Origin of the sequence: Metabacillus sp. 22489 (assembly GCF_052044855.1) — a bacterium.
Lineage (GTDB): Bacteria > Bacillota > Bacilli > Bacillales > Bacillaceae > Metabacillus > Metabacillus niabensis.
In genome coordinates, this window is record NZ_JBQENT010000008.1 from 57,672 (window position 1) to 149,811 (window position 92,140).

The 92,140-nt window shown below is 35.6% G+C and carries 81 protein-coding genes, 1 tRNA gene, 1 pseudogene, 1 riboswitch and 4 other annotated features (1 of these 88 running past the window's edge); of the genes and pseudogenes, 75 read left to right on the forward strand and 8 right to left on the reverse strand.

The window, feature by feature from the left end; translation table 11 throughout:
• Positions 1-959, forward strand: the 3' portion of a protein-coding gene (locus ACTJJ9_RS06985) for a M42 family metallopeptidase (RefSeq protein ID WP_440768565.1). 127 nt of this gene lie to the left of the window's left edge; the window shows 959 of its 1,086 coding nt (coding positions 128-1,086); the start codon falls outside the window, past its left edge; it ends in the stop codon at positions 957-959.
• 50 nt (positions 960-1,009) lie between these two features.
• Here the strand turns inward: ACTJJ9_RS06985 and sspI are convergent, their stop codons facing one another.
• A complete protein-coding gene (gene sspI, locus ACTJJ9_RS06990) occupies positions 1,010-1,219 on the reverse strand; it encodes a small acid-soluble spore protein SspI (protein WP_095300624.1) in 210 nt (69 codons plus the stop codon).
• Positions 1,220-1,374: 155 nt separating this feature from the next.
• Between sspI and ACTJJ9_RS06995 the strand changes: the two genes are divergently transcribed.
• The 3 genes from ACTJJ9_RS06995 (at position 1,375) to pheT (ending at position 6,005) form a co-directional block, all read left to right on the forward strand.
• Positions 1,375-2,127: a TrmH family RNA methyltransferase gene (locus ACTJJ9_RS06995; protein WP_095300623.1), complete on the forward strand. Its 753-nt coding sequence runs from the start codon at positions 1,375-1,377 to the stop codon at positions 2,125-2,127.
• Between the two features lie 49 nt (positions 2,128-2,176).
• Positions 2,177-2,429 (forward strand) — a binding site (T-box leader).
• A 109-nt stretch (positions 2,430-2,538) separates the two neighbouring features.
• The gene (gene pheS / locus ACTJJ9_RS07000; RefSeq protein WP_095300622.1) at positions 2,539-3,573 is read left to right on the forward strand and encodes a phenylalanine--tRNA ligase subunit alpha; all 1,035 of its coding nucleotides are present in this window, start codon (positions 2,539-2,541) and stop codon (positions 3,571-3,573) included.
• Between the two features lie 17 nt (positions 3,574-3,590).
• The gene (gene pheT, locus ACTJJ9_RS07005) at positions 3,591-6,005 is read left to right on the forward strand and encodes a phenylalanine--tRNA ligase subunit beta (RefSeq protein ID WP_440768566.1); all 2,415 of its coding nucleotides are present in this window, start codon (positions 3,591-3,593) and stop codon (positions 6,003-6,005) included.
• A 67-nt stretch (positions 6,006-6,072) separates the two neighbouring features.
• Here the strand turns inward: pheT and rnhC are convergent, their stop codons facing one another.
• Positions 6,073-7,011, reverse strand: coding sequence for a ribonuclease HIII (gene rnhC / locus ACTJJ9_RS07010; RefSeq protein ID WP_412964674.1), 939 nt, complete (start codon positions 7,009-7,011; stop codon positions 6,073-6,075).
• A gap of 197 nt (positions 7,012-7,208) precedes the next feature.
• On the opposite strand from rnhC, the gene zapA reads away from it, so the two are divergent.
• From zapA to ACTJJ9_RS07075, 13 genes are all read left to right on the forward strand, one after another.
• A complete protein-coding gene (gene zapA, locus ACTJJ9_RS07015) occupies positions 7,209-7,466 on the forward strand; it encodes a cell division protein ZapA (RefSeq protein ID WP_095300619.1) in 258 nt (85 codons plus the stop codon).
• Between the two features lie 9 nt (positions 7,467-7,475).
• On the forward strand, positions 7,476-8,015 hold the full coding sequence (locus tag ACTJJ9_RS07020) for a CvpA family protein (RefSeq protein WP_095300618.1): 540 nt from the start codon (positions 7,476-7,478) through the stop codon (positions 8,013-8,015).
• Between the two features lie 138 nt (positions 8,016-8,153).
• Positions 8,154-9,869, forward strand: coding sequence for a DNA polymerase/3'-5' exonuclease PolX (gene polX, locus ACTJJ9_RS07025; protein ID WP_145584130.1), 1,716 nt, complete (start codon positions 8,154-8,156; stop codon positions 9,867-9,869).
• A 69-nt stretch (positions 9,870-9,938) separates the two neighbouring features.
• Positions 9,939-12,302 (forward strand): endonuclease MutS2, encoded by a 2,364-nt coding sequence (locus ACTJJ9_RS07030; RefSeq protein ID WP_095300617.1) that lies wholly within the window; start codon positions 9,939-9,941, stop codon positions 12,300-12,302.
• A gap of 15 nt (positions 12,303-12,317) precedes the next feature.
• The gene (locus tag ACTJJ9_RS07035) at positions 12,318-12,722 is read left to right on the forward strand and encodes a DUF350 domain-containing protein (protein WP_095300616.1); all 405 of its coding nucleotides are present in this window, start codon (positions 12,318-12,320) and stop codon (positions 12,720-12,722) included.
• A gap of 379 nt (positions 12,723-13,101) precedes the next feature.
• A complete protein-coding gene (locus ACTJJ9_RS07040) occupies positions 13,102-14,790 on the forward strand; it encodes an AMP-binding protein (protein WP_440768567.1) in 1,689 nt (562 codons plus the stop codon).
• Between the two features lie 236 nt (positions 14,791-15,026).
• Positions 15,027-15,614 carry a TetR/AcrR family transcriptional regulator gene (locus ACTJJ9_RS07045; RefSeq protein WP_440768568.1) on the forward strand — a complete coding sequence of 196 codons (588 nt, stop codon included), beginning with the start codon at positions 15,027-15,029 and terminating at the stop codon, positions 15,612-15,614.
• Positions 15,615-15,700: 86 nt separating this feature from the next.
• On the forward strand, positions 15,701-16,474 hold the full coding sequence (locus ACTJJ9_RS07050; protein ID WP_095300612.1) for an enoyl-CoA hydratase: 774 nt from the start codon (positions 15,701-15,703) through the stop codon (positions 16,472-16,474).
• A 73-nt stretch (positions 16,475-16,547) separates the two neighbouring features.
• Positions 16,548-17,321, forward strand: coding sequence for an electron transfer flavoprotein subunit beta/FixA family protein (locus ACTJJ9_RS07055; protein WP_440768569.1), 774 nt, complete (start codon positions 16,548-16,550; stop codon positions 17,319-17,321).
• 47 nt (positions 17,322-17,368) lie between these two features.
• Positions 17,369-18,352 carry an electron transfer flavoprotein subunit alpha/FixB family protein gene (locus tag ACTJJ9_RS07060; RefSeq protein WP_440768570.1) on the forward strand — a complete coding sequence of 328 codons (984 nt, stop codon included), beginning with the start codon at positions 17,369-17,371 and terminating at the stop codon, positions 18,350-18,352.
• 158 nt (positions 18,353-18,510) lie between these two features.
• Positions 18,511-18,825, forward strand: coding sequence for a thioredoxin (gene trxA, locus ACTJJ9_RS07065; protein WP_095300609.1), 315 nt, complete (start codon positions 18,511-18,513; stop codon positions 18,823-18,825).
• 220 nt (positions 18,826-19,045) lie between these two features.
• Positions 19,046-20,821: an excinuclease ABC subunit UvrC gene (gene uvrC, locus ACTJJ9_RS07070; RefSeq protein ID WP_440768571.1), complete on the forward strand. Its 1,776-nt coding sequence runs from the start codon at positions 19,046-19,048 to the stop codon at positions 20,819-20,821.
• Between the two features lie 94 nt (positions 20,822-20,915).
• Positions 20,916-21,096: riboswitch (Lysine riboswitch) on the forward strand.
• Between the two features lie 166 nt (positions 21,097-21,262).
• Positions 21,263-22,492: an aspartate kinase gene (locus ACTJJ9_RS07075; RefSeq protein ID WP_440768572.1), complete on the forward strand. Its 1,230-nt coding sequence runs from the start codon at positions 21,263-21,265 to the stop codon at positions 22,490-22,492.
• Positions 22,493-22,596: 104 nt separating this feature from the next.
• Here the strand turns inward: ACTJJ9_RS07075 and ACTJJ9_RS07080 are convergent, their stop codons facing one another.
• The gene (locus ACTJJ9_RS07080) at positions 22,597-23,085 is read right to left on the reverse strand and encodes a YslB family protein (RefSeq protein WP_440768573.1); all 489 of its coding nucleotides are present in this window, start codon (positions 23,083-23,085) and stop codon (positions 22,597-22,599) included.
• A 381-nt stretch (positions 23,086-23,466) separates the two neighbouring features.
• Here ACTJJ9_RS07080 and ACTJJ9_RS07085 point away from each other — a divergent pair, with 381 nt between their 5' ends.
• The 23 genes from ACTJJ9_RS07085 to yihA all read left to right on the forward strand — a co-directional run bounded on the left by ACTJJ9_RS07085 (position 23,467) and on the right by yihA (position 50,981).
• Positions 23,467-24,075: a succinate dehydrogenase cytochrome b558 subunit gene (locus ACTJJ9_RS07085; protein WP_440768574.1), complete on the forward strand. Its 609-nt coding sequence runs from the start codon at positions 23,467-23,469 to the stop codon at positions 24,073-24,075.
• A 42-nt stretch (positions 24,076-24,117) separates the two neighbouring features.
• Positions 24,118-25,881 (forward strand): succinate dehydrogenase flavoprotein subunit, encoded by a 1,764-nt coding sequence (gene sdhA / locus ACTJJ9_RS07090; protein ID WP_440768575.1) that lies wholly within the window; start codon positions 24,118-24,120, stop codon positions 25,879-25,881.
• Positions 25,881-26,642 carry a succinate dehydrogenase iron-sulfur subunit gene (gene sdhB, locus ACTJJ9_RS07095; RefSeq protein ID WP_095300602.1) on the forward strand — a complete coding sequence of 254 codons (762 nt, stop codon included), beginning with the start codon at positions 25,881-25,883 and terminating at the stop codon, positions 26,640-26,642. The genes sdhA and sdhB overlap by 1 nt, the downstream gene beginning before the upstream one ends.
• Before the next feature lie 412 nt (positions 26,643-27,054).
• Positions 27,055-27,279 carry a spore germination transcription factor GerE gene (gene gerE, locus ACTJJ9_RS07100; RefSeq protein ID WP_003184172.1) on the forward strand — a complete coding sequence of 75 codons (225 nt, stop codon included), beginning with the start codon at positions 27,055-27,057 and terminating at the stop codon, positions 27,277-27,279.
• 513 nt (positions 27,280-27,792) lie between these two features.
• A complete protein-coding gene (locus tag ACTJJ9_RS07105; protein ID WP_233452127.1) occupies positions 27,793-28,245 on the forward strand; it encodes a MarR family winged helix-turn-helix transcriptional regulator in 453 nt (150 codons plus the stop codon).
• Between the two features lie 9 nt (positions 28,246-28,254).
• Positions 28,255-29,079 (forward strand): glutamate racemase, encoded by an 825-nt coding sequence (gene racE, locus ACTJJ9_RS07110; RefSeq protein ID WP_440768576.1) that lies wholly within the window; start codon positions 28,255-28,257, stop codon positions 29,077-29,079.
• Positions 29,080-29,307: 228 nt separating this feature from the next.
• Positions 29,308-30,375, forward strand: coding sequence for a GerMN domain-containing protein (locus ACTJJ9_RS07115; protein WP_440768577.1), 1,068 nt, complete (start codon positions 29,308-29,310; stop codon positions 30,373-30,375).
• A gap of 161 nt (positions 30,376-30,536) precedes the next feature.
• Positions 30,537-31,289, forward strand: a complete 753-nt coding sequence (gene rph, locus ACTJJ9_RS07120; protein ID WP_145582188.1) for a ribonuclease PH — start codon at positions 30,537-30,539, stop codon at positions 31,287-31,289.
• Between the two features lie 9 nt (positions 31,290-31,298).
• On the forward strand, positions 31,299-31,886 hold the full coding sequence (locus ACTJJ9_RS07125) for an XTP/dITP diphosphatase (RefSeq protein ID WP_145582187.1): 588 nt from the start codon (positions 31,299-31,301) through the stop codon (positions 31,884-31,886).
• Between the two features lie 20 nt (positions 31,887-31,906).
• Entirely contained in the window at positions 31,907-32,416 is a 510-nt protein-coding gene (locus ACTJJ9_RS07130; protein ID WP_095300597.1) for a metallophosphoesterase family protein, read from the forward strand.
• 160 nt (positions 32,417-32,576) lie between these two features.
• Positions 32,577-32,653, forward strand: a tRNA-Arg gene (locus ACTJJ9_RS07135).
• A gap of 852 nt (positions 32,654-33,505) precedes the next feature.
• Positions 33,506-33,761 (forward strand) — a binding site (T-box leader).
• A 109-nt stretch (positions 33,762-33,870) separates the two neighbouring features.
• Positions 33,871-35,592, forward strand: a complete 1,722-nt coding sequence (ilvB, locus tag ACTJJ9_RS07140) for an acetolactate synthase large subunit (RefSeq protein WP_095300596.1) — start codon at positions 33,871-33,873, stop codon at positions 35,590-35,592.
• Positions 35,589-36,104 carry an acetolactate synthase small subunit gene (ilvN, locus tag ACTJJ9_RS07145; RefSeq protein ID WP_145582186.1) on the forward strand — a complete coding sequence of 172 codons (516 nt, stop codon included), beginning with the start codon at positions 35,589-35,591 and terminating at the stop codon, positions 36,102-36,104. Before ilvB ends, ilvN begins: the two co-directional genes overlap by 4 nt.
• Before the next feature lie 90 nt (positions 36,105-36,194).
• A complete protein-coding gene (gene ilvC, locus ACTJJ9_RS07150) occupies positions 36,195-37,217 on the forward strand; it encodes a ketol-acid reductoisomerase (RefSeq protein ID WP_095300594.1) in 1,023 nt (340 codons plus the stop codon).
• Between the two features lie 170 nt (positions 37,218-37,387).
• Positions 37,388-38,497, forward strand: a complete 1,110-nt coding sequence (leuB, locus tag ACTJJ9_RS07155) for a 3-isopropylmalate dehydrogenase (protein ID WP_145582185.1) — start codon at positions 37,388-37,390, stop codon at positions 38,495-38,497.
• A 185-nt stretch (positions 38,498-38,682) separates the two neighbouring features.
• The gene (leuC, locus tag ACTJJ9_RS07160; protein WP_440768578.1) at positions 38,683-40,110 is read left to right on the forward strand and encodes a 3-isopropylmalate dehydratase large subunit; all 1,428 of its coding nucleotides are present in this window, start codon (positions 38,683-38,685) and stop codon (positions 40,108-40,110) included.
• Between the two features lie 191 nt (positions 40,111-40,301).
• Positions 40,302-40,898, forward strand: coding sequence for a 3-isopropylmalate dehydratase small subunit (leuD, locus tag ACTJJ9_RS07165; protein ID WP_412964090.1), 597 nt, complete (start codon positions 40,302-40,304; stop codon positions 40,896-40,898).
• A gap of 144 nt (positions 40,899-41,042) precedes the next feature.
• Positions 41,043-42,050, forward strand: a complete 1,008-nt coding sequence (locus ACTJJ9_RS07170; RefSeq protein WP_233452226.1) for a tetratricopeptide repeat protein — start codon at positions 41,043-41,045, stop codon at positions 42,048-42,050.
• 357 nt (positions 42,051-42,407) lie between these two features.
• Positions 42,408-43,697, forward strand: a complete 1,290-nt coding sequence (gene tig / locus ACTJJ9_RS07175) for a trigger factor (protein ID WP_145582182.1) — start codon at positions 42,408-42,410, stop codon at positions 43,695-43,697.
• 583 nt (positions 43,698-44,280) lie between these two features.
• Positions 44,281-45,546 carry an ATP-dependent protease ATP-binding subunit ClpX gene (clpX, locus tag ACTJJ9_RS07180; RefSeq protein ID WP_095300589.1) on the forward strand — a complete coding sequence of 422 codons (1,266 nt, stop codon included), beginning with the start codon at positions 44,281-44,283 and terminating at the stop codon, positions 45,544-45,546.
• A 454-nt stretch (positions 45,547-46,000) separates the two neighbouring features.
• Entirely contained in the window at positions 46,001-47,680 is a 1,680-nt protein-coding gene (lonB, locus tag ACTJJ9_RS07185; protein WP_145582181.1) for an ATP-dependent protease LonB, read from the forward strand.
• A gap of 392 nt (positions 47,681-48,072) precedes the next feature.
• Positions 48,073-50,397 (forward strand): endopeptidase La, encoded by a 2,325-nt coding sequence (gene lon / locus ACTJJ9_RS07190; protein WP_440768579.1) that lies wholly within the window; start codon positions 48,073-48,075, stop codon positions 50,395-50,397.
• Entirely contained in the window at positions 50,394-50,981 is a 588-nt protein-coding gene (yihA, locus tag ACTJJ9_RS07195; protein ID WP_095300586.1) for a ribosome biogenesis GTP-binding protein YihA/YsxC, read from the forward strand. Before lon ends, yihA begins: the two co-directional genes overlap by 4 nt.
• Positions 50,982-51,144: 163 nt before the next feature.
• On the opposite strand, the gene ACTJJ9_RS07200 is transcribed toward yihA, so the two are convergent.
• The gene (locus tag ACTJJ9_RS07200) at positions 51,145-51,630 is read right to left on the reverse strand and encodes a LiaI-LiaF-like domain-containing protein (RefSeq protein WP_145582179.1); all 486 of its coding nucleotides are present in this window, start codon (positions 51,628-51,630) and stop codon (positions 51,145-51,147) included.
• Positions 51,631-52,034: 404 nt separating this feature from the next.
• Between ACTJJ9_RS07200 and hemA the strand changes: the two genes are divergently transcribed.
• The 8 genes from hemA to ysxE all read left to right on the forward strand — a co-directional run bounded on the left by hemA (position 52,035) and on the right by ysxE (position 61,226).
• Positions 52,035-53,384 (forward strand): glutamyl-tRNA reductase, encoded by a 1,350-nt coding sequence (gene hemA / locus ACTJJ9_RS07205; RefSeq protein ID WP_145582178.1) that lies wholly within the window; start codon positions 52,035-52,037, stop codon positions 53,382-53,384.
• A gap of 19 nt (positions 53,385-53,403) precedes the next feature.
• Complete coding sequence (locus tag ACTJJ9_RS07210) at positions 53,404-54,234, forward strand: cytochrome c biogenesis protein CcsA (protein ID WP_145582177.1); 831 nt, start codon at positions 53,404-53,406, stop codon at positions 54,232-54,234.
• A gap of 66 nt (positions 54,235-54,300) precedes the next feature.
• Entirely contained in the window at positions 54,301-55,233 is a 933-nt protein-coding gene (gene hemC, locus ACTJJ9_RS07215; RefSeq protein WP_145582176.1) for a hydroxymethylbilane synthase, read from the forward strand.
• Positions 55,233-56,033: a uroporphyrinogen-III synthase gene (locus tag ACTJJ9_RS07220; RefSeq protein ID WP_145582175.1), complete on the forward strand. Its 801-nt coding sequence runs from the start codon at positions 55,233-55,235 to the stop codon at positions 56,031-56,033. The genes hemC and ACTJJ9_RS07220 overlap by 1 nt, the downstream gene beginning before the upstream one ends.
• Positions 56,033-57,019: a porphobilinogen synthase gene (gene hemB / locus ACTJJ9_RS07225; protein WP_145582174.1), complete on the forward strand. Its 987-nt coding sequence runs from the start codon at positions 56,033-56,035 to the stop codon at positions 57,017-57,019. Before ACTJJ9_RS07220 ends, hemB begins: the two co-directional genes overlap by 1 nt.
• Positions 57,020-57,061: 42 nt before the next feature.
• Complete coding sequence (gene hemL / locus ACTJJ9_RS07230) at positions 57,062-58,348, forward strand: glutamate-1-semialdehyde 2,1-aminomutase (RefSeq protein WP_145582173.1); 1,287 nt, start codon at positions 57,062-57,064, stop codon at positions 58,346-58,348.
• A gap of 469 nt (positions 58,349-58,817) precedes the next feature.
• Positions 58,818-60,074, forward strand: a complete 1,257-nt coding sequence (gene spoVID, locus ACTJJ9_RS07235) for a stage VI sporulation protein D (protein WP_186324202.1) — start codon at positions 58,818-58,820, stop codon at positions 60,072-60,074.
• A gap of 126 nt (positions 60,075-60,200) precedes the next feature.
• Positions 60,201-61,226, forward strand: coding sequence for a spore coat protein YsxE (ysxE, locus tag ACTJJ9_RS07240; RefSeq protein WP_145582171.1), 1,026 nt, complete (start codon positions 60,201-60,203; stop codon positions 61,224-61,226).
• Positions 61,227-61,311: 85 nt separating this feature from the next.
• Here ysxE and ACTJJ9_RS07245 read toward each other — a convergent pair whose 3' ends face one another.
• Entirely contained in the window at positions 61,312-61,503 is a 192-nt protein-coding gene (locus ACTJJ9_RS07245; RefSeq protein WP_095302382.1) for a hypothetical protein, read from the reverse strand.
• 229 nt (positions 61,504-61,732) lie between these two features.
• Positions 61,733-61,970, forward strand: a binding site (T-box leader).
• Positions 61,971-62,048: 78 nt separating this feature from the next.
• Between ACTJJ9_RS07245 and ACTJJ9_RS07250 the strand changes: the two genes are divergently transcribed.
• The 21 genes from ACTJJ9_RS07250 (at position 62,049) to pheA (ending at position 83,522) form a co-directional block, all read left to right on the forward strand.
• The gene (locus tag ACTJJ9_RS07250; RefSeq protein WP_145582170.1) at positions 62,049-64,700 is read left to right on the forward strand and encodes a valine--tRNA ligase; all 2,652 of its coding nucleotides are present in this window, start codon (positions 62,049-62,051) and stop codon (positions 64,698-64,700) included.
• A gap of 69 nt (positions 64,701-64,769) precedes the next feature.
• Positions 64,770-66,101 carry a bifunctional folylpolyglutamate synthase/dihydrofolate synthase gene (locus tag ACTJJ9_RS07255; protein ID WP_145582169.1) on the forward strand — a complete coding sequence of 444 codons (1,332 nt, stop codon included), beginning with the start codon at positions 64,770-64,772 and terminating at the stop codon, positions 66,099-66,101.
• A gap of 667 nt (positions 66,102-66,768) precedes the next feature.
• A complete protein-coding gene (locus ACTJJ9_RS07260; protein ID WP_145582168.1) occupies positions 66,769-67,530 on the forward strand; it encodes an A24 family peptidase in 762 nt (253 codons plus the stop codon).
• 321 nt (positions 67,531-67,851) lie between these two features.
• Entirely contained in the window at positions 67,852-68,889 is a 1,038-nt protein-coding gene (locus ACTJJ9_RS07265; RefSeq protein WP_186324201.1) for an SPOR domain-containing protein, read from the forward strand.
• A gap of 372 nt (positions 68,890-69,261) precedes the next feature.
• Entirely contained in the window at positions 69,262-69,834 is a 573-nt protein-coding gene (locus ACTJJ9_RS07270) for a Maf family protein (protein WP_145582166.1), read from the forward strand.
• A 178-nt stretch (positions 69,835-70,012) separates the two neighbouring features.
• The gene (radC, locus tag ACTJJ9_RS07275; protein ID WP_095302388.1) at positions 70,013-70,702 is read left to right on the forward strand and encodes a RadC family protein; all 690 of its coding nucleotides are present in this window, start codon (positions 70,013-70,015) and stop codon (positions 70,700-70,702) included.
• A gap of 236 nt (positions 70,703-70,938) precedes the next feature.
• The gene (locus ACTJJ9_RS07280) at positions 70,939-71,961 is read left to right on the forward strand and encodes a rod shape-determining protein (protein WP_095302389.1); all 1,023 of its coding nucleotides are present in this window, start codon (positions 70,939-70,941) and stop codon (positions 71,959-71,961) included.
• 85 nt (positions 71,962-72,046) lie between these two features.
• A complete protein-coding gene (gene mreC / locus ACTJJ9_RS07285) occupies positions 72,047-72,997 on the forward strand; it encodes a rod shape-determining protein MreC (protein ID WP_095302390.1) in 951 nt (316 codons plus the stop codon).
• Entirely contained in the window at positions 72,994-73,512 is a 519-nt protein-coding gene (gene mreD, locus ACTJJ9_RS07290; RefSeq protein WP_186324200.1) for a rod shape-determining protein MreD, read from the forward strand. Before mreC ends, mreD begins: the two co-directional genes overlap by 4 nt.
• Positions 73,513-73,792: 280 nt before the next feature.
• Positions 73,793-74,476, forward strand: a complete 684-nt coding sequence (gene minC, locus ACTJJ9_RS07295; RefSeq protein ID WP_145582156.1) for a septum site-determining protein MinC — start codon at positions 73,793-73,795, stop codon at positions 74,474-74,476.
• A 2-nt stretch (positions 74,477-74,478) separates the two neighbouring features.
• Entirely contained in the window at positions 74,479-75,282 is an 804-nt protein-coding gene (gene minD / locus ACTJJ9_RS07300) for a septum site-determining protein MinD (protein WP_095302393.1), read from the forward strand.
• Positions 75,283-75,505: 223 nt separating this feature from the next.
• Positions 75,506-76,294: a M23 family metallopeptidase gene (locus ACTJJ9_RS07305; RefSeq protein WP_095302394.1), complete on the forward strand. Its 789-nt coding sequence runs from the start codon at positions 75,506-75,508 to the stop codon at positions 76,292-76,294.
• A complete protein-coding gene (locus tag ACTJJ9_RS07310) occupies positions 76,287-77,153 on the forward strand; it encodes a M50 family metallopeptidase (protein ID WP_095302395.1) in 867 nt (288 codons plus the stop codon). The genes ACTJJ9_RS07305 and ACTJJ9_RS07310 overlap by 8 nt, the downstream gene beginning before the upstream one ends.
• A gap of 131 nt (positions 77,154-77,284) precedes the next feature.
• The gene (locus ACTJJ9_RS07315; protein WP_186324199.1) at positions 77,285-78,748 is read left to right on the forward strand and encodes an Rne/Rng family ribonuclease; all 1,464 of its coding nucleotides are present in this window, start codon (positions 77,285-77,287) and stop codon (positions 78,746-78,748) included.
• A gap of 83 nt (positions 78,749-78,831) precedes the next feature.
• Positions 78,832-78,914 (forward strand) — a sequence feature (ribosomal protein L21 leader region).
• Positions 78,915-78,926: 12 nt separating this feature from the next.
• A complete protein-coding gene (rplU, locus tag ACTJJ9_RS07320; protein ID WP_095302397.1) occupies positions 78,927-79,235 on the forward strand; it encodes a 50S ribosomal protein L21 in 309 nt (102 codons plus the stop codon).
• Positions 79,236-79,246: 11 nt separating this feature from the next.
• Positions 79,247-79,582, forward strand: coding sequence for a ribosomal-processing cysteine protease Prp (locus ACTJJ9_RS07325; RefSeq protein ID WP_095302398.1), 336 nt, complete (start codon positions 79,247-79,249; stop codon positions 79,580-79,582).
• Between the two features lie 16 nt (positions 79,583-79,598).
• Entirely contained in the window at positions 79,599-79,889 is a 291-nt protein-coding gene (gene rpmA, locus ACTJJ9_RS07330; protein WP_095302399.1) for a 50S ribosomal protein L27, read from the forward strand.
• 256 nt (positions 79,890-80,145) lie between these two features.
• Positions 80,146-80,694: a Spo0B C-terminal domain-containing protein gene (locus ACTJJ9_RS07335; protein ID WP_145582154.1), complete on the forward strand. Its 549-nt coding sequence runs from the start codon at positions 80,146-80,148 to the stop codon at positions 80,692-80,694.
• 15 nt (positions 80,695-80,709) lie between these two features.
• The gene (obgE, locus tag ACTJJ9_RS07340; RefSeq protein WP_145582153.1) at positions 80,710-81,993 is read left to right on the forward strand and encodes a GTPase ObgE; all 1,284 of its coding nucleotides are present in this window, start codon (positions 80,710-80,712) and stop codon (positions 81,991-81,993) included.
• 185 nt (positions 81,994-82,178) lie between these two features.
• Positions 82,179-82,622 carry an ACT domain-containing protein gene (locus ACTJJ9_RS07345; RefSeq protein ID WP_095302402.1) on the forward strand — a complete coding sequence of 148 codons (444 nt, stop codon included), beginning with the start codon at positions 82,179-82,181 and terminating at the stop codon, positions 82,620-82,622.
• A gap of 21 nt (positions 82,623-82,643) precedes the next feature.
• On the forward strand, positions 82,644-83,522 hold the full coding sequence (pheA, locus tag ACTJJ9_RS07350) for a prephenate dehydratase (protein WP_095302409.1): 879 nt from the start codon (positions 82,644-82,646) through the stop codon (positions 83,520-83,522).
• Between the two features lie 133 nt (positions 83,523-83,655).
• On the opposite strand, the gene ACTJJ9_RS07355 is transcribed toward pheA, so the two are convergent.
• Both ACTJJ9_RS07355 and ACTJJ9_RS07360 read right to left on the reverse strand, forming a co-directional pair.
• Positions 83,656-84,195, reverse strand: coding sequence for a transcription repressor NadR (locus tag ACTJJ9_RS07355; protein WP_095302403.1), 540 nt, complete (start codon positions 84,193-84,195; stop codon positions 83,656-83,658).
• Between the two features lie 82 nt (positions 84,196-84,277).
• Positions 84,278-85,414, reverse strand: a complete 1,137-nt coding sequence (locus ACTJJ9_RS07360) for an IscS subfamily cysteine desulfurase (protein WP_095302404.1) — start codon at positions 85,412-85,414, stop codon at positions 84,278-84,280.
• A gap of 120 nt (positions 85,415-85,534) precedes the next feature.
• On the opposite strand from ACTJJ9_RS07360, the gene nadB reads away from it, so the two are divergent.
• The 6 genes and pseudogenes from nadB (at position 85,535) to ACTJJ9_RS07390 (ending at position 92,022) form a co-directional block, all read left to right on the forward strand.
• The gene (gene nadB / locus ACTJJ9_RS07365) at positions 85,535-87,082 is read left to right on the forward strand and encodes an L-aspartate oxidase (protein ID WP_145582152.1); all 1,548 of its coding nucleotides are present in this window, start codon (positions 85,535-85,537) and stop codon (positions 87,080-87,082) included.
• A gap of 3 nt (positions 87,083-87,085) precedes the next feature.
• Positions 87,086-87,916 carry a carboxylating nicotinate-nucleotide diphosphorylase gene (nadC, locus tag ACTJJ9_RS07370; RefSeq protein WP_095302406.1) on the forward strand — a complete coding sequence of 277 codons (831 nt, stop codon included), beginning with the start codon at positions 87,086-87,088 and terminating at the stop codon, positions 87,914-87,916.
• A 13-nt stretch (positions 87,917-87,929) separates the two neighbouring features.
• On the forward strand, positions 87,930-89,039 hold the full coding sequence (gene nadA, locus ACTJJ9_RS07375; RefSeq protein ID WP_440768580.1) for a quinolinate synthase NadA: 1,110 nt from the start codon (positions 87,930-87,932) through the stop codon (positions 89,037-89,039).
• Between the two features lie 347 nt (positions 89,040-89,386).
• Positions 89,387-89,537 (forward strand): annotated as a pseudogene (safA, locus tag ACTJJ9_RS07380) (SafA/ExsA family spore coat assembly protein); the annotation flags it as partial.
• Between the two features lie 1,447 nt (positions 89,538-90,984).
• Positions 90,985-91,731: a YhcN/YlaJ family sporulation lipoprotein gene (locus ACTJJ9_RS07385; protein WP_255451898.1), complete on the forward strand. Its 747-nt coding sequence runs from the start codon at positions 90,985-90,987 to the stop codon at positions 91,729-91,731.
• Between the two features lie 102 nt (positions 91,732-91,833).
• Entirely contained in the window at positions 91,834-92,022 is a 189-nt protein-coding gene (locus ACTJJ9_RS07390) for a hypothetical protein (protein WP_095302408.1), read from the forward strand.
• A 31-nt stretch (positions 92,023-92,053) separates the two neighbouring features.
• Here the strand turns inward: ACTJJ9_RS07390 and ACTJJ9_RS07395 are convergent.
• A partial coding sequence (locus ACTJJ9_RS07395; protein WP_440768581.1) for an IS3 family transposase occupies positions 92,054-92,140 on the reverse strand: 87 nt, incomplete at its 5' end.

Sequence of the window (92,140 nt, forward strand, 5' to 3'; positions counted from 1 at the left end):
TAACTGATCATTTAGGTAGTTTAGTTGCTAAAAAAGTTGGAAATGAAAATGGTCCGAAAATAATGATAGCTGGACATTTAGATGAAGTTGGCTTTATGGTAACACAAATTGATGATAGAGGCTTTCTCCGTTTTCAAACAGTAGGTGGCTGGTGGTCACAGGTAATGCTCGCACAACGAGTAACTGTTTTAACTAAAAAAGGTGATGTAACTGGAATTATTGGCTCTAAGCCACCGCATATTCTTTCCCCAGAGGCTCGTAAAAAGCCTGTTGACATCAAGGATATGTTCATCGATATCGGAGCATCAAGCCGTGAGGAAGCAAAAGAATTCGGGGTTATGCCAGGTGACCAGGTTGTTCCATATTTTGAATTTACGGTGATGAAAAATGAGAAAATGCTTTTAGCTAAGGCTTGGGATAACAGAATTGGCTGTGCAATTGCGATAGATGTATTGAAAAATTTAAAAAATGAGAATCATCCTAACATCGTTTATGGAGTTGGTACAGTCCAAGAGGAAGTTGGTTTGCGTGGGGCAAAAACGTCAGCTAACCTTATTCAGCCTGATATTGCGTTTGGTGTTGATGTTGGAATAGCTGGGGATACACCAGGAGTTTCGGATAAGGAAGCTGCAAGTAAAATGGGAGAAGGTCCGCAGATAGTCCTTTATGATGCATCTATGGTATCCCATAAAGGCTTGAGAGATATGGTCATCTCAACTGCTGAAGAATTAAATATTCCTTATCAATTTGAAACGATTCCAGGTGGTGGAACCGATTCAGGTTCGATCCATATTTCTGCAAACGGAGTACCATCCTTGTCAATTACAATTGCAACGCGCTATATCCATTCACATGCCTCTATGCTTCATCGTGATGATTACGAAAATGCAGTAAAATTAATTACTGAGGTAGTAAAACGACTTGATCGTGAAACAGTAGATAAAATTACTTATGATTGATAATAAAAAGGAGCTGGGATTTTTCCTAAGCTCCTTTTTGATGAATAAATTTACTTTTTAAGGCCTTGCTCTAATGTTTCTAACATTTCTTGCTTTTCGTTGCTATCGGCATTTTGCCAAATCACTTCAAAAAGTACACCTAGCCCAGGAAGCATTTTTTCTTCACCACTTTGAATTGCATCAACAATTGTATCTTCTAATTGTGCTTGAGTATTTCCGGATACATTTGAAATAACCGCATTTCTTAAATTTAAATTCATTTCGGACTCTCCTTCTGTTTTATACTATTGTGCTACTATTGCCATCTTTGACATCTAGGCACCATACTTTTAGGATTAGCATTTGTCTATCAGGCGAGAATTATGTATGATTGATTAGAGTATTTGGAAATGTTGATTAAAGGAGTTTTATACCTGTGGAAAGAATTGAATCAGTAAAAAATCCAAAAGTAAAGCAATGGAAAAAGCTACATACAAAAAAGGAACGTGAGGCAACAGGTACGTTTATAATAGAAGGCTTTCATTTAGTGGAAGAAGCTTTGAAGAAGAAGGAACAAATTAGAGATATTATTGTCTCTGAGGAAGTTAATCTTCCAGCAACATGGAATCTTGATCAGGTGAACATGAAGCTTGTTACGAAAGATGTAATGAAGGCAATAAGTGATACTGAGACACCACAAGGAGTTGCAGCAATTTGTGAGATGCAAATTCCAAAATCAACAGAAAGCTGGACAAAAATTCTACTTGTTGATAGTGTGCAGGATCCGGGGAACTTAGGGACAATTATTCGAACTGCCGATGCAGCAGGTGTAGATGGAGTTGTTTTAGGAGAAGGAACGGTTGACCATTATAATTCAAAAGTAATCCGTTCAAGTCAAGGTTCTTTGTTTCATTTGCCGATCATAAAGGGTGATTTATTAAGCTGGATTGACCAACAGAACGAAAAGGGAACACCGGTCTATGGAACATCCTTGCAAAATGGAGTAAGCTACAAGGAGATTTCTCCAAGTGCACAATTTTGTCTGCTCATCGGTAATGAAGGTAGTGGGGTAGACGAGGGATTGTTACAAAAAACAACGAAAAATTTATACATTCCAATTTACGGTGAAGCAGAATCATTAAACGTAGCGATAGCAACAGGAATTCTTCTTTATCATTTGCATGGGTAACTTGCGGTAACAATTCATTTTGATTATAATAAGATAGAAATTACATAAGAATGAAACGTTGACAGAGAATAGTAATTTACCGTTCGTCCAATCAGGGAGAAATGTCATAGACTGAAAGCATTTCTGGATAGAAGTAAATGAATTCACCTCTCGAGTTGACACTTGGACCGTTAAGGAGAAATTCATTTTTCCCGAACGTAAAGGTGCTCCGGTTTTTACCGTTATGGAAATGAAGTGAGTCGAATATATTTTTTTAGTTTCGACTAACAAGGGTGGTAACGCGATATCAACTCGTCCCTTTATTGGGGCGAGTTTTTTATTTTGGCAAAAAAGTAGCATGTTTACTATCAATTAAAAATGGATGCGATCTTTGCTTTGCTATTTTGAAATCAATTAAAGGAGGAATTACAGATGCAGGAGCAATTAAAACAGCTTCAACAAGAGGCGCTTGATAAGATTGAGCAGGCGCAGGAATTAAAAGAATTAAATGACATTCGAGTAGCATATTTAGGAAAGAAAGGACCTATTACCGAAGTATTACGTGGCATGGGGAAGCTTTCAGCTGAAGAACGTCCTGTCATGGGAGCTTTGGCAAATGAAGTTCGTGAAGCAATTGCAACGGCTATTACTAGTAAACAGGAGCATTTAGAGCAAATCGCTGTTGAACAAAAATTAGCCAAGGAAACAATCGATGTGACGTTACCGGGAAGACCTGTACGAGTAGGAAACCATCATCCACTAACTGCTGTATTAGAGGAGATTGAAGATTTATTTCTTGGAATGGGTTATCAAATTGCAGAAGGTCCTGAGGTTGAAACTGATTATTTTAACTTTGAGGCATTAAATTTGCCAAAGGGACATCCTGCACGTGATATGCAAGATTCATTTTACATTACTGAAGAGCTGTTATTGCGTACACACACTTCCCCTGTTCAAGCAAGAACGATGGAAAAACACGAAGGGAAAGGACCAGTTAAAATTATTTGTCCTGGAAAAGTATACCGCCGTGACAATGATGATGCGACACATTCTCATCAGTTTACACAAATTGAAGGTCTTGTCGTTGATGAAAACATTCGAATGAGTGATTTAAAAGGAACGCTCGAAGTGTTTGCAAAGAAAATGTTTGGTGAAGAAAGAGAAATTCGCTTACGTCCGAGTTTCTTCCCATTTACAGAGCCTTCAGTTGAAGTAGATGTATCATGTTTTTCTTGTGGTGGTAAGGGATGTAATATCTGTAAAGGTACAGGCTGGATTGAAATGCTAGGGGCTGGTATGGTTCATCCAAACGTTCTGCAAATGGCTGGCTTTGATCCTGAAAAATATAGCGGCTTTGCCTTCGGTATCGGTGCAGAGCGGATTGCGATGTTAAAATACGGTGTCGATGATATCCGTCATTTTTATACAGATGATGTACGATTCTTAAAACAATTTAAACGAGCTTAATAAGGGAGGCTTTCTTCATGTTTGTTTCATATAAATGGTTATCGGAGTATGTTGATTTATCGGGCATAACACCGGAAGAATTAGCAGAAAAAATTACGAGAAGCGGTATAGAAGTAGAAGGTGTAGAGGTTTTAAACGAAGGCTTAAAGGGTGTAAAAGTTGGCTATGTTGTTGAAAAGGAACAGCATCCAGATGCAGACAAATTAAATAAATGCCAAGTTGATCTCGGAGACGGCGAAGTTGTCCAAATCATTTGTGGTGCGAAAAATGTTGATAAAGGACAAAAGGTTGCTGTTGCAACAGTTGGGGCTGTTTTACCAGGGAATTTTAAAATTAAGAAGGCAAAGCTTCGTGGAGAAGTCTCAAACGGAATGATCTGCTCGCTACAAGAGTTGGGGATTGAATCGAAGCTTGTTGCGAAGGAATATTCAGAAGGTATTTTTGTTTTTCCAAACGATGTAGAAGTTGGTGTTGATGCGCTAGAACAATTAGGCTTAGATGATGCGATTTTGGAATTAGGCTTAACACCAAACCGTTCTGACGCTTTAAGCATGCTTGGTGTAGCTCATGAAGTAGCGGCAATACTAGGTAGAGAAGTGAAATATCCTGAAATAGCTTATGAAAGTATTTCTGAAAAAGCAGAAGCAGCTGTAACTGTTCATGTTGAAGCAACAGATGATAATCCATTATATGTTGCTAAAATAATCAAAAATGTAACGATTGCTCCTTCACCATTGTGGATGCAAACCCGTTTAATGGCTGCAGGAATTCGTCCGCATAATAATGTAGTTGATATTACAAACTTTGTTTTACTTGAATATGGTCAACCATTACATGCGTTTGATTACGATAGATTCGGTTCGAAGGAAATATTAGTTCGTCGCGCACATGAAGGGGAAAAAATTGTTACATTAGATGATCAGGAAAGAACTTTATCAACTAATCATTTAGTGATAACAAATGGAAAAGAACCAGTAGCATTAGCAGGTGTTATGGGTGGTGCAAATTCAGAGGTACAATCTGATACAAAGACGGTTTTATTAGAGTCTGCGCTATTTCATGGGCAAACAATACGAACTGCTTCAAAAGATCACGGTTTGCGTAGTGAGGCAAGCGCTCGCTATGAAAAGGGAGTTGATCCGAATCGTGTGCATGCTTCGGCTGAAAGAGCAGCTGCGTTAATTGCATTGTATGCAGGGGGAGAAGTACTTGAAGGAACTGTTGAGGTTCAATCTAAATCGTTTGAACCAGCAGTCGTACAAACAACAGTGAGTAAGGTGAATCGTCTTCTAGGTATGAATATTTCTGGAGAAGAAATGAAAGATATTTTAGACAGACTCCAATTTGGTGTTGTTCTAGATAATGACACGTTAACTGTAACTGTTCCAACTCGTCGTGGAGATATTACGATTGAGGAAGATCTTGTTGAAGAGATAGCTCGTTTATATGGATATGATAACATTCCAACAACATTACCTATTGGGCAAGCTTATCCTGGTAAATTAACTGACTATCAACAAAAGCGTCGCAAGGTCCGTAGATATCTTGAAGGTACTGGTTTATATCAAGCAATTACTTATTCTCTAACGAGTGAAGAAAAAGCATTTAAGTATGCATTAGAACAATCGGAATTAATCAAATTAGCTCTTCCGATGAGTGAGGAGCGTAGTGTTCTTCGCTTAAGCTTACTGCCTCATTTATTAGATGCATTAAAGTATAATCTTGCTAGACAAATTGACCAAGTCGCATTATTTGAAATAGGTTCTGTTTTCCTTTCGCAAGGGACAGCAAAACAACCACTTGAAAAAGAAAGATTAGCAGGTGCGATAACAGGACTATGGCATTCACATTTGTGGCAAGCAGAGAAAAAGCCTGTTGATTTTTATGTAATAAAAGGTATTATTGAAGGTTTATTTGATGTATTAGGATTAACTACTCAAATTCAATTTAAACAGGTGAAACGTGAAGGGATGCACCCTGGGCGTACAGCGGAAATTTTACTAGCTGGAAAATTTATTGGATTTATCGGACAGGTTCATCCAACTGTTCAAAAGGAAATGGATTTAACAGAAACATATGTGTTTGAGTTATCTTTAGTTGATTTATTAAACTACAATGTGGAAGAGACTCAGTTTGAAGTGATTCCAAGATATCCATCTATAACAAGAGATATTGCATTAGTAGTTAATAAAGATACAGTTGCTGGGGATATTGAACAGGCGATTACAGAAGCCGGTGGTAAAATGCTCAAGGAAGTTGTCGTTTTTGACCTTTATGAAGGTGACAAACTTGAAGAAGGAAAGAAATCAGTGGCATTTTCTCTTCGCTATTTTGATCCAGAACGTACACTTACAGATGAAGATGTAACGAAAGCTCATAATAAAGTATTAAAAGCGGTTGAAGAGAAGTTTGGTGCAACATTAAGAGGGTAATCAGAAATAAAACAAGAGGTTATCGCATGAGGATCTACTCCTTTTGTGATAACCTCTTTTTATCAATTCACATCTTGGCCAATTTTTTTGCTTTCTCCGTATTGGCAAAGTGTTTCTTAGTGATAGATTCTAAAAATTGTTGGCCATTTTTCTTTAAAATCTTTGCAGCAGCTAAATCAACCTGTGAGCCGGCACCTTTTGGGATAGAAATTCCCGCCATTTTAGACAATCGCTCAAATTCCTTGAGAAAAGAATATCTTGCAATAATGGAAGCAGCAGCAACTGCTAAATGAACACCCTCTGCTTTAGTTGAAAAATAGATATTTTCTTTGCTGATATGTTTTCCTTTTAAATAATTGAAATACACCCCAGGTTCAGCAAACTGGTCGATTAAAATACCATCAGGTTTTTCAGGTGATATTTTCTCAAGTAAATGATTTATCGCTTGATTGTGCAATAATGCTTTCATCTTACCTTGTGACATTCCCTGCTCTTGTAAATGGTTGTATTTCTCGTTATGTAGAATTAACAAGCTGTAGGGGATAGAATGAATTAAATCCTTAGCAATCCCAACAATCTGTGGATCCTTTAAATTTTTTGAATCTCTTACTCCGAGCTCTTTTAATAAAGGAATTTGCTCCTTTTTTACATAAGCGGCAACTACAGTAATTGGTCCAAAGAAATCACCAGTCCCTACTTCGTCTGATCCGATAATCGATTGGTTGAAAATATTGCTAGGTGGCTGATATTTAGCTGGGGTTTTGCTAAGATTTGGCGCAGATATCTTTTCCTTTTTTTCTAATTGCTCTCCCCATTTGGCACTTTCAACCTCAGCATTTTTTCCTTGAAATAATACTTTTCCGGATTTGTAAGCAGTTAACGTACAGCCATTAACTTTTGCTGAAAAAATGGCCCCTTGTGGTGTTTTATCAGTTTTATTTGTAGAATAGTGAGTTTCCATTTGCTTAATTATTGAGCTATTAACTTGTATTACTGATTGGGCCATACATTATAACATCCTTTCACATTATAGCTTAACCATTTCATGTCATATAGGTAGTTTCACCTGTTTTTTCCATATTGTTATGTAGATAACTTTATAATCCGATTATCCTCGTAGGCTCCTTATCTGATTTTCTTTCCATAACGTTAAGACTCATGGTATGATAAGGAATAGGATTTGCAGAAATGGAGGATTTATCGTTGTCAAATCGCCCAAAATCGAAAACGACAGTAGATATATATGGTCAACAATATTCAATAATCGGTTCTGAAAGCACAAGCCATATTAGAGCCGTTGCTTCTATAGTAGATGATAAAATGAGAGAGATAAATAGTATGAACCCTTCTCTTGATATAAATAAACTAGCCGTCTTAACAGCCGTAAATGTTGTCCACGAATATTTAAAGTTAAAAGAAGATTATGAAAAGCTAGAGAAACAATTATTAGAAAAGGATTGAAGCTAAGAAATGCTTGATTTAGTATTATTAATTATTTTTATATTTGGGATACTGGTCGGCTTAAAACGCGGTTTTATCCTTCAATTTGTTCACCTAACAGGATTTATTGTAGCATATATTGTAGCATATCAATATTTTGATGACTTTGCACCAAAATTAAAGCTGTGGGTCCCTTATCCCATGTCAAATGATGGTCCAGTTATTCTTTCCTTATTAAATGGTGAAGATTTAGAGGGTGCTTATTATCGTGCAGTTGCCTTTGTGATCTTATTTATTGGAACAAAAATCGTTATGCAAATTATCGGTTCAATGTTGGACTTTGTTGCATTATTACCAATATTAAAGCAATTAAATCGTTGGGCTGGGTCAATATTAGGCTTTTTGGAATCATATTTAGTTGTTTTTATTTTACTATTTATCGGTGCACTCCTTCCAGTCGAACAACTTCAGCAATTATTAGATCATTCGATACTTGCAGACCTTATTGTCAATCATACACCTTATTTTTCAGATAAGGTAAATGAGCTTTGGATACAGTATATGTCATAAACTTCTCTCAAATGGGAAGTTTTTTTGTCGTGATTTATTTCTTTAATTGAAATTTGAAGGAAATTTAATAATACATGTATTTATTGTACTTTTTCTCTGTTTATTAGTATCATTTTTATCGAGGTGAAAAGAGTGGATATTCATAAAAAAGATGTTATTCGTTTATTAGAAAAAATTGCAGTTTTAATGGAACTTAAAGGAGAAAATCCGTTCAAAATATCAGCTTTTAGAAAAGCAGCAAATGCTCTTGAAGCAGATGATCGCAGCCTTGCTCTTATCGATGATTACACAACGATATCGGGAATTGGTAAAGGAACTTCTGCTGTAATAAAGGAATATATAGAAACAGGAAAATCTGAAGTATTGAGACAATTAGAGGAAGAGGTTCCACAAGGACTACTTCCGATGTTAAAGCTCCAAGGATTAGGTGGCAAGAAAATTGCTAAGCTGTATAAAGAGTTGCAAATCGATAGCATTGAAGCGCTAAAGCAAGCGTGTATTGATAATAAAATCCAGTCATTAGCAGGCTTTGGGAAAAAATCGGAGGAGAAAATTTTAGCAGCTATTGAAGAGCTTGGTAATCGTCCTGATCGTTTACCGCTTGCATTTATGCTTCCAATTGCAAATGAAATTGAAGATTATTTGCGAAAATGTGAAGGGATTGAAAGTTTTTCTCGTGCTGGTAGTCTTCGTAGAATGAGAGAAACGGTGAAGGATTTGGACTTTATTATTGCAACAAATGATCCAGAAAAGGTCCGTCAACAATTATTAGAAACTCCAAAGCTATCTGATGTAATAGCAAGCGGTGATACGAAGATCTCAATTCAGCTTAATTACGATTATGAGGTGAGCGTAGATTTTCGACTTGTTAAACCGACTGAATTTGCAACAACCTTACATCACTTTACAGGTTCAAAGGATCATAACGTAAGAATGAGGCAGCTCGCAAAAGAGCGTGGTGAAAAAATAAGCGAATATGGTGTTGAAAATATTGAAACAGGAGAAATAAAAACTTTTGAAACCGAAGCAGACTTTTATTCGTATTTTAGTTTGCCGCATTTTTCTCCGGAAATAAGAGAGGATGGAACAGAGGTTGATACATTTCACCATGAAAATAAACTGATACAGCTAGAAGATATAAAGGGCGATTTGCATATGCATACGACTTGGAGTGATGGTGCATATACGATTAAAGAAATGGTAGAAGCTTGTCGTGAAAAGGGATATCGCTATATGGCAATTACAGACCATTCTCAATATTTGAAGGTAGCAAATGGGTTAACACCTGAACGTTTACGGGCACAACGAGATGAAATTCGAGAATTAAATAAACAATATGATGATATTACGATATTAGCTGGAGTGGAAATGGATATATTACCTGATGGTTCACTTGATTATGATGATGAACTTTTAAGTGAAATGGATATCGTTATTGCTTCAATTCATTCGAGTTTTTCACAATCTCGGGATGTTATTATGAGTCGATTGAAAGCAGCGCTTAATAATCACCATGTAGATATTATTGCACATCCTACCGGTCGGTTAATTGGTAGAAGAAATGGTTATGATGTCGATATTGATATGTTAATTGAATTGGCAAAGGAAACAGATACTGCTTTGGAATTAAACGCGAATCCTCACCGATTGGACTTAAATGCAGAACATTTAAAGAAAGCACAGGCAGCAGGTGTTAAACTTGTTATTAATACAGATGCTCATAATAAAGAAATGTTGATGGATATGGCAATCGGAGTTTCAACAGCTAAAAAGGGCTGGGTCGAGAAAGATAATGTTATCAATGCGTGGGATTTAGACAAGCTCTCTACATTTTTACAGCGTCATAATCGATAAATTTAAAGAAAAGGGCCAACTGAAACGCTAATTAGTGCAGCGCTTTCGTATATTAGGAGGTTTTCCACTTTGCAAGAAAAAGTATTACATGTATTAGAATTTGATAAAGTAAAAGAACAACTTATCAAACATACATCTTCTTCATTAGGAAAGGAAAAAGTAAAATCATTATTTCCTTCAAGTCAATTTGAAGAAGTTGTTAAACTTCAAGAACAAACTGATGAAGCCGCTAAGGTATTACGTTTAAAGGGAAATATTCCACTTGGCGGTTTAGTTGATGTTAGACAAACAGTAAAGCGTGCTAAAATAGGTGGGTTATTAAGTGCAACAGAATTAAATGAAGTATCTGGCACCTTATATGCAACGAAAAATATGAAACGTTTTATTGAAAAAATGGTAGAGGAGGGGATTGAATTACATCATCTACCAGAATTAGCTGAAAAAATGGTTGTATTGCAGGAATTAGAACGAAATATTACGCAATGTATCGATGACAATGGTACAGTTCTAGACAATGCAAGTGAAACATTAAAAGGAATCCGACAACAGCTGAGAACAACAGAAGCAAGAGTTAGGGACAAGTTAGAGTCGATGATTCGTTCTTCTTCAGCAACAAAAATGCTTTCAGATGCAATTATTACAATTCGAAATGACCGATTTGTTTTACCAGTTAAACAAGAATATCGTGCTTCATATGGTGGAATCGTTCATGATCAATCGAGCTCAGGCGCGACGCTTTTTATTGAGCCTCAGGTAATCGTTGATTTAAACAATACACTTCAACAAGTAAAAGCGAAAGAAAAGATCGAGATAGAGAGAATTTTAAGAATGCTGTCTGACCAGGTTGCTGAGAATAGTGAGGATATTCTCCAAAATGTATACTGCCTAGGCGAAATGGATTTCATGTTTACAAAGGCGCGTTATGCGAAGGAAATTAAAGGGATTAAACCAAGCATAAATAACGATGGGATAATACGGATGTATAAAGCGAGACATCCTCTTTTACCAATTGATGAGGTAGTCCCAAACGATATAGAGCTTGGTACAGACTTTACAACAATCGTTATAACTGGGCCTAATACAGGTGGGAAAACAGTAGCATTAAAGACATTAGGATTGTGTACGTTAATGGCACAAGCGGGACTACAAATTCCTGCCTTAGAGGAATCTGAAATGGCAGTATTTCATGCTGTTTATGCAGATATAGGCGATGAGCAATCAATTGAACAAAGTTTAAGTACGTTTTCGTCCCATATGGTTAATATTGTTGACATACTCGATAAAGTGGATCATAAAAGCTTAGTGCTTTTCGATGAGTTAGGGGCAGGAACAGATCCTCAAGAGGGAGCAGCACTTGCAATTTCGATTCTCGATGAAGTTTATAATCGGGGGGCAAGAGTTGTTGCGACTACTCATTATCCAGAGCTTAAGGCATATGGATATAATCGTAGCGGTGTAATTAATGCAAGTGTTGAATTTGATATAACAACTTTAAGTCCAACATATAAATTATTAATCGGAGTTCCTGGACGAAGCAATGCATTTGAAATATCAAAAAGATTAGGACTTCAAGAACGAGTCATTAAGATGGCAAAATCGCAAATGACTGATGAACGAAACGAGGTCGACACGATGATTGCCTCGTTAGAAACAAGTAAAAAATCGGCAGAGCAAGAAATGATCGAAGCGGAAAAAATCCGTAAAGAAGCTGAGAAGCTGCATAAGGAGTTACAGCAGCAAATTATTGCTTTTAATGAACAAAGAGATACTTTATTTGAAAAGGCCGAACGTGAGGCAGAGCAAAAACTTGAGGCTGCAAGAAAAGAAGCTGAGGCTATTATTCAAGAATTAAGAAGTATGAGAAAACAGCAGCATGCACAAATAAAAGAACATGAGCTTATTGATGCTAGAAAACGTCTAGAAGGGGCAGTCCCTGTTTTTGAAAAGAGTAAGAAGGCTGAGAAAAAAGAAGCAACAAAGCAACATAGCTTTTTACCAGGTGACGAAGTTAAGGTCATTAGCTTTGATCAAAAGGGTCATTTAATTGAAAAGGTTAGTGACAATGAATGGCAAGTACAAATGGGGATTATGAAAATGAAGGTAAAAGAAAAAGACCTTCTCTATATAAAACGGGCTAAACAAGAAGTCCAAGAAAAACCATTAGCTACTGTTAAAGGGAAGGATTATCATGTCTCTTTAGAATTAGATTTGCGTGGGGAGCGCTATGAAAATGCCTTATTAAAGGTTGAAAAATACTTGGATGATGCTGTGCTAGCTGGGTACCCAAGAGTATCAATTATACATGGTAAAGGAACAGGAGCGCTAAGAACAGGTGTAAAGGAATTGCTGAAAAACCATCGAAGTGTAAAAAGCACACGCTATGGAGAAGCAGGAGAAGGCGGAAATGGTGTAACGATTGTCGAACTCAAATAGTGGGGAGAAGGTAAGATGAGTAATTTTTGGGAAAATGAACTAGTTGAAACAGCTGCCTATTATAGTGTTGTTGTACTGTGTATTATCGTATTTTTAGCTGTTTTTGAACTTGTGACATCTTATAAAAATTGGGAAGAAATTCAAAATGGGAATTTTGCTGTAGCGATGGCAACAGGTGGGAAAATCTTTGGGATTGCTAATATATTTAGATTTTCCATTGAACAACATGATAGTCTATTACAAATGATCGGGTCTGGTTGCTTTGGCTTTCTCCTATTGTTATTAGGATATTTTATCTTTGAATTTATGACGCCTAAATTTAATATCGATAAAGAGATTAAAAATGACAATCGTGCGGTTGGATTTGTTTCACTCGTGATATCCGTTGGGCTTTCATTTGTCATTGGAGCGGGGATATAAGGAGATAGGGAAATGGAAACATTAGCGAAGGTTATGTTTGTAATAAGTGGATTATTTATTATCATTGGGATTATTTATTTAGTATTTTTCTAAAATCAAAAAAATATAGATGATTTTGGCTTGACATCAAGTATGTCAGGCCTTTTTCGTTATGTCTAAATTTATCTGCTGCTATTTCAGCATTTTTAATATTTCTGAAAATAAAAAAGTCTGCTATACTTTTTATATGAAGGTAGGGGGAAAAGCGATTAACCCAAAAATGACTTAAAAATATGACAACAATATACACATTATAGTCTCCTATCCATCTGCATGATACTAAAATAATAGTTATCAGTTAGTTGGTTTCGATTTCGAACAACGTAAAGGAGGAGATAAGATGGAAAGCCAAAAGCCATGGTTACAACATTACCCAAACGATATCCCTCATCATATAAATATTGATGAAAAGCCACTCTTTTATTATTTACAACAGACCGCTAAAGAATTTCCAACGAAAACTGCTATCCACTTCTTAGGGAAAGAATTATCTTACACTGAGCTTTATATTCAATCATTGAAATTAGCAAATTATTTGCAGTCAATTGGATTACAAAAAGGTGACAGAGTTTCCATTATGCTACCTAATTGCCCTCAGGCTGTCATCGCGTATTATGGAACAATCCTGTGTGGCGGAATAGTTGTCCAGACGAATCCGCTTTATATGGAACGAGAGCTAGAATATCAATTAAAGGATAGTGGCTCAACATATATCATTACGCTTGATTTATTATATCCTAGGGTTTCCAAAATGAAAGCGTTAACAAATCTGAAGCATATCATTGTTACAGGTATTAAGGATTATTTGCCATTCCCAAAAAATTTGCTCTATCCACTTGTACAAAAGAAAGAAAAGCAAGTAGTAGTAAAAGTTGAACATCAAGGAGATACACATTTATTCAAAAAAATTATGCTCACAGCATTACCTAATGTTACAATTCCGGACATTAATCCAAAGGAGGATATAGCGATCCTCCAATATACAGGGGGAACTACAGGTTTTCCAAAGGGTGTCATGCTTACACATGAAAATCTTGTTGCAAATACACAAATGTGTGCTGCTTGGATGTATAAATGTAAAAAAGGAGAAGAGTCTGTATTAGGGATTATTCCATTTTTTCATGTATATGGGATGACAGCAGTTATGAACCTATCCATCATGCAAGCATTTAAAATGATTCTACTGCCGAAGTTTGATCCGACCGATACGTTAAAAACAATCCAAAAATTAAAGCCAACCCTTTTTCCAGGTGCACCAACGATTTATATTTCTTTATTAAATCATCCTGAATTAAAAGAATATGATCTATCATCAATTGATGGCTGTATTAGCGGATCTGCGGCATTGCCTGTAGAAATTCAGGAGCAATTTGAGGAAATTACAGGAGGAAGACTTGTAGAAGGTTACGGTTTATCAGAAGCTTCACCAGTTACTCATGCGAATTTTTTATGGAGTAATAGAAAAACGGGAAGTATCGGTGTGCCGTGGCCGAGTACAGATGCAATGATTATTTCGTATGAATCAGGTGGGAGAGCAGAACCTAATGAGCTTGGAGAATTACTTGTAAAAGGACCGCAAGTAATGAAGGGGTATTGGAATCGAATTGAGGAAACTGAAGCAGCTATAAGAGATGGCTGGCTATATACTGGTGATATTGGCTATATGGATGAGGATGGTTATTTTTATATTGTAGACAGGAAGAAGGATATGATTATTGCAAGTGGATATAATATTTATCCTCGGGAAATTGAAGAAGTGTTATATGAACATGATAAGGTCCAAGAGGTAGTTGTAGCTGGAATTCCAGATCCTTATCGGGGAGAGACTGTAAAAGCATACATTGTTTTAAAAGAAGGGGTAACAGCAACTGCTGAAGAGTTTAACGAATATGCAAGAAAACATTTGGCAGCATATAAAGTACCGCATATTTATGAATTTAGAAATGAACTACCAAAAACAGCGGTCGGAAAAATATTAAGACGTGCTCTTATTGAGGAAGAAAAAGAAAAACTAAAAAACGCAAATTGAATGAAACGATGACTGTTGCATTGCATTTTTAAATGTGGAATAGGGGACGAAGTGTCTTCTATTCCTACTTTTCAATTACTTTATGAGATAAATAATCAAAGATACTTGACAGAAATGGACTTGAAAAACTAATATTAACTTATGAATGATTACTCATTCATTTTACGAAACCTAAGTAGAAATTATTGGAAAAAATATTAGAATTTGTCATTGCATGAAAAAAGGGGAGTATTACGTTGAAACAGAAAAAACCTAAATATAAACAAATAATCGATGCAGCGGTTATTGTGATAGCGGAAAATGGCTATCATCAAGCACAGGTTTCTAAAATAGCAAAGCAAGCAGGAGTAGCCGATGGAACAATCTACTTGTATTTTAAGAACAAGGAGGATATCCTCGTTTCGCTTTTCCAAGAAAAAATGGGAGAATTTATTGAAAAAATAGAGGTTGAAATAAAATCCGCTGAGACAGCAGCAGAAAAACTTTATAAACTTATAAAAACACACTTCTCATTATTAGCAGCAGATCATCATTTAGCAATTGTGACACAACTCGAGCTTAGACAATCTAATAAGGAATTAAGACTTAGAATTAACGAGGTACTTAAAGGCTATTTAAATGTTGTCGATAAAATTATCCGCACAGGTATCGAAACTGGTGAATTTAGAGATGAAATTGATCCTAGATTAGCAAGGCAAATGATCTTCGGTACAATCGATGAAATCGTTACGACCTGGGTTATGAATGAGCAAAAATATCCTTTATCAGAACAAACGCAAAAGGTTCATCAATTACTTATAAACGGTTTTGCCAAATCAAATTAACGATTAGCGGTCTTAATCTATGTACATTTCTTTTTCTTCCCGTCATACATTAGGTTATAGACTAGCCGATTTAGATGGAGGGTATCATGAATTACTTAAACCTAAAGAAAAATGAAAACATGGCAATGATTGAAATCAATCATCAGCCAGCAAATGCTTTGTCATCAGATGTTTTAAAGGAATTATCAATTCTCATTGACGAGCTTGAACATGATAATGAAGTTAGGGTAGTAGTACTTCATGGCAAAGGAAAATTTTTTTCAGCAGGAGCAGATATTAAAGAATTTGTACAATTATCCTCTGAGGGTAACTTTTCGAGATTGTCAAAAAATGGGCAAAGTGTTTTTAAGAAGATTGAATCGTTGCAAAAGCCAGTCATAGCTGCAATACACGGTGCTGCATTAGGTGGAGGGCTTGAGTTAGCGATGGCATGTCATCTTCGACTTGTCTCAAATGATGCAAAATTGGGACTTCCAGAATTACAGCTCGGGATTATTCCGGGATTTGGCGGTACTCAGAGGCTTCCAAAATATATTGGGAATGGACGGGCATTAGAAATGATGCTAACTAGTGAGCCTATTACCGGTGAAGAAGCAGTAAGGCTCGGATTAGCAAATCACTCTTATCCTGAGGAAATTCTTTTGAATGAAGCGAAACGTTTAGCTGCTAAATTTGCAGCAAAAAGTCCAAAAACAGTTCGTGCAGTTCTCTCACTTCTTAATGAAGATAAAATAAAATCAGATCAAGAAGGTTATGAAAAAGAAGCAATTTCTTTTGGAGAGGTATTTGGTAGTTCTGATGCAAAAGAAGGAATATCAGCTTTTATTGAGAAAAGAGAACCGAAATTTACAGGGGAATAAATGATGTAACCAAGTGCTTGGAGAATGGTAAGTAAAGCTTAAGGTTTACAATTAAACAATGGGGGAATGGGTAATGAATATATTCGTACTGATGAAAAGAACATTTGATACAGAAGAAAAGATCGTTTTACAGAATGGTCAAATCGTTGAAGATGATGCTGAATTTATTATTAACCCATATGATGAATACGCAATAGAGGAAGCGCTAAAATTACGGGATAACCATGGTGGAGAGGTAACGGTTATAACGATTGGAAATGATGAATCTGAAAAACAATTACGTACCGCATTAGCAATGGGCTGTGACAAGGCAGTGCTGATAAATATCGAGGATGATATCGAAGCGTGTGATGCTTATACGACATCTCGAATACTTGCAGAGTACTTTAACGATGTTGAGTTTGATATTATTTTGGGAGGTAATGTTGCGATTGATGGTGGGTCTGGTCAGGTAGGACCACGTTTAGCGGAATTATTAACGATTCCATATGTGACAACAATTACGAAGCTTGAAGTTAGTGGAAATACTGCAACGATTGTAAGAGACGTAGAAGGGGATTCGGAGGTTATTGAAACGACATTACCGTTATTAGTAACTGCACAACAAGGGTTAAATGAGCCGAGGTATCCATCTTTACCTGGGATTATGAAAGCTAAAAAGAAGCCTTTAGATGAGCTTGAAATAGACGATTTAAATCTCGATGAAGATGAGGTTGCAGCAAAGACAAAAACGATTGAGATATATTTACCGGCTAAAAGGGAGGCAGGAAGAATACTTGAAGGGGAATTAAATGAACAAGTTTCTGAATTAATTTCACTTCTTCATAACGAAGCAAAAGTTATTTAACAGGGATTAACAGTTTACGGGATAAACATGAATAGGGGGAATAATGAATGGCGAGAAAAATTCTTGTTTTGGCAGAGACACGTGAACAGGTATTGCGTAATGTTTCTTATGAGGTCATCGCTGCGGGGAAGGAGATTTCAGAAGGTGGAGAGGTTGTTAGTGTTTTAATTGGAGAAAACATTTCATCATTAGCAAGTGAGTTAATTCATTATGGAGCAGATCGTGTCGTAACAGTTGAAGATGCAAAATTATCTACTTATACTCCAGATGGTTATGCACAAGCTTTATTAGCAACAATAAAGGAGGAAAATCCGGAAGCAATAATTATAGGTCATACAGCTTTAGGTAAGGATTTATCACCAAAAATTGCTGCAAAGCTACAATTAGGATTAATTTCTGATGTAACTGCGATTGAAATAACAGGTGGAAATGTTATTTTTTCAAGACCGATTTATTCAGGTAAAGCCTTTGAAAAGCAAATTATAACAGATGGGCTTATCTTTGCGACAATCCGCCCAAATAATATTAATCCGTTACGTAAAGATGATACAAGGACAGGTGAAACTCATTCACTATCGGTAGAAATTAAAGATTTACGGACAATTGTAAAAGAGGTTGTTCGAAAAGCAACTGAAAGTGTTGATTTATCGGAAGCAAAAGTGATTATCGCTGGTGGTCGAGGAGTGAAAAGTGAAGAAGGATTTGAACCACTTAAAGAATTGGCTCATGTCCTTGGCGGTGCTGTAGGTGCATCGCGTGGGGCATGTGATGCTAATTATTGTGACTATTCATTGCAGATAGGTCAAACAGGGAAGGTTGTGACGCCTGATCTGTATATTGCTTGTGGAATTTCCGGGGCAATACAACATTTAGCTGGAATGTCAAATTCAAAAGTTATTGTCGCAATCAATAAAGATCCAGAGGCAAATATTTTTAATGTGGCTGATTATGGAATTGTTGGTGATTTATTTGAGGTTGTCCCATTATTAACGGAAGAAATTAAGGCGTTAAAGCTAAATGTAAATAGTTAAAAAACTCTATAATCAATTAAAAAACTAATAATGATGAAATTCATGTTTTGAACAGGAAACATAGGGGAAAATAGATTTGAAGCAAAATAATAGCTAACTTTTAAAGTCGATGCTATACTTTAATCATATTTACCCCACAATTTTTAGGAGGAATTACAATGGCAATAACACATGTTACAGATGAAACATTTACAAATGAAACAAGCGAAGGTGTTGTACTAGTTGATTTTTGGGCACCATGGTGCGGACCTTGTAAAATGATTGCTCCAGTATTAGAAGAGCTCGATTCTGATATGGGAGATAAAGTGAAAATTGTAAAAGTTGATGTTGACGAAAACCAAGAAACAGCTGGTAAATACGGTGTAATGAGTATTCCAACACTACTTGTCTTAAAAGATGGAGAAGTTGTTGATAAAGCTGTTGGCTATCAACCAAAAGAAGCATTGGCTGATGTTTTAAATAAACATGTTTAAAAAAATTGGATTGACATTTGTCAGTCCTTTTTTTAATCTGCTTAAAGGAAAACTTTGCATTGATTACGTATAGTTAACATAGCTGAAATGAGCGAAATCTGATACGATAAAGAGGTGTTTTGTTTTTTGTTATGGACTGTAATCCGCCAATATAATTTTATCGAATACGATTATGTTTGCGGATTAACGTCTATAAAATTTGAAAAAAGGAGTGTTTGCTATGATTGATCATATAAAGGAAAAGCTTGCACTTCTTCCTGATCAACCAGGATGCTATATCATGAAAGATCGCCAAGGTACGGTCATTTATGTAGGGAAGGCAAAAGTATTAAAAAATCGTGTTCGTTCGTATTTTACAGGATCACATGACGGAAAAACACTTCGTTTAGTGAATGAGATTGTTGATTTTGAATACATTGTAACGTCCTCGAATATAGAAGCATTAATTTTAGAATTGAATCTTATAAAAAAATATGATCCAAAATATAATGTAATGCTAAAGGATGACAAAACATATCCGTTTATTAAAATAACAAATGAACGTCATCCTCGATTAATTGCAACGAGACAAGTAAAAAAGGATAAAGGAAAGTACTTTGGTCCTTATCCAAATGTACAGTCAGCGAGAGAAACTATTAAATTATTGGACCGATTATACCCTCTTCGTAAATGTTCAACAATGCCTGATCGGGTATGTCTATATTATCATATGGGTCAATGCCTAGCTCCATGTGTAAATGATATATCAGAAGAAACGAATCGAGAAATGGTTGAGGAAATTACTAAATTTTTAAATGGTGGATATAAAAAGATAAAAGAAGAGCTCCAAGAGAAAATGACTACGGCTGCAGAGCAATTAGAATTTGAACGTGCACAGGAGTATCGAGATCAAATTATTCACATTGAAGCGACGATGGAAAAACAAAAAATGACAATGAATGATTTTGTTGATAGAGATGTCTTTGGGTATGCTTATGATAAAGGATGGATGTGTGTCCAAGTATTTTTTATTAGACAAGGGAAATTAATTGAACGCGATGTGTCAATGTTTCCAATTTATGATAGCCCAGAACAAGAATTTCTAACCTTTATTGGACAATTTTATTCAAAAGCAAATCATTTTTTACCAAAAGAGATTTTACTACCTGATAGTGTTGAAATTAAATTAGTTGAACAGCTGTTAGATGTATCAGCTCTTCAGCCAAAACGCGGTAAAAAGAAGGATTTAATATTACTTGCGCACAAAAATGCGAAGATTGCCTTGCAGGAAAAGTTTTCACTTATTGAAAGAGATGAGGAACGTACTATTAAAGCTGTTGAAAACCTTGGAGATAAACTAGGTATCCATACTCCTCATCGAATAGAGGCGTTTGATAATTCAAATATTCAAGGAACAGATCCAGTATCGGCGATGGTAGTATTTGAAGATGGTAAGCCTGCAAAAAAATATTATCGTAAGTATAAAATCAAAGGTGTAAAAGGACCTGATGATTATGAATCAATGAGAGAGGTTGTACGACGTAGATATAGTCGTGTATTAAAGGAGGATTTACCACTTCCAGATTTAATTATTATAGATGGTGGTAAAGGGCATTTAGCTGCAGCACAGGATGTCCTAGAAAATGAGTTAGGTCTAGACATTCCAATCGCAGGTCTTGTGAAGGATGATAAACATAGAACTTCAGAACTAATAATCGGCTCACCTCCTGAATTTATTCCCCTTAATAGGAACAGTCAAGAATTTTATTTATTGCAAAGAATTCAAGACGAGGTTCATCGGTTTGCGATTACCTTTCATAGACAGCTCCGCGGGAAAAGTGCCTTTCAATCCATTTTGGATGATATTCCTGGTGTCGGTGCACAGCGGAAAAAAATGTTGCTTAAGCATTTTGGATCATTGAAAAAGATGAAAGAAGCAGATGTTGAACAATTCAAAGAAGCTGGGATGCCTGAGAATATTGCAAAGCAAATCTTTGAGCATTTGAGTGACAAATAGATTGAAGTTTTTGTGGTATTGTTAAAGTGCTTGCACTTTTCATTAAAGTTTGATAATCTTGTTAGTAATTTCATAGTATGATCGTTATTTATTGAATGAAGGTAGAGGTGCGAAATTCAAGAGTAGCCTGTTTGAGGAGGATGGTCTCCAATGAAAGCTGGTGAAAGGGAATTTTGCCGAAGCTGTTATAGTACCATTGCTATAATGGCTGGTTTTACATTTAACAGATGTAAAACTGTCAAGAAAATGTAATTTCTTGGAGAGCTATCTCATTGTGAAAGCGAAGTTTATTATTTTCGTTTTGTATAGCAATGGGATATTAATATCTCATTGCTTTTTTTGTTGCTTTTTTAGAAAATGAGTAAACGGTTAGTAGTAGCTTTTATGCCTTCTATCATACATGACTGAACATTAGAATAATCAATGAAGGGTGAGATTGTGTTGGGAATCATTGTCCAAAAATTCGGTGGAACATCTGTTGGATCTGCTGAAAGAATAATGCATGTTGCTAATCGTGTAATTCAAGAAAAACAAAGAGGAAATCAAGTGGTTGTTGTTGTATCTGCGATGGGAAAGTCAACAGATCAATTAGTTGATTTAGCAGGGAAAATAACATCAAAACCAAGTAAAAGAGAATTGGATATGCTCCTTACGACAGGAGAACAAGTAACGATATCCCTTCTAGCATTAGCCTTAATGGAAAAGGGATATGAGGCAATTTCTTATACTGGATGGCAGGCAGGTATTGAAACAGAAGAACAGCATGGGAATGCAAGAATTACAAATATTAATCCGGAAAAAATAAAAACAGAATTAGATAGAGGAAAAATCGTTGTTGTCGCTGGATTTCAAGGAGCCACAAAGGATGGCCAGATTACGACGCTTGGAAGAGGTGGTTCTGATACAACCGCAGTTGCTTTAGCTGCTGCTTTAGAAGCAGATAAATGTGATATTTATACGGATGTAACAGGTGTATTTACTACTGACCCTAGAGTAGTGAAAAATGCACGGAAATTAGCGGCAATTTCATACGATGAAATGTTAGAGTTAGCTAATTTAGGTGCAGGTGTACTTCATCCACGTGCAGTAGAATTTGCAAAGAATTATAAAATACCTTTAGAAGTACGTTCAAGTATGGAAGATGAAAGAGGAACAATTGTTGAGGAGGAAACGAGTATGGAGGAAAACTTAATCGTAAAAGGAATTGCATTTGAGGATCAGGTAACAAGAGTATCGGTTATAGGACTTCCAAATGAATTAACGACACTTTCTACAATTTTTTCAACGTTGGCAAGTCATGGTTTAAATGTTGATATTATTATTCAGAGCACAACGAATGATAAAAAAACAATCATCTCCTTTTCAATAAAAACAAGTGATCTTGACGAGACGATTTCAATTCTTGAGCAAGAAAAGAGCAGTTTGAAATATGAAAAAATTGAATCTGAATCCAATCTTGCAAAAGTCTCAATTGTAGGATCAGGTATGGTGTCAAATCCAGGAGTTGCTGCTCGGATGTTTTCAGTATTAGCTGATAATGGAATTGATGTAAAAATGGTTAGTACCTCTGAAATTAAAGTATCAACTGTCATTTCAGGTGAACAAATGGTTACAGCAGTAGATGCTCTACATAGTACGTTTGAGCTTTCGAAAGAAGCTTCACAAGTATAAAAAGAAAGAATAGGGTCTATCAATGGATAGACCCTTTATGTAAGAATAGAGCAAATGTACTATTGTCATTAAAATAAAGTTCTTTTTACTACTATCTATTTTCGTCATTTTCGTTCAGAACGTTTTCCGACAATTGGCGCTGATTCAATCTTATCTTTATGATCCCATTTAGCAGTAAAAATGACTTTTTTAGCACGCTTTTTGATTTGCTCATGAGTTTCGGTAATATAGCTATTAATTGTTTGAAGTTGCTCGGCTATAAATCCAGCTTCCAATTGGAAACTGCAATCATTATCTTTGCCTAAACGTAATGAAATGAGATCACCACTAAGCTCCAACTCCATTTCGTTTTTGTTTAGACTTAATACAGTTAAATTTCCCCAGCCGGCATTTTCAAAGAAAGATATCATTTCTTCTGTTGAGCTAAGCGGATATTTTCTTGCTAGTTCCTTCCCTGCCCAATAAAGCATATTGGAGTAGTCCTTACCTAAAATAGTTGGTATTAAGACTTCTCGGATTAGTTCATATCCAAAGGCAGGCGTCTGTAATTCTTTTAATTCTTCGTTTGTCAATTGTATGGATTGTTTATTCACGGTATTCCCCTCTTTCTATCGTTTATTATATAACAAGAACGATTATGAAAAACATGTAATATTAACTAAAATTGAAATAAACCTTATGATCTTTTAAATATACTGATAAAATAAATTTAAAGTAATTTCCGACTTATCGAAAAATTATAATTTATGTACGCGTTTTCTTGACGCTGTTCTTTTATGGGAGTAAAATGAATTTGTCACATTTAACTTGTAAAAGTTGTTGTAACAAAAATTTTTATGACCTGTAAAACCCATTTATATTTCCATATATTCATAGAATAAAGTTTTAATTTTTATTTGGAAAAAATTTGGGCTAATAAAAGAAATTAGTGAATCAAAAAGCGGGTGTATTATTGAAACTAGGGGGTATGTTTAATGGCTGGAAACAAAGAGTTTGTAAATCGAAGACTGCACTCTTTATTAGGCGTCATTCCTGTAGGGCTGTTTTTAGTTCAGCATCTTGTTGTCAATCACTTTGCTACAAGAGGTGCTGAAGCATTTAACAAGGCAGCACATTTTATGGAAATGCTACCATTCAGGTATGCGTTGGAAATTTTTATTATTTTCCTTCCACTTTTATACCATGCAATTTATGGTGTTTATATTGCATTTACTGCAAAAAACAATGTAACGAACTATGGCTACTTAAGAAATTGGCTATTTTTGCTTCAACGTGTTTCAGGAATTATCACTTTTATTTTTATTGCTTGGCACGTTTGGGAAACGAGAATAGCTGCAGCATTTGGACAAGAAGTGAACTATGATATGATGGCTTCTATTTTAAGTAGTCCTATTATGCTAGTATTCTATTTAGTTGGTGTTATATCTACAATTTTCCATTTTTCTAATGGATTATGGTCATTTGCAGTAAGCTGGGGAATTACAGTTACTCCTCGCTCACAACAGATTTCCACATATGTAACGCTTGCAATATTTTTAGCGCTTTCAATTGTAGGTGTTCGAGCAATCTTTGCATTCGTCTAATCGAGATCTTATCAATAGAAGCGATTAAAAGGAGTGGGGTTAATGAGTAAAAATAAGATTATTGTTGTCGGTGGCGGACTAGCTGGTTTAATGGCGACAATGAAGGCAGCAGAAGCTGGCGTTCAAGTAGATTTGTTTTCATTAGTACCAGTGAAACGTTCTCACTCTGTATGTGCACAGGGTGGAATAAATGGTGCTGTTAATACAAAAGGGGAAGGAGACTCTCCTTGGGAACATTTTGATGACACTGTTTATGGAGGAGACTTCCTAGCAAATCAGCCTCCTGTAAAGGCTTTAGCAGAGGCGGCACCATCTATCATACACTTATTTGACCGAATGGGTGTAATGTTTAACAGGACGCCTGAAGGATTATTAGACTTTAGACGTTTTGGAGGTACGCAATACCACAGAACAGCATTTGCAGGAGCTACGACTGGACAGCAGTTATTATATGCATTAGATGAACAAGTTCGCCGACATGAAGTTGCTGGACTTGTCACGAAATATGAAGGTTGGGAATTTTTAGGTGTAGTCCTTGATGACGATGGTGTCTGCCGCGGTATTACAGCACAAAACCTAACAACAATGCAGATTGAATCTTTCCGCTCAGATGCTGTTATTATGGCAACTGGTGGTCCTGGTATTATTTTTGGTAAATCAACAAACTCGATTATTAATACAGGTTCTGCTGCATCGATTGTCTATCAACAAGGTGTTACATATGCGAATGGTGAATTTATTCAAATTCATCCAACGGCAATCCCAGGTGATGATAAACTTCGTCTTATGAGTGAGTCTGCTCGTGGAGAAGGTGGACGAGTTTGGACATATAAGGACGGGAAACCATGGTATTTCCTTGAAGAAAAATATCCTGCTTACGGTAACCTTGTACCTCGTGACATTGCTACACGTGAAATCTTCGATGTTTGTGTCGAGCAAAAGCTAGGGATTAATGGGGAAAACATGGTATACCTTGATTTGTCACATAAGGATCCGAAAGAGCTTGATATAAAACTAGGTGGAATAATCGAAATCTATGAAAAATTCATGGGTGAGGATCCGCGTAAAGTACCTATGAAAATTTTCCCTGCTGTTCATTATTCAATGGGAGGACTTTGGATTGATTACGATCAAATGACAAATATCCCTGGATTGTTTGCTGCTGGTGAATGTGATTACTCAATGCACGGTGCGAATCGATTAGGAGCTAATTCGTTGTTATCAGCTGTTTACGGTGGTATGGTTGCAGGACCTAATGCTGTGAAATATATAAGTGGACTTGAAAACAGTGCAGAGGATTTATCATCTACCTTATATGATGGATATGTGAAGAAAGAAGAAGAGAAATGGAATCATATTATGGGACTAGATGGTAATGAAAATGCTTATGTCCTTCACAAGGAATTAGGAGAATGGATGACTGACAATGTAACAGTTGTTCGATACAATGATAAGCTATTAAAAACAGATGAAAAAATTCAAGAGCTGTTAGAAAGATATGAAAATATTAATATTAATGATACAGCTAAGTGGAGTAACCAAGGTGCTACATTTACACGTCAATTAAAAAATATGTTGCATTTAGCTCGGGTTATTACATTAGGAGCTTACAATCGTAATGAAAGCCGTGGAGCTCATTATAAACCTGAATTCCCAGAACGTAATGATGAGGACTTCTTAAAAACAACAATGGCTTCATTTACTGGTGAGGATTCTGCACCTAAGTTTGACTACGAAGATGTAGATGTATCATTAATTAAGCCACGTAAACGTGATTATTCAAAAAGCAAAAAGGGGGATAACTAATGAGCGAGAGAAAAGTAGTTCAATTTATTATTACCCGCCAAGATTCACCGGACGCTGCCCCTTACGAGGAAAAATTTGAAGTACCGTATCGTCCTAATATGAATGTTATTTCTGCACTTATGGAAATTCGCCGTAATCCTGTAAATGCAGATGGCAAAAAAACGACACCTGTAAACTGGGATATGAATTGTTTAGAGGAAGTATGTGGCGCTTGTTCAATGGTCATCAATGGGAAGCCTCGTCAATCATGTTCAGCACTGGTTGATAAGCTTGAACAACCAATTAGACTTGAGCCAATGAGAACATTTCCAGTTGTACGTGATTTACAAGTAGACCGTAAGCGTATGTTCGATTCATTGAAAAAGGTTAAAGCATGGATTCCTGTAGATGGTACGTATGATTTAGGCCCTGGACCAAGAATGCCTGAGAAAAAACGTCAATGGGCATATGAATTATCAAAATGTATGACATGTGGTGTATGCTTAGAGGCTTGTCCGAATGTGAACAGTAAATCTAATTTTATTGGTCCAGCTCCATTATCACAGGTTCGCTTATTTAATGCCCATCCAACTGGAGCAATGAATAAATCAGAGCGTCTTGAAGCAATTATGGGTGATGGTGGATTAGCAAACTGTGGTAATTCCCAAAACTGCGTACAATCTTGTCCAAAAGGAATTCCATTAACAACTTCGATTGCAGCATTAAATCGTGATACTGCGATTCAATCATTCCGGAATTTTTTTGGTAGTGACCAAGTCTAAAGGATTTTGAAACAACAAAATAATCGGTTCCTTATTAAGGTGAATTTTATTGCTTCAACTCTTTAACCACTCAATTATGGGTGGTTTTTTTTCGTTATTAAATGAACAATCTAAAAGGTTTTACATATTTTAAAAATAGGTTCAAAAGGTGAAAATATAGATTTTTATACATTGCTTAGTTTTCGTCTTTTGGTCAATATAACGTTTAAAATGAGAGAGTTTTAATTATTTGGGGATTAGCAAATATAGAATTATGCATTCGTATTTCTAAACGATAAAAATGGACGTAGTAAATACACCTTTTCCAAAGCATTTCAGTCACAGTAAGCAATTGAAGCACATAATATATGTTGACTAAATATATACCCATCCGTTAGATCAGCTCTCACCTTAGCAAGGAGGGTTACAATACTTGAAAGAGAAAGAGTTTCAATCAAAGCCATTACTCACGAAAAGAGAGAGAGAAGTTTTCGAATTGTTAGTTCAAGATAAGACAACAAAGGAAATAGCTAGCGAGCTCTTCATTAGTGAAAAAACAGTTCGGAATCACATCTCGAATGCGATGCAAAAGCTTGGTGTAAAGGGACGTTCTCAAGCGGTTGTCGAGCTCCTTCGAATGGGTGAACTAGAGCTCTAACCTATACCGGCTAACCTTTTATAGGTTTGCCGGTTATTATTTTATTTGTAATCGATATTATTTATTTCTACTGAAATTTAAAGATGGTTGTCGTATAATTGTTGCTTGAAAATTTCTTATACAAATAATCAGGTTGATTTTGTTGAGGGGGTTGTTCATACGATAGGGCCAGTTTACTTTCTACATGTTGCACTGAAAACAAGCTTGAACTTCCACTTGATTTCAAAAGACGATGTTAATGTCTATCGTTCATAATTGTGTATTTGTTGTTTGGAAGATATGAGACTCCTGTTTAGAGAAGCGTGACAAAGGGAGACCCCACAGGCGTTTGTGCTTAAGCAGCACGGATCGCTTGAGGAAAGCAAATGGCTGCAAGAGGAAATTAACAACGGTTTTTATGGTCTTTCAAATAAAACAAACTTGCATTTTTTAATTAAAACATGGAAAATTGAAGTGATATGTACATAACCATTATGAGGATGCATATCAGTACTAAATTAGTGAGGGTAAAAAGTGAAAAGTAGACAAGAATTAATAAATGATAAGACAGTTGCGGATCTCGAAAAGGCACTCCGACATATTTCCAGTATACTAAGACAAAAGGGTCGTTGTATACTGAGTGATTATGGTATTACTCCTCCTCAATTTGTTGCGTTGCAATGGTTATGGGAATATGGTGACTTAACAATTGGTGAACTTTCGAATAAAATATATTTGGCATGCAGCACAACAACAGATTTAGTTGACAGAATGGAAAAAAATCAGTTAGTGATGCGAGTGAAAGACCCAAAAGATCGAAGAGTTGTACGAATTCATTTATTAAAAGAAGGCGAACGTATTATTGAAGAAGTTATCGAAAAACGCCAAAAATACTTACGAGATATGCTTGTTAATTTTGAAAAGGATGAATTAGAAGTCCTTGAAAAATCGTTGATCAAGTTACAACATGAAATGAGAGAAGAATGAGGCGATTATTTGAAAAGTCCAATCGGAGTTATTGATTCTGGTGTCGGCGGTTTAACTGTCGCAAAAGAGATCATGAGACAATTACCAAAAGAAGAAATTATATATTTAGGGGATACAGCACGTTGTCCATATGGCCCAAGACCTGCTGAAGAGGTTCGACGTTTTACATGGGAAATGACTAATTATTTGCTTGATAACCATCATATTAAAATGCTAGTCATTGCTTGTAATACTGCAACAGCTATCGCATTGCAGGAAATACAAGAAACAATAAATATCCCTGTAATCGGGGTGATTTTTCCTGGTGCTCGAACTGCTGTAAAAGTCACTAAAAATGACCAAATAGGTGTAATCGGGACAATCAATACAATAAAAAGTGCTGCATATGAAACGGCGCTTAAAACATTAAATAACACGCTGAAAATTGAAAGTTTAGCATGTCCAAAATTTGTCCCTCTAGTTGAAAGTGGAAATTACGAAGGTGAGCATGCAAGGCTAATTGTTGAGGATTCTTTGGCTCCATTTAAGAATTCCAATATTGACACGTTAATCTTAGGTTGTACACATTATCCTATTTTACAGCCGCAAATTGAGGAGTATATGGGACAAGCTGTTCAAATTATTTGTTCTGGTGATGAAACGGCAAGAGAGGTCAGCACGATTCTGTCCTTTAAAAAAGCGCTAAACCAAACACCTGGTGAAAAAAATCATTTATTTTTAACAACCGGTTCCAAACAGTTATTTGAAAAAATTGCTTCAAAATGGTTTGAACACCCTATCGAAAACGTGAAGTCTATTTCACTTGAAAATGTTGAAAATATTCATTTATCATAAGGAACCATCTATGAAGGAGTCTATCTTCTTTTTGCGATTTATAGAAAAATTCACTTTGATCTATAACGCGTATAAAGTAAGATAGACTTTTTTGTTCCTATCAGTTAGTTTCATTGTGTAAAAAAACATCCCTTTAAAGCTTTAGCAGAGAATTTGTACAAAAAAGCGGTCTAAAACAAATTATAGCTCGTATACATTATAGTACAAACTGCCTTTGGAGGGATTTGAATGTCAAAATACAACAAACAGATTGCAATCACTGTCATTGCATCATCTATGCTGCTCTCAGGCTGTAGTTTATTTGATGCAGAAAAAGCTACAAAGGAAATCGATCCACCACAGGATGTAACAATTACAGAGGATGTAAATCAAAAAGGTGAAGGAAAGGTTGAAGACGTTGCTGGAGAAGAAGCAGAAAAAAATGTAACAAATCAATTATATTTAATTGATAAAAATGGATTTGTTGTTCCTTACACAATGAACCTGCCTGAAACAAAAAGTGTTGCAAAACAAGCTTTAGAATATTTAGTTGACGGTGGTCCAATTTCAAGCATGCTGCCGAATGGGTTTAGAGCCGTTCTTCCTGAAGGTACAGAAGTATTGGGTGTTGATATTAAAGACGGAGTAGCTGTTGCAGACTTCTCAAAAGAATTTAGTACGTATAATAAAGAAGATGAAGAGAAGATTTTACAGGCTATTACTTGGACATTAACACAGTTTGACTCTGTTGAAAAAGTGAAAATTTGGGTAAATGGACATGAACAGAAGGAAATGCCTGTAAATGGGACTCCAATCCAAGATGGAATTGGAAGGGAGTATGGAATTAACCATGATTCCTCTGATGTTGTCGATTTGACTAATACGCATCCTGTTACCGTTTATTACAGTGCTGAAACAGATGGACAAGAATATTTTGTTCCGGTTACAAAAAGGGTAAGTAACACAGAAACGGACAAAATTGTTTCAGCCGTTGAAGAGTTAGTAGAGGGTCCAGCGTTAGAGACAGGATTATTAAGTGAGTTTCAAAATGGTGTGGAGCTTATAAGCGCTCCTAAATATGAGGATGGAAAAGTTACCTTGGATTTCAATGAGGCAATTTACGGAAGCTTTGACGAAGAACAGAAAATCATTTCATCTCAAGTGTTACAATCACTTGTCTTAACCTTAACAGAGCAAGAAGGTATTGAAAGTGTAGCTATTACTGTAAATGGTAAAGCTGAGTTAATGGATGAAAATGGTGAAAAGCTAACAGAGGATGTCACTAGACCTACAAATGTAAACACAGGTAGTTTTTAATATTTAATTTTTGTTATACTATATGATAGTTAGAGGTAAGCTTTTAAAGCTGCCTCTTTCTTCATTTAGTGTGGATTCGAAAATAATGTGGAAACCATACTAGCTGAAAAACTTTTTTGTTTACATATAGAGATGATGATAAATGGAGGACTGTAGAAATAATGAGACATGATGGGCGAAAAGCAAATGAATTAAGAAAAGTTGAGATTGTAACAGATTTTATCATACACCCTGAAGGCTCCGTATTTATCACAGTAGGAAATACGAAGGTTATTTGTAATGCAACGATTGAAGACAGAGTTCCACCTTTTATGCGTGGTGAAGGAAAAGGTTGGATTACAGCCGAATATTCGATGCTACCAAGAGCAACTGAACAGAGAACAATTAGAGAGTCTTCTAAAGGGAAAATAAGTGGTCGAACAATGGAAATTCAACGATTAATCGGCAGAGCGTTACGAGCAGTTGTTGATTTAAAGGCATTAGGAGAACGAACAATATGGATTGATTGTGATGTTATTCAAGCTGATGGCGGAACAAGAACGGCTTCGATAACAGGAGCGTTTGTAGCAATGACTTTGGCACTTGGAAAGTTATTGGAACAAGGAAAACTTAAAACTCTGCCGATAACAGATTTTCTTGCTGCGGTATCTGTTGGGGTTGACACAGAGCATAAAGAGATACTAGATTTAAATTATATAGAGGATTCTTCTGCACAAGTCGATATGAATGTCATAATGACATCAAAAGGTCAGCTTGTTGAACTTCAAGGAACAGGGGAAGAAGCAACGTTTTCAAGAACGCAATTAAATCAGCTTATTGATTTAGCGGAACAGGGAATATACTCCTTGATTGAATATCAAAGAGAAGCGCTTGGGGATTTATCTTTAATCGTAGATGAAAATTTAAAAAAGTAGGTTGATTTTGTGAAGGAAATTATTATAGCAACGAAGAATAAAGGGAAGGTTAAAGAATTTGAAGCATTGCTTACTCCTCTAGGGTATATCGTTCGTTCTTTATTGGATTATCCAAATGCGATCGATGTTGAGGAAACAGGTACTACATTTGAGGAAAATGCAATACTTAAAGCCGATGCGATTGCAAATACATATCAGAAATTAACGATTGCTGATGATTCAGGGCTAGCTGTTGATTATTTAGATGGAAAACCTGGAGTTTATTCTGCGAGATACGCAGGTCCAGAAAAGGATGATATTGCGAATATTAATAAAGTATTGAAGCAGTTAGAAAATGTTGAAAAATTAGAAGAACGTTCGGCAAGATTTGTATGTGCCCTTGCGCTATCTATACCAGGTGAAAAAACAAAAACTGTTGTTGGAACCTGTGAGGGATATATCTCAATGATGCCAATAGGTGAAAACGGCTTCGGCTATGATCCGATTTTTATTGTCAAAGGAAAAGAAAAAACAATGGCATGTTTAACAAGTGAAGAAAAAAATGAAATTAGTCATCGAGCGAAGGCTTTGGAGAAACTGAAAGAGCTTATTTATTAATTTATAGGGCGGCGCATAAGATGAAAGTACTTATCATGAGTGATAGTCATGGACTAACAAAAGAAATTGAAGAAATTAAAAATCGTCACAAAGATGAAGTTTCATTGATGCTACATTGTGGAGATTCTGAATTATCACATGAAAGTCTTGAGTTAGCATCATTAACAGTGGTAAAAGGGAACTGTGATTTCGGTGCAGATTTTCCGAATGATGTGATTTGTGATATTAATGGTTCAACATTATATTTAACACACGGTCATTTATATCAGGTGAAATCAACTTTATTAAATTTGAAGTATCGAGCATTAGAAGTTGGTGCACGATTCGTTTGCTATGGTCATTCACATATTGCGAATGCTGAAATGATCGATGGAATGATATTTATTAACCCTGGAAGTATTCGTTTACCAGTACTGCGCAGACAGAAAACTTATGCTATACTAGAAGTGGAAAATTCAATTGCAAATGTAACATTTTTTGAAGTGAATGGAACTATTGTTGAGGATTTATCACAACAATTTTCACTGTAAAGTTAATATGGAGGGGAGATTTCCCCTTTTTAAAAAAATGAAAAAAAGTTTTGAAAATAATGTTGACTTTTATTCTATAAGCAAATATAATAATAAATGTCGCTGGTGATACACAGTACATAAGGGAAAACACCTTAAGAACATTATTCATTATAAACATGTCCCAGTAGCTCAGCTGGATAGAGCAACGGCCTTCTAAGCCGTCGGTCGGGAGTTCGAATCTCTCCTGGGACGCCATAATAATACATATTCAAAACCTATCATATTAAATGTGATAGGTTTTTTTATTTTTAAGATATGTCAAAGCCTATCATTGATTTCTTAGCACTATGTTATTGAAGAATACGTAGGATTCTTGTTTAGAGAAGTTTGTTAGAGGATTTAACGCCATGGAGCAGCGTTCCAGACCTTCTACAGAAAAAGAACGCTACAAGAGGAAATAAACAACCAAGATTAACATCGCCACCTCTTCAAGAAATTTAAGGAAACTTTTGTAATGATAGTTGTTATGGTAAGAAACAATTAATTTTTAAGAATCTAAGTCGTCTAATGGAAATATTCCCTCTAAGAAATCTAAGTCTCTATGCAATTCTCCTTTCGTGACACCTGTACCGAGTATAATAAACTCTCAAATCGATTTTAGTTGAGTATAACGTGTCTATTCAAGCCTTCTATATAATTGCTATAAAAATGAAAAAAACTTGTGAGAAGATCTTCCAACTTTCTATGAAGATAATCTAGATGTGTGTAAGATAACGATAAAGATTGTTAGTTAATTGTAAACCTATGTTTCATGATAACTTTACAAAACAGATGATGGACATCTGTTTATTTTTAGATTTTTCCAAAAAAAATTTTAATAAAAACATCTCAATAATATCAATAATGTAAGCGGATTCAAGGTTCCTAATAAATCTAAATAATCAAACAATTCTTAAAAAACACTGTTGACACTTTAATTTCTAGAGCGTAATATAAGTTCAAATAAAAGTTACAAGAACATTAGAAAAAGGAATAAAATTCTCTAAATTCACACAATTATTTTATGAAGCGATTAGTTGTTTTTGTTGGAAACTAAATGGAAATATTGTTAAAACGGTGAAGAGGATAAGTAATCTTTGGTAAAGTATCTACAGAGAACCGGGGTAGCTGGAAGCCGGTGATGCTCCCGAACGATGAACTCGCCTCTGAGTGTTAATCTGAAATATAAGTAGGATTAACCGAGTCCCATTTCTTCGGTACTCGTTATCAAAGTGAGCAGATAATCTGCTCGTAAGGTGGTCATAATCTGACCATGAAGAAGGGTGGTACCGCGAAAAAGTTTATTAACCTTTTTGCCCCTTTGGCACACAAATTGATGTGGAGTCTTATGAGGGGTGGGAAGGTTTTTTATATGCTGTTTTAACTAAAGTTTAAGTGAATGAATCCATATTAAATTAAAGGGAGGAAAGAGTATGAGTACAAATGTACAGTTGAATAGCTCAACAGCCAAATGTACGAACACTATGTCGGGATCACTTATGCTAATCGAAGCATTGAAGCAGGAAAATGTAGAAGTCATATTCGGTTACCCAGGTGGAGCTGTATTGCCAATTTACGATAGCTTATATGATTCAGGGATGTTTCATGTTCTAGCTCGACATGAACAGGGTGGAATACATGCAGCAGAAGGCTATGCACGTGTTTCCGGTAAACCCGGAGTCGTCATTGCAACATCTGGACCAGGAGCTACAAACCTTGTGACTGGACTAGCGGATGCGATGATTGATTCATTACCACTTGTAGTCTTTACAGGGCAGGTTGCGACAAGTGTCATCGGCTCAGACGCTTTCCAAGAAGCAGATATTTTAGGAATTACAACACCGATAACAAAGCATAATTACCAGGTACGTAATGTAAACGAGCTTCCTAGAATTATTAAAGAAGCATTTCACATTGCAACAACTGGTAGACCAGGTCCTGTATTAATTGATATACCAAAGGATATCTCTTTAAATGAAGGAGAATTCAATTATGATATCAAGGTGAATTTACCTGGTTATCAGCCAACAAGTGAACCAAATTATTTACAAATAAGAAAATTAGTTGAGGCTGTAAGCAGTGCGAAAAAACCCGTTATTTTAGCTGGTGCTGGAGTTATCCACGGGAGAGCTTCAGAACAGTTATTAACATATGCTACCCAACAGCAAATTCCAGTTGTTAACACATTATTAGGATTAGGTGGATTTCCATCTGATAACCCGTTATTTTTAGGAATGGGTGGAATGCACGGAACATATGCAGCCAATATGGCGCTATATGACTGTGACTTATTAATTAATATCGGTGCAAGATTTGATGACCGTTTGACTATGAATTTAAACCATTTTGCTAAAAAAGCGGTTGTAGCCCATATTGATATCGATCCTGCTGAAATTGGGAAAAATGTTCCAACGCAAATTCCAATTGTTGGCGATGCGAAGAACGTATTAGAGCAATTAATTAAACAGGATGGAAAACAAGGTGACCATAGTGAGTGGAATACAAAATTGGCTAATGATAAAAAAGAGTTTCCACTCGTATACAAGGATAGTGACAAGGAATTAAAGCCTCAGAAGGTTTTAGAGTTAATTCATAAGTATACAAATGGTGAGGCGATCGTAACGACAGACGTTGGTCAGCACCAAATGTGGTCAGCGCAGTACTATAATTTTAATAAGCCTAATAAATGGGTAACATCTGGTGGATTAGGAACAATGGGCTTTGGACTTCCAGCAGCAATCGGAGCACAATTAGCCGATCGAAAATCAACTGTTGTTGCAGTATTAGGTGACGGTGGTTTTCAAATGACGCTTCAAGAGCTTGGTGTTATTCACGAGCTAAATTTACCAATTAAGATTGTTATCTTGAATAATGGATCACTTGGAATGGTAAGACAATGGCAGGAGCTATTCCATGGTGAACGTTATTCACATTCTAAATTTGTGACTCAGCCAGATTTCATTAAATTGTCTGAAGCGTATAGTATCGAAAGCATCCGGATTGAAAATAGTGAAGGTTGGGAAGAAGCACTAAAGAAAGCTATCACTTCTGACGGACCAGTACTTTTAGATATTCATGTAAGTAAGGATGAGAATGTATATCCGATGGTTGCTACTGGTAAAGGGCTCCATGAAATGGTAGGTGTTAAACTATGAAACGAATCATCTCGTTAACTGTTCTCAACCAAGCCGGAGTTTTAAATCGTATTACTGGATTATTTTCGAAAAAGCACTTCAATATCGAAAGTATTACGGTTGGACACTCTGAGACAGAAGGCATTTCACGGATGACGCTTGTGGTAAATGTGCAAGAGGAAAATGAAATTGAACAGATAACAAAGCAATTAAATAAACAAATTGATGTATTAAAAGTAGTAGATATAACATCACAGTCAATTGTAACAAGAGAGCTTGCGTTAATTAAAGTGATGTCAACGCCTGCTACACGGATGGAAATCCAAGGATTAATTCAGCCTTTTCGTGCAACTGTAATTGATGTAAGTCGTGAGAGTGTCGTCATTCAAGTAACTGGTGAACCAGAAAAAATCGAGGTTTTAATCGATTTGTTAAAACCATACGGTATTAAGGAAATTGCTCGAACTGGTACTACGGCATTTACACGTGGAATGCAAAGGGCTACAAAGGAAGTCCCTATTTCTATCGTTTGATTAACGAGTAATCTTACCTGTAAAACAGGTTTTAAAGATAAATAGTAATAAACACACTAACAATCATAAAAATTGAGGGAGAGATTATACATGACAAAAGTATATTATAACGGAGACGTTAACGAACAAGCATTACAAGGTAAAAAGATTGCTATCATTGGTTATGGTTCACAAGGCCATGCGCATGCACTAAACTTAAAAGAAAGCGGCTTTGATGTAGTAGTAGGAGTTCGTCAAGGTGGCTCATTCAATAAAGCAGTTGAAGATGGGCATACAGTAGTTTCAGTTGCTGAAGCGGCTGAACTTGGTGATTTAGTTATGGTATTACTTCCAGATGAACAACAAGCGAAAATTTATGAATCTGAAATTAAACCAGGATTAAAAGCTGGAAATTCACTAGTTTTTGCTCATGGATTTAATGTTCACTTCAGCCAAATTGTTCCGCCTGCTGATGTTGATGTATTCCTTGTTGCACCAAAAGGTCCAGGACATTTAGTAAGAAGAACATATGAAGAAGGTGCTGGTGTTCCTGCATTATTTGCAATCTACCAAGATGTTACTGGAGATGCAAAAGAAAAAGCACTTGCATATGCAAAAGGAATTGGTTCAGCACGTGCTGGAGTATTAGAAACAACATTTAAAGAAGAAACTGAGACTGATCTTTTCGGTGAGCAAGCAGTTCTTTGTGGCGGTTTAACTTCTTTAGTAAAAGCTGGTTTCGAAACTTTAGTTGAAGCAGGCTACCAACCAGAAGTTGCGTATTTTGAATGTTTACATGAATTAAAATTAATTGTTGACTTAATGTATGAAGATGGTATGGCTGGCATGAGATATTCAATTTCTGATACTGCACAATGGGGTGATTTCGTATCAGGACCACGCGTTGTTGACGGGCGTTCTAAAGAAGCGATGAAAGAAGTACTAAAAGATATTCAAACTGGTAAATTTGCTAAGGAATGGATCCTTGAAAACCAAGCAAATCGTCCTCAATTTAATGCAATTAATAACAGTGAAAAAGAGCATCAAATTGAAGTAGTTGGTCAAAAGTTACGTGCAATGATGCCTTTTGTAAAATCTAAGCAAAAACAAAAAGAAGCAGTAGCTCAAAAGTAATTATATTAGTTCATATAATAGAAAGCTATTTATACGGCTTAGGTAGCAAGTTAACCTAAGCTGTTATCTTTATTTTAAGTTATCTTGAAATAATATTTTTGTAATTTGTTGCCCAGAAAGCGAGGAGCATCGCTTTTCTTACGGAAGTTGTAATTCGAGGGGGATAGAATTTGAAAAAGACAATCGCATTATTACCAGGAGATGGAATTGGTAAGGAAGTAGTTGATGTAACGGTTGAGGTGTTAAAAGCTGTAGCGGAACATTTTCAACATCAATTTAACTTTAATTATGGTCTTATTGGTGGAGATGCTATTGACCAAAAAGGAAATCCATTACCAGAGGAAACTCTTGAGATTTGTAGAAACTCAGACGCAATTATATTAGGTGCTGTTGGTGGGCCGAAATGGGACAATAATCCAGTTGAGTTAAGACCAGAACGAGGCTTATTAGCTCTACGAAAAGCATTGGATTTATTTGCGAACCTTCGTCCAATTAAAACCTTTGATAGTTTATTAGATTCTTCTCCTTTAAAAAAGGAATATGTGAACGGCGTAGATTTTATCATTGTCCGTGAATTAACCGGTGGTTTATACTTCGGTAAACCGAGTGAGCGAATTGTTCATGAAGGTCAAGAAGCGGTAGTCGATACACTGCTTTATAAACGAAGTGAAATAGAGCGAATTCTTGTTTCCGCATTCGAGATGGCTCAAAACCGTCGCAAGCATGTTACTTCTGTGGATAAAGCAAATGTATTGGAATCTAGTCGAGTTTGGCGTGAAGTTGCTGAGGAAGTGTCTAAGCGCTATCCAGATGTTGAATTAGAACATATGCTAGTTGATAATGCTGCAATGCAATTAATCCGCTCCCCTAAACAATTTGATGTTATTGTGACAGAGAATATGTTTGGGGATATTTTAAGCGATGAAGCATCAATGATTACGGGATCCTTAGGAATGTTATCTTCTGCTAGCCTTTCTTCAGATGGCTTGCATTTATATGAACCAGTTCACGGTTCAGCTCCTGATATTGCTGGGAAAAATATAGCGAATCCAATAGCTACTGTTTTGTCTGCTGCTATGATGCTTAGACAATCATTCGGTTTAGAAGAAGAAGCAAAGGCAATTGAAAAAGCTGTAGATAATGTTCTTAATTCTGGTCTTCGTACTGCTGATTTAACAGAGGCTGGTAAAGCAGTTTCTACAAAGCGAATCGGTGAGGAAATTATTAGTGCTCTTGCGGATGATCGTGAAATTATTAAGATTATGAACACTTATTCATAAAGTAAGGACATTGTCAAAGAAACGGAGATTGTCCTTTTAAAAGCCAAGTTATTTGATATAGAGAGAAGAAGGGTTTAATTAGAACTTCTTAGCTATCTAAAGTTAATAACTTGTCTTCAAAGGGGACTGACGAAAAATGATGTCAGCCCCTTATTTTTCCATCTAAAAGAAGGGAGTTTAAGAAGATGAAGCCAAGAACGATAATTGAAAAGATATATGATGAACATGTAGTTCGCCAAGAACCGGGGAAACCAGATTTATTATATATCGATTTACATCTTATTCATGAAGTAACATCTCCTCAGGCTTTTGAAGGTTTACGAGAAAAAAACCGTAAAGTAAGAAGACCAGACCGAACATTTGCAACGATGGACCATAACGTCCCTACAGTTAATCGTTTCGTTATTAACGATGAAGTTGCAAAACTTCAAATCAGTGCCCTAGAAAGAAACTGTAAGGAATTTGGAATTCGTTTAGCTGACCTTGAGAGTGAGGACCAAGGAATTGTTCATGTTATTGGACCTGAACTAGGCTTAACTTTGCCTGGAAAAACCATCGTTTGTGGTGATAGCCATACATCAACTCATGGTGCTTTCGGAGCAATTGCCTTTGGTATTGGAACTAGTGAGGTAGAACATGTTTTAGCGACACAAACTATTTGGAGACAGCGTCCAAAAACATTAAATATTCATATTCCAGGTAAACTACAAGAGGGTGTAACAGCCAAAGATGTAATTTTAGCTGTGATTGGAAAATACGGCGTACGATTTGGCACTGGGTATATAATTGAATATACAGGTGAAGTAATCGAAAATTTATCGATGGATGAGCGTATGACGATTTGTAATATGTCCATTGAGGCGGGAGCTAGAGCAGGACTTATTGCCCCAGATGAAACAACATTTGCATATATTAAAGGACGTAAATATGCACCAAAGGGTGAAGAATTCGAAAAAGCAGTAGCATATTGGAAAACGTTAAAAACAGATGAAGGTGCCAAATACGATAAAGTCATAACATTACAAGGTGAGGACATTGCACCGATGGTTACTTGGGGGACGAATCCAGGTATGGCTGTTGGTGTTGATGAGAAAACTCCAGATTTAAATCAATTCCAAACAGAGGATGAAATTGAGGAAGCAAAGCGTGCTTTTGACTATATGGGACTTAAACCTAATACTAACATTGAAGATATTACAATCGACCATGTTTTCATCGGTTCTTGTACAAATTCACGTATTACGGATTTAAGGCAGGCTGCTGAAGTTATCAAAGGATTGAACGGGAAAAAGGTAGCTCCAACAGTACGTGCGATTGTTGTACCTGGGTCTCAAAAAGTTAAAAAGGTAGCGGAAGCAGAAGGAATTGACATGATCTTTAAAGAAGCCGGCTTTGAGTGGAGAGAATCTGGCTGTAGCATGTGCCTTAGTATGAATAGTGATGTCGTACCTGAAGGAGAACGTTGTGCTTCAACTTCAAATAGAAACTTTGAAGGAAGACAGGGAAAAGGAGCTAGAACGCATCTTGTAAGCCCTGCTATGGCAGCAGCTGCAGCTCTACATGGTAAGTTTGTTGATGTTCGCCAGCTTCATAAACGTACTACAACGGTTTAATTCTGTTTTAGGTGCTTTCGTAAAGACTGAATTTTTCAAGTATGGTAGTTTTGAGGAATTACTATTATATAGGACAATACAACAAGAGTACATGTATTGCGACTAAAGTAAGGATGCGTTTCTATACATGTAGTGTAGATCGCGTCCTAACAGATATAAAAGAAATAAATTACGTGAAATAGGAGGGCAATATGAAACCTTTTACTACCCTTAACGGAAAAGTGGCTGTATTAAATCGTGCGAACGTTGATACAGATCAAATTATTCCTAAACAATTTCTAAAACGAATTGAAAAGACAGGCTATGGCCGATTTGCCTTTTTCGATTGGCGATATCTTCCTGATGGTACTGAAAACCCTGAGTTTGAGTTAAATCAAGAAAAAAGTAGGGGCGCAACAATTTTACTAGCGGGTGAAAACTTTGGTTGTGGTTCTTCTCGTGAACATGCACCGTGGGCTTTATCAGATTATGGTTTTCAGGTGATTTTAGCACCATCATTTGCAGATATTTTTCATCAAAATTGCCTAAAAAACGGGATGTTACCAATTACATTGGAGCAATCTGTGTTAGATGTTATTAGAGAAAAAGCAAATGCTGAAGATTATCAATTAAAAGTAGATTTAGAAAATCAACTTCTAACAGATAACGAACAGTTTTCAGTATCATTTTCTGTCGATCCATATTGGAAGGATATGCTATTATATGGCAAAGATGAGATTGATTTAACATTGAATTATCAAAAGGACATTGACAAATTTGAAGAAGAAAGAAGAGCGACATTTTTATAATGTTCAGCTCTTTTTTTATCTCTATTGCAATGAATTTTCAACCTTACTAAACGTAAAACAAATTCTTGTTTAAAAGACAACTTGTGTTCATAATTGGGGATTGGTAAACTTGTAGGAAAAAGAAAGCTTCCTGGAGTTGACCATATGGAACAAAAAAATAATAGTAAAAATAAAGTGATACCGTTTCCGAATTTAAAAGAACGATATCTTGAAAAGGGAATGGATTTTTTAAAAGAAAAAAAGTTTCATGATGCACTTGCTATGTTTTCAGAAGCTAAGGACATTAATGAAGAAGAATCAGAAGTCTTGCTAGGAATGGCAATATGTTACATGGAGCTTGGTGAATTAATAGAAGCAAAAAACATTTGTAAAAAAATGTTGCTAGAGGACATTGGCCATTATTTTACTGTTTTGCAAATTTATTTAACGATACTTATTCAGCTTCGTGAATATCAAGAAGTTCAATCAACCATTGAAGCTGTTTTAGAAGAAAATCATTTACCAGCAGAAAGTGCAGAGCATTTTTATAAACTACTTGAATTTAGTAGGAAGATGACAGAGGATGAAGGTAATATAGTAGAAGAAAGTGAACATGAAGAGATTAATACGTTCAATAGTTTAGAAAATCCAAATAACCAAATAACCTTTATTCAGTCACTTAGAGACCGTAATATTAGCAAACATTTCCGAACTCTTGTGTCATTATTAGAAAATGACGCAACACATCCGATAGTAAAAACGATGATTTTACATTTAATGTTTGAAAATGAAGTTGAAAAGGAAGTATCTGTTACAAAATTTGGTGAAACCATTCAAGTCATTCCAGCTAAGCTTGAGGATATAAACGAACAAATGTTTACGAAAAAAGTATTATCCCTTTTAGATGATACTTTAGGTAATGAAAATCCAACATTATTCGAGGCAGTTAAGGAGCTTTGGATTAGACATTTATATGTTCTTTATCCTTTATTACCAAAGCCGACAGAGGCAAAAATATGGGCAGCAGCCTTACATGTTGTAGGCTATGAACTACATGGGATAACGATTGAAGAAGAGGAAATACTCTCAATTTACGATTGCCCTAGTACTTTAATAGAGGATGCATGTAAAAAAATATACGAAATAGAAGAAATTTCTTATCTGCAAATATAATGCTATATGTTGAAAGCAAACTATTCTATGTTATAATAAGATGGTTGCAAAATAGTGATCATCGTATAGTAGGTCTTTTTCTTATGGACAAAAATAGACCTTCTTTTTTATCCTGTTCCAAAACGTCAAGCATTTACTTGACAATAGGGACCCGATAAATGAAACAGATAGTTTGGAATGAATTCTACTATTTGTTAATTTATGCGAAATCCTTTAGCATGGTTAGTATTCGGTTATTTTTACCGTACATAAAAAAACAGGTATACAAATTAGGTGAATGATTAATATGGACAAGTTACCATAATTTACCTATCACTTATTCGCACAAATCATTATAGATTTTTGGAGGGAACACATATGTCAGTAAAATGGGAAAAGTTAGAAGGGAACGAAGGCGTTCTTACGGTTGAAGTTTCTGCAGAGGACTTCTCTAATGCATTAGATGAGGCATTCAAAAAAGTAGTTAAACAAGTATCTATCCCTGGTTTCCGTAAAGGGAAAATTCCACGTGGAATGTTTGAACAACGCTTCGGTGTTGAATCATTATATCAAGATGCATTAGATATTATTTTACCTAAAGCATATCCAGATGCAATTGATGAGGCTGGTATTGAGCCAGTTGACCGTCCTGAAATCGATGTAGAGCAAATCGAAAAAGGGAAAAGCTTAATCTTCACTGCAAAGGTTACAGTAAAGCCTGAAGTGAAATTAGGTGAATATAAAGGTCTAGAAGTTGAAAAACTAGACGACACTGTAACTGATGAAGATGTTGAAAATGAATTAAAGCAACTTCAAGAACGCCATGCTGAGCTTGCAGTTAAAGAAGAAGGTACAATTGAAAACGGTGATACAGCAGTAATTGATTTCGATGGCTATGTTGATGGTGAAGCTTTTGAAGGTGGAGCGGCTGATAATTACTCTCTTGAAATTGGTTCAGGCTCATTCATCCCAGGATTTGAAGAACAACTTGTAGGATTAGCTGCAGGTGCTGAAAAGGATGTAGAAGTTACTTTCCCAGAGGATTACCATGCTGAAAACCTTGCAGGTAAGCCAGCTGTATTTAAAGTGAAAGTTCATGAAATTAAAACAAAAGTTCTTCCAGAATTAGATGACGAATTCGCGAAAGATGTTAGCGAAGATGTTGAAACTCTAGAAGAATTAAAAGCTCAAACAAGAACTCGTCTTGAAGAAGCGAAGAAAACAGAAGCTGAAAATCACCTCCGTGATACATTAGTTGAAAAAGCTGCTGAGGGTGTTGAAGTAGATATTCCACAAGCGCTTATCGATAATGAAATTTCACGCATGATGCAAGAATTTGAGCAACGTTTACAAATGCAAGGTATGAATCTTGATTTATACTTCCAATTCTCAGGTCAAGATGAAGAGGCATTGAAAGCACAAATGAAAGATGATGCTGAAAAACGTGTGAAATACAATTTAACGCTTGAAGCAATTGTTAAAGCTGAAAATATCGAAGTATCTGAAGAAGATGTAGAAGCTGAATTAACGAAAATGGCTGAAATGTACAATATGCCAATTGAAAACATTAAACAAGCTCTTGGTGGATCAGCTGAAGGTCTAAAAGAAGATTTAAAAGTACGTAAAGCAATCGATTTTCTTGTAGAAAATAGCAAAGTTGTTGCATAATAATAGTATAGAAACAAGGCGCGATGGGATCGTGCCTTGTTTTGTACAAACATCCATGATAAGTTGGAAATTAGAGCCAAAGTACCTACTCAAAAACTTCAGCATAAGTTTATAAAAGTTTGCGAGAAGTTATTATAACTTGAATTGAATGTCCATCTTCAGCATCTAGTACCTCTTTAGTTAAAACTACATAAGAATTGAAGAAAAAGCATACTAACTAGACGTTAAGTGTCATTTTTGCCAAATGTTTACGAAGGCGCTTCCGTTTTTCTAATGTTTTAATTATATTCCTTTGGGAATGATATAAGAAAGCCTATTCATACATACACTAGTGTTAAACTGAAATAGAGCAATCTATTGTAAAAATAAGGATATAGGATTTAAATGTAAATGTTTTTGCTTTATGAGTTGGATTATTTCCTGTTTCCTACTTACTTATGGTAAAATGCAAAATACATACCTGTTATAACTTTTATTTCTTTACATAAAAATGAAGAAATAATTCCGACCTTTTTTTAGATAGATGTTTAATCGGTTGGGTAGAATTGACTTTAAATGAGATAAAGATACAAGGGGTGAAACAATGTTTAAATTTAACGACGAAAAAGGACAGTTAAAATGTTCATTTTGTGGTAAAACTCAAGATCAGGTACGAAAGCTTGTAGCTGGACCTGGCGTTTATATATGTGATGAATGTATCGAGCTTTGCACTGAAATCGTAGAAGAAGAGTTAGGTACAGAAGAAGAAGTTGAATTTAAAGATGTTCCAAAACCAAAGGAAATTGATGAAATTTTGGATGAGTATGTAATTGGTCAAGAGCAAGCTAAGAAATCATTAGCTGTTGCTGTGTACAATCATTACAAACGAATTAATTCAAATAGTAAAATCGATGATGTTGAGCTTTCAAAAAGCAATATAGCAATGATTGGACCGACTGGTAGTGGTAAAACTTTGCTTGCTCAGACATTAGCGCGTATTTTAAATGTACCTTTTGCAATTGCTGATGCTACGTCATTAACAGAAGCAGGCTATGTTGGAGAAGATGTCGAGAATATTTTATTAAAATTAATCCAGGCTGCAGATTATGATGTAGAAAAGGCAGAAAAAGGGATTATTTATATCGATGAAATTGATAAGGTTGCACGAAAATCTGAGAATCCATCGATTACAAGAGATGTTTCTGGTGAAGGTGTTCAACAAGCGTTACTTAAAATTTTGGAAGGTACAGTCGCAAGTGTACCGCCACAAGGTGGAAGAAAACATCCACATCAGGAATTTATTCAAATTGATACAACAAATATTCTCTTTATTTGTGGTGGAGCTTTTGACGGAATCGAACAAATCATTAAGCGTAGACTCGGGAAAAAAGTAATTGGCTTTGGGTCTGAAAATAAAAACGCAGATTTAGATAAAAAGGCACTTCTTTCACAGGTTTTACCAGAGGATTTATTAAAATTCGGTTTAATACCTGAATTTATCGGACGCTTACCTGTAATTGCAAGCTTAGAGCCTCTTGATGAAGATGCGTTAGTCGAAATATTAACAAAACCAAAAAATGCGTTAGTTAAACAGTATCAGAAAATGCTTGATTTAGATGGTGTTGAGCTAGAATTTGAAGAGGGTGCTCTTCTTGAAATTGCGAAAAAAGCAATTGAACGAAAAACAGGTGCCCGTGGTCTTCGATCCATTATTGAAGGAATTATGCTTGATATGATGTTTGACTTACCATCAAGAGATGATATCGTCAAAACGATCATTACAGCAGAAACAGTAACTGGAAATACTCCACCTAAACTTGTTTTAAAAGATGGTACTGTTATTCAGGAAGATAAAAAAACTTCTGCATAAAAGTGGAAAAAGGAAAGCTGGATTAATCTAGCTTTCCTTTTTTTGTGTGATTAAGTTAAAGGCTATTGTTGATTGAAACACGCAGGCGATCTAAGATTTTTCTTCGGCCTGAGTGCCTGCTGGTCCCGCATGACACGCTTCCCTAAGTAGGTCTGTAATGTAATAAATCACCAACTACTTTTACATTTGTTTTTAATAGAAAATAGTTGAATACAATGATTTTTCTCCTTCTATAACATTTTCTTTTGTATAGAAATAATGTTTATTCCTGTGAAACCTCGGAGATACTAGCTATAAATAACCGCTAACTTAAAGAGTGAAGATAACTTACATATTTGCCTAGCATATGGCAAGCATTTGCTTGCCTTTTGTCACCTTTATTTCGAGACGAATGATTCGTACATAAAGAATGTAAATGTAGCGGTAAGCAGGACATCTAGCAGGAGGGACTACAATGAGTTGGACGAGTATTGCATTGTTTATTCAATTGTTTTTTGGAATTATTATTGGAATGTATTTTTGGAATTTATTAAAAAGCCAAAGAACACAAAAAGTTTCAATTGACCGAGAATCTAAAAAAGAGATGGAACAATTACGGAAAATGAGGTCGATTCGATTAACGGAGCCTTTAGCTGAAAAGGTTAGACCAAAAAGCTTTCAAGATATCGTTGGACAAGAGGATGGGATTAAATCTTTACGTGCAGCACTTTGTGGCTCGAATCCTCAGCATGTCATAATTTATGGACCACCAGGAGTTGGAAAGACTGCAGCGGCAAGACTAGTATTAGAAGAGGCAAAAAGAAATGTTCGCTCACCTTTTAAAGAAAATGCTGTTTTTGTTGAATTGGATGCGACGACAGCAAGATTTGATGAAAGGGGTATTGCTGATCCTTTAATTGGCTCAGTCCATGATCCAATTTATCAAGGTGCAGGTGCAATGGGGCAGGCAGGAATACCACAACCGAAACAAGGTGCTGTCTCACATGCACATGGTGGAGTACTATTTATTGATGAAATTGGGGAGCTACACCCAATCCAAATGAATAAATTATTAAAGGTTTTGGAAGATAGAAAAGTATTTTTGGAAAGTGCTTATTACAATGAAGAAAATACACAGATTCCTACTCATATACATGACATTTTTAAAAATGGATTACCTGCTGATTTTCGATTAATTGGTGCGACGACAAGAACACCTAATGAAATACCACCAGCAATTCGTTCGCGCTGTCTTGAAGTGTTTTTTCGAGACCTTGAACAAGATGAACTTGCAATTGTGGCAAGAAAAGCAGCAGACAAAGTTGAAATGAACGTAACAGATGAGGGGATTCAACTGTTGACGTCATATGTACGAAACGGTCGTGAAGTTGTGAATTTGATGCAAATCGCCACTGGAATGGCGTTATCAGAAGATAGAAACGAAATCACAGTTGAGGATTTAGAATGGGTTATCCATTCAAGTCAATTAACACCTAGAAATGAAAGAAAAATCAATAAAAAGCCTAAAATTGGTCTTGTGAATGGCTTGGCCGTTTATGGACCGAATACTGGAGCATTATTAGAAATAGAAGTGACAGTCATTCCTGCTGAAAAGGAAAAAGGCACAATAAATATTACTGGGATTGTAGAAGAGGAAAGCATCGGAGATCGTTCAAAATCAATTAGAAGAAAAAGTATGGCAAAAGGATCAATAGAAAATGTGATCACTGTTTTACGCTCTATGGGGGTCCAAGCTAGTGATTATGATATCCACGTAAATTTCCCAGGTGGTACACCAATCGATGGTCCATCAGCAGGAATTGCAATGGCAACAGGTATTTTCTCGGCTATTCATAAAATAGCGATCGACAATACGGTTGCTATGACTGGTGAAATAAGTATACACGGTAGTGTAAAGCCAATTGGTGGTGTCATACCGAAGATTAAAGCTGCAAAAAAGGCAGGAGCTACGACGGTGATTATCCCTGAAGAAAATATGCAGTCAATATTAAAAGAAATTGATGGGATAATAATTGTACCTGTTTCAACATTACAGGAAGTATTCGATTTAGCTCTCGTTAACCCACCTACTGAAAGAACAAGTCCATTACGGCAAGAGCATTCTCAAATCTTTCCCCAACAGGAATCAGTATAATATTAATTGCGGACAGTCTAAAAAGAGCCTTAGTTCCCTTTGGACTGTCCGTATTTTTTATGAATTAGTAAATGATCCTGTTGTTTTACTTTTGGTGCGAAGGGGTATGTAAGTATCAGCCTCATCTCGTATTACTATTGGCCTACAAAAGGTATTATTAATAAATAACATATAAGTAAATGATCCTGTTAATCTTTTCTCGGCAATTCTTAAGTTTGTACTAAATTTTCCATTATGTGAGCTTTTTTAATTTTATAAGTTAATTCTTTTTCAAGTTGCCCATTATAGGGTATACTACCTAAATGAGGAAAGTGGTTACAAATAGACACCTGTAAAAGAATAAGATAGAATTGTACAAAGAACTAATTATTATGTCATGGAGGTATAAACGCATGGCGAAAGCAAATACACGAATTGTACCCCTCCTACCATTACGAGGCTTGTTAGTCTATCCAACAATGGTACTTCACCTTGATGTAGGAAGGGATAAATCTGTACAAGCCTTAGAAAGAGCTATGATGGATGAAAATATCATTTTCTTATCGACTCAAAAGGAAATCGCAATTGATGAGCCGAAAAAAGAGGATATATATGAAGTTGGTACGTTAACAAAAATTAAGCAAATGTTGAAATTACCTAATGGAACTATTAGAGTACTTGTCGAAGGCTTAGAGAGAGGAGAAATCCAACGCTTTGTAGAAGAAGATGAATATTATTCAGTAGAAGTTGCTATATACAAGGATCCAGAAGCAAAAAGTGTTGAAGAAGAAGCATTGATGAGAACAATGCTTGAATATTTTGAACAATACATAAAGCTTTCTAAAAAAGTGTCTTCTGAAACATATGCAACAGTGTCAGATATTAATGAACCAGGGAGAATGGCTGATATCATTACCTCTCATTTACCTTTAAAGCTTAAGGAAAAACAGGAAGTTCTAGAAACATTGGATATAAAGGAGAGACTTAACAAAGTTATCTCAATTATTCATAATGAAAAAGAAGTCCTCCAACTTGAGAAAAAAATCGGTCAGCGTGTTAAGCGTTCAATGGAGCGTACGCAAAAGGAATATTATTTGCGTGAACAGATGAAAGCTATCCAAAAAGAGCTTGGCTATAAGGAAGGTAAAGCTGGTGAGGTAACAACAATTACTGAACGGATTGAGCAAGCAGGAATGCCAGAAAATGTTAAGGTGGTAGCATTAAAAGAATTAGAAAGATATGAAAAAATCCCTTCTAGTTCTGCTGAAAGTGCGGTCATTCGCAATTACATTGAATGGTTATTATCTTTACCATGGACGAAAGCAACCGAAGATCGTCTTGATATTAATATCGCAGAACAGATTCTTGATGAAGAGCACTACGGACTTGAAAAGGTAAAGGAAAGAGTCATTGAATATTTAGCTGTCCAGCAGTTAACAAAGTCATTAAAAGGTCCAATACTATGCTTAGCAGGTCCTCCTGGAGTTGGAAAAACTTCACTAGCACGATCTGTCGCTAAGTCTTTAAATCGTAATTTTGTCCGGATTTCCCTAGGAGGTGTAAGAGACGAGTCTGAGATTCGCGGACATCGTCGCACATATGTTGGGGCAATGCCAGGGAGAATTATTCAAGGTATGAAGAAAGCAGGAACAATTAATCCAGTCTTCTTATTAGATGAAATTGATAAAATGTCTAGTGATTTTAGAGGAGATCCTTCTTCAGCATTACTTGAAGTATTAGACCCGGAACAAAATCATAGCTTCAGTGATCACTATATTGAAGAAACGTATGATTTATCAAAGGTAATGTTTATTGCAACAGCAAATAATTTAGCAACGATACCAGGACCATTACGTGACCGTATGGAGATTATTACAATTGCTGGTTATACAGAGCTTGAAAAGGTTCATATTGCGAAAGATCATTTGTTGCCTAGACAATTAGAAGAGCATGGATTAAAAAAATCTCACCTGCAAATTCGTGAAGATGCTATATTAAGTATTATCCGTTATCATACAAGAGAAGCAGGTGTACGTAGTTTAGAAAGACAGTTAGCAAAAATTTGCCGTAAAGCAGCAAAGTTAATTGTTAAAGCTGAACGTAAAAAGATTATTATTACTGATAAGAATCTACAGGACTTCTTAGGGAAAAACATTTTCCACTATGGTCAAGCAGAGTTAGAGGACCAGGTTGGTGTTGCGACAGGCTTGGCCTATACAACCGTTGGTGGTGATACATTATCAATAGAGGTTTCAGTTGCTCCCGGGAAAGGCAAGCTCATTTTAACTGGTAAACTAGGAGATGTCATGAAGGAATCAGCACAGGCAGCCTTTAGTTATATACGCTCAAGAGCTGAGGAACTTAAAATTGATGGAGATTTTCATGAGAAAAACGATATTCATATTCATGTTCCAGAAGGAGCGGTTCCGAAAGATGGTCCATCAGCAGGTATCACGATGGCAACTGCTTTGATTTCGGCTTTAACAAAAAGACCTGTCCGTAAGGAAGTAGGAATGACTGGCGAAATTACTTTAAGGGGGAGAGTCCTCCCTATCGGTGGTTTAAAGGAAAAATCATTAAGTGCTCATCGCGCGGGATTAACAAAGATTATTATCCCTAAAGAGAACGAAAAGGATTTAGATGATATTCCAGAAAGTGTTCGTAATGATCTTACGTTTGTACTCGTATCCCATCTTGATGAAGTATTAAAACATGCGTTAACAGAGGAGAAACAATGAAAGTAACAAGTTCTGAAATAGTCATTAGTGCGGTTAAGCCCGCTCAATATCCGGAAGGGGATTTACCGGAAATTGCTTTATCTGGGCGATCGAATGTCGGGAAATCCTCCTTCATTAATACTATGCTGTCTCGTAAAAATTTAGCTAGAACGTCATCAAAGCCAGGTAAAACACAAACATTGAATTTTTATATTATTAATGAAATGCTTCATTTTGTTGATGTTCCTGGATATGGGTATGCTAAGGTAAGTAAAAAAGAGCGTGAAGCGTTTGGGAAAATGATCGAAACATATATCACTACTCGTGAGCAACTACGAGCTGTTGTGCTATTAATTGATGTTCGCCATCCACCAACAAATGATGATGTACTTATGTATGGATTTTTAAAACATTACCGAATACCTGCAATTATTGTTGCGACAAAGGCAGATAAAATTCCAAAGAGTAAATGGCAAAAGCATGTAAAGGTTATAAAAGACACTTTACAAATGGAAAAAACAGATTCCTTCGTTTTATTTTCCTCTGAAACTGGTCAAGGAAAAGACGAAGCTTGGAAAATTATACTTGAATATACGGAAATTTAAGAGAGAAATTCTGGCTTGAAAAATTTCTTGAATGAAAGCCGAACATTGAAAAAAGTGAATACATTAAAAGAAAAAATCCGAACTAATATGAAAATCAAATTAGTTCGGATTTTTCTTTGGCTGAAAACCTTTTGTCCCGCCCTTGTATCGACATTGCCATTATTTATTTCTTTTTTAAAAATACAATGACAATCCCAACAATAATCAGTAAGAATGGCCAATACGTCTCAATTAACAATACAACACTTTCAACAATCGATAATGATTGAATAATGGATTGTAAGAAATGTAGGAACAAGCCAATTATCAAAAGTGATAACCCTTGTCCATAACCTGATTTCGTTTTAACTGATGTTAATAGCATTCCTATAGCTAATATAAAGAGAAACGCAGCTGGATGGTCAGGCCATCCTTGAATTTTTGTAAACAATAGAAAATGTAGTCCAAGTCCAACTAAGAGGATTCCAGGCAATATCGCTGAATTTTCCTTTTCAAAATGACCACTTATTAAAAAAACGGCACCTAATAGGATAAGTAATACTTGCCAACTATTTTGGTTTTCGAATAATTGAATATTTAATTTTTGGATAGAATAAAAAATGCCAATGGCCAAAAGAGTGATTCCTGGGAAAAGTGAAATTTTTTTCATTTTTACACCTCATTACATATGTCTTATCAATTTCATCAACTTATCTCTTCGTTACCATTAATTTGAAAATCTATATATGTAAGATGGTAAGCTGATAGGAATAAATACGCAGTCATGTGTGATATCAATCACTTGATAATATGCATATTATTTGGTATCGTACAGAGAGAATAGTTTGAGGATCGTGTCAAAACTTGTAGGTTTTCCCTGAGAAAGAATTCCTACTTAGAAAGTATTCAGGATGATAGACAGAAAGCAAGTTATCATACGAAAAAACATGGTGCTTTTGCTTATTTATCATACCATAGAGTTTCGGATACTGTTCACATTTTTGTGGAAGTGAATTTATGAATGAATGTTATACTAGATTATAAAGATCTTTGCATGTGGGGGTGTAAAGGGAAATGCATATAGTTGTTGTCGGCTTAAATTATAAAACAGCCCCTGTTGAAATTCGCGAAAAGCTTAATTTTCAACCAGATGAGCTTGCTGATGCGATGAAACAGCTAAAAAATGAAAAAAGTATACTAGAAAATGTCATTGTCTCGACCTGTAACAGGACTGAAATTTATGCAGTGGTTGATCAGCTTCATACTGGTCGTTATTATATGAAGAATTTTTTAGCAGATTGGTTTGGGATGGACAAAGAGAAGATTACTCCATACTTAACAATATATGAACAAGATGGGGCTCTTGAGCATTTATGTCGTGTTGCATGTGGCTTAGATTCAATGATACTTGGCGAAACACAAATATTAGGTCAGGTGCGCACAAGTTTTTTACTTGCTCAAGAAAATCACACAGTAGGTACAATCTTTAACCAACTGTTTAAGCAAGTCATTACATTAGCAAAAAGATCACATTCTGAAACAGAAATTGGGGCGAATGCTGTTTCAGTTAGTTACGCAGCTGTTGAACTAGCAAAAAAAATCTTTGGTGAGTTAAAGACAAAACATGTTCTTATTCTCGGAGCAGGGAAAATGGGCGAACTTGCAGCACAAAATTTACATGGTAGTGGTGTTGGACAAGTTACTGTAATGAATAGAACTTTGCAAAAGGCTGAAGAACTTGCTACTCGTTTTAATGGGGAAGCAAAGGGAATTAACGAGCTTCAATGCGCACTAATCGAAGCGGATATTTTAATTAGCTCAACAGGTGCTAAGGAGTTTGTTGTAACGAAGGAAATGATGACCCATGTAGAAAAAATGCGAAAAGGTCGTCCATTATTTATGGTTGATATCGCGGTTCCACGTGATCTTGATCCACTGCTTGCCGAATTAGAAAGTGTTTTTCTATACGATATTGATGATTTACAAGGAATTGTAGAGGCAAACTTAGAAGAACGGAAGCAGGAAGCTGAAAAAATTGAACTATTGATTGAAGCGGAAATTGTTCAATTTAAACAATGGGTTAATACGCTAGGTGTTGTTCCGGTTATCTCAGCATTGCGTCAAAAGGCTTTATCTATTCAGGCTGAAACAATGCAAAGCATAGAGAGAAAATTACCTAATCTATCAGAACGTGAACGGAAAGTTTTAAATAAGCATACGAAAAGTATTATTAATCAATTGCTAAGAGATCCAATTGTTAAAGTAAAAGAATTGTCAGCAGAGGCTAATGCTGAGGAATCTTTGGAATTATTTATGAAAATCTTTAATATTGAAGAAGCTGTTGAAGAACAAGTACAAAAAGAAAGAGCGGAGAAGCAATCATTGCTTACAAATGACCGCCTTGATGTTTCACTTCAACCGTAAGTGAAAGGAACATTTTTATATGGGGATGAGTTTAACAAGGATTAATGAAGTTACGATTATTCTTTATGCATTATGTGTCCTTTTATATTTTATAGATTTTCTTAATCATAACCGGAAGGCAAAGAATATCGCCTTCTGGTTACTTTCTATTGTTTGGCTTTTACAAACAATTTTTTTATTTGCTCACATGTATGAGACAGGGAGATTTCCTGTTTTAAATGTGTTTGAAGGTTTATATTTTTATACTTGGGTTTTAGTTACTTTATCTGTTGTCTTAAATAAATTTTTGAAAGCAGAGTTCATCATCTTTTTTACGAATGTCATTGGTTTTATTATGATGGCTTTACATACTTTTGCACCTTCACAATATGTTTCAGCTGCAGTATCAAGCCAGCTTGTATCGGAACTTTTATTAATTCATATTACGATGGCAATATTATCGTACGGTGCCTTTTCTCTATCATTTGTTTTTTCGGTTTTGTATTTAATCCAATACAATTTGTTAAAGCAAAAAAAATGGGGAAAGAGACTACTTCGGATAGAAGATCTAGCAAAATTAGATCATATGTCATATGTATTAAATGTTATCGGTGTACCGATGCTGTTATTAAGTTTAATTTTAGGGAGTATTTGGGCATACATAAAGCTTGAGCAATTTTTTTGGGCTGATGCAAAGGTACTAGGTTCATTTCTAGTAATGGCAACTTTTGGCTTTTATTTATATATGAGAATCGTAAAAGACTTACAAGGAAAGTCAGTGGCTTTAATGAATACGGCAGCTTTTCTTGTATTGTTAATAAATTTCTTCTTATTTGGAAGTTTATCAAGATTTCACTTTTGGGATCCATAAGAAAAGACCTGCTTAAAAAACTTAACCATTAGATATATTCATCAATCGTCAGCTTAGGAGGATATTATGCGGAAAATAATAGTTGGTTCTAGACGTAGTAAACTAGCATTAACCCAGACGAACTGGGTCATTGAGCAATTAAAAGCTTTGCAACTACCTTTTGAATTTGAAGTGAAAGAAATTGTAACAAAGGGAGATCGGATCCTTGATGTTACTTTATCTAAAGTTGGAGGTAAAGGTCTTTTCGTAAAAGAAATTGAACAAGCGATACTAGATGGAGAAATTGATATGGCTGTACATAGTATGAAGGATATGCCAGGCGTTTTGCCAAAAGGGCTAACAATCGGGTGCGTGCCAAAGCGTGAAGATCATCGTGATGTGCTTATTTCAAAGAACGGTAAAAAACTATCAGAGCTTCCTAAAGGTGCGGTTATCGGAACTAGTAGCCTAAGAAGAAGTGCACAGCTATTAATTGAAAGACCAGATCTAGAAATTAAATGGATTAGAGGAAATATAGATACACGTCTTGAAAAGCTAAAAACGGAAGAATATGATGCGATCATTTTAGCAGCTGCAGGTTTAGCGAGAATGGGTTGGAGCAAGGACGTTGTAACGGAATTTTTAGATACGGATGTTTGCCTACCAGCAGTTGGACAAGGGGCTTTAGCAATTGAATGCCGCGAGGATGATAATGAATTACTAGGTTTACTTGAAAAGTTTACGGATGAAGCAACTCGTTTGGCAGTTGAAGCTGAAAGAGCCTTTCTTACAAAAATGGAAGGGGGCTGTCAAGTTCCCATTGCAGGCTTTGCAACAGTTAATGAAAATAAAGAAATTACCTTTACAGGGCTTATAGCATCGCCTGATGGAAAGGAAGTTTATAAAGAGCAATTAACTGATCAGAATCCTGCTGAATTAGGAGAACGAGTTTCAACGACTTTAACAAATCAAGGTGCTAAGAAATTAATAGATAAAGTAAAAGCGGAGTTAGAAAAATAATGGCTACAGGTAGTCAACCGTTAAAAGGAAAGAGAATATTAGTAACTCGAGCAAAATCTCAGGTTGAGGAATTTATGACAAAAATAGAAGCAGAGGGGGGTATTGCCCTTCCTGCTCCATTGCTTGAAGTAAAAGCAAACGTTGAAAACGAAAATCAGATAAAAGAAACAATTCATTATCTTGAAAAATATGATTGTATCGTTTTTACAAGTGCAAATGGTGTCACTTTTTTTAAATATTATTTAGATAAATGGGAGATTTCCTATAGAAATTTAAAACATTTAATTTCAGCTTCAGTTGGGAGAAAAACAAGTAAACAAATGGAACAACTCGGTTTGTCAGTGTCGATAATTCCAGAGGAGTTTGTTGCTGAAAAGCTAGTTGAGCAAATTGTTGCTAAATTACCATTAACGTCACGGATATTAGTTATTAGAGGCAATCTTGCACGTCCAGCTCTTGTCGAAGGTTTGCGAAAGCATGGCTATGAAGTAAATGATTTAATTGTATATAAGACTATTCATAACCAAGAGGAAGCAGATAAACTGAAAAAATATGTGAAATATAATGAACTTGATTATATCACGTTTACAAGCTCATCAACTGTAGATAGTTTTATGAAGATATTTAAGGAAAAGGGAGTTTTTGATAACCTACATAACATTATCTTTATATGCATCGGTCCAATTACGTATAAAACGTTAAAGGAATATGGTTTAAAAGGATATATGGCTGCTTCCTATACAATAGAGGACATGATTAAGCTAATGGTAGAGCTTGAACAGAATAAGGAGGATTTTTAATGGATATTCAATTTAAAAGACATCGAAGATTACGTAGTAGCGCCAATATGAGAGCCTTATTAAGGGAAACACATCTTCGTGCAGAGGATTTTATTTATCCTTTATTTGTTGTTGAGGGGATGAACCAGCGAAATGAAGTTGCTTCAATGCCTGGTGTTTACCATTTATCTTTAGATTTATTAAATGCTGAGATTGAAGAAATCGTATCTTTAGGAATCAAATCAATCATATTATTTGGTGTTCCAGATGCTGAGCAAAAAGATGAGTGTGGAACACAAGCTTTTCACGATCATGGAATTGTACAACGTGCAACTAGACAAGTAAAAGAAGCATTTCCTGAACTGCTCGTAGTTGCTGATACATGTCTTTGTGAATACACAGACCATGGACACTGTGGAATTGTTGAGAATGGCGAAGTATTAAATGACCAATCTCTCGAATTGTTAGCACGAACAGCTGTAAGTCAGGCAAAGGCTGGAGCTGATATTATTGCTCCATCTAATATGATGGATGGATTTGTTGCTGCAATTCGTAAAGGATTAGATGAAGCAGGCTTTGAACATATTCCAATCATGTCTTACGCTGTGAAATATTCGAGTGCCTTTTATGGTCCTTTTCGTGATGCTGCTCAAAGTACACCACAGTTTGGTGACCGGAAAACATATCAAATGGACCCTGCAAACCGTGATGAAGCATTACGTGAAGCACAGTCAGACATTGAAGAAGGAGCAGACTTTTTAATTGTTAAACCAGCACTCTCTTATTTAGATATAATTAGAGATGTGAAAAACAACTTTAACCTTCCAATCGTTGCTTATAATGTTAGTGGAGAATATTCAATGATAAAAGCAGCAGCTTTAAATGGTTGGATTGATGAGAAGGCAACTGTTATGGAAATGTTAATTGGAATGAAGCGCGCAGGAACAGATTTAATTATTACGTACTTTGCCAAAGATGTTGCACGATGGTTAAAAGAAGAAAAGTAAACTAGCCTTTTTATTCACGATGAAAGTAGGAGGGGATTTACAATGAGAAGCTATGCAAAAAGCGAGCAGGCGTTTGAAGAAGCGAAGGGGTTAATGCCCGGGGGAGTAAATAGCCCTGTTCGTGCCTTTAAATCAGTTGGAATGAATCCGATTTTTATGGATCATGGAAAAGGTGCAAAAATATATGATATTGATGGAAATGAATATATTGATTACGTTTTATCATGGGGGCCATTAATTCACGGTCATTCCCACGACACAGTCGTTGAAGCAATCAAAAAGGTAGTTGAATCAGGGACAAGCTTTGGTGCACCTACAATAATCGAAAATGAATTAGCTAAGCTAGTTATTGAAAGAGTCCCTTCAATTGAAATTGTAAGAATGGTTAGCTCTGGTACAGAGGCGACAATGAGTGCATTGCGTTTAGCTCGGGGTTATACTGGACGAAATAAAATTATAAAGTTTGAAGGCTGTTATCATGGACATGGAGATTCCTTGTTAATTAAAGCAGGATCAGGGGTCGCTACTTTAGGGTTACCAGATAGTCCTGGTGTTCCTGAAGGAATTGCCCAAAATACAATTACGGTTCCATATAATGACTTGGAGAGCATTCGTTACGCATTTGAACAGTTCGGCGAAGATATTGCATGTATTATCGTTGAGCCTGTGGCAGGAAATATGGGAGTAGTTCCCCCAATTCCAGGATTTTTAGAAGGGTTACGAGAGATAACAACAAAGTATGGGGCATTATTAATATTTGATGAAGTAATGACTGGCTTCCGTGTTGATTACGGATGTGCTCAAGATTACTTTGGAGTCACACCTGACATTACTTGCTTAGGTAAAGTTATTGGTGGAGGCTTACCAGTGGGTGCATATGGTGGGAAAGCGGAAATTATGGAGCAAATAGCACCTAGTGGCCCGATCTATCAAGCGGGAACATTATCTGGAAATCCACTTGCAATGACAGCAGGATATGAAACATTAAAACTTTTAACAAGGGATTCATATAAAGAATTTAAGCGAAAAGCTGATCGGTTAGAAGAGGGATTATCAAAAGCTGCAAAAGAGTTTGATATTCCGCATACAATTAATCGTGCCGGTTCAATGATTGGTTTCTTCTTTACAAATGAAGAGGTAATCAATTATGATAAGGCAAAAACTTCTAATCTTGATTATTTTGCAAGCTATTATCGGAAAATGGCAAATCAAGGTGTATTCCTTCCTCCATCACAATTTGAAGGATTATTTTTGTCGACTGCACATACAGATGAAGATATTAATTTTACTATTGAAGCGGCTAGAAATGCATTTTCTGAACTAAAATAAAGCAATAAAGGAAGAGGCCTTACACGGTTTGAACGTGTAAGGCCTTTTTTTATTGTTAAAAAGGAATCTAAATAAGATTGTAATCATATTTTGTTCATTTCAATCATACATCTGTATTGTCAAAGCTTTTTGGGAATGAGTACGGAGTTACTTAAAATGTTAGGGCAAGTTTTCCTTTGACTGTTTAGTGGGAATCTCCTAAACAAATGTTAGAACCCTAAGAAATATGTATGTCTTTTTTCTTTTGGCTATGTTAAAGGTTATTGTTGTTTTATTGTAGTTTGTTGGTTAGAGAGGAGGATATGAAACTCCTACTTAGAGAGCGTGTCAATACGGAGACCCTACAGGCAGCTCCCGGACCGCCCGCGGAAATCAACAACCAAGTTTAACAGAGCAATACTTTTTCCTTAAGTATTAACACAAACTTATGTGTCCATTGTTAGTCGTCGATTTGAAAGGAGGAATTTTTTTGTCGCAGGAACAAAATCAATTACGGTTTTCAGTAGAAGAATCAGTTTGGTTTCAAAAGGGACAGGAAGTATCTGATCTACTTTCTATTTCATTAGATCCAGATATCTCGATTCATGAACATGATCAATATGTTTCAATTCGAGGTGCTCTTCAACTTTCAGGGGAATACATGATTGCAGAAAATGCTACTCATTCAGAGCAGTTTGAATATGCTAATGTTCGTTATGTAAATGAGGTGCAAACAGGAGAAGATGGTGTTAGTATTTTAACTCATCGCTTTCCAGTTGATATTACAATACCACGAAATCGTATTGATAATTTAGAAGAGGTATATGTATCGATTGAATCATTTGATTATGAAATTCCAGATATAAAATGTTTAAAGCTTGTAGCAGATTTATCAATTAGTGGAATCGTTAATGAACAACCCCGAGACCAAGGTACTTCTCTCGAGCATGCTGAAGAAGAAACTTTCATTGAAGAAGAAATAGAAGAGGAAGATCAAATCCCTGAACCGCTTTATCGAGAAAAAAAGGAAGACCCACAAGATGATGCGATACTTGAAAAAAGGGAAAACCCACAAGATGATCCGATACTTGAAAAAGAGGAAAATCCATTCTTATCACTTTATCATGAAACCTCTAAGGAAGAGGACAAATTAGAAAAATTAGCTGTTGTTGATGATGAAATTGCTGAGGAAGCATCAATTCAACAAATAAGAAACGAAAATGATCAAGAAACTGCCCAAGAAAAAGATGAAATAAGTGGCCAACAACAAGAAGAAAGCGTCGATGATTCTCAAAAAGACGAAACAGAATTCAATGTAGCTGAACTAGAAGAAGAAAAGCTTCAATCACAAGAAACGAATGATGAACTTTTTGAGCCTGCAACAGTAGAGGTTAGACAACAACAGGAATCTGTTTCTGAAGAACCACAAGAAGTTCAATATGCATTTTTCTCAAAAACAGAGGAAGAAGATGAAATTTCCGAGCAACAAGATGATGAAGAAAATATCCGAGAGGAAGACAATACAAAGGACGCCCATTATTTAACAAGTCTATTTGCACGTGATGAGGAAGAAGATTTTACAAGAGTGAAGATGTGTATCGTCCAACAAGGTGACACGATGGAACAAATTTGTGAAAGATATGATATTTCTGTGCAACAGCTTATTCGTGTAAATAATTTTCATGCAGATCAGGATATTTACGAAGGGCAAATCCTTTATATACCAGACTATTCCGTATCTAAGTAATACAAAACAAAAACAGTATGGGACGTCGTTTCCTTTACTGTTTTTTTCTTTAAAAATGAAGTTTATAGAAGGACAATTGGCAATTTATTATTTTAATCTCAATTGAAGATTTGAGGTGTATCTCCTTTGGACATCCAACAAGACGAACTAAACTCAATCTTACAGGACTATGAAATTATTCCTGAATATACTGAGGCTTTAAGTAAAAAGGCGCTCAAAGTTCATACGAGTAAAGGCAATTACGTACTTAAAAGGTTAGCAAAACCATCGAATCACCAATTCATTCAATCGTTTCTAACATTAAATCAACATCGCTATACAAGCTATGTTCCGATTGTAAATAATAAATATCAACACTTTCTCTCAAAGCTAGGGAATGACTATTATTATATTATGCCATGGCTACCAAATGATTATAATGAGGAGCTTGATGCACGTCATCAGTATTTATTTAAAGAAATTGCAGCTTTGCATCATCGAACAGAAGTAGAAAGAAAGTTACAAGCTCATGAGGCAGAAAATCATTACACGAAAATGATAAAAAAGTGGGAAGAAGATAAGGAATTTTATGAACGTTTTGTAGAACATTGTGAACAGAAGCTATATCTGTCACCATTTGAATTACAAGCAGTCACTTATTTCATTGAAGTAAGTCGAGCGATTGAATTTTCTTCAAAAAAACTGAAGGAATGGTCTGAGTCAATGGAAAATAAAGAGAAATCTCGAATTGTTCTCACCCATGGGAAAATATCTGCTCATCATTTTTTGTATGATAAAGATGGTACTGGCTACTTATCTAATTTTGAGGATGCAAAATACGCTTCACCCATTGATGATTTACTTCTATTTATGTATCGAACATCGAAAACATTTCCAACCCAATGTCAGGACTGTGTCAATTGGTTTTATACGTACCAGAATAGCTACCCTTTTAAAGAGGATGAAATGCTGTTATTCCTTAGCTATTTAGCATATCCACAACGAATTTGTCAGTTAATCAAACAGTGTGTAAAGAATCCAAGTAAATATTCTGAATTAGAGAAGAATAAGAGATTAATAAGAGCTTATTGGCATTTTAAAAATATTGAATATTTAGTAATGAAAATTTCTGAGGTCGAAGAAAAAAAGAGGCTTGAAGCAGAAGAAGCTTAAATTCTTATAATATGAAAGAGGGACTGTCCCCACACAGTCTCTCTTCAATCGTTTTCTCGTAGTTTTGTCTCTATTTTACTATGAGTTAAATCCAATCAAACCGCAAAGCAATAGCTAAAATAATTAATAAGCCTAATAAAAGGACGTCAAAAGATGTTGGAAAAAAGACTGTACGAATTCCTTGGAAAATTGTTAAAGGAATGATGATTTGAACCCCTACATCCCTAATTTGCTTAACCCATGGTGGAAGTGTATAAGGATTATATCTCCGTTTCATAACGCAACCCTCCTAAATTTTCCGAAACGCTTTATAATGAGCTCACAATTCTTTTGAATTTACATAAAATAATGTCAACAGGTTCGTTTGCTTTTGTCTTAATTTGTATTATTAAAATATGCTAGTAGGCTTAGGGAAGTGCCTGTATGAAAGAATAGAAATTTGGCGAAAATATTGACGAAAAAAAGTTTTTTCTAGTAATATAGAGTGTAGATGAAATTTACATAACTTATAAACGTTGAATGGGAAGAGTACAATGGATATCACTTTACAGAGAGAGAAATCATTTGCTGAAAGATTTCTTATGATGATACTTTGGAAGGTCGCCCAGGAGTTGCTTCTTTGAAGATAGTAAAAGAAGCCGGTTTTTACCGTTATAAATGTTGAGTGCATAGGCAACTTATATGGGTAACCATATGTCTATGAAAAAAGGTGGTACCGCGAAATTTTCTCCTTTCGTCCTTTTAAGGGATGGAAGGAGTTTTTATTTTGTGTAAATATAGTTCCATCTATAAATATGAAACATGATGAAGGAGGATATTTTGATGGAAAATAATCAAAATCAACGAGAATTACCAACTAAATATGACCCACAGACAATTGAAAAGAATCGCTACTCATTTTGGCTTGAGGGGAAGTACTTTGAAGCAACAGGTGATCAAAATAAACAACCATATACAGTTGTTATTCCACCACCAAATGTGACGGGAAAACTTCATCTCGGTCATGCTTGGGATACTACGCTGCAAGATATTGTGACACGTATGAAAAGGATGCAAGGCTATGATGTCCTTTGGTTGCCTGGAATGGACCATGCTGGGATTGCAACACAAGCAAAGGTGGAAGCTAAGCTACGTGAAGAAGGAAAATCACGATATGATTTAGGTAGAGAAAAATTTGTTGAAGAAACATGGAAATGGAAAGAGGAATATGCAGGTCATATTCGTGAGCAATGGGCGAAAGTAGGACTTGGATTAGATTACTCACGTGAACGTTTCACACTTGATGAAGGCTTATCAAAGGCTGTTCGTGAAGTATTTGTATCCCTTTATAATAAAGGCCTTATTTATCGTGGCGAATATATTATCAACTGGGATCCACAAACAAAAACAGCTTTATCAGATATTGAAGTAATATATAAAGATGTTCAAGGTGCATTCTACCATATGCGTTATCCGTTAGCAGATGGTTCGGGCTCTATTGAAATTGCTACTACTAGACCAGAAACAATGCTTGGAGATACTGCGGTTGCTGTTCATCCAGAAGATGAACGGTACAAACATTTAATTGGAAAAAAAGTAATCTTACCGATTGTTGGTCGTGAAATTCCAATTGTTGGTGATGATTATGTAGATATGGAATTCGGTTCAGGTGCAGTAAAAATTACTCCTGCTCATGATCCAAATGACTTTGAAGTTGGAAACCGTCATAACCTCGAGCGCATTCTTGTGATGAACGAAGATGGAACAATGAATGAAAACGCAGGTATATACAATGGACTTGACCGCTTTGAGTGTCGTAAAAAAATAGTGAAAGATCTACAAGAGCAAGGTGTGTTATTTAAAATTGAAGAGCATCTTCATTCTGTAGGACATAGTGAAAGAAGCGGAGCAGTTGTCGAACCGTATCTTTCAACTCAATGGTTTGTAAAAATGCAGCCTTTAGCAGATGAAGCAATTAAGCTTCAACAAGCAGAAGAAGAAAAGGTGAATTTTGTTCCAGACAGATTTGAAAAAACTTATATGCGTTGGATGGAGAATATCCGTGATTGGTGTATTTCTCGACAATTATGGTGGGGACACCGTATTCCAGCATGGTACCATAAAGAAACAGGAGAGGTATATGTTAATCAAGAACCGCCTGCAGATATAGAAAATTGGGAGCAGGATAAAGATGTGCTTGACACGTGGTTTAGTTCAGCTCTTTGGCCGTTTTCTACAATGGGCTGGCCAGATACAGATTCAGCTGATTACAAACGCTATTATCCGACAGATGTATTAGTAACAGGGTATGACATTATTTTCTTCTGGGTTTCAAGAATGATTTTCCAAGGTCTTGAATTTACTGGCAAACGTCCTTTTAAAGATGTATTAATTCATGGACTTGTTCGCGATGAACAAGGTCGGAAAATGAGTAAATCATTAGGTAATGGTGTCGATCCGATGGAGGTTATTGATAAATACGGGGCTGACTCCTTACGTTACTTCTTATCAACAGGAAGCTCACCAGGTCAAGATTTACGCTTTAGTCATGAAAAGGTAGAATCAACTTGGAATTTTGCGAATAAAATTTGGAATGCCTCACGTTTTGCGTTAATGAATATGGATGGTTTAACATTTGAAGAAATCGATATTACTGGTGAAAAATCAGTCGCTGATAAATGGATTTTAACTCGACTAAATGAAACGATTGAAAATGTTACAAGTCTTGCTGATAAATATGAATTTGGTGAAATCGGTAGACTTCTCTACAATTTCATTTGGGATGATTTCTGTGATTGGTATATTGAAATGGCGAAATTGCCATTATACGGAGAGGATGAAGCTGCGAAAAAGACAACTCGCTCAATCCTTGCTTATGTATTAGATAACACAATGAGATTGTTACATCCATTCATGCCATTTATTACTGAGGAAATCTGGCAGTCACTTCCACATGAAGGCGAGTCAATTACGATAGCAAAATGGCCTACTGTTAATCCTGAACTTACCGATCAACAGGCAGCTAATGAAATGAAATTATTAGTTGAAGTCATTCGCTCTGTACGAAATATTCGCGCAGAAGTGAATACTCCGATGAGTAAGCAAATTGAAATGACGATTAAAGCAAAAGACGAGGACATTGTTAGTCAGCTTGAAACAAATCGAGCATATGTTGAACGGTTCTGTAATACAAGCTCGTTAACAATTGCAACAGATATTACTTCAACAGATAAATCAATGACAGCTGTTGTTACTGGTGCGGAGATTATATTACCGTTGGAAGGGCTCATCAATATCGATGAAGAAATTAAACGACTTGAAAAGGAAAAAGAAAAGCTTGATAAAGAGGTCGAACGTGTTCAGAAAAAGCTTGGAAACGAAGGCTTCTTGAAAAAGGCTCCTGAAAAGGTAATCGAAGAAGAAAAGGCAAAGGAAAAAGATTATATCGAAAAACGTGATATTGTCATTGCAAGAATTGAGGAACTAAGAGGTTAATTGTATAAAAGTCGGGTGAGTCAATGACTCACCCGACTTTTACTAAGTAAATATAAAGGTGGCATCATTATGTTTGCAAATTATGATGAAGCAATTAATTGGATCCATTCACGATTAAAATTTGGTGTAAAGCCTGGCTTAAAACGAATGGAATGGTTTTTAGAAAAATACAACCATCCAGAAGAAAACTTACAAATTATCCATGTAGCTGGAACAAATGGAAAAGGATCGACTATCTCATATATGCGCCATATATTAATTGAGGCAGGATATAAAGTAGGTACTTTTACTTCTCCATATATAGAGCTTTTTAATGAACGAATAAGTGTTAATGGCCAACCAATATCTGATGAAGCAATGCTTTCACTTGTTAATGAAATTAAGCCATATGTAGAACAGATTGAGCAAACCGAACTTGGTAGTCCAACTGAGTTTGAAGTCATTACAATGATGATGTATCTTTATTTCGGAAAATACAATCAACCAGATTTTTTACTGCTAGAAACAGGGCTTGGTGGAAGACTTGACTCAACGAATGTCATCAACCATCCTTTATTATCGATAATTACAAATGTTGGATATGATCATATGAACATATTAGGGAATACGATTGAAGAAATTGCCGCAGAAAAGGCAGGAATTATTAAAAGTGGTGTTCCAGTTTTTACAGCAATTGAAAATGAAAATGGTATACAAGTAGTTAAAGATGTTGCTAAAAGAAAAAATGCACCATTATTTATTTACGGAACAGATTTTAATATCGTTAAACATCAGCTTCATCGAAATGGAGAATTATTTTCATTAGAAACATCATCGTATGTCTACGATGATGTGCTAATTACGATGAAAGGAGAACACCAAACTAAAAACGCAGCACTTGCCATTTCGGCAATTGATTATTTAAAACGGAAAAATATAGTGAATATAAATGAAATGCAGCTAAAAACAGCTCTTGAGAAAACAAATTGGATTGGTAGATTTGAGAAAGTATATGATAATCCTGAAGTAATTATTGATGGAGCACATAATATCGAAGGGATTGAAAGCCTCGTTTCAACTTTAAAAAGACATTATGGGAATAGAAATATTCATTTTTTAGTTAGTATTTTAAATGATAAAAATTATGAAGAAATGATCCATTTGTTAACGAGGATAGCTTCTTCCATACATTTTACCTCCTTTGACTTTCCACGAGCTGCAAAAGCAAGTGAACTATATTCAGTTTGTGAATTGGGAAATAAAAGTTATTCGGATGATTGGGTGGAGAAGATACAAAATCTGTTAAAGATATATGAAAATAGAGGAGATGACTTAATTGTAGTAGTCGGTTCTCTTTATTTTATATCTCACATACGTAATTATTTTTATGAAAAAAATAATTGGAATAATATTCCTCTTTAACGATTTTTGTCTATTAAAATTATTTCCCACGAAATAAGAAGATAGGGATATATACGAAAAGTAAGCTAGTATTAATAGCTTGCTTTTTTGTTATGTATAGTAGAATTATAAAATTTTTTATATAGTTTTCATTTAGTTATATTATATTGTGGCTAGTTGAAACATATGCTTTTTGAGAAGAAGGAAAATTCGAAGCTCAGGAACATAGTTTTAGTAATCATTATGTAATAAGAAGTTGTTACTAGTTTTCATTTATACTCATATTCACGATGGATATAAAACAACTTTTACTTGGGATAATATTATACTAATGACCACTATATAGTGGAACATTATTTAATGAAAAAGAATGAATACAATACATATATATAGTCTATTAAATCGGCTATAATGAATTTTTTGGTACATTAATTAAGGGGGAATTTTAATTTTCTAGGCATAAAGGTCATGGTATAATATTCATAGTTGGGATGAATAGGATAAATATACCATTTTAATTGGAGATGATAAAAAGTGAAGAAACCTATCCAAATTCTATGTGGTTTATCATGTATTGAATTATTTTGTTTCAATGTTTATTTAGTGATTCTTATAAGTTTATTTAGTTTGAGTGGAAAAATAGCAGTTTCGGAGGCTACTAAAATTCTATTTAATAATCAAACTGCTGATGCTTGTGAATAACTTATTATTGCTGCTTTATGGTTTAGTGCTTGGTTCATTTTTTAATGTTGTTGGTCTTAGGATTCCATTAAATCAATCATTAATTACACCACGTTCAACTTGTCCTAGATGTCACCATAGATTAACGGCAATCGAATTAATCCCAATAGTTTCTTATCTATTACAAAGGGGAAAATGCCGAAGCTGTCATTTTAATATATCTCGTATATACCCACTTGTTGAACTTTCAACAGGGCTTCTATTTTTCGTATCACCTTTAATTGTTGGTTGGAGTTTTGAACTAATAATTACCCTCACTTTAATTTCCTTATGTATGATAATTTTTGTATCTGATGTTTCATATATGCTCATCCCAAATCGAGTGCTTTTGTTTTTTCTTGTCGTTTTTATTATTGAACGGATAATTTATCCGCTTGACCCATGGTATGACTCTGTTATTGGTGGAGCAGCTATCTTTGCCCTATTGCTCTTCATTGCTCATATAAGTAAGGGTGGTATAGGTGGAGGAGACATTAAGCTTTTCGGTTTACTTGGGTTTGTATTAGGCCTGAAAATTGTATTATTAGCATTCTTTCTTTCGACATTAATCGGAACTTTAGATGGAGTACGAAGGATAATATTAGGAAAATATAAAAAAAGAGAACCTGTTCCATTCGGGCCCTCAATCGTTGTGGGAACACTTATTGCATATTTTTTCGGAGATTCACTTATCGGTTTATACATATATATTTTGAGTAATGGTTGGTGAAATAATTAGAAATTTGGATAATAGGGTTTTAGGATAATCTATAAAAGTGAGTAATCTAAAAGCTTTAAAAGGTATTAGCAGTGCTGGTATGCTTTTTTATATATAAACGAGATTGGTTATTTGAATTATTTAATTCTATATCTAGTCGTTAATGCTCTAGTTCTTTTAAAGTCATTTTGTAGAGAATGACGAAACACATATTTATTTGACGAAAACTTTTCAGAACGAGACGACAAATGTCTTGTTCTTTTTTTGTTTTAATCTGATAGCATGGTAAGCAAATTGATCGCACGTGATTTGCAAATGAAGGGTGGTAGGCATATGGACAAGCAAACAACTAATCCAATAAAGGTGAAAATAAATGGCAAAGAACGCCCTTTATCTGAAGCTAAAAAACATGAGGATGAAATTTCTATTTCAAGCTGGGAAGAAAAGCTAGAGGCAGAAAAGGAAATCGCTTCTGCAAAACAACCGATAGAAAAGGAAGAGGAGTTTCCTTGGCTTCTCCCAGATGAAGATGAATCTGTATTTCAAGAAGATCCAAAGGTTGTCACTCCTAAAAAAAGTAAAAAAGTCTTATCTAACCAGAAGGTAATCCCATATCAATATTCTTCATCCAAAAAGAAGAAAAGTGATAATCAAGTTAAGCGATTGTTCATTATCCCGCTCTTTGCAATTAGTTTAGGTGTGTTGTTTGGTATTATTGCATTGAACTTCTTGTCTAATAAGGATATGCCAACTGCCGGGACAGTGAATGAAGTAGTTCCAAATAGCAATAGTAATACAACAGTTGAAGATAAAGATGCTAAGGAAACGACGGCTGATGATGTAAAGGCGACATCAAATGCAAGTTTGTCAATTTATGTTGTTCAAGGTGGGATATTTTCGAAAAAGGAAGCTGCTGATACAGTTGCAAATACAATTAAATCAGAAGGATTAGCGTCAGTTGTTCTTGAAACAAATGGAAATTTCACAGTTTATGCAGGATTAGGAAAAGATAAAAGTGAAACAAGCTCACTTGCTGATCTATATAAACAAAAAAGCTTGCCTGATATCGAGTTTTGGGGTGGAAAACAACTAACACTTCCAATTCAAACAACAGAGTCGGCAGAGCAATGGGCCAGTTCTATTCAAGAGTTAGCATCGATATCAGCTTTATCCGCAATTGGAACATCTATTGGTAATGACGAAATAACAAAAATTGAATCTGATATTAAAGGAATAAAGGCTAACGGTGACGAAGAGAAAAAAGCTATTGAAGCGATGAATCAATCAATTACACATATTAAAAATAAACAAGGGTGGCAAGCCCAACAGAAACTATTAGAAGCAATTAGTTTTATTAATAGAGGAGCTTAAAAGAGTAATGAGGGAAATCTATCTATGAATATGTTAGATAGGTTTAGCCCTTATTACTCTTTTTTATTAGGCTTTGTTATAGTTTAATGCTGCACTCTTAACACTTGGCTTATTGGAGAGAATAAGTGAGATGCCTACTTGTAGAAGTGTGAAAAAGGTACCCTCATATGCGTTAACGACAAAGAGACTTCCAAACTGAACCGCCTGCGGAAAGCGAACACTGTAGGAGGAAATAGACAGCTAAATTGAACAGCGCGTTTATTTAAAAGTCATATAATGTAAAATTCACTTTTATTAAATTGTTCTCTACCATTTCGTTTGGTAAGATTAAACCGTATCTTCTAATCTGAAACGAAGAAAGGATGAAACAACATGAACACAAACCTCATATTAGCTTCAGCTTCGCCCCGTAGAAAAGAGCTTCTAGAATTATTACAAATCCCGTTTAAGGTGATACCAAGTGAGGTTGAAGAAAAGGTAGATGAAACACTACATCCTGAAGAAATGGTAAAATTATTAGCACAGCAAAAGGCTGAATATGTTGCTAAAAGCAATCAAAACGCCTATGTCATTGGTTCTGACACTCTTGTTGTCTATGATGGTCAAATGCTTGGAAAGCCAGTTGATAAAAATCATGCGATAGAAATATTACAAAAGCTTTCTGGTAAAACTCATGAGGTGTATACAGGTGTATCGATTATTTATGGTAGTCAGATTCGTTCGTTTACTGAGAAAACGGCTGTTACATTTTATCCATTATCGAATAAAGAAATCGAGGATTATGTATCAACTGGGGAGCCAATGGATAAAGCAGGGGGCTATGGGATTCAAGGCTACGGGTCATTGCTAGTAAATAAAATTAGTGGTGATTATTATGCAGTAGTAGGATTACCAATTGCAAGACTGAAAAGAGAATTAGAAATTGTTGGGTTTTTCTCCAATTGAAGATTATTTTGTTCCGGATCGTTCAAATTTGGAATAAATCGGCATATAACGTTTATGATATTAATACAAAACATCCTTTTAATGTTGTAGATAATACCAATTACGTCAATTGAGAGTTGGTATTACTGAAAATCGCAATATTCAATAACTGAGCAGAAAGGGAAACAAAGGAGGATAAATGGAAACTTCTAATTTTAAAATCCGTGATTTCCCGCAAGATGAGCGTCCACGAGAGCGTTTGATTAATGATGGTCCTGATAAACTTTCTAATCAAGAGCTGTTGGCAATTATTTTACGTACTGGTACAAGTAAAGAATCTGTTTTAAATTTGTCACAAAAATTATTGAAGCATTTCGAAGGCTTAAGGATGTTAACAAATGCAACTGTTGAAGAAATAACCTCAATTTCAGGAATTGGTAAGGCAAAAGCAGCACAAATTATTGCAGCAATGGAACTTGGACGAAGAATCAATCGTCTAACATATGATGACAGATATACGATCCGTTCTCCACAAGATGGGGCCAATTATGTAATGGACGAAATGCGTTTTTTGAGCCAAGAGCATTTTGTATGTTTATATTTAAATACAAAAAATCAAGTTCTTCATAAGCAAACGGTGTTTATTGGTAGCTTAAATGCATCGATCGTCCACCCACGAGAGGTATTTAAGGAAGCGTTCAAACGTTCAGCTGCATCGGTCATCTGTGTTCATAATCATCCCTCAGGGGACCCAACGCCAAGTAGAGAGGATATTGAGGTGACGAAAAGATTAACCGAATGTGGTAAAATGTTAGGAATAGAACTTTTGGACCATCTTATTATAGGAGATCAAAAATATGTCAGTCTAAAAGAAAAAGGCTACGTGTAACACTTTTTTTTTTGCGTATTTACGATATAATAAGGTTTATGAGTTTTTTTTCCGTTTTGGTAAGACTCAAAGATAATAAGCAGGAAAGATGAAGAAACAGCAAAGGAATACGAACCTCACTACAGGTAAGACCGTGAATTAGTCAAATCCTCAAAATAATGTATAATGTTTTCTGTCCATTTTCCTATGATTATTAAAAAACTATATATTTCGTTTCAGAAAGGAAGATACACCCTATGTTCGGTATTGGTACAAGAGACCTTGGAATAGATTTAGGGACTGCAAACACACTCGTATTTGTGAAAGGAAAAGGGGTTGTCGTTAGAGAGCCTTCAGTTGTAGCTTTACAAACAGATACTAAACAAATAGTAGCTGTTGGAAATGATGCAAAAAATATGATTGGGCGTACCCCAGGAAATGTTGTAGCGCTACGTCCAATGAAAGACGGCGTTATCGCAGATTATGAAACAACTGCAACGATGATGAAGTATTATATTAAGCAAGCGACAAAAACTAAAGGTGTTTTTGCGAGAAAGCCTTATGTCATGGTTTGTGTTCCATCAGGAATTACTGCTGTTGAGGAAAGAGCAGTAATTGATGCTACAAGACAGGCTGGAGCAAGAGATGCTTATACAATCGAAGAACCATTTGCTGCAGCAATTGGAGCAAATTTACCTGTTTGGGAACCTACTGGTAGTATGGTCGTTGATATTGGTGGAGGAACAACAGAAGTAGCAATTATTTCACTTGGAGGCATTGTTACTAGTCAGTCAATTCGTGTTGCTGGTGACGAAATGGATGAGGCAATTGTTACATATATAAGAAAGACTTATAACCTAATGATTGGAGATCGGACTTCAGAAGCGATTAAAATGGAAATTGGATCTGCCGGTTCTCCAGATGGTGTCGATAATATGGATATAAGAGGACGTGACCTTTTAACAGGTTTGCCAAAAACAATTCAAATTACGGCTGAAGAGATCGCTGAGGCATTAAAAGATACAGTATATACAATTGTTGACACAGTTAAAAATACATTGGAAAAAACTCCACCAGAACTTGCTGCGGATATAATGGATCGCGGGATTGTCTTAACTGGCGGAGGTGCTTTACTAAGAAATCTTGACAAGGTGATTGGTGAAGAAACAAATATGCCTGTATTAATTGCAGAGGAACCGTTGGATTGTGTAGCAATTGGAACTGGTAAGGCTTTAGAGCATATCCATTTATTTAAAAATAAAGCGAGAGATAGTAGATAAGATTGTTTTTGCCTTTGCTTGTCATGTATCATTAAGAGATAAGCAAAGGCACAAGCATTGGAAATATTAGTTAAGAGGTGTTCATATGCCACAGTTTTTCCTAAATAAACGCCTTATCTTGTTGCTAGTTAGTATAATTTTTTTAGTGGCATTGATTGGTTTTTCTATTAAGGACGATCGAAAATTAACATGGCCAGAGCAATTTTTGCAGGATACAGTCGGTGTTTTTCAATCTATCTTTCATAAACCAGCTGCATATATTTCAGGTGTTTTTGAAAATATAAGTGATCTGAAAAATACATATGAGGAAAATGCTTTATTGAAAAGCAGACTTGATGAATACATGCAATTAGAAGCAGATCTACAGGAGTACAAACTTGAAAATGAAAAATTACTTGCCGAACTTGGTAATGTTTCAAATTTAAGAAAGTATAATCCTATTTATTCAACAGTTATTGGTCGTAATCCTGACAGATGGTATGATTATATTTCGATTGATAAAGGTGAGGAAGATGGCATTAAGCCGAATATGGCAGTTGTAACTGCTCAAGGTCTTATCGGAAAAGTTAAATCAACCTCACAATTTACGTCAACAGTGCAACTTTTAAGTGCAACGGATTTAAAAAATAGAATTTCTGCAGAAGTTCAGCCTTTAGAGCAGAAAGAAACAAACAATGATACTGGAAATAAAGCTAATGAAACAACCAATGAGACAAATCAAACGACCGAAAACGTAATGGGGACAATAGAAGGATATGATGAAGAAAAAGGAGCGTTATTACTGCGGAAAATTGAATCCAAAGTAAAGCTCTCTGTAGGACAGAAGGTCATTACTTCCGGTAAAGGTGGTGTCTTTCCTGAGGGGATACTTATCGGAGAGATTACTGAAATTGAGCCGGATTCGTATGGGCTAGAACAAATGGCATATGTGAAACCATCTGCTAATTTCTACGATATTGATAGAGTTTGGGTAGCTGAACGTGAAGTACAAGGTGAGGATCCTACTGAGAACTTGAATGAGGAGGAGGAATCGTGAGACGTTTTATTCTTCCTTTTCTTATCTTTTTCGTTTTTATTAGTGAGGGAATGTTCTCACATTTAGTTCATTTCTCATTTGCCCAAGACGGACAATTATTTGTACCTCGCTTTGTTCTCATCGTAATCATTTTTGTTTCCGTATATTTAACAAGAACACAAGGAATGCTTTTGGGGCTTGTGTTTGGTTTATTACATGATATTGTATATATAGAAGTAATTGGTATCTATCTTATTACATATGCTTTAATTGCGTATTTGATATCAAAAGTAATGAAGGTTTTACACAAAAATATATTCATTGTCCTATTCCTAACCATTTTATCGGTAGCCTTACTTGAATATTATGTGTATGGAGTTAATTATTTAATCGGAGCAACGGACATGTCAATGTATAATTTTACAGCATTACGTTTATTGCCAACTCTTGCATTAAATGCTGTCGTTGCGATTATTTTTATTTATCCGATTAGTAGATTTTTAACGAAAATTAAAATTGAAGAATCTGAGGATTAATGAATAATCATACCTGTCTTTAAAAGCAAAAAGATAGATTTAGGCTTAAAGTTTATGATTAATTTTCCTCATAATGTTGATTGAAGTGGAAACGTGCGATTTCTGCAGGTGAAGGATATCATGAAGAGACTCATGTATCTTTCGTGCTAAAGGACCGCGGGCGATATGCGGAAAGAGAGCGATTAAACGGAAAATCGACCTTTGAGTTTTACAGAGCAAAAATGATTAAAAAGGGATTTAAGCATTTCTGTCGAATAGTAAAATCGTTGAGGTGAACGTCATGAAGGTTCAAAAACAACAATATGTTACGATTAAAGGCACAAAAGATGGCTTAACGTTACATCTCGATGATTCGTGCTCTTTTGACCAATTACTCCTTGAACTCGAAGAAATGCTATCTTTAAAACAATATGTTCACGGGTCAGGTCCTGTTATTGGTGTGAAAGTAAAGGTTGGTAATCGATTAGTAAATGAGAATCAACGAGAGAAGCTAGAAAAAGTCATCAAACAAAAAAGAAATCTCATTGTTGAGTCAATTGATAGCAATGTTATGACAAAGGATGAAGCTTTAAAGCTTAAGCAGGAATCAGAGGTTACGACGGTAGCGAAAATTATTCGATCCGGCCAAGTATTAAAGGTAACTGGAGATTTGCTTCTAATTGGCGATGTTAATCCAGGTGGAACTGTTATAGCAGCCGGTAATATTTTTGTTCTAGGTGCGTTAAGAGGAATTGCTCATGCTGGTGTTGACGGGAATCAGGATGCAATAATTGCAGCATCGTCTATGAAGCCTGCACAACTTCGTATAAGCCAGATTATTAATCGTGCTCCAGATCATACCTTGAAAGAGGGAAATGAAATGGAATGTGCGTATATCAATACAGATGGTGAAATGATCATAGAGCGATTACAGCAACTTACTCATTTACGACCTAATTTAACAAGGTTTGAAGGAGGAATCTAATTATGGGTGAAGCAATTGTCATTACCTCAGGTAAAGGTGGAGTTGGTAAAACAACAACATCTGCAAATTTAGGGACAGCTTTAGCTATATTGGGCAAACGTGTTTGCTTAGTTGACACAGACATCGGTCTTCGAAACCTAGATGTTGTAATGGGGTTAGAGAACCGAATAATATACGACTTAGTTGATGTGGTAAATGGGCGTTGCAAAATGCATCAGGCGCTTGTGAAGGACAAGCGTTTTGAAGATTTACTATATTTATTACCAGCTGCACAAACAAGTGATAAAACAGCAGTGAAGCCTGAGCAAATCAAAAAAATAATAGAAGAATTAAAGCAGGATTATGATTACATTGTAATCGATTGCCCAGCTGGAATTGAGCAAGGCTATAAAAACGCAGTAGCAGGTGCTGATAAAGCAATTGTTGTAACAACTCCAGAAATTTCAGCAGTCCGCGACGCTGATCGAATTATTGGCTTGCTTGAAAAGGAAAATATTGAGCCACCAAAATTAGTAGTAAATCGGATTCGTAATCATCTTGTGAAAAATGGAGACATGCTTGATGTAGATGAAATTGTTACTCATCTTTCTATAGATTTAATTGGTATAGTTGCGGATGATGATGATGTCATTAAAGCATCAAACAGTGGTGAACCAATTGCAATGGATCCTACTAATCGTGCTGCTATCGCATATCGCAATATTGCTCGTCGTATTCTAGGGGAATCTGTACCTCTGCAATCGTTAGAAGAACAAAATAAAGGTGTTCTAACGAAATTGAAGAAATTTTTCGGTGTTCGTGTGTAATAGCTGTTTTACAAGATTACCTTATTTCAATAAAGCTAGTGTTTGAAAATAATTGTTTCATATAAACAATTTTTTCAAACACTAGCTTTTCTATTTATGCAAGTTATTTAGAAGGGAGAAATATAAAACGAGGAAAAGAAAGATGAGTAAGTCATAAAATTGATTCATATCACCCAAGGACAAGGCATAAAATTGTACAAACTGACTAAAAGGATTGATGGGGATGAGTCATCGAGCGGATGAAGTAAGAAAACGAATTGCAAAAAGAAAACGGGAAAAAGGTTTATTACCATCAGGAACAAATGAATCATTTAAGAGGACTTCATTATATGTAACAGATGAAGAGAGATATGGAGGGTATACTCCGCCTGTATATGAAGATGGTCCAACTAATAGTAAAAATGGACATCCTTTGTTTCGTATAGAAGTTTTTATGTTTAAATTATTATTTTCTGCAGTTATCGTTCTGCTTGTTGCTATTATTTTCAAGAACAGTAATCCTGCCTTCGATCAGGTGAAATCAACAATTTCTTATGCAATGGAGGAAGAATTTCAATTTGCCGCAGTTTCTTCATGGTACCGTGAACAATTCGGAGAACCTTTAGCTTTATTTGAAACAAATCAGGAAGATAAGACAAGTGACAAAGATTCGGAAACAGCTCAATTAGCTATGCCTGCAACAGGTAAGGTTCTCGAAACATTTAAAGAAAATGGTCAAGGAATAATGGTAGAAACTGATATGCCTACAGTAAAGGCACTAGATGAAGGGGTGATAATTAAGGCTGAAGAAATGCCTGATACTGGATTAACGATGGTTGTTCAGCATGGTGATGGTTCTGAGTCTTGGTATGGGAATTTAGACAAAATGAATGTTGCCCTTTACACATTTGTTAAAAAAGGAACGGAATTAGGTGACATCAAATTAAATGAGAATCAAAAAGGTACGTATTATTTCGCAATTAAAAAGGGTGATGATTTTATCGACCCGAATCAGGTGATACCATTTGACTAAGTATCTTACACTTTTACAAAAAGTCCACATCCATCCATTGCTATGGGTCATGATTGGTATAAGTGTCATCACTGCTAGCTTTAAACCGTTAATGATGTTAATGTTGATCGTTTTTATCCATGAAATGGGCCATGCAATAAGTGCTCATTTTTTTTCTTGGCGTATTAAATCAATCATGCTCTTGCCTTTTGGAGGAGTTGCAGAAGTGGATGAGCATGGAAACCGCTCATTAAAGCAGGAGCTAATTGTAGTACTTGCAGGCCCTAGCCAGCATGTTTGGCTACAGGGTGTTGCTTATGTTTTATATCAGATGAATTTTTTAAATATCGCGGATTATCAAATGTTTACTTTTTATAATCTTTCTATTCTTTTATTTAATTTGCTACCGATTTGGCCATTGGATGGGGGGAAACTGCTATTTATCGTGTTTTCTCATTTATGGGCTTACAAAAAGGCACATATGTATATGCTATTGACATCTAGCTTTTTCTTAACCGTTTACCTAGTATTTACGTTAATAATTTCACCTACACATATAAATATGTGGATAATTATAATATTTCTCCTATATAGCCTATATGATGAATATAAAAATCGAATGTATGGATGTTTACGTTTTTTAATGGAACGGTATTATGGGAAACAAAATACGATTCATCAGCTAAAACCGATTGTTGTGGATGAGTCTGATTTGATATATCATGTACTACTTCAGTTTCAAAGAGGCTGTAAGCATTTAATTGTCGTTGAAAAAAACGGAAGAAAGATTGCCGAAATGGATGAAAATGAATTGCTACATGCATATTTTGCTAATAAATTAATTGATTCAAGAGTTGGTGACTTGCATTATGTATATTAAATATGTTTCTCCTTTATCATTGGATCTTCGTCTCTTATTTTACGTCAATTACGTTTTTTTGTTATAGTTATATAAGAATTTTTGCAATAAATGAGTAGCAGGCTTTGATTCAGGAGAAAGAGGGGATAAAGGTGAGGCAACTAATTATAAATGATATAACAGATCAAGTACGATGTGCACTATTAGAAAATAATCAAGTGAAAGAAATCCATCAAACCTTATCCTATGAAGATGAAATGATTGGAAATATATATATCGGACGTGTAATGAAGGTATTACCAGGAATGCAAGCGGCATTTATCGACTTAGGTACTGGACAAAACGGATATCTCCACCGCAATGATTTGGTTCAATTTCAACACCAGAAAACGAGTCCATCAGCGAAATCCTCCATTTCCCACTATATAAGAGAGGGAGAGCAGCTTATCGTCCAAGTTGTAAAAGAGGGGGATGATCATAAAGGACCAAAATTAACAACGAATATTGAGTTTTCTGGTAATTTCCTTGTTTATATGCCTTATAGTAATTATATGGCAGTTTCAAAAAAAGTAGCAGATGAAGAAGAGAGAAAAAGATTGCTTGGGATAGCAGAAGTTATTAAAGCGGATAATGAAGGGCTACTATTTCGAACTGCAAGTAAAGAGCAATCCGTTGAAACATTAAAAGCAGAATATCAGTCTTTAAAAAGTCAATATGAACAATTACTTAAAGTAAGAAGTAAAAAGCCGACATGTATTTATCGAGCAAATTCTTTTATTGATCGAATCATTCATGATTTAGGTATTTCAGCTAAAGATTATATTATCTGTGACAATTTTGAACAAACACAAAAGCTTAAAGAACAATATCCAAATTACACAATCTCATATCATGAACAAAAAGAAGGAATTTTTACTACATATAAAATAGAACAGGAAATTGAAAAGCTATTAAAGCAGGTAGTCTGGCTGAAAAATGGAGCATACATCGTTATTGAGCATACCGAAGCAATGTCAATTATCGATGTTAATACAGGAAAATTCTCTGGGAAAATATCAATGCGCGACACTGTATTAAAAACAAATCAATTTGCTGCAAAGGAAATAGCTAGGCAAATACGTCTGAGAAACCTTAGTGGAATTATTTTAATTGATTTCATTGATATGAAACATAAAGCAGATCAGGAAATGGTTCTTAAGACAATAATAGAGGAAATGAAATCGGATCGTGTCCAGCATAAAATTTTAGGGTTTACAGAATTAAATATTTTGCAAATTACAAGAAAAAAGACTCGAAAACCTTTAGAAGCAATGCTTACTTCTGAATGTCCAATTTGTAAGGGGACGGGAAGAATTCTCTCAGTTGAATCGGTTGCCTATAGATTAGAAAGAGAGCTATGGGAGTATCAGTTTATGGATGAAGAAGCGATGTGGATTGAAGCAACTTCAGATGTAATCTCACTCGTTAAAGGAGAGAATGGAGAGCATCTTAGACAACTTGAGGAAGCTTTAAAATACAAAGTAATATTTTCAGCAACTGATAGCTCTTCTCCATGTTATCATATTAAATATTTAGGTAGTAAAGAGACAATTGAAAATAGAGTTTCGATGATTTGATTTTCTTGCTTTTTAAGATATTAAAACTGTTGCATAATTTCTTGCTTTTTGTTATGATGGTTAATGTTATGATTTGTAGCGCACCCGTGCTACAACCGCTCAGAATCAGGTATGTTAAGAAATGATTACGATCATTCACCTCGTTTTGGCGAGTCTGAGTTTATAGGAGGTGCAAGGAATGTACGCAATTATTGAAACTGGTGGAAAGCAAATTAAAGTTGAAGAAGGCCAAGTGATTTATGTTGAAAAGCTTGGTACTGAACAAGGTGAAACTGTTACGTTTGACAAGGTTTTATTTGTAGGTGGAGAAAACGTTAAAGTTGGTAGCCCAACTGTAGACGGAGCGACTGTAACTGGTAAAGTTGAAAAGCATGGTCGTCAAAAGAAAATCACTGTCTTCAAATATAAAGCTAAGAAAAACTACCGTAAAAAACAAGGTCACCGTCAGCCATACACTAAAGTTGTCATTGACAAAATTAACGCGTAAGGCGATTTGATATGATAAATGCTAAAATTTATCGTTCAAATGATGGACTTATCACATCGTTCACTCTGTCTGGACATGCCGAATTCGACGAATACGGCAGTGATATTGTTTGCGCTGGGGCATCAGCAGTTACCTTTGGTGCTGTAAATGCAGTACTTAGTCTTACAAAAATTGAGCCACAAATTGATCAAGGTGGAGAAGGAGGGTACTTACAAGTTAAGTTACCTAACAATCTCGACAAATCAACGAGTGATAAAGTTCAATTATTGTTAGAAGGGATGCTTGTCTCACTTCAAACAATTGAAAGAGAGTATGGACAATATATTTCTGTAAAGATAATGAACTAAACAGGAGGTGAATTTCATGTTAAGATTAGATCTTCAGTTCTTCGCATCTAAGAAAGGGGTAGGTTCGACTAAAAACGGTCGTGACTCTATCGCAAAACGTCTTGGTGCAAAGCGTGCAGATGGTCAATTCGTATCTGGTGGTTCAATCCTTTACCGTCAACGTGGTACAAAAATTTACCCAGGTGAAAACGTAGGCCGTGGCGGTGATGATACGCTATATGCAAAAGTTGATGGTGTAGTGAAATTCGAACGTTTCGGACGCGATCGCAAAAAAGTTAGCGTATACCCAGTAGCACAAGAAGCATAAGTTCATTTGAAACTCTAGCCTTACGGAGGCTAGAGTTTTTTTATGGAGAATGTTTACGAGCATTTATTACGCATGCTGGTCATACATTTACTTGAGATTTTTATATCCCCTCTAAAATGATCTGTTGTTTTTGCCTATCTATATTAATTCATTCGAAATAAGGGATATCCCTTTATGTTATATTACAATCTTTGTTATAATTCTAAATACAGCCTCATACTCCTTTCAATCTCATTAAAAAAATAGGGGAAATAGTATGAAAAATAAAAATAGTGAATGGAATGTTGTTGATTTATTAAGTCATTCAAGGCATGATTGGATGAATAAATTACAATTAATAAAAGGCAATCTTTCCTTGCAAAAATTTGATCGGGTACATGAAATTATTGAGGAAGTTATCATTGAATCACAGCAAGAGTCCAAGCTATGTAATCTGAAAATGTCAGCCTTTGCAAGCTATCTCATGACATTTAACTGGAAGCAGCATCATTTTCAATTGGAATATGAAATATTAGGTGATGTTTTATCATTAGAGGAATATGATATGGCAGTTTCACAATGGACAAAGAGTTTATTGGAAACCATTGATCAACTTGCAGAGATAACTCATGATAATCACTTAATGATTACAATAGATATTGGATCGAATGAGGATGAAGTTCGTTTCTTTTTTGATTTTAATGGCATAATAAAGGAAACAGAAACTTTAATAAGTTGGTTAAGTAAGCATCATGAAAAAATAAATGTAAAAGAATTTGAAGTGAATACATATGAAGTGGCAATAGTTGTTTCATTAGGTACTTAGAACGGAGGAAGACAAATGTTTGTCGATCAGGTCAAGATTTATGTTAAAGGTGGCGATGGAGGTAACGGTATGGTTGCATTCCGTCGTGAAAAATATGTTCCAAAAGGTGGACCAGCAGGTGGCGATGGCGGAAATGGAGCTGACGTTGTATTTGAGGTTGAAGAGGGGTTAAGAACGTTAATGGATTTCCGTTATAAACGTCATTTTAAAGCACCTCGTGGTGAGCATGGGATGTCGAAAAATCAGCATGGTAGAAATGCACAGCCAATGGTCGTAAAGGTGCCACCTGGAACAGTGGTAACGGACGAGGAAACTGGGCAAATTATTGCTGATTTGACTGAACATGGGCAAAGAGCAGTTATTGCTAAAGGTGGAAGAGGTGGTCGTGGAAACACGAGATTTGCAACACCGGCAAATCCAGCACCAGAGCTTTCAGAAAATGGTGAACCAGGAATCGAGAGAAACGTTATTCTTGAACTAAAGGTTTTGGCTGATGTTGGTTTAGTTGGGTTTCCTAGTGTAGGTAAATCAACGTTATTATCTGTAGTGTCCTCTGCAAAACCTAAAATAGCTGAATATCATTTCACAACATTAGTCCCTAATTTAGGAATGGTTGAAACAGAAGATGGTCGCAGTTTTGTTATGGCAGACCTTCCTGGGTTAATAGAAGGTGCACATGAAGGAGTCGGGTTAGGCCATCAATTTTTAAGACATATTGAAAGAACTCGAGTTATTGTTCATGTAATTGACATGTCTGGATTAGAAGGAAGAGATCCTTATGAGGATTATGTAACGATTAATGCTGAGTTAAAGGAATATAATCTACGGTTAACTGAAAGACCGCAAATTATTGTAGCGAATAAAATGGACATGCCTGAAGCTGAAGAGAATCTTGCACTTTTTAAAAGCAAATTAAAGGATGATAGTAAAATATTTCCGATTTCTGCGATTACTCGTGAAGGTGTTCGCGAATTGCTATTTGAAATTGCTGATACGATTGAACGTACTCCTGAGTTTCCACTATTTGAGGAGGAGCCAGCTGAGCACCGAGTTGTTTATGAATTTAAAAAGGAAGAACCGAACTTTGCTATATCACGTGACAGTGATGGATCTTACATCCTATCAGGAGAGAAGATTGAAAAGCTATTCAAAATGACCGATTTCTCCCGTGAGGAATCTGTTAGACGGTTTGCACGTCAACTTCGTGGTCTAGGTGTAGATGAAGCCTTACGCGAAAGAGGCGCTAAAGACGGAGATATAGTGAAATTGCTTGACTATGAATTTGAGTTTGTTGAATAAATATTTGAATCGTTTTGTAACGATACTGATCGAGAGCTTATTTTAAGCTCTCTTTTTATATAGCTATCAAAAAGCTAAAAGCAATAAGTTTACGAAAACAACCAAATAAATATAGAAAAATGAAGAAATTTAATTAATATTGTGATAAATTATCTACATTGAGAAAAATAGATGGGAGGGAGTTTATGAAGAATGATACGTTTTTTTTAGTTCGTGAAGATATTTTGCCTGAAGCGATGAAAAAAACATTAGAAGTTAAAAAGCTGATTGAAAGAGGTAAAGTCGATTCCGTTGCGGAAGCAGTACAAAGAGTAGATATGAGCCGGAGTGCATTTTATAAGTATCGTGATGCGGTTTTTCCTTTCCACACAATGGTAAAAGAAAAATTAATTACACTTTTCTTTCATTTAGAAGATCGGAGTGGAACACTTTCAGAATTATTATCTGTCGTTGCTACAGCAGGCTGTAACGTTTTAACAATCCATCAAACAATCCCGATTCAAGGTCGTGCGAATGTAACACTCTCTCTTAATACAAATGGAATGAATGAGGATATTAACCGTTTAATGGCAAGGTTTCGTAGCCTAGAGTTTGTTGAAAAGGTTGAAATATTAGGTCAAGGTGCATAAGGAGATGAAGCTATTTTGGCAATAAGAGTAGGTTTCTTAGGTCCTCGCGCGACATTTACTCATTTAGCTGTTGAAGCTTATTTTGGTAATGATGTTGAGCAGGTACCAATGACAACGATCCCACAATGTATTGATGCAGTAGCAGATGGTGAAATTGATCTTGCTGTTGTCCCTACTGAAAATGCACTTGAAGGATCAGTAAATTTAACTTTTGATTATTTAATCCATGAACGACCTTTATACATAGTAGGTGAAATCGTTTCTCCTATTGAGCAGCATTTTATGGTTCATCCTAAAAGAAGGGATGAATGGGAAAACACGACAAGAATTTACTCCCATTCTCATGCAATTGCTCAATGTCATAAATTTTTGCATAAAAAATTTAAAGGAATAACGTATGATTATGCTACATCAACTGGTGCTGCTGCACAATATGTTAGCAAGCATCCTGATGAACCTGTTGCAGCTATAGCTAATGAAATGGCGGCAAAGGAGTACGGGCTAGAAATTGTAAGAGCAAATATACATGATTATACTTATAACCATACTCGCTTTGCTATTTTGCACCCATCAAAGAAGTTTGACTATCGAAGTCAAACACTATTATCGGATAAGGAAAAAACAACGCTAATGGTTACTTTGCCTTCGGATCAATCAGGTGCCCTACACCAAGTGCTTTCTGCTTTTACTTGGCGAAAGCTAAACTTATCAAAAATTGAATCAAGACCAATGAAAACAGGGCTAGGCAATTATTTCTTCATTATTGATATAGATATGCTAGTTGATGAGATTTTAATTCCTGGTGCAATAGCTGAGCTTGAAGCATTAGGCTGTGGAGTAAAATTGCTCGGATCCTATGAAGCATATTCGATCAAACAGAGTACAATGCAAGAAAGCTAACACTAGTTTATTATTGCGGAGAAAGTAAATGTACTTGCATTTATAATTCGTCAGTAAGAAAACAGGTGGACATATTAGCCCACCTGTTTTTTTGATTCAATTTACCTTCTGTATTTTATTAAGCATCGTTTTCTTAGTCATGGACGATAAAACCTTCATCGGAAAGCTGTTCACAGGCGCGATCAAGCTTATCAGGTGAATCTGCCTGTATAGTATGCAAATGAATTCCTCCAGTTAATTGAGATAAATAAGCTGCTTTTGATTTATTTATTTTATTAATAAATTCATTTACTTCATTTCGATTTCCAACTCTAATAGATGCAGTTAAATCTCCATATACTTGATGTTCAACAATGACATCTTTAACAAATACACCATGGTCAACGAGAATCGTTAGTTCCTGTTTCGTTTGTTCAGGACTATGTTTACAAGCGATAATTCTCTCAAAAATATTAGGTTGATTTTGTTGATGGTTTAGAAAAACATATCCTTGACTTGTAGCAATGATTGGGTAGTTTTTTGCTTTCAATAAGGAAATATCCTGTACAATAACTTGTCTACTAACATTTGCTTTGCTAGCTAGCTCACCTCCAGTAATTGGCTTATCAGCCTTCATAAGTAGCTGTAATAATAGATTACGCCGCTCTTCCCCTAGTATTTTCTCATTATGCATTGAGTAATCTCCCCTTCGATATATTGGTGTAAAAGATATGCTAAGTTGTAGCATGAAATTATTTCGAAAATGAAAAGTAAGTTTATTTATAATAATCCTTTACTACATTGATGAGGACTTTAGCAAAATTTTCTATTTGTTCATGTGTAGTTTGAGTCCCTAAGGATATTCTAATATACTGTTTGGCAATTTGTTTAGTATAACCAATACTCAAGAGTGTTCGAGATGGTTCTTGCATTCCAACCTGACAGGCACTTCCTGTTGATACAGCATAGCCATAACGATTGCATTCTAACATCACATATTGTCCTTCTATTCCTTTTATTTGTAAAGGGATTATATTTGGTAGGATACAATGTTGCGAATCATTTATAATGGTAATCAACTTCTGATGAGGGGAAAAGGAATCAATAAAAATTCTTCTTAATTGTTCATAATGATTCATATTTTCGGCTATTTTTCCACATATCTCCATTGATGCAGTGGCAAAAGCAGCTACTGCTGGAACGTCGACTGTACCAGGACGGAATCCAGACTCATGCGTAGTTCCTGGTATTACGGGATTCCAGAAGGTCGATGGTTTGATATAAGCCGCACCGATTCCTTTAGGTCCATAGATTTTGTGACTTGAAATTGAAATTGCGTCTAGTCCAAACTCTTCAACATCAATCGGAAGTTTCCCAAAGGTTTGCACACAATCACTATGGAAAACAATGTTCTTTTGTTTTAAAAGCTCTCCTATTTTTTTAATATTTTGAACGACGCCTATTTCAGAGTTTCCATGTTGAATTGATACTAAACCAGTATCATCTCTTAATGCTTTTTCAACCTGATTTATCTCAATATGACCTTGTTTATTTGGTATTAAGTAAGTAACTTTATATCCTTCCCTTTCTAGTTTTTTAAAAAGATGGTATAGAGAAGAATGTTCAATTTGCGAAGTAATCAAATGTTTTTTCGAATCATTAAGTCCATTTAGAAGAGATTGAATGGTTAGGATATTAGCCTCACTCCCACTACCTGTAAAAAATAATCCTTTTTCATCTCCATTGATAAGCTTTGCAATCACTCTTCTAGATGATTCTAGAAGTTGACTTGATGTTCCCCCGATATCATGTAAGCTATTGCTATTTCCAAAGGCTGATTTAGCTGCCTTTCCATAAATCGTTAATGCTTGATCACTTATAGGTGTTGTTGCCGCATAGTCTAGATAAATCAATGTTTTCACCTCTATTATTCTTACAATCTTTTTACCTTAAGATAAAAAACTCTTGTCATTATTTTAATTATATGTAAATATAGGTGTCAAGACAGCTGTTAATTCACAGGAGGGTGTAAAATGCCTCAATCAGATATCGTTATTATTGGAAGTGGTATAGCAGCCTTATCTGCAGCTTATCATTTAAAAAATAGAAAAGTCGTGATCATTACAAAATCATTATGGGCTGATAGCAATTCAATGCTTGCTCAAGGAGGGATAGCAGCAGTTACTCAAAAAAATGATTCTTGGGAAAATCATTATCGCGATACATTAATTGCTGGTTGTTTTCATAATGACGAAAAAAATGTCGAGTTCCTCGTTAAAGATGGACCGAAAGAAATAAAAGACTGGTGTCAAAAAGGTATAACATTTGATACTGACGAAAATGGTCAATTTCTTCTTGGAAAAGAAGGGGCACATAGCCAGCATCGTATTTTACATGCAGGAGGTGATGCAACTGGTCGAAAAGTAACATCATTTCTCTATCAAGCGGTGAAAGCGTCTGTTACTATTGTCGAAAATGAAATGGCAACAGATTTAATAATAAAGGATGGCATTTGTTGTGGTGTTTATACAAAAAATGAAAAAGGTGAGATAACTCAATATATTTCAAGTAAAACGATTATTGCGAGTGGTGGCTGTGGTGCAGTTTATGGTAACACATCAAATGCTGAGGTGATTACGGGTGATGGGATTGCAATGGCTTATAGAGCAGGTGCTGAAATAGCCGATATGGAATTTATTCAGTTCCATCCAACTATGCTTCACGTTAATGGTCGATGTGTAGGTCTTATATCTGAGGCAGTTAGAGGAGAAGGAGCAATCCTTGTTAATCAAAATGGTGAAGCATTTATGGAGCATAAACACGATCAAAAGGATTTAGCTCCAAGAGATATAGTGGCACGTGCAATATTTGATGAAATGAAAAAAGGAAACAATGTGTTTCTTGATATTTCGTGTATCAAAAATTTCCAAACACGTTTTCCGACAATATCAGAAATATGTGTTAGAAACGGGATTGACCTTAAAAAGGGAAAAATTCCGGTAGCTCCAGGAATGCATTTTCTGATGGGAGGAATTCGGACTAATGACAAGGGAGAAACATCCATCAACAATTTATTTGCTATTGGCGAAGCGGCATGTACAGGTGTTCATGGAGCCAATCGCCTTGCGAGTAATTCATTATTAGAAGGACTTGTTTTTGCTAAAAGAGTAGCGGATCATATCAACTCAAAGCCTGTTGTTAATGAGAAGAAAGTTTTTCCTAATATTCAAGAAGAGTGTTGTGAAACATTGAAAATCTCCTTACCGACGAAAAAGCAAATTCAAGAAATGATGAATAAGTATGTTGGGATTCAGCGAACTCAAGCAGAATTAAACTATGTAATCAATTGGTTTATGAGGTATGAACGCTTTTTTCAAAACAATAATGTGAAGAATTTCACAAAAGAGGAAATCGAAATTATCAACTTACTAACTGTTGGCTGGCTTATTGCGACTTCTGCAAGCATGCGTACTGAAAGCAGAGGAGGTCACTATCGCTTGGACTTTCCGGTAGCAGATGACAATACGTGGAGAAAAAAGCAGATTATTCGAACAAAACAAGAAATGGTTGTGGGGGTTTAAAAGATGAATTTAATAAAATTAAAAAAGAAAATGGAAGATTTCTTCTTAGAAGACTTAGGAGAAATAGATATTTCCAGTCAAATGATTTTTGGAAATGACAGTAAAGGGGAGGCTGTTATTATTGCAAAAGAAAATGGTATTTTATCAGGCGTTGATGTCATTCATACAGGATATTCATTATTTTCGGATGAGATGAAAATAGAGCTTATAAAGCATGATGGTGAGGTTGTTAAACATGGTGATATTATCGCAAAAATTTCAGGTCCTATAGCAGCTATTCTCAGTGGTGAAAGAGTAATTTTAAATCTCCTGCAACGGATGAGTGGAATTGCTACATTAACAAGTCAAGCGGTAAAAACACTTAATTCCGATCATACAAGAATATGTGATACAAGGAAAACTTCACCAGGATTAAGAATGTTTGAGAAATATGCAGTTCGTTGTGGGGGAGGCTTCAACCATCGATTTGGTCTTTATGATGGAGTTATGATCAAAGATAATCATATTGCTTTTTCTGGTTCGATTGAAAAGGCTGTAAGACAAGTGAAAGAAAAAACGGGTCATATGATTAAGATAGAGGTAGAAATTGAAACAGAAGCCGAGCTTTATGAGGCAATAGAGGCTGGAGCTGATGTCATCATGTTTGATAACCGGAAGCCAGAAGAGGTCGAGAAGTTTGCAAAAATCACCCCAGAGCACATTATTACAGAAGCTTCAGGAGGAATCAGTCTTCATAATTTAGCTGAGTACCGAAATACAAAGGTTGATTACATTTCACTAGGTTTTTTAACACACTCATATAAATCTTTAGATTTAAGTTTAAATGTAAAATAGGGGGTACAGAATCATGGAATTAATGGATTTGCTTGACTATGAAAAAAGGGAAATGATGCCTGATTCTTATAAGACAAAAAGTCGAGAAGAAATGGAGCAGCGTGTAAGAGAAATAAAAAATAAATTTGGATCAAAATTATATATTCCAGGACATCATTATCAAAAAGATGAAGTTGTACAATTTGCAGATGTAACGGGAGATAGTCTTCAGCTTGCACAGGCAGCTGCACAAAATAAAGATGCAGAGTATATTGTGTTCTGCGGAGTTCATTTTATGGCTGAAACAGCAGATATGCTAACTTCAGATGAACAAAAGGTACTTTTACCAGATATGCGTGCTGGATGTTCAATGGCAGATATGGCTGACATCACGCAAACTGATCGTGCGTGGGAAAAGCTTACACATTTATTTGGAAATACAATTCTTCCTTTAACATATGTTAATTCAACAGCAGCTATTAAAGCATTTGTTGGAAGAAATGGTGGTGCAACTGTAACTTCCTCAAATGCAAGAAAAATGCTGGAATGGGCATTTACACAAAAGCAAAGAATTCTCTTTTTACCTGATCAGCATTTAGGAAGAAATACAGCATTTGACTTAGGAGTTCCTTTGCATCAAATGGCAATTTGGAACCCAATTAAAAATGAATTAGAATATGAGGGAAATATTGAGGATATCATTGTTATCCTTTGGAAGGGACATTGCTCAGTTCATGAAAATTTTACTGTCGCGAATATTGAGCAGATTAGAAAAACTGAGCCTGACATGAACATTATTGTCCATCCCGAATGCAGTCGAGAAGTAGTTGCTCATTCAGACTTTGCGGGTTCAACAAAATATATTATTGATATGATTGAAGCGGCAGAGTCAGGTACCAAATGGGCAATCGGAACGGAAATGAATCTTGTTAATAGATTAATTCAGAATAATCAAGACAAAAAAATTGTTTCTCTCAATCCATATATGTGTCCATGTTTAACGATGAACAGAATTGATTTACCACATCTATTATGGACATTAGAAGGCTTAGAAAAAGGTGAATTATTAAATCAAATTATTGTATCTGAGGTCATAACAAAGGAAGCGGTCTTAGCATTAAATCGAATGTTAGAAAACGTATAAATTATTCAAAGTAAAATGAAGGCTACCATTTTCGGTAAGCCTTTTTTTATTCATCGCCATTACTATAATCCTTAATCTTATTAAAAATATGCATTTGATGATGCTTTAATAATTTTAATACTTGGCACATAAGAATAGAGAAGGTGCTAATTTTAAGGTTTCTATTTACATCTAGTTAAATTCATTCATAAATTTGCCAAAGCACACATAAATTGTGATGAAGTATCATGACAAATTAATTTATATAGAATTACACAAATCTCGTGTTTGCTTTATCATTGCACTCTAATAGCGCCTATTATTTTGGTTATTGGTCTTATACTTTTTTATGCTTAGGAGGGAAAGCATTGAAAATTCATATTGTACAAAAGGGCGATACTCTTTGGAAAATTGCAAATAAATATGGGGTTGACTTTGAACAATTAAAAAGTATGAATACTCAATTAAGTAATCCTGATTTAATAATGCCAGGTATGAAGATTAAAGTACCTTCGGGGAATATTGCAATTAAAAAAGAAGCACCGCTAGCTGGCCAGAAGAAAGAAATGCCAATTGCAGATCATCCGTTTGCAAAAGAAAAACCTAAAGAATCTGTTGTTGAAGAAGATATTGTTGCAAAGGAACCAGAAACAGAGAAACCATCAAAGCCTTATATACCGCCTGTACCTAATGTTCAACATCCGGTATATAGTGGTCTTGATGTGAATAATTATTATACGGTGAATATGGCGATGATGCCGCAGATGGCAAAACCACAACTACCACCAAAACCAGAGAATGTATTCCCAGACATAAAAGATGTTGATGAAAAGGAAAACGTTTCTGCTAATGAAGCACCATCTAACGTATCACCAGAACATCAAGAGGAGGATTCAGAAAATATGGCCAATATGCCGAATGTACCGAATATGCCAAATGTACCGAACATGCCTTATATGCAAAGTCCTGCATATTCAGCACCAATGATGCACCAGCCACAGTATTTGGCACCACAACATATGGTACCTGTGTCACCAGTATTACCTGGAAGTGGTCTATGTCCACCGGGATATTTCCCACATGTCCCTATGCATCATGGACATCATCCATTTCCAAATCTACCTTATCCAACAGCAGTAAGTCCGGTATTTGATGAGGAAAATGCACCAAATCAGCCATTTCCACAGGCTGTTTCACCTGTTCAGTTTGACCCTGGTTTTCATGTAAACCCTTATGCGGGAGTTCCGGTCTCACCAGTATTGCCAGGAAGTGGACTTCACCAAAATCCGGTTTGGAGTGGCTATGATGAAGTAGATGAAGATGATGATGATCAAGCATACTTACCAAATCAACCACACTATCCACAAGCTGTTGCTCCAGCATATGCTCCTCAACAGGATGATTGTGGTTGTGGTGGAGGATATCCAACTCCTTATCAAGCATATCCATACCAACAGGCGTATCCGATGCCTATGCAACAGCCATATGGAGGATACCCTGTTCAACAACCGATTATGGCTCCACAGGGCTACTATCCATATGGTCAACAGCCATACGGACAATTCGCCGGGCAAATGGCACCAAGCCAACAAATGTTCAATATGCCGACTATGGATCAAAGGGATGAAGAAGAAGAGGATTAAATTAATGACTTTAAGTAGAGGTGGTCGTACATCTCTACTTTTTTGTTATTTTTATTTAAAGAAACGATAAAAAAGATTGTTCAAATCGAGAAGGAGCATAGTCTGCCGGAAATGTGTGCTCAATACAAGCTTAAGCATCAAGGTGTCTTATTGGAAACCTGAAATTATTCTTTAGATACTGTCTAACATTAAAAATTACCTGTTTCTTTAGTACTTACCGATATATAACAGACTTAATTTCCTCCTGAAAGTAAAAGCTAGGAAATGAGCAAAGATGTTTGCTCTTTTTGAAAGTACCAAGTAGGGGGGAAATTCGATTGAATATGCCGAAAAAGTTTACTTCTCTTACAGCTATTGCTTTATTAACAACAGGTTTATCAGCTTGTAACGGCAATAATGATGCAATGGACACGAATAACAACGGTAACAATGGAAATGCTCAGCCAATTGGATACTATTCAAATGAAAATACCAATGTAGATAATGAAGGTCCTGTCACGGAAATGATGGATGGAATGAACAGAGATCAACGAGGAAATGGTAATGCAAATCAGCAAGGTGGCTACTTTCGTCGAGTAAATGATCGCAACAATGATAATGATACAACTAACCGTATAGCACCTCTCGGAAACGAGGATAATGGATTAGTAAGAGACAATCGATATAGCCGTTCAGATGCAAATTACCACGGTCATTTAAACGATGAGGATTATTATAACCGTGGTGACCGTCAATTGTCAGATAAAGTAAGCAATGCTGTTGAGAAAATGGATAATGTTGAAAATGCCAATGTGTTAGTTACAGATGACAATATTATTGTTGCGGTCGATACGAATGATAACAATAATAGAGCAATGAAGGATGAAATTACGAAAAAGGTAATAAACATGGCTAAAGGGAGAAATATTCAAGTTGTTACAGATGAAGCAACGATTACACGAGTTCGTAACATCAGTAACAACATGAATAACGGTGGCGACCGAAAAACAATAGATGCCGATATCACTGAGTTAATGAATGATATTGGAGACACAATAAGACGCCCATTTAACGGTAACCAAAACCAATAATGCAAGGGGGACCCCCCTTGTTTTTTTATATAAAATTATTTTCATTCACTTCAAAAACATATGATATGATATAAATAAAAAAAGCAATAGGTGATTGTTAAGATGGAAGAGAATAAGCAAAAGCGTGAAACAAAAGGAATAGATACGTCTATTGTTTACGATTTTAAAGAATTCCCGGATGAAATAAGTGGGCGATGTGATAATTGCGGGAATACATTATTTAAAAGCTCTGTTAAGGATTTTGTTTTTTTGAGAGAATGTAGAGAATGTGGTATGAAAAAGAGCATCTGAGGGAGCTTACCCCTAAAAGTTAGAGTTTTTATTATGCAGCTGATTGGCTGGATTGAATTCGGTATTCAACCGGACTTAGTCCAGTCAATTTTTCTTTTGATCGTATATTGTTATACCA

Bases quoted from the DNA above. Each gene is read 5' to 3' on its own strand.
- sspI (WP_095300624.1), bottom strand. From the start codon at position 1,219: ATGAATTTAAATTTAAGAAATGCGGTTATTTCAAATGTATCCGGAAAT.
- pheS (WP_095300622.1), top strand. From the start codon at position 2,539: ATGCAGGAGCAATTAAAACAGCTTCAACAAGAGGCGCTTGATAAGATT.
- pheT (WP_440768566.1), top strand. From the start codon at position 3,591: ATGTTTGTTTCATATAAATGGTTATCGGAGTATGTTGATTTATCGGGC.
- rnhC (WP_412964674.1), bottom strand. From the start codon at position 7,011: ATGGCCCAATCAGTAATACAAGTTAATAGCTCAATAATTAAGCAAATG.
- ACTJJ9_RS07020 (WP_095300618.1), top strand. From the start codon at position 7,476: ATGCTTGATTTAGTATTATTAATTATTTTTATATTTGGGATACTGGTC.
- ACTJJ9_RS07035 (WP_095300616.1), top strand. From the start codon at position 12,318: ATGAGTAATTTTTGGGAAAATGAACTAGTTGAAACAGCTGCCTATTAT.
- ACTJJ9_RS07040 (WP_440768567.1), top strand. From the start codon at position 13,102: ATGGAAAGCCAAAAGCCATGGTTACAACATTACCCAAACGATATCCCT.
- ACTJJ9_RS07050 (WP_095300612.1), top strand. From the start codon at position 15,701: ATGAATTACTTAAACCTAAAGAAAAATGAAAACATGGCAATGATTGAA.
- ACTJJ9_RS07055 (WP_440768569.1), top strand. From the start codon at position 16,548: ATGAATATATTCGTACTGATGAAAAGAACATTTGATACAGAAGAAAAG.
- ACTJJ9_RS07060 (WP_440768570.1), top strand. From the start codon at position 17,369: ATGGCGAGAAAAATTCTTGTTTTGGCAGAGACACGTGAACAGGTATTG.
- trxA (WP_095300609.1), top strand. From the start codon at position 18,511: ATGGCAATAACACATGTTACAGATGAAACATTTACAAATGAAACAAGC.
- uvrC (WP_440768571.1), top strand. From the start codon at position 19,046: ATGATTGATCATATAAAGGAAAAGCTTGCACTTCTTCCTGATCAACCA.
- ACTJJ9_RS07085 (WP_440768574.1), top strand. From the start codon at position 23,467: ATGGCTGGAAACAAAGAGTTTGTAAATCGAAGACTGCACTCTTTATTA.
- sdhA (WP_440768575.1), top strand. From the start codon at position 24,118: ATGAGTAAAAATAAGATTATTGTTGTCGGTGGCGGACTAGCTGGTTTA.
- sdhB (WP_095300602.1), top strand. From the start codon at position 25,881: ATGAGCGAGAGAAAAGTAGTTCAATTTATTATTACCCGCCAAGATTCA.
- ACTJJ9_RS07115 (WP_440768577.1), top strand. From the start codon at position 29,308: ATGTCAAAATACAACAAACAGATTGCAATCACTGTCATTGCATCATCT.
- rph (WP_145582188.1), top strand. From the start codon at position 30,537: ATGAGACATGATGGGCGAAAAGCAAATGAATTAAGAAAAGTTGAGATT.
- ACTJJ9_RS07130 (WP_095300597.1), top strand. From the start codon at position 31,907: ATGAAAGTACTTATCATGAGTGATAGTCATGGACTAACAAAAGAAATT.
- ilvB (WP_095300596.1), top strand. From the start codon at position 33,871: ATGAGTACAAATGTACAGTTGAATAGCTCAACAGCCAAATGTACGAAC.
- ilvN (WP_145582186.1), top strand. From the start codon at position 35,589: ATGAAACGAATCATCTCGTTAACTGTTCTCAACCAAGCCGGAGTTTTA.
- ilvC (WP_095300594.1), top strand. From the start codon at position 36,195: ATGACAAAAGTATATTATAACGGAGACGTTAACGAACAAGCATTACAA.
- leuC (WP_440768578.1), top strand. From the start codon at position 38,683: ATGAAGCCAAGAACGATAATTGAAAAGATATATGATGAACATGTAGTT.
- leuD (WP_412964090.1), top strand. From the start codon at position 40,302: ATGAAACCTTTTACTACCCTTAACGGAAAAGTGGCTGTATTAAATCGT.
- ACTJJ9_RS07170 (WP_233452226.1), top strand. From the start codon at position 41,043: ATGGAACAAAAAAATAATAGTAAAAATAAAGTGATACCGTTTCCGAAT.
- tig (WP_145582182.1), top strand. From the start codon at position 42,408: ATGTCAGTAAAATGGGAAAAGTTAGAAGGGAACGAAGGCGTTCTTACG.
- clpX (WP_095300589.1), top strand. From the start codon at position 44,281: ATGTTTAAATTTAACGACGAAAAAGGACAGTTAAAATGTTCATTTTGT.
- lonB (WP_145582181.1), top strand. From the start codon at position 46,001: ATGAGTTGGACGAGTATTGCATTGTTTATTCAATTGTTTTTTGGAATT.
- lon (WP_440768579.1), top strand. From the start codon at position 48,073: ATGGCGAAAGCAAATACACGAATTGTACCCCTCCTACCATTACGAGGC.
- yihA (WP_095300586.1), top strand. From the start codon at position 50,394: ATGAAAGTAACAAGTTCTGAAATAGTCATTAGTGCGGTTAAGCCCGCT.
- ACTJJ9_RS07200 (WP_145582179.1), bottom strand. From the start codon at position 51,630: ATGAAAAAAATTTCACTTTTCCCAGGAATCACTCTTTTGGCCATTGGC.
- hemA (WP_145582178.1), top strand. From the start codon at position 52,035: ATGCATATAGTTGTTGTCGGCTTAAATTATAAAACAGCCCCTGTTGAA.
- ACTJJ9_RS07210 (WP_145582177.1), top strand. From the start codon at position 53,404: ATGGGGATGAGTTTAACAAGGATTAATGAAGTTACGATTATTCTTTAT.
- hemC (WP_145582176.1), top strand. From the start codon at position 54,301: ATGCGGAAAATAATAGTTGGTTCTAGACGTAGTAAACTAGCATTAACC.
- ACTJJ9_RS07220 (WP_145582175.1), top strand. From the start codon at position 55,233: ATGGCTACAGGTAGTCAACCGTTAAAAGGAAAGAGAATATTAGTAACT.
- hemB (WP_145582174.1), top strand. From the start codon at position 56,033: ATGGATATTCAATTTAAAAGACATCGAAGATTACGTAGTAGCGCCAAT.
- hemL (WP_145582173.1), top strand. From the start codon at position 57,062: ATGAGAAGCTATGCAAAAAGCGAGCAGGCGTTTGAAGAAGCGAAGGGG.
- ACTJJ9_RS07245 (WP_095302382.1), bottom strand. From the start codon at position 61,503: ATGAAACGGAGATATAATCCTTATACACTTCCACCATGGGTTAAGCAA.
- ACTJJ9_RS07250 (WP_145582170.1), top strand. From the start codon at position 62,049: ATGGAAAATAATCAAAATCAACGAGAATTACCAACTAAATATGACCCA.
- ACTJJ9_RS07255 (WP_145582169.1), top strand. From the start codon at position 64,770: ATGTTTGCAAATTATGATGAAGCAATTAATTGGATCCATTCACGATTA.
- ACTJJ9_RS07260 (WP_145582168.1), top strand. From the start codon at position 66,769: ATGCTTGTGAATAACTTATTATTGCTGCTTTATGGTTTAGTGCTTGGT.
- ACTJJ9_RS07265 (WP_186324201.1), top strand. From the start codon at position 67,852: ATGGACAAGCAAACAACTAATCCAATAAAGGTGAAAATAAATGGCAAA.
- ACTJJ9_RS07270 (WP_145582166.1), top strand. From the start codon at position 69,262: ATGAACACAAACCTCATATTAGCTTCAGCTTCGCCCCGTAGAAAAGAG.
- radC (WP_095302388.1), top strand. From the start codon at position 70,013: ATGGAAACTTCTAATTTTAAAATCCGTGATTTCCCGCAAGATGAGCGT.
- ACTJJ9_RS07280 (WP_095302389.1), top strand. From the start codon at position 70,939: ATGTTCGGTATTGGTACAAGAGACCTTGGAATAGATTTAGGGACTGCA.
- mreC (WP_095302390.1), top strand. From the start codon at position 72,047: ATGCCACAGTTTTTCCTAAATAAACGCCTTATCTTGTTGCTAGTTAGT.
- minC (WP_145582156.1), top strand. From the start codon at position 73,793: ATGAAGGTTCAAAAACAACAATATGTTACGATTAAAGGCACAAAAGAT.
- minD (WP_095302393.1), top strand. From the start codon at position 74,479: ATGGGTGAAGCAATTGTCATTACCTCAGGTAAAGGTGGAGTTGGTAAA.
- ACTJJ9_RS07305 (WP_095302394.1), top strand. From the start codon at position 75,506: ATGAGTCATCGAGCGGATGAAGTAAGAAAACGAATTGCAAAAAGAAAA.
- rplU (WP_095302397.1), top strand. From the start codon at position 78,927: ATGTACGCAATTATTGAAACTGGTGGAAAGCAAATTAAAGTTGAAGAA.
- ACTJJ9_RS07325 (WP_095302398.1), top strand. From the start codon at position 79,247: ATGATAAATGCTAAAATTTATCGTTCAAATGATGGACTTATCACATCG.
- rpmA (WP_095302399.1), top strand. From the start codon at position 79,599: ATGTTAAGATTAGATCTTCAGTTCTTCGCATCTAAGAAAGGGGTAGGT.
- ACTJJ9_RS07335 (WP_145582154.1), top strand. From the start codon at position 80,146: ATGAAAAATAAAAATAGTGAATGGAATGTTGTTGATTTATTAAGTCAT.
- obgE (WP_145582153.1), top strand. From the start codon at position 80,710: ATGTTTGTCGATCAGGTCAAGATTTATGTTAAAGGTGGCGATGGAGGT.
- ACTJJ9_RS07345 (WP_095302402.1), top strand. From the start codon at position 82,179: ATGAAGAATGATACGTTTTTTTTAGTTCGTGAAGATATTTTGCCTGAA.
- ACTJJ9_RS07355 (WP_095302403.1), bottom strand. From the start codon at position 84,195: ATGCATAATGAGAAAATACTAGGGGAAGAGCGGCGTAATCTATTATTA.
- nadB (WP_145582152.1), top strand. From the start codon at position 85,535: ATGCCTCAATCAGATATCGTTATTATTGGAAGTGGTATAGCAGCCTTA.
- nadC (WP_095302406.1), top strand. From the start codon at position 87,086: ATGAATTTAATAAAATTAAAAAAGAAAATGGAAGATTTCTTCTTAGAA.
- nadA (WP_440768580.1), top strand. From the start codon at position 87,930: ATGGAATTAATGGATTTGCTTGACTATGAAAAAAGGGAAATGATGCCT.
- ACTJJ9_RS07385 (WP_255451898.1), top strand. From the start codon at position 90,985: ATGCCGAAAAAGTTTACTTCTCTTACAGCTATTGCTTTATTAACAACA.
- ACTJJ9_RS07390 (WP_095302408.1), top strand. From the start codon at position 91,834: ATGGAAGAGAATAAGCAAAAGCGTGAAACAAAAGGAATAGATACGTCT.